At 70.1% G+C, this 112,483-nt stretch carries 110 protein-coding genes, 4 tRNA genes, 3 pseudogenes and 1 riboswitch (1 of these 118 cut by a window edge); of the genes and pseudogenes, 98 read left to right on the top strand and 19 right to left on the bottom strand.

Annotated features, from left to right (window positions below):
• Positions 1–47: the 3' end of an NADH-quinone oxidoreductase subunit B gene (locus tag Vqi01_RS07240; RefSeq protein WP_204033785.1), read on the top strand. It extends 514 nt beyond the left edge of the window; only the last 47 of its 561 coding nucleotides appear in the window; its start codon lies beyond the left edge, outside the window; its stop codon occupies positions 45–47.
• Positions 48–53: 6 nt separating this feature from the next.
• On the opposite strand, the gene Vqi01_RS07235 is transcribed toward Vqi01_RS07240, so the two are convergent.
• On the bottom strand, positions 54–1,100 hold the full coding sequence (locus tag Vqi01_RS07235; RefSeq protein WP_204033784.1) for a glucose 1-dehydrogenase: 1,047 nt from the start codon (positions 1,098–1,100) through the stop codon (positions 54–56).
• A 133-nt stretch (positions 1,101–1,233) separates the two neighbouring features.
• Between Vqi01_RS07235 and Vqi01_RS07230 the strand changes: the two are divergent.
• Together Vqi01_RS07230 and Vqi01_RS07225 are read left to right on the top strand one after the other, a co-directional pair.
• Positions 1,234–1,830: pseudogene (locus tag Vqi01_RS07230) on the top strand (NADH-quinone oxidoreductase subunit C); the annotation flags it as partial.
• Between the two features lie 284 nt (positions 1,831–2,114).
• Positions 2,115–3,077, top strand: coding sequence for a complex I subunit 1/NuoH family protein (locus Vqi01_RS07225; RefSeq protein WP_204033783.1), 963 nt, complete (start codon positions 2,115–2,117; stop codon positions 3,075–3,077).
• 326 nt (positions 3,078–3,403) lie between these two features.
• Here Vqi01_RS07225 and Vqi01_RS07220 read toward each other — a convergent pair whose 3' ends face one another.
• A complete protein-coding gene (locus tag Vqi01_RS07220) occupies positions 3,404–4,474 on the bottom strand; it encodes a glutathione S-transferase family protein (RefSeq protein ID WP_204033782.1) in 1,071 nt (356 codons plus the stop codon).
• A 331-nt stretch (positions 4,475–4,805) separates the two neighbouring features.
• On the opposite strand from Vqi01_RS07220, the pseudogene Vqi01_RS07210 reads away from it, so the two are divergent.
• The 8 genes and pseudogenes from Vqi01_RS07210 to Vqi01_RS07175 form a co-directional block, all read left to right on the top strand.
• Positions 4,806–5,456 (top strand): annotated as a pseudogene (locus Vqi01_RS07210) (NuoI/complex I 23 kDa subunit family protein); the annotation flags it as partial.
• Positions 5,457–5,608: 152 nt separating this feature from the next.
• The gene (locus tag Vqi01_RS07205; RefSeq protein WP_204033781.1) at positions 5,609–6,151 is read left to right on the top strand and encodes an NADH-quinone oxidoreductase subunit J family protein; all 543 of its coding nucleotides are present in this window, start codon (positions 5,609–5,611) and stop codon (positions 6,149–6,151) included.
• On the top strand, positions 6,148–6,540 hold the full coding sequence (gene nuoK / locus Vqi01_RS07200; protein ID WP_204033780.1) for an NADH-quinone oxidoreductase subunit NuoK: 393 nt from the start codon (positions 6,148–6,150) through the stop codon (positions 6,538–6,540). Before Vqi01_RS07205 ends, nuoK begins: the two co-directional genes overlap by 4 nt.
• Complete coding sequence (locus tag Vqi01_RS07195) at positions 6,537–8,519, top strand: NADH-quinone oxidoreductase subunit 5 family protein (RefSeq protein ID WP_204033779.1); 1,983 nt, start codon at positions 6,537–6,539, stop codon at positions 8,517–8,519. The genes nuoK and Vqi01_RS07195 overlap by 4 nt, the downstream gene beginning before the upstream one ends.
• A 40-nt stretch (positions 8,520–8,559) precedes the next feature.
• Positions 8,560–10,089, top strand: coding sequence for a complex I subunit 4 family protein (locus Vqi01_RS07190; RefSeq protein WP_204033778.1), 1,530 nt, complete (start codon positions 8,560–8,562; stop codon positions 10,087–10,089).
• Between the two features lie 25 nt (positions 10,090–10,114).
• Positions 10,115–11,578, top strand: coding sequence for an NADH-quinone oxidoreductase subunit N (locus Vqi01_RS07185; RefSeq protein WP_204033777.1), 1,464 nt, complete (start codon positions 10,115–10,117; stop codon positions 11,576–11,578).
• A gap of 107 nt (positions 11,579–11,685) precedes the next feature.
• A complete protein-coding gene (gene htpX / locus Vqi01_RS07180) occupies positions 11,686–12,555 on the top strand; it encodes a zinc metalloprotease HtpX (RefSeq protein WP_204033776.1) in 870 nt (289 codons plus the stop codon).
• Positions 12,556–12,715: 160 nt separating this feature from the next.
• A complete protein-coding gene (locus tag Vqi01_RS07175) occupies positions 12,716–13,978 on the top strand; it encodes an MFS transporter (protein WP_204033775.1) in 1,263 nt (420 codons plus the stop codon).
• Positions 13,979–14,102: 124 nt separating this feature from the next.
• Here Vqi01_RS07175 and Vqi01_RS07170 read toward each other — a convergent pair whose 3' ends face one another.
• Positions 14,103–14,246 carry a hypothetical protein gene (locus Vqi01_RS07170; protein ID WP_204033774.1) on the bottom strand — a complete coding sequence of 48 codons (144 nt, stop codon included), beginning with the start codon at positions 14,244–14,246 and terminating at the stop codon, positions 14,103–14,105.
• Positions 14,247–14,678: 432 nt separating this feature from the next.
• The gene (locus Vqi01_RS07165; RefSeq protein ID WP_204033773.1) at positions 14,679–15,173 is read right to left on the bottom strand and encodes a YajQ family cyclic di-GMP-binding protein; all 495 of its coding nucleotides are present in this window, start codon (positions 15,171–15,173) and stop codon (positions 14,679–14,681) included.
• Positions 15,174–15,323: 150 nt separating this feature from the next.
• On the opposite strand from Vqi01_RS07165, the gene Vqi01_RS07160 reads away from it, so the two are divergent.
• The 3 genes from Vqi01_RS07160 to Vqi01_RS07150 all read left to right on the top strand — a co-directional run bounded on the left by Vqi01_RS07160 (position 15,324) and on the right by Vqi01_RS07150 (position 16,602).
• Positions 15,324–15,407: transfer RNA gene (locus tag Vqi01_RS07160), tRNA-Tyr, on the top strand.
• 30 nt (positions 15,408–15,437) lie between these two features.
• Positions 15,438–16,052, top strand: coding sequence for a hypothetical protein (locus Vqi01_RS07155; protein WP_204033772.1), 615 nt, complete (start codon positions 15,438–15,440; stop codon positions 16,050–16,052).
• A 319-nt stretch (positions 16,053–16,371) separates the two neighbouring features.
• The gene (locus Vqi01_RS07150; RefSeq protein ID WP_204033771.1) at positions 16,372–16,602 is read left to right on the top strand and encodes a hypothetical protein; all 231 of its coding nucleotides are present in this window, start codon (positions 16,372–16,374) and stop codon (positions 16,600–16,602) included.
• 107 nt (positions 16,603–16,709) lie between these two features.
• On the opposite strand, the gene Vqi01_RS07145 is transcribed toward Vqi01_RS07150, so the two are convergent.
• Both Vqi01_RS07145 and Vqi01_RS07140 read right to left on the bottom strand, forming a co-directional pair.
• Positions 16,710–17,639 carry a DMT family transporter gene (locus Vqi01_RS07145; RefSeq protein WP_204033770.1) on the bottom strand — a complete coding sequence of 310 codons (930 nt, stop codon included), beginning with the start codon at positions 17,637–17,639 and terminating at the stop codon, positions 16,710–16,712.
• Positions 17,629–18,402, bottom strand: a complete 774-nt coding sequence (locus tag Vqi01_RS07140) for a GntR family transcriptional regulator (protein WP_204033769.1) — start codon at positions 18,400–18,402, stop codon at positions 17,629–17,631. Before Vqi01_RS07140 ends, Vqi01_RS07145 begins: the two co-directional genes overlap by 11 nt.
• A 158-nt stretch (positions 18,403–18,560) precedes the next feature.
• Between Vqi01_RS07140 and Vqi01_RS07135 the strand changes: the two genes are divergently transcribed.
• The gene (locus Vqi01_RS07135) at positions 18,561–18,887 is read left to right on the top strand and encodes a hypothetical protein (protein WP_239098229.1); all 327 of its coding nucleotides are present in this window, start codon (positions 18,561–18,563) and stop codon (positions 18,885–18,887) included.
• Positions 18,874–19,218: a hypothetical protein gene (locus tag Vqi01_RS30620; RefSeq protein ID WP_239098228.1), complete on the top strand. Its 345-nt coding sequence runs from the start codon at positions 18,874–18,876 to the stop codon at positions 19,216–19,218. The genes Vqi01_RS07135 and Vqi01_RS30620 overlap by 14 nt, the downstream gene beginning before the upstream one ends.
• A gap of 7 nt (positions 19,219–19,225) precedes the next feature.
• On the opposite strand, the gene Vqi01_RS07125 is transcribed toward Vqi01_RS30620, so the two are convergent.
• Positions 19,226–19,675 (bottom strand): hypothetical protein, encoded by a 450-nt coding sequence (locus tag Vqi01_RS07125; protein WP_372444326.1) that lies wholly within the window; start codon positions 19,673–19,675, stop codon positions 19,226–19,228.
• 305 nt (positions 19,676–19,980) lie between these two features.
• Here Vqi01_RS07125 and Vqi01_RS07120 point away from each other — a divergent pair, with 305 nt between their 5' ends.
• The 55 genes from Vqi01_RS07120 to truA all read left to right on the top strand — a co-directional run bounded on the left by Vqi01_RS07120 (position 19,981) and on the right by truA (position 62,039).
• Positions 19,981–20,127 carry a hypothetical protein gene (locus tag Vqi01_RS07120; protein WP_204033767.1) on the top strand — a complete coding sequence of 49 codons (147 nt, stop codon included), beginning with the start codon at positions 19,981–19,983 and terminating at the stop codon, positions 20,125–20,127.
• 51 nt (positions 20,128–20,178) lie between these two features.
• A complete protein-coding gene (locus Vqi01_RS07115; RefSeq protein ID WP_204033832.1) occupies positions 20,179–22,725 on the top strand; it encodes a putative bifunctional diguanylate cyclase/phosphodiesterase in 2,547 nt (848 codons plus the stop codon).
• A gap of 92 nt (positions 22,726–22,817) precedes the next feature.
• Positions 22,818–22,890 (top strand) — tRNA-Thr (locus tag Vqi01_RS07110).
• Between the two features lie 25 nt (positions 22,891–22,915).
• Positions 22,916–22,988: transfer RNA gene (locus tag Vqi01_RS07105), tRNA-Met, on the top strand.
• 130 nt (positions 22,989–23,118) lie between these two features.
• Entirely contained in the window at positions 23,119–23,286 is a 168-nt protein-coding gene (rpmG, locus tag Vqi01_RS07100) for a 50S ribosomal protein L33 (protein ID WP_012184342.1), read from the top strand.
• A gap of 131 nt (positions 23,287–23,417) precedes the next feature.
• Positions 23,418–23,864 carry a MaoC family dehydratase N-terminal domain-containing protein gene (locus Vqi01_RS07095; RefSeq protein WP_204033766.1) on the top strand — a complete coding sequence of 149 codons (447 nt, stop codon included), beginning with the start codon at positions 23,418–23,420 and terminating at the stop codon, positions 23,862–23,864.
• Between the two features lies 1 nt (position 23,865).
• Positions 23,866–24,258, top strand: a complete 393-nt coding sequence (locus tag Vqi01_RS07090) for a MaoC family dehydratase (protein ID WP_204033764.1) — start codon at positions 23,866–23,868, stop codon at positions 24,256–24,258.
• 126 nt (positions 24,259–24,384) lie between these two features.
• A tRNA-Trp gene (locus tag Vqi01_RS07085) sits at positions 24,385–24,457 on the top strand.
• Positions 24,458–24,668: 211 nt separating this feature from the next.
• A complete protein-coding gene (gene secE / locus Vqi01_RS07080) occupies positions 24,669–25,061 on the top strand; it encodes a preprotein translocase subunit SecE (RefSeq protein WP_204033763.1) in 393 nt (130 codons plus the stop codon).
• A gap of 38 nt (positions 25,062–25,099) precedes the next feature.
• Positions 25,100–25,822, top strand: a complete 723-nt coding sequence (gene nusG / locus Vqi01_RS07075) for a transcription termination/antitermination protein NusG (RefSeq protein ID WP_204033762.1) — start codon at positions 25,100–25,102, stop codon at positions 25,820–25,822.
• A gap of 202 nt (positions 25,823–26,024) precedes the next feature.
• Positions 26,025–26,456 carry a 50S ribosomal protein L11 gene (gene rplK / locus Vqi01_RS07070; RefSeq protein ID WP_204033761.1) on the top strand — a complete coding sequence of 144 codons (432 nt, stop codon included), beginning with the start codon at positions 26,025–26,027 and terminating at the stop codon, positions 26,454–26,456.
• Between the two features lie 83 nt (positions 26,457–26,539).
• Positions 26,540–27,256, top strand: coding sequence for a 50S ribosomal protein L1 (gene rplA, locus Vqi01_RS07065; protein ID WP_204033760.1), 717 nt, complete (start codon positions 26,540–26,542; stop codon positions 27,254–27,256).
• A gap of 484 nt (positions 27,257–27,740) precedes the next feature.
• Complete coding sequence (rplJ, locus tag Vqi01_RS07060; RefSeq protein WP_204033759.1) at positions 27,741–28,286, top strand: 50S ribosomal protein L10; 546 nt, start codon at positions 27,741–27,743, stop codon at positions 28,284–28,286.
• 54 nt (positions 28,287–28,340) lie between these two features.
• Positions 28,341–28,730 (top strand): 50S ribosomal protein L7/L12, encoded by a 390-nt coding sequence (gene rplL, locus Vqi01_RS07055; RefSeq protein WP_204033757.1) that lies wholly within the window; start codon positions 28,341–28,343, stop codon positions 28,728–28,730.
• A gap of 576 nt (positions 28,731–29,306) precedes the next feature.
• Entirely contained in the window at positions 29,307–32,738 is a 3,432-nt protein-coding gene (gene rpoB, locus Vqi01_RS07050) for a DNA-directed RNA polymerase subunit beta (protein ID WP_204033756.1), read from the top strand.
• A 126-nt stretch (positions 32,739–32,864) separates the two neighbouring features.
• A complete protein-coding gene (locus tag Vqi01_RS07045; RefSeq protein ID WP_204033831.1) occupies positions 32,865–36,752 on the top strand; it encodes a DNA-directed RNA polymerase subunit beta' in 3,888 nt (1,295 codons plus the stop codon).
• Between the two features lie 177 nt (positions 36,753–36,929).
• Entirely contained in the window at positions 36,930–37,304 is a 375-nt protein-coding gene (locus tag Vqi01_RS07040; protein WP_204033755.1) for a hypothetical protein, read from the top strand.
• A 496-nt stretch (positions 37,305–37,800) separates the two neighbouring features.
• Positions 37,801–38,172 carry a phage holin family protein gene (locus Vqi01_RS07035; RefSeq protein WP_204033830.1) on the top strand — a complete coding sequence of 124 codons (372 nt, stop codon included), beginning with the start codon at positions 37,801–37,803 and terminating at the stop codon, positions 38,170–38,172.
• A gap of 474 nt (positions 38,173–38,646) precedes the next feature.
• Positions 38,647–39,021, top strand: coding sequence for a 30S ribosomal protein S12 (rpsL, locus tag Vqi01_RS07030; protein WP_204033754.1), 375 nt, complete (start codon positions 38,647–38,649; stop codon positions 39,019–39,021).
• A gap of 1 nt (position 39,022) precedes the next feature.
• Positions 39,023–39,493 carry a 30S ribosomal protein S7 gene (gene rpsG, locus Vqi01_RS07025; protein ID WP_204033753.1) on the top strand — a complete coding sequence of 157 codons (471 nt, stop codon included), beginning with the start codon at positions 39,023–39,025 and terminating at the stop codon, positions 39,491–39,493.
• Positions 39,494–39,568: 75 nt separating this feature from the next.
• Positions 39,569–41,665 (top strand): elongation factor G, encoded by a 2,097-nt coding sequence (gene fusA / locus Vqi01_RS07020; protein ID WP_204033752.1) that lies wholly within the window; start codon positions 39,569–39,571, stop codon positions 41,663–41,665.
• Positions 41,666–41,881: 216 nt separating this feature from the next.
• A complete protein-coding gene (gene tuf / locus Vqi01_RS07015) occupies positions 41,882–43,075 on the top strand; it encodes an elongation factor Tu (RefSeq protein WP_204033750.1) in 1,194 nt (397 codons plus the stop codon).
• A 350-nt stretch (positions 43,076–43,425) separates the two neighbouring features.
• The gene (gene rpsJ, locus Vqi01_RS07010; RefSeq protein WP_204033749.1) at positions 43,426–43,734 is read left to right on the top strand and encodes a 30S ribosomal protein S10; all 309 of its coding nucleotides are present in this window, start codon (positions 43,426–43,428) and stop codon (positions 43,732–43,734) included.
• 11 nt (positions 43,735–43,745) lie between these two features.
• On the top strand, positions 43,746–44,405 hold the full coding sequence (gene rplC, locus Vqi01_RS07005; RefSeq protein ID WP_204033748.1) for a 50S ribosomal protein L3: 660 nt from the start codon (positions 43,746–43,748) through the stop codon (positions 44,403–44,405).
• On the top strand, positions 44,402–45,079 hold the full coding sequence (gene rplD, locus Vqi01_RS07000; RefSeq protein WP_204033747.1) for a 50S ribosomal protein L4: 678 nt from the start codon (positions 44,402–44,404) through the stop codon (positions 45,077–45,079). Before rplC ends, rplD begins: the two co-directional genes overlap by 4 nt.
• A complete protein-coding gene (gene rplW / locus Vqi01_RS06995; protein WP_102658910.1) occupies positions 45,076–45,378 on the top strand; it encodes a 50S ribosomal protein L23 in 303 nt (100 codons plus the stop codon). Before rplD ends, rplW begins: the two co-directional genes overlap by 4 nt.
• Before the next feature lie 14 nt (positions 45,379–45,392).
• Positions 45,393–46,232, top strand: coding sequence for a 50S ribosomal protein L2 (rplB, locus tag Vqi01_RS06990; RefSeq protein ID WP_204033746.1), 840 nt, complete (start codon positions 45,393–45,395; stop codon positions 46,230–46,232).
• Between the two features lie 12 nt (positions 46,233–46,244).
• Positions 46,245–46,526 (top strand): 30S ribosomal protein S19, encoded by a 282-nt coding sequence (gene rpsS, locus Vqi01_RS06985; RefSeq protein ID WP_091079388.1) that lies wholly within the window; start codon positions 46,245–46,247, stop codon positions 46,524–46,526.
• 40 nt (positions 46,527–46,566) lie between these two features.
• Entirely contained in the window at positions 46,567–47,019 is a 453-nt protein-coding gene (gene rplV / locus Vqi01_RS06980) for a 50S ribosomal protein L22 (protein ID WP_204033744.1), read from the top strand.
• The gene (rpsC, locus tag Vqi01_RS06975; protein WP_204033743.1) at positions 47,019–47,900 is read left to right on the top strand and encodes a 30S ribosomal protein S3; all 882 of its coding nucleotides are present in this window, start codon (positions 47,019–47,021) and stop codon (positions 47,898–47,900) included. Before rplV ends, rpsC begins: the two co-directional genes overlap by 1 nt.
• A gap of 4 nt (positions 47,901–47,904) precedes the next feature.
• Complete coding sequence (gene rplP / locus Vqi01_RS06970; RefSeq protein WP_204033742.1) at positions 47,905–48,330, top strand: 50S ribosomal protein L16; 426 nt, start codon at positions 47,905–47,907, stop codon at positions 48,328–48,330.
• Complete coding sequence (rpmC, locus tag Vqi01_RS06965; protein ID WP_204033741.1) at positions 48,330–48,566, top strand: 50S ribosomal protein L29; 237 nt, start codon at positions 48,330–48,332, stop codon at positions 48,564–48,566. The genes rplP and rpmC overlap by 1 nt, the downstream gene beginning before the upstream one ends.
• Positions 48,563–48,838: a 30S ribosomal protein S17 gene (gene rpsQ / locus Vqi01_RS06960; protein WP_189046361.1), complete on the top strand. Its 276-nt coding sequence runs from the start codon at positions 48,563–48,565 to the stop codon at positions 48,836–48,838. Before rpmC ends, rpsQ begins: the two co-directional genes overlap by 4 nt.
• A gap of 96 nt (positions 48,839–48,934) precedes the next feature.
• The gene (gene rplN, locus Vqi01_RS06955; RefSeq protein WP_116067066.1) at positions 48,935–49,303 is read left to right on the top strand and encodes a 50S ribosomal protein L14; all 369 of its coding nucleotides are present in this window, start codon (positions 48,935–48,937) and stop codon (positions 49,301–49,303) included.
• Positions 49,300–49,620, top strand: coding sequence for a 50S ribosomal protein L24 (gene rplX, locus Vqi01_RS06950; protein WP_204033740.1), 321 nt, complete (start codon positions 49,300–49,302; stop codon positions 49,618–49,620). The genes rplN and rplX overlap by 4 nt, the downstream gene beginning before the upstream one ends.
• Positions 49,620–50,189, top strand: coding sequence for a 50S ribosomal protein L5 (gene rplE, locus Vqi01_RS06945; RefSeq protein ID WP_204033739.1), 570 nt, complete (start codon positions 49,620–49,622; stop codon positions 50,187–50,189). The genes rplX and rplE overlap by 1 nt, the downstream gene beginning before the upstream one ends.
• Position 50,190: 1 nt before the next feature.
• Positions 50,191–50,376: a type Z 30S ribosomal protein S14 gene (locus Vqi01_RS06940; protein ID WP_007073023.1), complete on the top strand. Its 186-nt coding sequence runs from the start codon at positions 50,191–50,193 to the stop codon at positions 50,374–50,376.
• Positions 50,377–50,472: 96 nt separating this feature from the next.
• Positions 50,473–50,880, top strand: a complete 408-nt coding sequence (gene rpsH / locus Vqi01_RS06935) for a 30S ribosomal protein S8 (RefSeq protein WP_204033737.1) — start codon at positions 50,473–50,475, stop codon at positions 50,878–50,880.
• 16 nt (positions 50,881–50,896) lie between these two features.
• Positions 50,897–51,439, top strand: coding sequence for a 50S ribosomal protein L6 (rplF, locus tag Vqi01_RS06930; RefSeq protein ID WP_204033736.1), 543 nt, complete (start codon positions 50,897–50,899; stop codon positions 51,437–51,439).
• The gene (rplR, locus tag Vqi01_RS06925) at positions 51,436–51,825 is read left to right on the top strand and encodes a 50S ribosomal protein L18 (RefSeq protein ID WP_204033735.1); all 390 of its coding nucleotides are present in this window, start codon (positions 51,436–51,438) and stop codon (positions 51,823–51,825) included. Before rplF ends, rplR begins: the two co-directional genes overlap by 4 nt.
• Before the next feature lie 66 nt (positions 51,826–51,891).
• Complete coding sequence (gene rpsE / locus Vqi01_RS06920) at positions 51,892–52,506, top strand: 30S ribosomal protein S5 (RefSeq protein ID WP_204033734.1); 615 nt, start codon at positions 51,892–51,894, stop codon at positions 52,504–52,506.
• The gene (gene rpmD, locus Vqi01_RS06915) at positions 52,506–52,688 is read left to right on the top strand and encodes a 50S ribosomal protein L30 (RefSeq protein ID WP_189046374.1); all 183 of its coding nucleotides are present in this window, start codon (positions 52,506–52,508) and stop codon (positions 52,686–52,688) included. Before rpsE ends, rpmD begins: the two co-directional genes overlap by 1 nt.
• On the top strand, positions 52,688–53,131 hold the full coding sequence (rplO, locus tag Vqi01_RS06910; protein WP_204033733.1) for a 50S ribosomal protein L15: 444 nt from the start codon (positions 52,688–52,690) through the stop codon (positions 53,129–53,131). Before rpmD ends, rplO begins: the two co-directional genes overlap by 1 nt.
• A gap of 233 nt (positions 53,132–53,364) precedes the next feature.
• Positions 53,365–54,687: a preprotein translocase subunit SecY gene (secY, locus tag Vqi01_RS06905; RefSeq protein WP_204033731.1), complete on the top strand. Its 1,323-nt coding sequence runs from the start codon at positions 53,365–53,367 to the stop codon at positions 54,685–54,687.
• A gap of 1 nt (position 54,688) precedes the next feature.
• Complete coding sequence (locus tag Vqi01_RS06900) at positions 54,689–55,342, top strand: adenylate kinase (RefSeq protein WP_204033730.1); 654 nt, start codon at positions 54,689–54,691, stop codon at positions 55,340–55,342.
• An 89-nt stretch (positions 55,343–55,431) separates the two neighbouring features.
• A complete protein-coding gene (map, locus tag Vqi01_RS06895) occupies positions 55,432–56,277 on the top strand; it encodes a type I methionyl aminopeptidase (protein WP_204033729.1) in 846 nt (281 codons plus the stop codon).
• A gap of 81 nt (positions 56,278–56,358) precedes the next feature.
• Positions 56,359–56,931 (top strand): DUF1707 domain-containing protein, encoded by a 573-nt coding sequence (locus Vqi01_RS06890; RefSeq protein WP_239098227.1) that lies wholly within the window; start codon positions 56,359–56,361, stop codon positions 56,929–56,931.
• 229 nt (positions 56,932–57,160) lie between these two features.
• Positions 57,161–57,382, top strand: coding sequence for a translation initiation factor IF-1 (gene infA, locus Vqi01_RS06885; RefSeq protein ID WP_007073013.1), 222 nt, complete (start codon positions 57,161–57,163; stop codon positions 57,380–57,382).
• A gap of 90 nt (positions 57,383–57,472) precedes the next feature.
• The gene (gene rpmJ / locus Vqi01_RS06880) at positions 57,473–57,586 is read left to right on the top strand and encodes a 50S ribosomal protein L36 (RefSeq protein WP_204033828.1); all 114 of its coding nucleotides are present in this window, start codon (positions 57,473–57,475) and stop codon (positions 57,584–57,586) included.
• A 269-nt stretch (positions 57,587–57,855) separates the two neighbouring features.
• Positions 57,856–58,236, top strand: coding sequence for a 30S ribosomal protein S13 (gene rpsM, locus Vqi01_RS06875; RefSeq protein WP_117226239.1), 381 nt, complete (start codon positions 57,856–57,858; stop codon positions 58,234–58,236).
• Between the two features lie 129 nt (positions 58,237–58,365).
• A complete protein-coding gene (gene rpsK, locus Vqi01_RS06870; protein WP_204033728.1) occupies positions 58,366–58,773 on the top strand; it encodes a 30S ribosomal protein S11 in 408 nt (135 codons plus the stop codon).
• 14 nt (positions 58,774–58,787) lie between these two features.
• On the top strand, positions 58,788–59,414 hold the full coding sequence (rpsD, locus tag Vqi01_RS06865) for a 30S ribosomal protein S4 (protein WP_204033726.1): 627 nt from the start codon (positions 58,788–58,790) through the stop codon (positions 59,412–59,414).
• A 95-nt stretch (positions 59,415–59,509) separates the two neighbouring features.
• Positions 59,510–60,532 carry a DNA-directed RNA polymerase subunit alpha gene (locus Vqi01_RS06860; protein ID WP_189046392.1) on the top strand — a complete coding sequence of 341 codons (1,023 nt, stop codon included), beginning with the start codon at positions 59,510–59,512 and terminating at the stop codon, positions 60,530–60,532.
• 34 nt (positions 60,533–60,566) lie between these two features.
• A complete protein-coding gene (gene rplQ / locus Vqi01_RS06855) occupies positions 60,567–61,127 on the top strand; it encodes a 50S ribosomal protein L17 (protein WP_204033723.1) in 561 nt (186 codons plus the stop codon).
• Between the two features lie 81 nt (positions 61,128–61,208).
• Complete coding sequence (truA, locus tag Vqi01_RS06850; protein ID WP_204033722.1) at positions 61,209–62,039, top strand: tRNA pseudouridine(38-40) synthase TruA; 831 nt, start codon at positions 61,209–61,211, stop codon at positions 62,037–62,039.
• Positions 62,040–62,128: 89 nt separating this feature from the next.
• Here the strand turns inward: truA and Vqi01_RS06845 are convergent, their stop codons facing one another.
• Entirely contained in the window at positions 62,129–63,274 is a 1,146-nt protein-coding gene (locus Vqi01_RS06845) for a hypothetical protein (protein WP_204033721.1), read from the bottom strand.
• 129 nt (positions 63,275–63,403) lie between these two features.
• Between Vqi01_RS06845 and Vqi01_RS06840 the strand changes: the two genes are divergently transcribed.
• The 3 genes from Vqi01_RS06840 (at position 63,404) to Vqi01_RS06830 (ending at position 66,807) form a co-directional block, all read left to right on the top strand.
• Positions 63,404–64,009 carry a class I SAM-dependent methyltransferase gene (locus Vqi01_RS06840; RefSeq protein ID WP_204033719.1) on the top strand — a complete coding sequence of 202 codons (606 nt, stop codon included), beginning with the start codon at positions 63,404–63,406 and terminating at the stop codon, positions 64,007–64,009.
• Positions 64,010–64,065: 56 nt separating this feature from the next.
• A complete protein-coding gene (locus Vqi01_RS06835) occupies positions 64,066–65,745 on the top strand; it encodes an ABC-F family ATP-binding cassette domain-containing protein (protein WP_204033718.1) in 1,680 nt (559 codons plus the stop codon).
• 93 nt (positions 65,746–65,838) lie between these two features.
• Positions 65,839–66,807 (top strand): aldo/keto reductase, encoded by a 969-nt coding sequence (locus Vqi01_RS06830; RefSeq protein ID WP_204033717.1) that lies wholly within the window; start codon positions 65,839–65,841, stop codon positions 66,805–66,807.
• 179 nt (positions 66,808–66,986) lie between these two features.
• Here the strand turns inward: Vqi01_RS06830 and Vqi01_RS06825 are convergent, their stop codons facing one another.
• Complete coding sequence (locus tag Vqi01_RS06825) at positions 66,987–72,827, bottom strand: ThuA domain-containing protein (protein ID WP_204033716.1); 5,841 nt, start codon at positions 72,825–72,827, stop codon at positions 66,987–66,989.
• A gap of 521 nt (positions 72,828–73,348) precedes the next feature.
• On the opposite strand from Vqi01_RS06825, the gene Vqi01_RS06820 reads away from it, so the two are divergent.
• On the top strand, positions 73,349–74,311 hold the full coding sequence (locus Vqi01_RS06820; protein WP_204033715.1) for an RNA-guided endonuclease InsQ/TnpB family protein: 963 nt from the start codon (positions 73,349–73,351) through the stop codon (positions 74,309–74,311).
• Between the two features lie 22 nt (positions 74,312–74,333).
• On the opposite strand, the gene Vqi01_RS06815 is transcribed toward Vqi01_RS06820, so the two are convergent.
• Positions 74,334–79,031, bottom strand: a complete 4,698-nt coding sequence (locus Vqi01_RS06815) for a ThuA domain-containing protein (protein ID WP_204033713.1) — start codon at positions 79,029–79,031, stop codon at positions 74,334–74,336.
• 329 nt (positions 79,032–79,360) lie between these two features.
• Positions 79,361–79,470, top strand: a riboswitch (TPP riboswitch).
• Here Vqi01_RS06815 and thiE point away from each other — a divergent pair.
• From thiE to thiC, 7 genes are all read left to right on the top strand, one after another.
• A complete protein-coding gene (gene thiE, locus Vqi01_RS06810) occupies positions 79,465–80,091 on the top strand; it encodes a thiamine phosphate synthase (protein ID WP_204033712.1) in 627 nt (208 codons plus the stop codon). Its footprint overlaps the riboswitch before it by 6 nt.
• A complete protein-coding gene (gene thiO / locus Vqi01_RS06805) occupies positions 80,085–81,251 on the top strand; it encodes a glycine oxidase ThiO (protein ID WP_204033711.1) in 1,167 nt (388 codons plus the stop codon). Before thiE ends, thiO begins: the two co-directional genes overlap by 7 nt.
• The gene (gene thiS / locus Vqi01_RS06800; protein ID WP_204033710.1) at positions 81,242–81,442 is read left to right on the top strand and encodes a sulfur carrier protein ThiS; all 201 of its coding nucleotides are present in this window, start codon (positions 81,242–81,244) and stop codon (positions 81,440–81,442) included. Before thiO ends, thiS begins: the two co-directional genes overlap by 10 nt.
• Positions 81,443–81,447: 5 nt before the next feature.
• Positions 81,448–82,233, top strand: a complete 786-nt coding sequence (locus tag Vqi01_RS06795) for a thiazole synthase (protein ID WP_204033827.1) — start codon at positions 81,448–81,450, stop codon at positions 82,231–82,233.
• A 68-nt stretch (positions 82,234–82,301) separates the two neighbouring features.
• On the top strand, positions 82,302–82,988 hold the full coding sequence (locus Vqi01_RS06790; RefSeq protein WP_239098239.1) for a thiamine phosphate synthase: 687 nt from the start codon (positions 82,302–82,304) through the stop codon (positions 82,986–82,988).
• Entirely contained in the window at positions 82,985–83,773 is a 789-nt protein-coding gene (gene thiD, locus Vqi01_RS06785) for a bifunctional hydroxymethylpyrimidine kinase/phosphomethylpyrimidine kinase (protein WP_204033709.1), read from the top strand. Before Vqi01_RS06790 ends, thiD begins: the two co-directional genes overlap by 4 nt.
• 14 nt (positions 83,774–83,787) lie before the next feature.
• On the top strand, positions 83,788–85,380 hold the full coding sequence (thiC, locus tag Vqi01_RS06780) for a phosphomethylpyrimidine synthase ThiC (protein WP_204033707.1): 1,593 nt from the start codon (positions 83,788–83,790) through the stop codon (positions 85,378–85,380).
• 283 nt (positions 85,381–85,663) lie between these two features.
• Here thiC and Vqi01_RS06775 read toward each other — a convergent pair whose 3' ends face one another.
• From Vqi01_RS06775 to Vqi01_RS06760, 4 genes are all read right to left on the bottom strand, one after another.
• On the bottom strand, positions 85,664–87,886 hold the full coding sequence (locus tag Vqi01_RS06775) for a hypothetical protein (protein ID WP_204033706.1): 2,223 nt from the start codon (positions 87,884–87,886) through the stop codon (positions 85,664–85,666).
• Positions 87,887–87,964: 78 nt separating this feature from the next.
• The gene (locus tag Vqi01_RS06770) at positions 87,965–88,294 is read right to left on the bottom strand and encodes a cupin domain-containing protein (protein WP_204033705.1); all 330 of its coding nucleotides are present in this window, start codon (positions 88,292–88,294) and stop codon (positions 87,965–87,967) included.
• Entirely contained in the window at positions 88,291–89,241 is a 951-nt protein-coding gene (locus Vqi01_RS06765; RefSeq protein ID WP_204033825.1) for an LLM class F420-dependent oxidoreductase, read from the bottom strand. The genes Vqi01_RS06770 and Vqi01_RS06765 overlap by 4 nt, the downstream gene beginning before the upstream one ends.
• A 2-nt stretch (positions 89,242–89,243) precedes the next feature.
• Complete coding sequence (locus tag Vqi01_RS06760) at positions 89,244–90,029, bottom strand: ABC transporter ATP-binding protein (RefSeq protein WP_204033704.1); 786 nt, start codon at positions 90,027–90,029, stop codon at positions 89,244–89,246.
• Positions 90,030–90,296: 267 nt separating this feature from the next.
• On the opposite strand from Vqi01_RS06760, the gene Vqi01_RS06755 reads away from it, so the two are divergent.
• Positions 90,297–91,319 (top strand): ABC transporter substrate-binding protein, encoded by a 1,023-nt coding sequence (locus Vqi01_RS06755; protein WP_204033703.1) that lies wholly within the window; start codon positions 90,297–90,299, stop codon positions 91,317–91,319.
• A 100-nt stretch (positions 91,320–91,419) separates the two neighbouring features.
• Positions 91,420–92,280: an ABC transporter permease gene (locus Vqi01_RS06750; protein ID WP_204033702.1), complete on the top strand. Its 861-nt coding sequence runs from the start codon at positions 91,420–91,422 to the stop codon at positions 92,278–92,280.
• 1 nt (position 92,281) lies between these two features.
• Here the strand turns inward: Vqi01_RS06750 and Vqi01_RS06745 are convergent, their stop codons facing one another.
• Positions 92,282–93,463 (bottom strand): ABC transporter substrate-binding protein, encoded by a 1,182-nt coding sequence (locus Vqi01_RS06745; protein ID WP_204033700.1) that lies wholly within the window; start codon positions 93,461–93,463, stop codon positions 92,282–92,284.
• 448 nt (positions 93,464–93,911) lie between these two features.
• Between Vqi01_RS06745 and Vqi01_RS06740 the strand changes: the two genes are divergently transcribed.
• From Vqi01_RS06740 to Vqi01_RS06725, 4 genes are read left to right on the top strand one after another with little or no spacing between them, the layout of a single operon-like run.
• The gene (locus Vqi01_RS06740) at positions 93,912–96,932 is read left to right on the top strand and encodes a sensor histidine kinase (RefSeq protein WP_204033699.1); all 3,021 of its coding nucleotides are present in this window, start codon (positions 93,912–93,914) and stop codon (positions 96,930–96,932) included.
• Positions 96,929–97,336, top strand: a complete 408-nt coding sequence (locus Vqi01_RS06735) for a roadblock/LC7 domain-containing protein (protein ID WP_030329975.1) — start codon at positions 96,929–96,931, stop codon at positions 97,334–97,336. The genes Vqi01_RS06740 and Vqi01_RS06735 overlap by 4 nt, the downstream gene beginning before the upstream one ends.
• A 42-nt stretch (positions 97,337–97,378) precedes the next feature.
• On the top strand, positions 97,379–97,741 hold the full coding sequence (locus tag Vqi01_RS06730) for a DUF742 domain-containing protein (protein WP_204033698.1): 363 nt from the start codon (positions 97,379–97,381) through the stop codon (positions 97,739–97,741).
• Positions 97,722–98,345: a GTP-binding protein gene (locus Vqi01_RS06725; protein WP_204033697.1), complete on the top strand. Its 624-nt coding sequence runs from the start codon at positions 97,722–97,724 to the stop codon at positions 98,343–98,345. Before Vqi01_RS06730 ends, Vqi01_RS06725 begins: the two co-directional genes overlap by 20 nt.
• Before the next feature lie 167 nt (positions 98,346–98,512).
• Here the strand turns inward: Vqi01_RS06725 and Vqi01_RS06720 are convergent.
• Positions 98,513–98,674, bottom strand: a pseudogene (locus Vqi01_RS06720) (uroporphyrinogen-III synthase); the annotation flags it as partial.
• Positions 98,675–98,910: 236 nt separating this feature from the next.
• Here Vqi01_RS06720 and rplM point away from each other — a divergent pair.
• From rplM to glmM, 3 genes are all read left to right on the top strand, one after another.
• Complete coding sequence (rplM, locus tag Vqi01_RS06715; protein WP_204033696.1) at positions 98,911–99,354, top strand: 50S ribosomal protein L13; 444 nt, start codon at positions 98,911–98,913, stop codon at positions 99,352–99,354.
• A 20-nt stretch (positions 99,355–99,374) separates the two neighbouring features.
• Positions 99,375–99,839, top strand: coding sequence for a 30S ribosomal protein S9 (rpsI, locus tag Vqi01_RS06710; protein ID WP_204033695.1), 465 nt, complete (start codon positions 99,375–99,377; stop codon positions 99,837–99,839).
• Positions 99,840–99,956: 117 nt separating this feature from the next.
• Positions 99,957–101,309, top strand: a complete 1,353-nt coding sequence (gene glmM, locus Vqi01_RS06705) for a phosphoglucosamine mutase (RefSeq protein WP_204033693.1) — start codon at positions 99,957–99,959, stop codon at positions 101,307–101,309.
• A 69-nt stretch (positions 101,310–101,378) separates the two neighbouring features.
• Here glmM and Vqi01_RS06700 read toward each other — a convergent pair whose 3' ends face one another.
• On the bottom strand, positions 101,379–102,572 hold the full coding sequence (locus tag Vqi01_RS06700) for a pyridoxal phosphate-dependent aminotransferase (protein ID WP_204033692.1): 1,194 nt from the start codon (positions 102,570–102,572) through the stop codon (positions 101,379–101,381).
• A 157-nt stretch (positions 102,573–102,729) separates the two neighbouring features.
• On the opposite strand from Vqi01_RS06700, the gene glmS reads away from it, so the two are divergent.
• Positions 102,730–104,643, top strand: a complete 1,914-nt coding sequence (glmS, locus tag Vqi01_RS06695) for a glutamine--fructose-6-phosphate transaminase (isomerizing) (RefSeq protein ID WP_204033691.1) — start codon at positions 102,730–102,732, stop codon at positions 104,641–104,643.
• A gap of 8 nt (positions 104,644–104,651) precedes the next feature.
• Here the strand turns inward: glmS and Vqi01_RS06690 are convergent, their stop codons facing one another.
• Together Vqi01_RS06690 and Vqi01_RS06685 are read right to left on the bottom strand one after the other, a co-directional pair.
• Positions 104,652–106,268 carry an alpha/beta hydrolase gene (locus Vqi01_RS06690; protein WP_204033690.1) on the bottom strand — a complete coding sequence of 539 codons (1,617 nt, stop codon included), beginning with the start codon at positions 106,266–106,268 and terminating at the stop codon, positions 104,652–104,654.
• Positions 106,265–106,564, bottom strand: coding sequence for a type VII secretion target (locus tag Vqi01_RS06685; RefSeq protein WP_204033689.1), 300 nt, complete (start codon positions 106,562–106,564; stop codon positions 106,265–106,267). The genes Vqi01_RS06690 and Vqi01_RS06685 overlap by 4 nt, the downstream gene beginning before the upstream one ends.
• A 169-nt stretch (positions 106,565–106,733) precedes the next feature.
• Here Vqi01_RS06685 and Vqi01_RS06680 point away from each other — a divergent pair, with 169 nt between their 5' ends.
• From Vqi01_RS06680 to ung, 6 genes are read left to right on the top strand one after another with little or no spacing between them, the layout of a single operon-like run.
• The gene (locus Vqi01_RS06680; RefSeq protein WP_204033688.1) at positions 106,734–107,102 is read left to right on the top strand and encodes a holo-ACP synthase; all 369 of its coding nucleotides are present in this window, start codon (positions 106,734–106,736) and stop codon (positions 107,100–107,102) included.
• Positions 107,103–107,139: 37 nt separating this feature from the next.
• Positions 107,140–108,630: an NAD(P)H-hydrate dehydratase gene (locus tag Vqi01_RS06675; protein ID WP_204033686.1), complete on the top strand. Its 1,491-nt coding sequence runs from the start codon at positions 107,140–107,142 to the stop codon at positions 108,628–108,630.
• Positions 108,631–108,665: 35 nt separating this feature from the next.
• Complete coding sequence (gene alr / locus Vqi01_RS06670) at positions 108,666–109,778, top strand: alanine racemase (RefSeq protein ID WP_204033685.1); 1,113 nt, start codon at positions 108,666–108,668, stop codon at positions 109,776–109,778.
• On the top strand, positions 109,771–110,877 hold the full coding sequence (locus tag Vqi01_RS06665; RefSeq protein ID WP_204033684.1) for an alpha/beta fold hydrolase: 1,107 nt from the start codon (positions 109,771–109,773) through the stop codon (positions 110,875–110,877). The genes alr and Vqi01_RS06665 overlap by 8 nt, the downstream gene beginning before the upstream one ends.
• Entirely contained in the window at positions 110,874–111,353 is a 480-nt protein-coding gene (gene tsaE, locus Vqi01_RS06660; RefSeq protein WP_204033683.1) for a tRNA (adenosine(37)-N6)-threonylcarbamoyltransferase complex ATPase subunit type 1 TsaE, read from the top strand. Before Vqi01_RS06665 ends, tsaE begins: the two co-directional genes overlap by 4 nt.
• A 53-nt stretch (positions 111,354–111,406) precedes the next feature.
• Entirely contained in the window at positions 111,407–112,105 is a 699-nt protein-coding gene (gene ung, locus Vqi01_RS06655; RefSeq protein ID WP_204033680.1) for a uracil-DNA glycosylase, read from the top strand.
• Positions 112,106–112,483: the final 378 nt, after the last annotated feature.

Here is a 112,483-nt window from a genome sequence, read left to right as displayed (position 1 = left end):
CGACCGCCTCGCTCACCGCACCACCCGTGCGCCCACCGACCGCCTGAGCCGGCTCAGGCGGTGAAGTCGAGGACCACCTTGATGTCATCGGGGCTGGGGGAGTACGCCCTGGCGTAGTCCGACAACGGCACCCGGCGGGTGATCAGCGAGCCGAGCCAGGCGTGGTCGGCCCGGGCCAGCGCGTCGGCGGCAGCGTCCCAGTGTCGCCGATTGGCGTTGACCGAACCGAAGACGACGTTGTTCTCCAGCACCAGGGTCCGGTTGAGGGCGCCCGCGTCGAAGTCGATGGTCCGCCCGCCGGTGGAGACGCCGGTCAGGCAGACGATCCCGTTCAGAGCGGCCTTGCACATCGCCTCCAGCACGACGACCGGCGCGCCGGTGCACTCGACGATGATGTCCGGCTCGAAGTCGAGTTGGTCGACCGGCTCGGAGTGGTACGTCGCGCCGAGCGCACCGGCCAGCGCGGGCTTCGGGCCCTCGGTGGCCAGGTCGAGCACGTGCACGGCGAGTCCCCGCTGACTGGCCAGCAACGCGGCCAGCAGGCCGATCGGCCCGGCACCCGTGATCAATGCTGTCTGCGGTTGCCATTCCGCCCGCTGGCCGATCCGGTCGATGTGCTCCCACGCCTTGGCCACCACACTGGTCGGTTCGAGCAGCACGCCGACCTCGCGCAGCGCCGGGTGGAGCCCGACGGCGAAGCGCGGCTGAACGCGCCACCGCTGGCGCGCGAAGCCGGGCAGCCCTTTGATGCCGTGTTCGGTGAACATGCCGTTGCGGCACATGTCCCACTCGCCGACCGCACAGTTCGGGCAGGGCAGCGGGTCCGGGTGTCGGACGATCCCGGCCACCAGGTCGCCGGGCTGCAAGGTGCCGGTCGGATCCTCCACGACCCGGCCCAGCGACTCGTGCCCGAGCACCAGGTGGTCGGTGCCGGGTGGCGCCTCGCCGTAATGCCCCTCGATGATCTCGATGTCGGTGCCGCAGATCCCCACCGCCAGGGCCTCCACCAGGATGGCGCCCTCGTCGGTGGCCGGCTCCGGGTAGTCGTCGAGCAGCCGCAGCGAACCCGGTACCCCGGGAATGACAGTCACAGCGCGCACCGTCCCATCCTGACGACCGACGCCGGCCACCACCGGCAAAGTCAACATCTCCACCCGTGCGCGTACGTCCGACCGTCGCCTGCGCGCCCCCGGGGCACCGCGTTTCGCCGTGGTCGGCCATAGGATCAGCGGCATGACACCGGAAGAGGTCGGCCAGCGGCTCGTCGCGCTGCTCGCGCCCGTCGAGGCCGCCGCGACGGTCTCCGGCGGTCAGGCCCACTCCCGGGCCACCGTCGACGTACCCTGCGAGGGTTGGCGCGCGGCGCTGCTGGCCGCGCGCGACGACGCCGAGTTGGCCTGCGACTACTTCGACTGGCTTTCCGCGGTCGACGAGTTGGCCGGTGGCTTCGACGTGGTCGCCCACCTCTGGTCCACCCGGCACCGGCACGGCGTGCTGCTGCGTGCGCGGGTGCGGCGCGAGACGCCGACGGTCGAGTCCGTGGTGGATGTGTTCCCGGGTGCCGCCTGGCACGAGCGGGAGACCCACGAGATGTTCGGCATCGACTTCGCCGGCCACGCCGACCTGCGGCCGTTGCTGCTGCCGCCAGAATTCGAGGGGCACCCGCTACGCAAGGAGTTCGTGCTCGCCTCGCGGGTGGCCAAGCCCTGGCCGGGGGCGAAGGAGCCGGGCGAGTCGGAGGCCGGTGGGGGTCGACGGCCGATCCGACCGCCGGGCGTGCCCGCGCCGGGAGAGTGGGGCACGACGCCCACGCCGGCCGGGGCGGGCGGCGTCGGGGAGGGACCACGTGGCGGCGTGCCGGCCCGCCCGGCTCGGGAGCGGCCCGCCCGCCCGGCTCGGGAAGCGCCCGTTCCGGCGGCGGAAGGCCCTGCCCGCCCGGCTCGAAAGGGCCCTGCCCCGGCGGGAGAAGGGTCCGCCGCGGCGGACGGCGGTCCGCTGCCCGGCGCGACCGGCGGGCCCGGCGACGGCCCTGCGCGCTCCGGCCCGCCGGCCGACCGGCCGTCCCAGAGGGGGCCGGCGGCGACCGAGCGGGCCGACGACGGAGGTACGCCCTGATGCCGCTGTGGCTGGAGCTGGTGATCCGGATCGGCGGGGTGCTGGTCGCCTTCCTCGTCCTTCCGCTGCTGGTCGGGCAGGCGGAGCACAAGGTGATGGCGCACATGCAGGGTCGGCTCGGCCCGATGTACGCGGGCGGCTTCCACGGCTGGGCGCAGCTGATCGCCGACGGGGTGAAGTTCGTCCAGAAGGAGGACATCACCCCGCGGGCGGCGGACAGGCCGGTGTTCCGGCTGGCACCAGCGGTGGCGCTCCTGCCGTACCTGCTGGTCCTGCTGGTCATCCCGCTCGGCCCGAACGACCTGGTCGGGCAGCCGTTGGACGTCGGCCTGTTCTACGTGCTGGCGGTGGTCGGCGTGGGCGTGCTGGCGGTGCTGATGTCGGCCTGGGCCTCGGCCAACAAGTACAGCCTGCTCGGCGGGCTACGCGGCGCCGCCCAGCTGCTCGGCTACGAGCTGCCGCTGGTGCTGGCCGCCGCGTCGGTGGCGATGGCCGCCGGCACGCTGAGCCTCTCCGGCATCGTCGAGGCGTGGCGGCCCTGGTGGCTGATCTGGCAGGCCCCGGCGATGGTGGTCTTCTTCCTGGCCGGCCTGGCCGAGATCCGCCGGCCGCCGTTCGACATGCCGGTGGCCGACTCGGAGTTGGTCTTCGGATACCTGACCGAGTACACCGGCTTGCGGTTCGCGTTCCTGCTGCTGGCCGAGTACGTCGGCATCGTGGTGATCGCCGCGCTGACCACAGTGCTCTTCCTCGGTGGTTGGCAGGGTCCCTTCGCCGACGCTCAACTCGGCTGGCTCTGGACCGTGCTCAAGGTGGCCGCCGTCAGCTTCCTGATCATCTGGCTCCGGGTCGCCTACCCCCGCCTCCGCGCGGACCAGCTCCAACGCCTCTGCTGGCTGGTCCTCGTCCCCACCGCCCTCGCCCAACTGGTACTAACCGCCGCCGTCCGCCTTGCGATGTAAGGAATGTAAGGAAGGGCCCCCTTTTAACGCCTGCGGTATAGGAAGGGCCCCTTCTTAACACCTGACCAGAGGTTCTGTCGCTAACAGGAGAACATCGGCTGGTCGAGGGAGGCTCCGGCCCCACGGCGCTGATGAAGCGGGTCAGAGTAGGCGATCTTGGACACTTTCTGCCGAGGCAGGGGCCTTCCGGGTCCAAGATTCACTTCAGTAAACCGTTGCGTAGGTTGAAGCAGAGCAAAGCGGCCACGAACAGGGTTGAGGACCTGGTCGGCGGCGCTGCCGCTGACCAGAAGCTTCAGCGACCGACTAGATTCTTGACGGGATGCTTAACCTCGATCACCAGCGCCGCCGGAGCCCAGGGGAGTGTGGGCGGGATCGACGCGCTCGGCGGGCGGGGGCGGTGGGGGTGGGGTGCCGCCGCCGAAGGGGCGACCGCCCAGGGTCTCGCGGTCGTGCGGGGTGAGCCAGTTCGACAGGTCGGGGCCGAGGGGCACCACGCCGGTCGGGTTGATGTCCCGGTGCACCTCGTAGTAGTGCCGCTTGATGTGGTCGAAGTCGACCGTGTCACCGAAGCCGGGGGTCTGGAACAAATCCCGGGCGTACGCCCAGAGCACCGGCATCTCGGTGAGCTTGCTCCGGTTGCACTTGAAGTGTCCGTGGTAGACCGGGTCGAAGCGGACCAGCGTGGTGAACAGCCGTACGTCGGCCTCGGTGATCGTGTCACCGACCAGGTACCGCTGCCCGGCGAGCCGTTCGCTGAGCCAGTCGAGCCGGTCGAACAGCCGGCGGTACGCCTTGTCGTACGCCCCCTGGTTGCCGGCGAAGCCGCACCGGTAGACGCCGTTGTTGACGTCGCGGAAGACGACCGCGTTGACCTCGTCGATCTCGGCCCGCAGATGCTCCGGATACAGGTCCGGGGCGCCGGGTCGGTGGTACGCGGTCCACTCGGTGGACAGGTCCAGGCTCATCTGGGCGTAGTCGTTGGTCACCACCTGCCCGGTCGGCACGTCCACGATGGCCGGCACGGTGATCCCGCGCGGATAGTCGGGGTAGCGGGCGAAGTACGCCTCCTGAAGGCGCTCGATGCCGAGCACCGGGTCCCGCCCGTCGGGGTCGAGGTCGAAGGTCCAGCTCCGGGCGTCGTGGGTCGGTCCGGCGACCGCCATCGAGATCGCCTCCTCCAGCCCGAGCAGACGGCGTACGATGATCAGTCGGTTCGCCCAGGGGCAGGCCCGGCTGACCACCAGCCGGTACCGGCCGGGCTCGACCGGATAGCCGTCCCGCCCGTCGGCAGTGATCCGGGTGGTGATGTACCGCTGATCCCGGTTGAACTCGCCGCCCGGCTCGACGTACTTCCCGCCGGTCTGCCTCCGGTCCGCGCTGTTGCTCTCCGTCATCGCCCCGCCTTTGCCCGTGCCAGCTCCCGTTCGGGTCCCATCATCGCTGATCGGCTGCCCGGCGGCTCAGCAGAAAGCGTTGCTGACCGAGCCGAACCGCTGGTGACTGGGCCGGAAGCGGCGATCAGGCGGCCTGGGCGGCGAAGGCGAGCACGACCAGGGCACCGTTGCTCACCGCGTGGGCCAGGATCGGCACCCAGAGGTGCGGAAAGTCGTCGTGCAGCGCGGCGGTCATCTGGCGGGCCCTTTCCGATGGGTCGTTCTCCCCGTGGTCACGGTACTACCGGCTGAGCCCGGGTCGTGGTCGCGCGCGCCGTGCACACAGGGCAGGATGGTCGACATGAGCGAACGGGGTGACGCGGGCGGCGTGCCCGGCAGCGGCCTGGTCAAGGGGCTGGCCGTCACGCTGAAGACGATGACGAGGCGCTCGACCACTCAGCAGTACCCGGATGTGGCCCCCGACCTGCCGCCCCGCTCGCGCGGGGTGATCGCGTTGCTGGAGGAGAACTGCACGGTCTGCATGCTCTGCGCCCGCGAGTGTCCGGACTGGTGCATCTACATCGACTCGCACAAAGAGGAGGTGGCGGTGCCCGGCGCCGCCCGCCCCCGGCAGCGCAACGTGCTCGACCGGTTCGACATCGACTTCTCGCTCTGCATGTACTGCGGCATCTGCGTCGAGGTCTGCCCCTTTGACGCGCTCTACTGGTCGCCGGAGTTCGAGTACGCCGAGTACGACATCAAGGACCTGCTGCACGACAAGGACCATCTTGGCGAGTGGATGGTCACCGTACCGCCGCCGCCCGCGCACGACCGCAACGGCGAGCCGGCCAAGGAAGAGACCGCCGCCGCGCGCAAGGCCGCCCTTCCCGCCGCCTCCGCCGCCCGCCCGACCATCCCGGCGGTACGCCCCGAACGCCCATCCCCGCGCCGCGCCGACTCCAGTGGCGGCACGCCCGGCAGCGACGGTGACGATGGCACGCCCGCGCCCAGCGGCAGCGACGGTGACGATGGCACGCCCGCGCCCAGCGGCAGCGACGGTGGCCAAGGAACGGATCGCGGCAAAGCTGGCGAAGCCGGCCACGCGCCCGGCGGCGCGGGTGCCGCCGAGGGCGGCGACGAGGAAGGTACGCGCGCGTGACCGGCGTGGACGCGCTGCTGCTCGCCCTCGGCGCGGTGGCCGTCGGCGCGGGCGTGCTGGTGGTGGCGACGCGGCATCTGGTCCGTGCCGGGCTCTACCTGGTGGTCTGCCTCGTTGCTGTGGCCGGCATGTATCTCGTGCTCACCGCCGAGCTGGTGACCTGGGTGCAGGTGCTGATCTACGTCGGCGCGGTCGTGGTGCTGCTGCTGTTCGCCGTGATGCTGACCCGTGCGCCGATCGGCGCCTCGGACGACCTGGACCGTCCGGGTTGGCCGGCCACGCTGATCGGCGGCGGGGTCGGCCTGGGCCTGGCGGCGCTGCTGGTCGACGCGTACGGCTGGACGAGGGTGGAACTGCCGCAGGCGGGCACCGCCGAACGCATCGGTGAGCAGGTTTTCGGTGCCTGGGTGCTGCCGTTCGAGCTGCTGTCGGTGCTGCTGCTGGCGGCACTGGTCGGGGCCATCGTGCTGTCCCGCCCCGACATCGGCCGCAGCCCGGCGACAGGCACCTCGGACGGCGAACGGAGGCCGGCACGGTGAGACCGGTCATCCCGTACGTCACCGCCGCCCTGCTCTTCGGTCTCGGCGTCTACGGCGTGCTGCGCCGACGCAACGCGGTGCTGGTGCTGATGGCCGTCGAGCTGATGCTCAACGCGGTGAACCTGATCCTGGTCACCGCCGACACCACGGCGAAGGCGCTGCTGCCGCACGGCGGCCAGGTCTTCGCGCTTTTCGTGATCGTCTTGGCTGCCGCCGAGGTCGGGGTCGGGCTGGCGATCGTGCTGCAGCTCTACCGGATGCGGGCCAGCATCGCCATCGACGAGGTGCCGCTGACCGAGCGCCGCGCTGACGAACCCGTCCCGGCGGTCGCCGGGGCCGTCGGAGAAGTCACCGCCACCGAGGTGGCCGGACCGGAGGGGAAGCGGTGAGCACTGCGCTGCTGGGTGCGCTGCTGCCGGCCGTACCGCTGGCCGCCGGCCTGGTCGGCCTGCTGCTGCCGCTCGCGCCGCGCCGCTCCGCCACAGATCAGGCCGCTACCACCGGCCAGGCCGCCGTCACCGATCAGACCGCCGCCATCGAGCAGGAGAGTGTCGCCCGTCGTGTCGCCATCGGTCTCGGAGTGGCCGGCGCGGCCGGTGCCCTCGCCCTGGCGGTGGCCCTGCTGGTGACCCTGGACGGTCCGGCGGAGGCGTCGACCACCTGGATTCGGTTCGGCGGGCTCACCGTCACCCTCGGGGTACGCCTCGACGGCGCCGCCGCGCTGGTCGCGGTCGCGGTCGCGGCGGTCGCGTTGGCCGTGCAGGTCTACTCCATCGGTTACCTCAAGCGCGGCCCGCACGACGACGTGGACGTCGACCACCGCTACCCGCCGTACGCGGCACAGGTCAGCCTCTTCACCGCCGCCATGCTGCTGGTGGTGGTCTCCGGGGACCTGATCATGCTGCTGGTCGGTTGGGAGGTGATGGGGATCTGCTCGTACCTGCTGATCGCCCACGACCGGCGACTGCCGGAGGCCCCGGCGGCGGCGATGAAGGCGTTCCTGGTGACCCGGGTCGGCGATGTCGGCTTCCTGCTCGGCATCGCGCTGCTCGGCGTCTCGGCGGGCAGCTTCCGGATCGCCGACGTGCTCGCCCACGACCACGGCACCACCACGCTCACCGCCGCCGGTCTGCTGCTGCTCGCCGGGGTGGCCGGCAAGAGCGCCCAGTTCCCGTTGCACACCTGGCTGCCCGACGCGATGGCCGGTCCCACCCCGATCTCCGCGTTGATCCACGCCGCGACCATGGTGGCCGCCGGCGTGTACGCGGTCACCCGGCTGTGGCCGCTGTTCGCGGCCACCCCCACCGTGCTGGCGGTGCTCGGGGTGATGGCCTCGGTGACCCTGCTGCTCGGCGCGCTCGCCGCCACCGCGCAGGACGACATCAAGCGGGTGCTGGCTTGGTCCACGGTCTCCCAGATCGGCTACATGACCGGGGCGCTGGCCGTCGGCTCTCCGCCCGCCGCGCTGTTCCACCTGCTCACCCACGCCGCGTTCAAGGCGCTGCTCTTCCTCGCCGCCGGTGCGGTGATCCACGCCGTCGGCACGACGCTGATGTCCCGGATGGGCGGGCTGCGCCACCGCATGCCGGTCACCTTCTGGTGCACGGTGATCGGGCTGGGCGCGCTGGCCGGCGTACCGCCGCTGTCCGGCTTCTGGAGCAAGGAGGGCGTGCTCGCCGCCGCCGAGGACGCCCTGCTCGGCGACGGTCCGGCACCGGCATGGGTCGGCTGGCTGGTGTTCCTCACCGGTCTGGTCGGTGTCGCGATCACCGCCTGGTACGCCACCCGGCTGCTGCTGCGTACGTTCTTCGGTGCCGCCCGCGACCCGCTGGCCACGCCGCACGACCCGCCGGTGCCGCTGCGCTGGCCGGTGTTGCTGCTCGCCGTCCCGGCCGCGCTGCTCGGCCTGGCCGGATTCTGGCCCTGGTTCACCGACCGGCTGCTGTCGAGCGCGGCCGGTGATCCGGGGGCACCAAGACTGATGCACGTCGGGCCGTTGGTGCTGCTGCCTCTGGCGCTGCTGCTGCTCGGGGTCGGGCTCGCCTGGGCCGGCTGGCGGCGGGACACCGCCGCCGATCCGGCGGACGCGCTGGGTCCGCTGCGGCCGGTCTTCGCCCGCGCGTTCCGCCTCGACGACGTCCAGCACGCTCTGGTGGTACGCCCGATGGCGGCGCTCGGCCGGACCGTGCGCGCCGTCGACGAGCGGGTCGTGGACGGCGCGGCCACCGGGACCGGGCGAGGTGCCCGCGCTCTCGGCGGTGGGCTCGGCACCCTGCATCGGGCGGCGCTGCCCCGCGCCGCCGCCGCGCTGCTCGCCGGCGTCCTGCTGATCGGGCTGGCCACGGCACTGATCGGAGCCACCTCATGAGCCTCGGCGAACCGGCAGCGCGCAGTACCGGAGGGGCGGCATGAGTCTCGGGCAGTTCCTGCTGGTCGCGGTGCTCGCGGTGCCGGCCCTCGGTGCCCTGGCGGTGGCGGCCGTTCCGCGCGACCGGGCCGCACGGGTGGTCGGCACGGTCGCCGCCGCGCTGACCCTGGTCGCGGCACTCGCGCTGTTCGCCAACCGGGGCGGCTGGTCGGTCTACGGGCCGACCCCACCGGCTGTACGCCCCTGGCACTCGCTCGACCTGCCCTGGGTGCCGGGGCTGGACCTGCGCTTCCACCTCGGGGTGGACGGCATCTCCTGGCCCCTGGTGGTGCTGACCGCCCTGCTCACGCTGCTCTGCTGCGGCTACAGCCTGTGGCGGGTGCCGGCCGGTGGCAGCGGGCGGGCCCTCGTGGCGTTGCTGCTGGTGGTCGAGGTGGGCATCCTGGGCACCTTCCTCGCCCTGGACCTGGTGCTGTTCTTCCTCTTCTTCGAGGTCGTCCTGCTGCCGATGTACGCGATCATCGTCGGCTGGGGCGGCGACGGCACCGACGCGGCGGCGGTCGAGGCGCGCCGCCGGGCGGGGCGCAAGTTCGCCCTCTACACCCTGTTCGGCTCGGTGCTGCTGCTGGTCGGGGTCTACGTCGTGGTGGCCGCTGCCGGCACCGCCGACATCGTCGCGCTGACCGGCGGTTCGCAGCTGTCCCGACACACCCAGCTCGCCGCGTTCGTGCTGCTCGCGCTCGCCTTCGCGGTGAAGAGCCCGCTCTGGCCGCTGCACTCCTGGCTGCCGGACGCACACACCCAGGCCCCCACCGTCGGCAGCGTGCTGCTCGCCGGGGTGCTGCTCAAGATGGGCACGTACGGCCTGATCCGGGTCGCCGTCGGGGTGGCCCCCTCCGGTGCCCGCTGGGCGGCACCGGTGCTCGGGGTGCTCGCCGTCGCGGCCATCCTGATCGGCTCGTTGGTCTGCCTGGCGCAGACCGAGTTGAAGCGGCTCATCGCGTACTCCAGCGTGGGGCACATGGGCTTCGTGCTGCTCGGGATCGCCACGCTGACCGCCACCGGCATCCAGGCGGCGCTGATCGGCAACGTCGCCCACGGCATCATCACCGGCCTGCTCTTCTTCCTGGCCGGTGCGATCAAGGACCGGACCCACACCGGCGAGCTCGGCGAACTGTCCGGGCTGCGGGAGACCGCGCCCCGGCTGTCCGGGCTGCTCGCCTTTGCGGCGATCGCCTCGCTGGCCCTGCCCGGGCTGGCCGGCTTCTGGGGTGAGGCGTTCGCCGTGGTGGCCGCCGTCGAGTCGGGCGGCCCGTTCTGGATCACCCTGGCGGTGCTGGCCGCGTTCGGCGGGGCGCTGACGGCGGCGTACCTGCTCCGGCTGCTGCGCCGGGTGACCCACGGCCGGCCGAGCCGAGTGCTCGTCGGGCTGCGGCCGGGGCTGGCCGGCGCCGAACTGGCCGCCTGGACGCCACTGGTGCTGCTCGCGCTGGCCGTCGGGCTGGCACCGACCCTGGTGCTCGGCGTCGCCGAGGCGCCGGTGCACGCCTTAGTGGAGGTGCTGCGATGACGGGGACGGTCGACCGGAGGTGGGCGTGAGCATGGCGCAGAGCGTCGACAGCGTGGCGCTGCTGCCGGCGTACCTGGCCGCCGGAACGGCAGTGTTGGCGCTCCTGGTCGACCTGCTGCTGGCCCGGCCGGCGGCCACCGTGGCCACGGCGGCCACCGGTGCGGTTGCCACCGCGGTCGGGGCGGCGGCCGTCGGGGCCGGTGACGAACGCCGCACCTTCTGCGTCGGCCCCGACTGCTCGTACGTCTTCGGTGGCCGGGCGGCGCTGGTCGCCGCGCTGGTGGCGCTGCTGGCCCTCGGGGTGCTGGCGTTGTCCGGGCCGCTGCTGCGGGCCGGCGGAACCCCGGTGGGGGAGTTCTGTTTCCTGCTCGCCTGCTCGATGACCGGCGGCGTGGTGCTCGGCGCGGCCGGTGACCTGATCACCCTGATCGTGGCGGTGGAGACCCTCACCCTGCCGCTGTACATCCTGGTCGGGCTGCGCCGGGGCAGTCCAACCAGCGCCGAGGCGGCGATGACCTTCTTCGTGGTGAGCGTGGTGGCCACCGCGCTGGCCCTGCTCGGTGCCGCGCTGCTGTACGCGGTCACCGGTGGGCTGCACCTGGAGCGGCTGGGCGTGACGCTGGCCGACCGCCCGGAGCTGCTCGACCTGCCGCTGACCGGGGTCGCGGTGACGGTGCTGGTGGCGGGGCTGGCGTTCAAGGTGGCGGCGGTGCCGTTCCACGCCTGGGCCCCGGCCACGTACGACGGGGCACCGCTGCCGGTGGCCGCGTACCTGTCGACCGCGTCGAAGCTCGGCGGCGTGGTCGCCCTGCTGGCCGTCGTGCAGTTCGCGCTGCCGCAGGGCGTGACCGGGCCGGTGCTGGCGCTGGTCGCCGCGCTGACCATGACCGTGGGCAACCTGGTGGCGCTGCGCCAGCGGCGTACCGTGCGGTTGCTGGCCTGGTCCTCGGTGGCCCAGGCCGGCTACATTCTCGCCCCGCTCGGTGCCCTGGCGCTGGCCGACGCCGACGCCCGCACCGGCGCGTACGCTGCCGCCCTGGCGTACGCCGTCTTCTTCGTGCTGCTGGAGTTGGCGGCCTTCGCGGGCGTGGTGGCCCTGCGCCCGGCGAACGCGGACGGCGGCCGACTGGAGGAGCTGCGGGGCGCTGCCCGCCGGCATCCGTGGGTCGGTGCCGCCCTCGCGTTCGCGCTGATCGGGCTGGCCGGCCTGCCACCCGCCCTGGCTGGACTCTTCGCCAAGGTGACGGTGGTGCGGTCGTTGCTCGACGGCGGCGCCGGCTGGCTGGCCCTGGTGGTGGCGGTGAACGCGGTCATCGGTCTGGCCTACTACCTCCGGTTCGCCGCGCTGCTGTACGCCCCGGCCGACGACGGCGTGGCCCCCCTCGCCCGGCCGGCCCGCGCGGTGGCCGGGGCGCTGGCGGTGGCAACCGTGCTGGCCGTGATCGTCGGCTTCGCGCCGCAGTTGGTGCTCGATCTCGCCGGAAGTTGAGCGACTGTCACTCAGGTAACTCTCAGTCATTGGACGGATGGTTGAGGGGTACCGGTGTTGTTGTACCGGTCAGCGGATCCTGGCATCCGTGCACCGAAGGAGTGATCGTGCACCACAACCGTCTCAAGACCGCCGCACTGCTCGGCCTGCTCACCTCGTTGATCCTGGCGGTGGGCTACTGGTTCGGTGGCAGTGGCGGACTGGTCATCGCCGTACTCGTGTCGCTGGTGATGAACGGCGTCACCTACTTCTACTCCGACAAACTGGCACTGCGCGCGATGCGGGCGCAACCGGTCAGCGAGGCGCAGTTCCCCGAGCTGTACCACATGGTGCGGGAACTGGCCGCCGAGGCCCGGCAGCCGATGCCCCGCCTCTACGTCAGCCCGACCGACCAGCCCAACGCGTTCGCCACCGGGCGCAACCCGCAGAACGCCGCGGTCTGCGTGACGCAGGGCATCGTCGAGATCCTCGACTACCGCGAGCTGCGGGGCGTCATCGGGCACGAGCTGTCACACGTCTACAACCGGGACATCCTCATTTCCAGCGTGGCGGCCGGTCTGGCCGGCATCATCACCATGCTGGCGAACCTCGCCCTGTTCATCCCGCTAGGCGGCGACGAGGACGGCCCGAACCCGGTCGTGCTGCTGCTCACCATCATCCTGGGCCCGATCGCCGCGTCCGTGATCCAGCTGGCGATCAGCCGGAGCCGGGAGTTCCAGGCGGACGCCTCGGGCGCCGAACTGACCCGTGACCCGCTGGCCCTGGCCAGCGCCCTGCGGAAGATCCACATGGGGGCCCAGCGTCGGCCGCTGCCGGCCGAGGGCCAGCTCACCAGCACCGCGCACCTCATGATCGCCAACCCGTTCAAGGGCGGCGGCGTGGCCGCGCTCTTCGCCACCCACCCGCCCATGGAGCAGCGCGTGGCCCGGCTGGAGCAGATGGCCCGCCAGACCGGCCCGGTCCGCTACCAGCGCTGATCCGGTCAACCACATCCGCCGCCCGCGCCGACTTCGCCTCGGCGCGGGCGGTGCCGTGTGCCGCGAAGTTGCCTTCGGCACACCTTGAACCCGGTTGCGCCCAGTGGCCGGGGCGTTAGGGTTCAAACCGCTCTCACCCATTACATCCCTGGAGGTCACCGTGGCTGGGCTGCGCCAGTATCTGGCCGTCTGGCAGCTCCCGGGCGCTCCGATGCTGCTGGTGACCGGCATCATCGGCCGGCTCGGCATCGGCATGACGCCGCTGGCGCTGCTGCTCGTGGTGGAACAGGTCACCGGGCGATACTCGCTGGCAGCCCTGGCCGGTGGCGCCTACGCCCTTTCCGGAGCCGCGCTCAGCCCGGTGGCCGGCCGGATCGCCGACCGGATCGGTCCCACCCCGGTGCTGCTCGCCACCGCGGTCGCCCACCCGCTGGCCCTGGTCGGGCTGCTCTGGTCGGCGCGCTCCGACACCGCACCCTTCGCCGTGGTCCTGTTGGCCGCCGCGCTGGCCGGCGGGTCGTACCCTCCGATGACCGCCGCGATCCGGGGCGCCTGGAACGACCTCACCAGCGTCGCCTCCGGTCGGTACCACCTGCGCAACACCGCGCTCGCCGCGGAGACCACCCTGTTCGAGATCGTCTTCGTGCTCGGGCCCCTGCTCGTGGCCGGGTTCGTCCTGCTTGCCGACGCCGGCGCGGCGCTGATCGGCGCTGCGGTGGTGACCCTGGTCGGCACCGTGGCGGTGGCGCTGGGCCGGGCCATGCGCGGGTGGCAGCCGCACCCCGGCGAGCACCGCACGCGCGGGTTGGGACCGCTGCGGGTGCCCGGCTTCCCGGCGCTGCTGCTCTGCGTGGCCAGCCTCGGCATCGCCTTCGGGGTGGCCGGGGTGACCGTGCCGGCCTTCGCCACCCGCTACACCCCCGACGACCCGGACAGCCTCGCCGGCCTGCTCCTGGCCGTCTGGGGGATCGGTAGCGCCATCGGCGGCTTCTGGTTCGGGCTGCGGCGACCGGCCAGCAACATGACCCGCCAGTTTTCCTGGCTGCTCGCCGGGCTCGCGGGCAGCTTCGCCGTCTTCGCCCTGATGCCCACGCCAGCCGCGCTCGGCGTCGCGCTGATCATCGGCGGGGCCACCATCGCCCCGGCACTCACCCTGGAGAACACCCTGGTCGGGCGGATCTCGCCGGCCGGCATGCTGAACGAGGCGTACACCTGGGTGGTGACCATGTCGGTCGGCGCCAGCGCCGCCGGCGGAGCGACCGCCGGGCTGATCATCGACCACGGCGGCGGAGTGCCCTGGGCCTTCCTCTTCGCTGGTGCGGCGGTCGCCGTCGGGGCCGGGGTCGCTGCCCTACCCGCCGGCCCCATCGCCCGCGCGGAAGCCGCCACCAAGGTACGCGTCGAAGCCCCGACCCCGGTCTGACCGCGCGCCGGGTGGGTATACCGGCACGGTGTTCCTCTTCTTCTCGAACCGGCTGGGCTGCCTGGCCTCGATCCTGATCAGCGCGATCGTGACCGTGGTGCTCCTGCTGATCTTCGGGCGCTGATCAGGGGCGCAACCACTGCTCGGCGTACTGCCCGAAGGGCAGTTGCCAGCGGCAGGCTCGCCATCGGTTGGTTCGGCGTCGACAAGATTCCACGTCGACGCCGAACCAGTTCGTCGGCGAGCTGGCGGCGGTCGCAGGGTGCACCAGCCGAGCACGAGCGACCGGCAATAGGACGGTAGCGGCGGGATCGGGGCCCTGGCACGTCAGGCCGCCGGACAATGAAAGCACGTTCGCGACCGGCACCGCCGCACCGGACACCGCAGGTCGCGGCCTTTGTCACGGGGCACCGCAAGTCGCGGCCCCTGTCACGGGATACCGCAACTCGCGGCGCCTGTCACGGGATACCGCAACTCGCGGTCTCAACCGGCCCGGAAACCCCAACACCCCGCAACCCGTGCCAGCCAAAGGCCGGGATACGCCGACATGCCGCAATCCGTGCCCGCCCTGGACACCGGCAAACCCCGAGATGCCGCAACCCGTGCCTCCGCATCCCCAGCGCAGCGGCCACCACGCCTGAATCTCGCCACCACGACCTATTGCCGGTCGCTGTTACTCGTTCAACTCGTCTAGCTGGCCCTACCTGTAGTTGGTGAACTGGAGGGCGACGCCGAAGTCCTCCGCCTTGAGCAGCGCGATGACGGCCTGGAGGTCGTCCTTCTTCTTGCCGGTCACGCGCAGCTGGTCGCCCTGGATCTGGGCCTGGACGCCCTTCGGGCCCTCGTCGCGGATCTTCTTGCTGATCGCCTTGGCCTTCTCCTGGTCGATGCCCTGCACCACCTTGGCGTCGATCTTGAAAATCTTGCCCGACGGCCGAGGGTCACCGGCGTCCAGCGACTTCAGCGAGATGTTCCGCTTGATCAGCTTCTCCTTGAACACCTCCAGCGCGGCTCGCACGCGCTCCTCCGTCTCGGCCTGGAGGCTGATCGCCTCCTCGCCCGACCAGGAAATCTCCGCACCAGTGCCCCGGAAGTCGAAGCGCGTCGCGAGCTCCTTCTCCGCCTGGCGGAGGGCGTTGTCGACCTCCTGGCGGTCGGCCTTGCTCACGATGTCGAACGACGGGTTCGCTGCCATGCTCATGCTCCTGCTGTCCGGCTGGGTTTGTAATCCTTTGCCCCTGGATGACCAGGGGTGCGACACCCTGACGGTACCCGGTTGCGACCCCCACGGGGGAAGCCGCTATCCTTGCTTCGCTGCCGCGCCGTCGGTGCGGTGGTACGCCCTGGCGGGTTGCCCGAGCGGCCAATGGGAGCGGACTGTAAATCCGTCGCGAAAGCTACAGAGGTTCGAATCCTCTACCCGCCACCAGGTGCGAAGAACGGCCCCTGACCAGCAGAAATGCTGATCAGGGGTTGTTTTTCGTTTGTCCGGCGGTTCGCGGAGCACCTCGGCCCCAACCTGCCCCCGTATGATGTGCGCTTTCGCCAGTGGCGTTCTTCGGGGGACGTGACGATGATTGTGCGTTGGACGGGTCTGGGTTGGCTCGGGCTCCTGCCAGTGGTGCCTGCCTTCGCGGGGAGCCTTTGGCTGCTGTCCTTGGTGGACGCCAGCATGGAGGCCCGCGTCGCGCTGTTCGGACCGATCTTCGTCGGGCTGTCCGTGCTGGTAACAGCGCCGCTGGGCTGGCTGCTCAACAGCACCCGTACCCCACAGGGCCGGGTCTGGCACGATCGGCACACCCTCTACAACCTCCCGCTGCAGTACGTCGGTGCGGTCTACGCCATCCCGGCGCTCATTCTCGTGTCGTTGGGCCTCGGCCGCGGCTGGCACCCGATCGCCGGCTGGGTCTTCTTCGCAATCTCCGCCGTTGCCGTGATGACGCTGATCATCTGGCTCACGGGCCGATCCGACCGGCGCCGTCGGCAGGCTGCTGGGCCTGTGTCGCCCCTGCCGAACGTTCCGCCCACCTTCACCGGACCGGTCATCGGCGGCGAGTTGCGGTCGCGGCGATAAAGGTCCACGCGGCTTTGGAGTTTGCTTATCGTGGGCCGTCCTCGTTGAGCTAGCCGAGTCCGGCTGAGCCCAGCCTGACGCCGAACACCTCAACCGATGGAGGGACAACGCTGATGGCATGTAGTTGGCGGGACACTCGCTCCCGTATGAATCTTGACGAGGCCAAGGTCGCTGAGCACAAGGAGTGAATGCTTGCTGAGATCCGAGCCACTCGCCAGCGTGAGATGCGTGAGGGCACGGCCTGACCCAGCGGCTGACGTGCTGGTCAGCGTAGGGGGAACCGGTGTGCGACCTCCCATTCGTACATGCGGCGGTCGCGATGCATCTCGATCAGGTCGACATCACTGATTCGGACGGTGGCAGGGGCTGGTTCGATGGCCTGGACAGCTCGGATGTAGGGCTCAAGGTCGATGCAACCCGCTCTGGCGGCACGGGTTCGGTGCTGCTTTCGCGTGTCCAGCTCGACCGGCTGATCTACGAGCTGACCTACATCCGCTGGCGAGTGATGACGAAGGGACAACCCTCGGAGGGATACGACAACTCCCGGTGACCCGCCGACCTGGTGTGCGAGCGCTGGCCCGACGCCTCACCGCAACGCCCGCGCGCGGCAATGCCATGCCTTCCCGTGCCTCGGGACGGATGTCCGGCCGTCGGAATCTACCGGCCACCAGGGCCTCGCCGGCTACTACCGGCCTCAGCCGGTCTTCTTCGGCTGAGTGCGACCCCGGTGAGGACCAGGAGGACGCCGGCCAGGATCGCGGGTGTGAGGGCTTCGCGGAGGACGAGCCATCCGAGGATCACGGCAACGATGGGCAGTAGGTACGCGACGACGGATGCTGCTGTTGCTCCTTCGTCCTGGATGATGCGGTAGTTCAGGACGTACGCGGCTCCGGTGCCGAGTGTGCCGAGGACGAGCAGGCTGACCACGGCGTCGGTTCCCCAGGTGGGAGTTTCCATGCCGGCGATGGGCATGGCGACTGCGAGAAGCACGGTGGCCGCGCCGAGCTGGCTGGTCGACAGCATGAGCGGACTGATTCCGCGGCCGGTCAGAAAGTGACCGATGTAAACGTAGCTGATGGCGTAGCTGGCGGCTGCGGCGAGGCAGGCGAGCCCGCCCCAGCTTGCGATCTCGTTAGCGGCTTCCCAGGGCGAGAAGAGGACGACAACGCCTAGGAAGCCGAGACCGAATCCGCCGGCTTTCCACGCGGTCACGGATCGGTCGACGCCAACCAGAAACGCCAGGAGCAGAGTCCATAGAGGTGTGGTCGCGTTCAACACGCCTGCGATGTTGGACCCGATGGTCTCCTCACCGATGCCAAACAACACGTAGGGGATCGCGTTGGCGACCAGGGCGGCTACGAACAGATGTGCCCAGGTGCGCCAGCCTCGGGGGAAGCGCAGACCGGTCGACAGGGCGATGGGCAGCAGAACCACGAAGCCGAGCAAGAGCCGAGCAAAGACGATCTGTACGGGGTTGAAGCCTCGCAGCGCAAGTTTGATGAACAGGAAGCCTGAGCCCCAGATCAGCGCCAGAGCCGCAACCCTGGCGAGTCCTGCCCGGGTGACGGTCTGGTGGTCAGTCTTCAACGGGCATTTCGTAGTCCAGGCCGTTGAGGTCGGCGCGCATCACGAACCGCGTCACCTCGAACGAGCGTCCCTGCTCGTCGATGCTGGTGTGAAGTACCTCGATCACCGGGACACCCGGCGGCATCGTCAAGCCCTTGACCTCTTCCGGTGTGGGCATCCGGGCGCTGACCTCTTCGCGGATACGAACGACCGGATAGCCCAGGTCTTCGAATCGCTGGTAGATGCTGCCCCGTCCGAGCTTCTTCTCTGTGGCCAGGGGTGACCCCTCGACCAGTGTCGCGGGGATGTAGGTCACCCCGACCTGAACCGGCTCGTCATCAGCGAAGTACCAGTTCTCGCGGCGGACGACCTCTTGGCCCTCGTTCAGTTTCAGCCGTTCAGCAACTTCGGCCGGTGGCTGCACGCGCGTCACTGACCGGCATTCTGTGTGGGGTGTCCGGCCCTGTCGCTCGACCTCGATGCGGAACGGGGACAAGCCCGTCTCGTTCCTGTCCCGTCGGGAGTAGCGGTTCCGGCCCATCCTCATCAACGGCCGGCGCTGCCGCACAAAGACACCTCGGCCATGCTGGGCCACAGCCAGGCCCTCGGCTTGCAGGATGCCTAACGCCTCACGAGCAGTGTTTCGGGCGGTGGCGTACCTGGACGCCAACTCTCGCTCGGAAGGTAGTTGATCGCCGTCTACGAGGTCGCCGCGCATGATCGCGGCCCGTAGCTCCTCGGCGATGCGGCGGCTCGGCGGCTGCCGTTCTGCTTGCTCACTCATCAGACCACCTGTCTCTCATAGCGGTAACCCAGGCTAACGCAACTGGCTCAAGCCAGCTATTGACAGGTCGGCCACTCTCGCCCAGGCTGGCTTGAGCCAGATCTGGCTCAAGCCAGTTTGCCGGATGAGTTGTCCGGAGGGTCGAGGAGGTAGCTGCGGTGAGCATGACGAGTAAGCCGGTGCATCCGGACTGGTGTGCCCTGAATCGGTGCGGGCATCTGGTGCCGCCGGTGCTGGCGCACATGCGGCGGCGGCATCGGGGCGTACTGCTGAAGGTCGGTGAGGTGAGCGCGTCCGGGACGGTGTTGTCGTACCTGATCGGCTCCGATGGCCAGGCTCCGAGCGTGACGGTGCACGTGGCCTGCCGGGCGGGCGTTGCCTGGGCTGAGCTTTCGCTGCCGCAGGCCGGCCAGTTGGTCGAGCAGTTGCGGTCGTTGCTGGGGCAGGCCGGCTGCGAGGGAGGGCGCGAGCATGGGGAGGGCTGAGGAGCCGGCCGGCGTACGGCGGGCCGGGGCGGGCGACGACGCTGCCTGTCCTGACTGGTGTCGGGGCTGCGGGCCGGACGATCCGATGCACCGGGGGCTGCTCGCCACGGTCGGCACCGAGCGCGGCGGCTGGGTGAGTGTGCAACTGCTTCTGGACCGGTTTCGCCGCCGCGAGCCGGTCGTCAAGGTCGACGCGACCCGCTCCGGCGGCACGGAATCGGTGCTGCTCTCGCGCGTCCAGCTCGACCGGCTGATCTACGAGCTGACCTACGTTCGCTGGCGGGTGATGACCAAGGGACGCCCCCTGGAGGGACGCTACGACCGCGAGTGAGCAGCCGTCACTCCTGCGGCGTGGCCTCGTGGCCGGGCACTCCGGGGGTACGCCGTCGCTGCTTCATCTCCGCCTCGTAGATGTGCCGCCGGCCGCCGGCCAGCATCTCCCGGGCGTACCGTTCGATCTCCTGGAATGCCGCGTAGTAGCCGTCGTCGAACTCCTCCATGATCTGGAAGGTCCAGCGGCCGGGTAGCACGTTGCGACCCAACAGTTCGTGTTCGACGCGGTCGGCGACGGCGTGGTGGCCGGCCTCGCGGAGCAGTGTGACCACCCGGTCGAGGGTCAGATCCGCACCGCCGACGAGCTGGTGCGCGGAGTAGAGGTGTCCGCGTACCCGGTGGATGGTCTCCAGGGCCTTGCTCAGTTCACCCAGTGCCTCGACTGTGGTGTCGTCAAGACCGTCCGGACGGGAGTGCTCGTCCTCCACCGACCTGCTGTCGTGCGCCATGGCCATTCAATACCCACGGCCGTCTGCCGTACGCGGCTCAACCGGAACGCGCGGGGAGCAGGGTCTCCGGCGGTGTCCGCTAGATCCGCTACGCTAAGTAAGGAAAGTTTGGGTGGTTGGTGTCTTCTTCCAGTAGAGCTGTCGACTGGCCGGGACTGACCTGCCCGGACGGACACCTGTGGGCTGCGGACGTACCACAGTAAGCGACCACCGGCCTGACATCGCTCCCGTGAACTTTCCACCGGCCGAGCGGCTGTGGCACTATCGGGGGACCCTCCATCACGATTGCGATCACCCCACCAGGAGCACACATGTCTACTCGACGTTTGGGTCGGCTACTCGGCTCCCTTCTGCTGGTTGGCAGTTTGGTGGTCGTGGCCGGCGTAGCCACCGAGCCGCAGTTCAGGACCAACGGCATCGAGTGGCAGATGCCGGCGACAGATCTGGTGGTGCGCTGACGTTGCTTCCGTCCTGACCGGCACAGCCTAAACGTCGGGAGGGGCGCCATGATGTCATCGAGCGCCGGGTCTTCTCGTCGGCGGACCGAACGCGCCTGGTTGATCACAGGCCCGCTGGCGCTCTGTGCCGTCATCTTCTCGCTACTGCTCGGCTTGGCCGTCCGGCCCGCGCTGGGTAACTGGCTTCTCACGCTCGTGCTCACGGCGGCGATGATCGTAGCCGCGATGCCGACCATAAACGTGGTGGTGCGTCGGCAGGCACTCGGCACCACCTTCACCGAGATTCCCCTCGTCGTCGCGCTCTACCTGCTGCCACCGCTGTCGGTGGTGCTGGCGTACACCGTGGCTACGCTCCTGGTGCAGCTGCGGCGCAAGCTTCTGCCGGCGAAACTCTGGTTCAACGTCGCGCTCGCGGCGGCCGCGACCGGTCTGGCCACGATGGTGTACACGGGGTTGGTGCACACCGTGCTGCCGCATCAGGCAGTCGGCGTCGGGCCGAGCACCTGGAGCTTCCTGCTCGCGGCGATCGCCACTCACGCTCTCGTGGGGTTTGTCGCGGTGGTTGCGGTGATCTCGGTGGTGCAGGGCTGGCAGGCCGGGCGGGAGCTGATCCGAGCGGTCCCGCCGATCCTGCTCACGGTGATGATCAACCTGGCGGTCGGCATCTTGATCATCATCTGTTTGAAGAGCACGCCGTGGGCGCTTCTTCTCTTCGCAGGGCTCGCTGTGGCGTTCGCGCTCGTCTACGACACGTACACGCAGTTCGTCCGGCAGCATCGCACGCTCGCGGAGATGTACGAGCTGACCAAGGTGATCACCGAGAGTGGGCCGGAAGGCAATCTCATCGACGCGCTGCTGGGCCGGATCCGGAGCTTGATGCAGGCGGAGTCCGCCACCCTCTGGCTACCCGCGCAGGGCCGTCACCCGGAGGTGCTGCTCACCGCTCAGGAGGGCAAGTCGGGGCTGCTGGACTCCACACCCAGCCCGGCGGCGTTGCGCGAGGCCGCGTTGGCGCGGCAGGAGACGATGGCGGTGGGCCAGCGGCTCGGCGGCGATCCGGAGTTGCGCGGGGCACTGGTGCCCACCTCGCTCAAGGATGTGATCGTGGTGCCGCTCCGTTCGGGCAAGGCGGTCATCGGCACCCTGGAGGTCGCCAACCGGCTCGGCGACACCAACTTCTTCCGCAGCGTGGACGTCACGGTGTTCGAGACCGTGGCGGCGCACGCCGCGGTGGCGCTGGAAAACTCCCGCCTGGTGGACCGACTGCGACACGACGCGTACCACGACGGCCTCACCAAACTTCCCAACCGTCGCCGGATCCTCGGCGCGCTGGCTGAGGCGGCCCGGATCCGCGCCCCGGGCGAGGTGGTCGCGCTGCTGCTCTTCGACGTCGACCGGCTGCGTCAGGTCAACGAGTCCCTCGGCCATGCGGCGGGGGACAGGGTGCTGGTCGAGGTCGCCGACCGGCTGCGCGGCTGCACACCCTCGGCAGCGTTGGTCGGTCGGGTCGGCGGGGACGAGTTCCTGGTGACCCTGCGGTTGGAGAGCGTCGAGGCGGCGGTGGAGCTCGCCGGCCAGTTGCGGGAGCAGATCCGCGACGAGATGGCCTTCGACGCCCTGACGCTGGACGTGGACACCGCCGTCGGGGTCGTCGTCCATCCGGATCACGGCAGCGACGCGGCCACCCTGCTGCAACGGGTGGACGTGGCGGCGACCGTGGCGAAGTCGGTCCCGGGAAGCGTGCAGCTCTACAGCCCCGCCCTGGAGTCCCGCTCGCTGCGTCGGCTCGGGCTCGCCGGTGATCTGCGCAGGGCCTTCGACAGTGGTGAGCTGGAGGTCTTCTACCAGCCCAAGGTGACGTTGCGGGACCGCCGGCTGGTCGGTGTGGAGTGCCTGGCCCGCTGGGAGCATCCGACGCAGGGCACGGTCACCCCGGAGGACTTCGTCGCGGTGGCCGAGCACACCGGCCAGCTGGACCGGCTCACCGAGTTCGTGCTCCGGGAAGGGCTGCGGCGTAGCCGCGACTGGGCGCTCGGCGGCCACTCGCTCGCCGTCGCGGTCAACCTCTCCGCGCGTACGCTCATCGACGCTCATTTTCCCGATCGGGTACGCGAGCTGCTGGACGAACACGGCGTGCCGGCGCAGCTGCTGACGCTGGAGATCACCGAGGCGGGGGTGCTGGACGGCACCGACCGGCCGATCCCGACCCTGCGCCGTCTGCGGGACCTCGGCGTACGGCTGTCCGTGGACGACTTCGGCACCGGCAACTCCTCCCTGGCCCACCTGCGCCGGCTGCCCGTGAACGAGGTCAAGGTCGACCGGTCGTTCGTGCAGGGCATGGCGACCGACCCGGGGGACCTGGCGATCGTCAACGCCGTGGTCACCCTCTCCCAGCAGTTCGGTCTGACGGTGGTGGCCGAGGGTGTGGAGAGCGAGCTGACCCTGGAGCTGCTTCTGGACATCGGGTGTGAGATCGGCCAGGGGTTCCTGTTCAGCCGCCCGCTGCCGTACGAGCGCCTGGAGGCCTGGTTCGGTGCCCAGGCCGACCCCGAGTCGATCTCCAACAGCGAGCTTCCGCGTCTCCGTGTGGTGCCCTGAGCTTGGCATACGCCGCATCCAGGGATCCGATTTCACCAGCGGGGTACGGCCGTGTACTCTTACGTCTGCGCGACCACCGAGTGATCGCGCAGGCCCCCTTAGCTCAGTCGGCAGAGCGTCTCCATGGTAAGGAGAAGGTCTACGGTTCGATTCCGTAAGGGGGCTCAGAGGGTCCGGCTGGGCCCACCACGGCGGTGTAGCTCAGATGGCAGAGCAAGCGGCTCATAATCGCTGTGTCGCCGGTTCAAGTCCGGCCACCGCTACTCTCTCCGTCCGCCGGGTTCCCGGCGGTCGTAGGACGGGCGCCATGGGCGCCCGCTTTGCGTGTCCGCCCAGGCGGCGCGTAGGCTGTAGCGCTGTTGTTGTATCCGTTAGCGAGGAAGGCACTCCGCCGTGGCGAAGGCGACCGATGTCCGGCCGAAGATCACTTTGGCGTGTGTGGAGTGCAAGGAGCGCAACTACATCACGCGCAAGAACCGCCGCAACGACCCGGACCGCATCGAGCTGAAGAAGTTCTGCCCCCGGGACGGGCGGCACACCATCCACCGCGAGACGCGCTGACCTGTCCGGGCCGAATCGCCCGGCTCCACGCGTACCCACGATCGCCGGTCCGCCACGGACGGCCCTGGCCCTTTTCGGGTCTGCGCCGACCGCACGGATCGGCGATCGTCCTTTGCGTGTAGGTTCGCGGCATGTCCCTGGACCACTCCTTCATCGGCCGGAGCTATCCGCCGACCGCCCCCTACCAGGTGGGCCGCGAGAAGATCCGTGAGTTCGCGACGGCGATCGGGGCCACCGATCCCGCCCACCACGATCCGGAGGCCGCCCGCGCGCTGGGTCACCCGGACGTGGTCGCGCCGCCGACCTTCCCGGTGGTGCTCACCATGGCCGCGAACCGCCAGCTGATCGAGGACCCGGCCCTCGGCCTCGACTACAGCCGGGTCGTCCACGGCGACCAGCGGTTCGCCTACACCCGTCCGGTGGTGGCCGGCGATGAACTGGTCTGTGTCAACACCGTCGAGGGCGTCACCAGTCGCGGCGGCCATGAGTTCGTGACCACCCGGACCGACGTCAAGACGACCGCCGGCGAGCCGGTGGTCACCGCCTGGATGAAGCTCGTCGTACGCGGGGAGGCCTGACGTGGAACTGCCCACCCAGACGTTCCGGGTGACCCGGGCGGACCTGGTCCGCTACGCCGGCGCCTCGGGCGACTTCAACCCGATCCACTGGAGTGACCGGCTCGCCACCAAGGTCGGTCTGCCCGGGGTGATCGCCCACGGCATGTTCACCATGGCGCTGGTCGGTCGGGCGCTGACCACCTGGGCGGGCAGCGCCGACGCGGTGGTCGATCTCGGCGTCCGGTTTACCCGCCCGGTGGTCGTGCCCGACGACGACGAGGGCACCGAGATCGTGGTGAGTGCGGTGGTCCGCGAGGTGACCGAGGCGGGGCTGACCAGGCTCGACATCACCGCGAGCTGCCATGGCGAGAAGGTGCTCTCGCAGGCGCGGGCCACCTTGCGGACGGCGCGCTGACCGGCGCCGGACGACGTGATCGGTGGACCGGTTGGGAAAGTCGGGTCGGTACCCGTACACTGGTCCGCCGTGGGGCAAGTGACCCCTTCCTGGCCGGGTGGCCTGGTGGGGCGAGCGTTGCCGCACAGGGGTGTAGCTCAATTGGCAGAGCAGCGGTCTCCAAAACCGCAGGCTGCAGGTTCAAGTCCTGTCACCCCTGCGCCTCAGGCCTGACCGTTCCGTGGGTCGCGCCGCCGTTTCGGTGGCGTCCGGCCCGTGGTGGTGGCATCGGCGGGGAGGTTCCGAGGCATCGGGCCTTCCGGTCGATCCGCCGGCCGCGGCCCGTCCCGGGACGGTTGGTCCGGCCGGCGTGACCAAGCGCCGCGCACGCGCACCGCGTGCGACCCCGACATCCCGCGACGGAGGGCGAAGTGGCCGACAACAAGCGGCGCGGCGAGGACGCCGACGACGACCGCCTGAATGACGAGGTCGTCAGTGACGGCGCCGACGACGACGCCACCGACGCGGACGAGCCGGTCTCCCGGGGCGGCACCGCCACCCGTGAACGGGCCAAGGCGGAGTCCGCCGACAGCCGGGCGAAGACGCGTACCGACGCCGACAAGGTCGGGTTGTTCGGTCGTATCGCGCGTTTCATCCGCGAGGTCGTGGCCGAAATGCGTAAGGTCATCTGGCCGACGCGCAAGGAGCTGTTGACCTACACGGCCGTGGTGATCGCGTTCGTCACGGTGATGCTGACGATCGTGGCTGGCCTCGACTTCGTCTTCGCCAAGGGTGTGTTGTGGGTCTTCGGCAACCCCAGCTGACCGGCTGACTGTGCCGATAGTGACGGAAGTGAGCGAGCGTGCCTGAGTACGACGAGACCGCCGAGACGCCGGACGAGCAGTCCACGGTGGCGACGGCGGCTGGTGACGAGTCGGTCGAGGCCGCCAGCGAGCCGGAGTTCGACACGACCGAGCCAGCGCCAGACGAGGGCTTTGACCCGGTCGCGGAGCTGCGGCAGAAGCTGCGGTACGCGCCGGGCGACTGGTACGTGGTGCACTCGTACGCCGGCTATGAGAACAAGGTCAAGACCAACCTCGAGACGCGGATCACGTCCCTCGACATGGAGGACTACATCTACCAGGTCGAGGTGCCGACCCGGGAAGAGATCGAGGTCAAGAACGGCAAGCGGTCCCAGGTGCAGGCCAAGGTCTTCCCGGGTTACATCCTGGTCCGGATGGAGTTGACCGACGAGTCCTACTCCTGCGTCCGCAACACGCCGGGCGTCACCGGGTTCGTGGGCGCCACGGACCGCGCTGACCGCCCCGCGCCGCTGGGCCTGGACGAGGTGCTCAAGTGGCTGGCGCCGACCGTGGAGACCGAGAAGAAGAAGATCAAGCCCGAGATCAAGGTCCTCGACTTCGAGGTCGGCGACTCGGTGACGGTCACCGACGGTGCCTTCGCCTCGCTGCCGGCCACGATCAGCGAGATCAACGCCGACCAGCAGAAGCTCAAGGTGCTCGTGTCGATCTTCGGTCGCGAGACGCCGGTGGAGCTGAACTTCAACCAGGTCGCGAAGATCTGATCCACTGACCGCTGGCGGCGCCCGGCTCGCCGCCAGCGGTGCGCTGTGTCCTGTTCGTCTGTCCGGCCAACCCTCCGTGGGCGGGCGTGTCCAGGGCTGCGCTACCCTGAAACGTCGCCGCCGCCGCATCCGCGCTGACCGTGCGCGCCCCGACGGCGGCGTCGGCGCGAACCTTTCCCAGTTCCAAGCCCCAGGAAGAGACATGCCTCCGAAGAAGAAGCTCGTCAAGACGTTCACGCTTCAGCTGCCGGCGGGCCAGGCCACTCCGGCGCCGCCGGTCGGCCCTGCGCTCGGTCAGCACGGCGTGAACATCATGGAGTTCTGCAAGTCGTACAACGCGCAGACCGAGTCGCAGCGGGGCGACATCGTCCCCGCCGAGATCAGCGTGTACGAGGACCGCACCTTCACCTTCGTGCTGAAGACCCCGCCGGCCGCCCAGCTGCTGATCAAGGCCGCCGGTGTGCAGAAGGGCTCGGGTGTTCCACACACCGACAAGGTCGGCTCGTTGACCCGTGCTCAGCTGCGCGAGATCGCCGAGAAGAAGATGCCCGACCTCAACGCCAACGACGTGGAGCAGGCTGAGAAGATCATCGCCGGCACCGCCCGGTCGATGGGTCTGAACATCACCGACTGACCTCGGCCAGCACCGACCCGTACGGATCGTGGGAGGGCGCGCGAGCACCGCGGCCCGCCATAGACCACAGGAGTAGACAGAACATGCAGCGCAGCAAGAGCTACCGCAAGGCCGCCGAGGCCATCGACCGGTCCAAGCTCTACAGCCCGGCCGAGGCCGTCAAGCTGGCCAAGGAGACGACCACCATCAAGTTCGACGCCACGGTCGAGGTCGCGATGCGCCTCGGCGTCGACCCCCGCAAGGCGGATCAGATGGTCCGCGGCACGGTCAACCTGCCGCACGGCACCGGCAAGACCGCCCGCGTGATCGTCTTCGCCGCCGGCGCGAAGGCCGAGGAGGCCGTCGCCGCCGGTGCGGACGAGGTGGGCACCGATGAGCTGGTCGCCCGGATCCAGGGCGGTTGGCTGGAGTTCGACGCGGCGATCGCCACGCCGGACCAGATGGCCAAGATCGGCCGGATCGCGCGGATCCTGGGCCCGCGCGGTCTCATGCCGAACCCGAAGACCGGCACGGTGACCATGGACGTCACCAAGGCGGTGTCCGACATCAAGGGCGGGAAGATCACCTTCCGGGTGGACAAGCACTCGAACCTGCACCTGATCATCGGTAAGGCCTCGTTCTCCGAGGCCCAGCTGGTCGACAACTACGCGGCCGTCGTCGACGAGGTGCTCCGGGCCAAGCCGTCTGCGGCGAAGGGTAAGTACCTCAAGAAGATCACCCTCACCACCACCATGGGCCCGGGTGTCCCGGTCGACCCGAACCTGGTGAAGAACCTCCAGGAAGGCTCGGCCGAGGGCTGAGCACGCGACCCGACGAGGGGCCCCGCCACACCGTGGCGGGGCCCCTCGCCTCTACCCCCTCCCAAGCTCCCGTCGATCGTGGGGTCGGCGGCGTCCTCGATCTCACAACTGCCGCTGACGTTCGGTGGGCTGCTGAGGCGGCTGTCTGGAGAGGTGAGCAGCGGCACCGGGGGCGATTTGGCGAGGGCCGGTCGGATCGCGTAGCCTGTTGACGTCGCACATCTTGTTGTGTGTGAAGTTCCACCCAGAGACCGCTGGTCACCGTGCCTCGGCACGGTCGAAGGTCCCGCGATGACGGGCGACCCGCGCAGGGCGGCAAGCGAACATCGGCAGCATCCCGCGGTCCGCCGACCGTAGTGATTGCCGCCGGCCTCGCCCCGTGCGCCCTGCGCCGGGGCTTTTCTGTTGCCGCGATTCCTCCGCTCCCGTCGCAGTCACTCGCCTGCGACGGTGACCAGCCTCGAAGCAACGAGAGAGGAGGGACATGGCGGACAAGCCGATCCGGGCCGACAAGGCCTCGGCCGTCGCCGAGCTGACCGAGAGCTTCCGCTCCGCTGGTGCCACCGTGCTGACCGAGTACCGCGGTCTGACGGTTTCCCAGCTCACTGAGCTGCGGCGCTCGCTCGGTAGGGAGACCAGCTACACGGTCGCCAAGAACACGCTGGCCAAGCGTGCGGCGGTGGACGCGGGCATCTCCGGCCTCGACGAGCTGTTCACCGGTCCTACCGCGCTGACTTTCGTTTCGGGCGACGTCGTCGAGGCGGCGAAGGGGCTTCGCGACTTCGCGAAGGCCAACCCGAAGCTCGTCATCAAGGGCGGTGTCTTCGAGGGCCGGGCCATTTCCGCGGCCGAAGTCACGAAGCTCGCCGACCTGGAGTCCCGTGAGGTGCTGCTGGCCAAGCTGGCCGGCGCGATGAAGGGCAACCTGAGCAAGGCTGCGGCCCTGTTCCAGGCCCCGCTGTCGAAGACCGCCCGCCTGGCGGCGGCCCTTGCGGACAAGCGCGAGAAGGAAGGCGCCGAGGCGGCCTGAGGCCGTACGGCGCACCACGTTCTTAGGTAAACCTTTTAGGAAAGGACGCCAGACATGGCGAAGCTCAGCACCGACGAGCTGCTCGACGCGTTCAAGGAGATGACGCTGATCGAGCTCTCCGAGTTCGTGAAGCAGTTCGAGGAGACCTTCGAGGTCACCGCCGCCGCGCCGGTCGCCGTGGCCGCGGGCGCCCCGGCCACCGGTGGCGCCGCCGCCGAGGCCGAGCCGGAGAAGGACGAGTTCGACGTCGTCCTCGACGCCGACGGTGGCAAGAAGATCCAGGTCATCAAGGTCGTCCGCGAGCTGACCGGCCTGGGCCTCAAGGAGGCCAAGGACCTGGTCGAGGCGGCCCCGAAGCCGGTCCTGGAGAAGGTCAACAAGGAGACCGCGGACAAGGCCAAGGCCAAGCTGGAGGCCGAGGGCGCCAAGGTCACCCTCAAGTGATCTGAGCCTCACCTGGCCGTCCCGGCTCACGCGAGCGGGGGCACACCGCGTCGCGGCGGGCGGCGACCTGACACTGGGATCGCCGTCCGCCGTGCTCGTGGAGCTGCCGCAACTGTGCGAGCGTGGGCGGGTCCGTGAGGTCCGGCACTCGCCCGCACCGGCGGGGCCGGCGGTGGTGCCGCCGGCGCGAAAACCACCGGATGGCGATGCCGCCCTTGACGCGGCCCAGGGCAGCCAGGCACGCTGGCATCAGCAAGACCTTCCGCGCTTGCGACGGCCACCGCGTGGGTAGTTTCTGCGGCAGCACCATCAGCCGCAGATGCCCGAGCGGCCCGGCAGGAACGTTGCGTTCCGAGCGGCCCGGTGCGACCCGTTTCAGGGTCCCGAGGCCAAATTCCGCAACGGCCTGCGGGGTGGGCTGGACAGCGGTTAGCCTCTCGGCTACACTGCTAGTTTGCGCTGCCTTCCGACTTGACCCCTGCTCGGAAATGTCCGTTTGTGGATATTTTCTGGTGGGGTCATTGGAGTGCACGCGTACCAGCCGTTCTGCAGCACCGGTCCTCGGAAGGACGCATCTTGGCAGCTTCCCGCCCTGCGAAGACCAGTCGTACGTCGAGCGCATTCGCTCCCCGCCGAGTTTCCTTCGGCCGGATCACCGAACACCTCGAGGTCCCCAACCTCCTCGCCATTCAGAACGAGTCCTTCGACTGGCTCGTCGGCAACGAGGCTTGGCAGGGCCGGTCGGCGGACGACCCGCACGCGCGCTCGGGTCTTGCGGAAATTCTCGACGAAATCAGTCCCATTGAGGACTTCTCCGGCACCATGTCGCTGTCCTTCTCGGCACCGCGCTTCGACGAGGTCAAGGCCTCGATCGAGGAGTGCAAGGAGAAGGACCTCACCTACTGCGCGCCACTGTTCGTGACCGCGGAGTTCACCAACAACACCACCGGCGAGATCAAGAGCCAGACGGTGTTCATGGGTGACTTCCCGATGATGACGCCGAAGGGCACCTTCATCATCAACGGCACCGAGCGGGTGGTGGTCAGCCAGCTCGTTCGTTCGCCGGGTGTCTACTTCGACAAGCAGCCGGACAAGACCTCCGACCGTGACCTGTCCAGCGTGAAGGTCATTCCCAGCCGGGGTGCCTGGCTGGAGTTCGACATCGACAAGCGCGACACGGTCGGCGTGCGGATCGACCGTAAGCGGCGGCAGGCAGTCACGGTGCTGCTCAAGGCCATCGGATGGTCCGCCGAGCAGATCCGTGAGAAGTTCGGCTGGTCCGAGCTGATGATGACCACGCTCGAGAAGGACCACATCGCCGGTCAGGACGAGGCGCTGCTCGACATCTACCGCAAGCTGCGTCCTGGTGAGCCGCCGACCCGCGAAAACGCCCAGACCCTGCTCGACAACCTCTTCTTCAACCCGAAGCGGTACGACGTCGCCAAGGTCGGTCGATACAAGTTCAACAAGAAGCTCAACCTCGACGTTCCGATCACCACCGGCACGCTGACCGAGGACGACGTTGTCGCCACCGTGGAGTACCTCTGCCGGCTGCACGCCGGTGAGGAGGGCTACGAGGCCGACGACATCGACCACTTCGGCAACCGGCGGCTGCGTACCGTGGGCGAGCTGATCCAGAACCAGGTTCGGGTCGGCCTGTCCCGGATGGAGCGCGTCGTCCGCGAGCGGATGACCACGCAGGATGTCGAGGCGATCACGCCGCAGACCCTGATCAACATCCGCCCGGTGGTGGCCGCGATCCGGGAGTTCTTCGGCACCTCGCAGCTGTCGCAGTTCATGGACCAGACCAACCCGCTGGCGGGCCTGACCCACCGGCGCCGGCTGAGCGCGCTCGGCCCGGGCGGTCTGTCCCGGGAGCGGGCCGGCTTCGAGGTCCGTGACGTGCACCCGTCCCACTACGGCCGGATGTGCCCGATCGAGACGCCGGAAGGCCCGAACATCGGTCTGATCGGCGCCCTGTCCACCTTCGCCCGGGTCAACCCGTTCGGCTTCATCGAGACGCCGTACCGGAAGGTCATCGACGGTCGGGTCACCGACCAGATCGACTACCTGACCGCGGACGAGGAGGACCGGTTCGTCAAGGCGCAGGCCAACGCGCCGTTGCGGGCCGACGGCACGTTCGCCGAGGACCGCGTGCTGGTCCGCCGTAAGGGCGGCGAGACCGAGGATGTTTCGCCGTCCTCGGTGGACTACATGGACGTGTCGCCGCGGCAGATGACCTCGGTCGCGACCGCGATGATCCCGTTCCTGGAGCACGACGACGCGAACCGGGCCCTGATGGGTGCCAACATGCAGCGTCAGGCGGTGCCGTTGGTCAAGGCCGAGGCCCCGCTGGTCGGCACCGGTATGGAGTACCGCGCCGCCGTCGACGCCGGTGACGTCGTCGTGGCCGATGTCGGTGGAGTGGTCGAGGACCTCTGCGCCGACTACATCACCGTCCACCAGGACGACGGCCACCGCCGGACGTACCTGCTGCACAAGTTCCGCCGCTCCAACGCCGGCTCCTGCGTCAACCAGAAGCCGGTGGTCTTCGAGGGCGACCGGGTCGAGGCCGGCCAGGTCATCGCCGACGGTCCGTGCACCGACGAGGGCGAGATGGCGCTCGGGCGCAACCTGCTCGTGGCGTTCATGACCTGGGAGGGCCACAACTACGAGGACGCCATCATCCTGTCGCAGCGTCTCGTGCAGCAGGACGTGCTCACCTCGATCCACATCGAGGAGCACGAGGTCGACGCGCGGGACACCAAGCTCGGCCCGGAGGAGATCACCCGCGACATCCCGAACGTCAGCGAGGAGATGCTCGCTGACCTCGACGAGCGCGGCATCATCCGGATCGGCGCCGAGGTCGTCCCCGGCGACATCCTGGTCGGCAAGGTCACGCCGAAGGGCGAGACCGAGCTGACTCCGGAGGAGCGGCTGCTGCGCGCGATCTTCGGCGAGAAGGCGCGCGAGGTCCGGGACACCTCGCTGAAGGTGCCGCACGGTGAGACCGGCACGGTCATCGGCGTGCGTACCTTCTCTCGCGAGGACGGCGACGAGCTGCCGCCGGGCGTCAACGAGCTGGTCCGGGTCTACGTCGCCCAGAAGCGCAAGATCCAGGACGGTGACAAGCTCGCCGGCCGCCACGGCAACAAGGGTGTCATCTCCAAGATCCTGCCGGTCGAGGACATGCCGTTCCTGGAGGACGGCACCCCGGTCGACATCGTGCTCAACCCGCTGGGTGTGCCGAGCCGGATGAACATCGGCCAGGTGCTGGAAACCCACCTGGGCTGGGTGGCCAAGACGGGCTGGAAGGTCGAGGGCGACGACGCCGAGTGGAAGCGCCAGCTCCAGGGGATCGGCGCGGACTCCGCCGAGCCGAACTCCAACGTGGCGACCCCGGTCTTCGACGGTGCCCAGGAGGAGGAGATCACCGGTCTGCTCGGGGCGACCCTGCCCAACCGGGACGGCAAGCAGCTGATCGACTCGTCCGGCAAGGCGCAGCTGTTCGACGGCCGCTCCGGCGAGCCGCTGCCGGACCCGATCGCCGTTGGCTACATCTACATCCTCAAGCTGAACCACCTGGTCGACGACAAGATCCACGCCCGGTCGACCGGCCCGTACTCGATGATCACGCAGCAGCCGCTGGGTGGTAAGGCGCAGTTCGGTGGCCAGCGCTTCGGTGAGATGGAGTGCTGGGCGATGCAGGCCTACGGTGCCGCGTACGCCCTGCAGGAGCTGCTGACCATCAAGTCCGACGACGTGCTCGGCCGGGTGAAGGTCTACGAGGCCATCGTCAAGGGCGAGAACATCCCGGAGCCGGGCATCCCGGAGTCGTTCAAGGTGCTGCTCAAGGAGCTGCAGTCGCTGTGCCTCAACGTCGAGGTGCTCTCCAGCGACGGTGTGGCCCTGGAGATGCGCGAGACCGACGACGAGGTGTTCCGGGCTGCGGAGGAACTGGGCATCGACCTTTCCCGGCGCGAGCCGAGCTCGGTCGAAGAAGTGTGACGTTGGGGTTTCGGGGCGGGGCGACCCACTCCGGGCGGTCAGGCTTGACCCCGCCGTGGGTCGCCCGCCCCGAAACCGAACCCGGTGAGCTGCTAGCGCAACAAGCGACGTGTGAGGGAATCGAACGTGCTCGACGTCAACTTTTTCGATGAGTTGCGAATTGGGCTGGCGACCGCCGACGACATCCGTCAGTGGTCGCACGGCGAGGTCAAGAAGCCCGAGACGATCAACTACCGCACTCTCAAGCCGGAGAAGGACGGGCTCTTCTGCGAGAAGATCTTCGGCCCGCAGCGGGACTGGGAGTGCTACTGCGGTAAGTACAAGCGGGTCCGCTTCAAGGGCATCATCTGCGAGCGCTGCGGCGTCGAGGTGACCCGCTCGAAGGTCCGCCGTGAGCGGATGGGCCACATCGAGCTCGCTGCCCCGGTGACCCACATCTGGTACTTCAAGGGCGTGCCGAGCCGGCTGGGCTACCTGCTGGACCTCGCCCCGAAGGACCTCGAGAAGATCATTTACTTCGCCTCGTACGTGGTGACGAGCGTGGACGCTGAAGCGCGTCACCGTGACCTCTCGACGATCGAGAACGAGATCCTCGCCGAGAAGCGGCAGTCGGAGAACAGCCGCGACTCGGAGATCGAGAAGCGGGCCGCCAAGCTGGAGGCCGACCTGGCCGAGCTGGAGGCCGAGGGCGCGAAGGCGGACGTCCGGCGCAAGGTCAAGGAAGGCGGAGAGCGCGAGATGCGCCAGATCCGCGACCGGGCCCAGCGCGAGATCGACCGCCTGGACGAGGTGCTGGACACCTTCCGCAAGCTGGAGCCGAAGCAGCTGGTCACCGACGAACTGCTCTACCGCGAGCTGCGGGACCGGTTCGGCGAGTACTTCACCGGTGGCATGGGCGCCGAGGCGATCAAGGCCCTGGTGCAGAACATGGATCTCGACGCCGAGGCGGAGAGCCTGCGGGAGACCATCCGCACCGGCAAGGGCCAGCGGAAGATCCGGGCGCTCAAGCGGCTGAAGGTCGTGGCTGCTTTCCAGAACACCCGCAACTCGCCGCTCGGCATGGTGCTGGACTGCGTACCGGTGATCCCGCCGGACCTGCGCCCGATGGTGCAGCTCGACGGTGGCCGCTTCGCGACCAGCGACCTGAACGACCTGTACCGCCGGGTGATCAACCGGAACAACCGCCTCAAGCGGCTGATCGACCTCGGCGCGCCCGAGATCATCGTCAACAACGAGAAGCGGATGCTCCAGGAGGCCGTCGACGCGCTGTTCGACAACGGTCGCCGGGGCCGGCCGGTCACCGGCCCGGGTAACCGTCCGCTGAAGTCGCTGTCCGACATGCTCAAGGGCAAGCAGGGCCGGTTCCGCCAGAACCTGCTGGGCAAGCGCGTCGACTACTCCGGCCGCTCGGTCATCGTGGTCGGCCCGAAGCTCAAGCTGCACCAGTGCGGCCTGCCCAAGCAGATGGCGCTGGAGCTGTTCAAGCCGTTCGTGATGAAGCGGCTGGTCGACCTCAACCACGCACAGAACATCAAGTCCGCCAAGCGGATGGTCGAGCGGCAGCGTCCGGTCGTGTGGGACGTGCTGGAAGAGGTCATCGGCGAGCACCCGGTGCTGCTCAACCGGGCGCCGACCCTGCACCGGCTGGGCATCCAGGCCTTCGAGCCGCAGCTGGTCGAGGGCAAGGCCATCCAGATCCACCCGCTGGTCTGCACCGCGTTCAACGCCGACTTCGACGGTGACCAGATGGCGGTGCACGTGCCGCTGTCCGCCGAGGCCCAGGCCGAGGCGCGGATCCTGATGCTGTCGTCGAACAACATCCTCAAGCCGGCCGACGGCAAGCCGGTCACCATGCCCACCCAGGACATGGTCATCGGGCTCTACCACCTCACCCACCTCACCTCGGGTGAGCGCGGGGAGGGCCGGGCCTTCAGCTCGGATGCCGAGGCGCGGATGGCGTACGACAACGGCGAGCTGCACCTCCAGGCGCCGGTCAAGATCCGGCTGCGGAATGTGGTCGAGGTCGACAACGGTGCCGGCGCGCAGCCGTGGACCCCGCCCGAGGGCTGGGTTCCGGGTGAGCCGCTGATCGTGGAGACGACCCTCGGCCGGGTGCTGTTCAACGAGACCCTGCCGCCGAGCTACCGGTTCGTGAACTACGAGATCCGCAAGGGGCAGCTCTCCGCGATCGTCAACGACCTCGCCGAGCGGTTCCCGAAGGTGGCCCTCGCGGCCACGCTGGACGGGCTCAAGGAGGCCGGTTTCCACTGGGCCACCTGGTCCGGGGTGACCATTGGCATGGCGGACGTCATCGCTCCGCCGCGCAAGCGGGAGATCCTGGAGCGGTACGAGAAGGAAGCCGACAAGATCGACCGGCAGTACCAGCGTGGTCTGATCACCGCCGAGGAGCGTCGCAGCGAGCTGATCTCCATCTGGACCAACGCGACCAACGAGGTCGCCCGGGAGATGGATCTCGCGCTGCCGCAGGAGAACCCGCTGTGGAAGATGATCAACTCGGGTGCTCGCGGTAACCTGCTCCAGCTCCGGCAGATCGCGGCGATCCGTGGCCTGGTGGCCAACCCGAAGGGCGAGATCATCCCCCGGCCGATCAAGGCCAGCTACCGGGAGGGTCTCTCCGTGCTGGAGTACTTCATCTCCACGCACGGTGCCCGTAAGGGTCTCGCGGACACCGCCCTGCGTACCGCCGACTCGGGTTACCTGACCCGGCGTCTGGTGGACGTCTCGCAGGACGTCATCATCCGCGAGGAGGACTGCGGCACCGACCGGGCCATCCCGATGCAGGTGGGTCAGCGCCTCGACGGCACTCTCGTGGTGCACGAGTACGCCGAGACGAGCGTGCACGCCCGTACGCTCGCCGACGACATCAAGGGGCCGGACGGCACCGTCGTCGCGGAGCGGGGTGCGGACATCAACTCGATCCTGGTCGACAAGATCGTCGCCGCCGGGGTCGACTCCGTCCGGGTGCGCAGCGTGCTCACCTGTGAGTCGAAGCTGGGCGTCTGCGGTGCGTGCTACGGCCGCTCGCTGCCGACCGGCAAGATCGTGGACGTCGGCGAGGCGGTCGGCATCATCGCCGCCCAGTCGATCGGTGAGCCGGGTACGCAGCTGACGATGCGTACCTTCCACACCGGTGGCGTCGCGGGTGAGGACATCACCCAGGGTCTGCCGCGGGTCCAGGAGATCTTCGAGGCCCGGATCCCGAAGGGCAAGGCGCCGATCGCCGACACCCCCGGCCGGATCCGGATCGAGGACGGCGAGCGGTCGCGCAAGATCGTCATTATCCCCGACGACGGCAGCGACGAGATCGTCTACGACAAGATCTCGAAGCGGGTCCGGCTACGGGCACACGACGGCGACCACGTCGACGTCGGCGAGAAGCTCACCGAGGGCACCATCGACCCGCACGAGCTGCTGCGCATCCTCGGCCCGCGGGCGGTCCAGGTCCACCTGACCCAGGAGGTCCAGGAGGTCTACCGCTCGCAGGGGGTGCTCATCCACGACAAGCACATCGAGATCATCATTCGCCAGATGCTCAAGCGGGTGACGGTCATCGACTCCGGCTCGACCGAGTTCCTGCCGGGTGTGCTGGTCGACCGGGCGCTGTTCGAGTCGGAGAACCGCCGGCTCGTCTCCGAGGGCGGCGAGCCCGCGGCTGGCCGCCCGGTGCTGATGGGCATCACCAAGGCCTCGCTGGCCACTGACTCCTGGCTCTCGGCGGCCTCCTTCCAGGAGACCACCCGGGTGCTGACCGACGCGGCGATCCACGCCCGCAGCGACTCGCTGATCGGTCTCAAGGAGAACGTGATCATCGGTAAGCTCATCCCGGCCGGTACCGGCATCAGCAAGTACCGCAACGTCCGGGTCGAGCCGACCGAGGAGGCAAAGGCCAAGGTCTACTCGATGACCGGATACCCGGAGACCGACTACGGCTTCGGGCCGGCGAGCGGCCAGGCGGTTCCGCTGGACGACTTCGACTTCGGGTCGTACCGCTGAGCCATGGGCACTGACGACGAGGCCCCCGGCGAATGCCGGGGGCCTCGTCGTCGGTACCGGCCGTTGTGACCCTGACATCTGTGAGCGTCCGCTGCGCAGGGCCGGCACCGCCAAGGGCGACGACCCGCACGCGGTACTGCGCCAACCGATCCGGCTCGCGCCGGGCATGATGGGGGCATGACGACCGTCGCCGGCCCGATGCCGGTCGCTCCGCCGCCGGGGCCGCCCCGGCATCCCCTCGACCCGGACCCGGTCCGGGCCACGAAGGCGCGGGCGGTCTTCGCACTCGGTCTGATGGGTGCGCTGACCGGTCTGTTCATCGGGGGAGTGGTGCCGGCCACGGTGGCGCTTCTGCTGGCCCGGCAGGCGCGCCGTGAGGCGTACGCGTCGGGGGGTTTCCTCACCGGCGCGGCCTGGCTGCGCCGGGGAGAGAGCCTGGCCTGGACGGGCCTGGTGCTGGCAGCGGTGGCCGTGGTCGTCGGGATGGTGGTCGGCGTGCTTCGGCTCGCCGAGGCGCCCTACGGCCAGGATTTCGCCCCGAACGTGAACTGACCGCCAGCTGTGCGTCGTCTCCCGCGCCGCACCCGATGTGGTGATCGGTAGCCTGACTTTGTCCACCGCGCGGCGGCGGACGCGGCCGATGAGGAGGATCCCCGTGACGGAACCGGCGCGCCCCGAGAGCGGCGAGTCCGCTCGACCTACCGCCGGGCGCCCGGAGGCCGAGACACCGGCCCCGAGCGGGTGGGCAGCGCCCGGATCCGCGCCAGCCTCCTTCACCGGGCACGCCCCGTCCTCGCCGCTACCGCCCGGCTCACCACCCCATCCGCCCGGACCGTTCCCGCCCGGATCGTTCCCGCCCGGACCGTTCCCCGGATCGTTCCCGCCCGGGTCGGCGAGCTTCGGGGCGTCGCCGGCTTCGCCCCCGACGCCGCCGGGCGGCCCGGCCGTCGGGGGACCATCACCGGGTTGGCCTGTCGGCCCGGGCTGGGGTGGTCACCGGGTGCCGCCGCCCCAGGACCGTCCACGGCCGCCGAAGCGGGTGGAGCCGGTGCCCGGCACTCCGTTCGCGATGGTGCACCTCGACGTGCCGCCGGTCACCTCGGGTCTGGCGGTCGGCTCGCTGGTCGGCGGGATCATCTCGATTCTGGTGTCGTTCCTGGTCATCTGCTTCGGTGCGGTCTCCGAGGGCGCCAACGGCGTCTGGGCAGCGGGAGCCTTCACCGCGCTGGGCGGCCTGGTCGGGGCCGGGGCGGTCGTCGTGGGTCTGTTGGGCTGGCGTCAGATCCGGCGACCGGCACCGCTGCCGGCGGTCCGGTTCACCGGCCGCGGTCTGGCCATCGCCGGAATCAGCTGCGGTGGCACCGGGCTACTGCTGAGCCTGCTGGGCATGGGGCTGGCTCTCCTGCTGGCGCTGGCCTGATCCGTCGGTGATGCCAGGCTCGGGGCTCAGCGGGGCGGTTTCCGGTGGAGCAGTTACACTTGCTTCCGTAGGTGCCCATCACGGGCGGGTGGAGCGACGGGGCCGGTCGCCGCACGGTGTGAAGTCCGGCGGGTCTCCCGTTTTGACCTGCGCGGCTGTGGTAGGTATTCTTCCCCCTTGTGCCCGGGTCTGCCCGGGCGAATCGTGCGTGCGCTGGATCCGGTTCGCTCCGGCATTCGGACAGCGCCACGAATGAGCAGAAGATCCGGCGGGCGGCGTCCGTGTGCCGGTGACAGACCCCGGGGCTCGCGCTCGTGCGCTGGACCCGGGACCGTGAGATGGGCGACACGCCCGACCGCGGGTGCCGGGACCTCCGCGAGGTGGCCCTGGTCGGAATGTAGGAGAGCCGATCACCAGATCGGCTGCGGCAGACAGTGCGGTCGCGAGAGCGGCCGAAGGGAGCGGAAAAACCCGGTGCCCACGATCCAGCAGCTGGTCCGCAAGGGCCGCCAGGCGAAGACGAGTCAGTCCAAGACCCCGGCGCTGAAGGGTTCTCCTCAGCGGCGCGGCGTGTGCACCCGTGTGTACACCACTACCCCGAAGAAGCCGAACTCGGCGCTGCGCAAGGTCGCCCGCGTCAAGCTCAGCAGCCAGATCGAAGTGACCGCCTACATCCCCGGTGTCGGGCACAACCTGCAGGAACACTCGATCGTGCTCGTCCGTGGCGGCAGGGTCAAGGACCTCCCCGGCGTGCGTTACAAGATCGTGCGCGGTTCGCTGGACACCCAGGGTGTCCGCAACCGCAAGCAGGCGCGCAGCCGCTACGGCGCGAAGAAGGAGAAGAGCTGACATGCCGCGTAAGGGACCCGCTCCGCGGCGGCCGCTGGTCGCTGACCCGGTGTACAACTCGCCGCTGGTCACCCAGCTGGTGAACAAGATCCTGCTGCGGGGCAAGCGCCAGCTCGCCGAGCGCATCGTGTACGAGGCCCTGGAGGGCTGCCGGGAGAAGTCCGGCACCGATCCGGTCGTCACGCTCAAGCGGGCGATGGACAACGTCAAGCCGACGCTCGAGGTGCGCAGCCGCCGTGTCGGTGGCGCGACCTACCAGGTGCCGGTCGAGGTCCGCCCCGCCCGGGCGACCACGCTGGGCCTGCGCTGGCTGGTCACCTACTCCCGCGCCCGGCGCGAGAAGACCATTGTCGAGCGGCTGACGAACGAGCTGCTGGACGCGAGCAACGGCCTCGGTGCCGCCGTCAAGCGGCGCGAGGACACGCACAAGATGGCCGAGAGCAACAAGGCCTTCGCGCACTACCGCTGGTAACAGCCAGGTCCCGGCGCCGTCGGGCGTCGGGACCGCCACCAGTTGTGTCGAGACGACGACAAGTTAGGGATTGAAGTGGCCGCCGCAGACGCGCTCGCCAACGTACGCAACATCGGCATCATGGCGCACATCGATGCCGGTAAGACCACTACCACCGAGCGGATCCTGTTCTACACCGGCATCACGTACAAGATCGGCGAGACCCACGAGGGTGCCGCCGTCATGGACTGGATGGATCAGGAGCAGGAACGCGGTATCACCATCACTTCCGCCGCCACCAAGTGCGAGTGGAAGGGCCACACGATCCAGATCATCGACACGCCCGGCCACGTCGACTTCACGGTCGAGGTCGAGCGGTCGCTGCGGGTTCTGGACGGTGCGGTCGCGGTCTACGACGGTGTCGCCGGCGTGGAGCCGCAGACGGAGAACGTCTGGCGCCAGGCCGACAAGTACAACGTCCCGCGGATGTGCTTCGTCAACAAGATGGACCGGACCGGCGCCGACTTCTTCCGCGCCGTGCAGATGATGATCGACCGGCTGAACGCCACCCCGCTGGTGCTCCAGATTCCGATCGGCGCCGAGTCCGACTTCATCGGCGTGGTCGACCTGGTCGAGATGCGCGCCCTCACCTGGCGTGGCGAGACCCAGAAGGGTGAGGACTACACGGTCGAGGAGATCCCGGCCGACCTGGCCGACTCCGCCGCCGAGTGGCGCGAGAAGCTGATGGAGACCCTGGCCGACGTCGACGACGCGGTGATGGAGAAGTACCTGGAGGGCGAGGAGATCTCCGTCGAGGAGATCAAGGCCGCCATCCGCCGGGCCACCATCGCCGGCAAGGCCAACCCGGTCTTCACCGGCACCGCCTTCAAGAACAAGGGCATCCAGCCGATGCTGGACGCGGTCGTCGCGTACCTGCCGTCGCCGCTGGACGTCCCGGCCATAGAGGGTACGGCCACCGACGGCGAGACTCCGATGCAGCGCAAGCCGTCGACCTCGGAGCCGTTCTCGGGCCTGGCCTTCAAGGTTCAGACCGACAAGCACCTCGGCAAGCTCACCTACGTCCGGGTCTACTCCGGCGTTGTCGAGTCCGGGTCACAGGTGGTCAACTCCACCAAGGACCGCAAGGAGCGGGTCGGCAAGATCTACCAGATGCACGCCAACAAGCGGGAGGAGCGCAGCTCCGCCAAGGCTGGCGACATCATCGCGGTGCAGGGTCTGAAGCAGACCACCACCGGTGACACCCTCTGTGACGCGGCGAACCCGGTCATCCTGGAATCGATGACCTTCCCGGAGCCGGTCATCGAGGTGGCCATCGAGCCGAAGACCAAGGCCGACCAGGAGAAGCTCAGCACCGCCATCCAGCGGCTGGCCGAGGAGGATCCGACCTTCCGCGTCAAGCTGGACGACCAGACCGGCCAGACGGTCATCTCCGGCATGGGTGAGCTGCACCTGGACATCCTGGTCGAACGGATGCGCCGCGAGTTCAACGTCGAGGCCAACATCGGTAAGCCGCAGGTGGCGTACCGCGAGACCATCCGCCGCACGGTGGAGAAGATCGAGTACACCCACAAGAAGCAGACCGGTGGTTCCGGCCAGTACGCCCGGGTGATCATCAGCCTGGAGCCGCTGCCGCTGGGTAACGACGCCCCGACGTACGAGTTCGCCAACGCCGTCACCGGTGGCCGCATCCCTCGGGAGTTCATCCCCTCGGTGGACGCCGGCGCTCAGGACGCCATGCAGTACGGCATCCTGGCTGGCTTCCCCCTGGTGGGCGTCAAGCTCACCCTGCTGGACGGCCAGTACCACGAGGTCGACTCGTCGGAGATGGCGTTCAAGATCGCCGGCTCGATGGCGATGAAGGAGGCGGCCCGCAAGGCCGACCCCGCGCTGCTCGAGCCGATGATGGCCGTTGAGGTCACCACTCCTGAGGAGAACATGGGTGACGTCATCGGCGACCTCAACTCCCGTCGCGGCATCATCCAGGCGATGGAGGAGCGCAGCGGCGCCCGTGTCGTCCGGGCCCTGGTGCCGTTGTCGGAGATGTTCGGCTACGTCGGCGACCTGCGGTCGAAGACCCAGGGCCGGGCTAGCTACAGCATGCAGTTCGACTCCTACGCCGAGGTTCCGGCCTCGGTGGCCAAGGAGATCATCGCCAAGGCGACGGGTGAATGACGCTCGCCTGAGCTGATCCGACGGTGGTCGCGGGAGGAGTTCCCCGACCGCGACCACCTCGGTCGTATTGCGTGAATTCCGGGCCTGTAGGCTTCATCGCCGCAGAACCCACAAAGCTCTCCGGCCGTCAGGCCGGAAAGGCTGTCGACAGAGTCCTAAGCGCCTCTACCAGGCGCACCGGGGCGAACGAACCAAGAAGTCCACAGGAGGACACCAGTGGCGAAGGCGAAGTTCGAGCGGACTAAGCCGCACGTCAACATCGGCACCATTGGTCACATCGACCACGGTAAGACGACGCTGACGGCGGCCATCACCAAGGTCCTGCACGACCAGTACCCGGAACTGAACCCGTACACGCCGTTCGACAAGATCGACAACGCGCCGGAGGAGAAGGCGCGGGGTATCACGATCTCGATCTCGCACGTCGAGTACCAGACCGAGGCGCGGCACTACGCGCACGTCGACTGCCCCGGTCACGCTGACTACATCAAGAACATGATCACCGGTGCCGCCCAGATGGACGGCGCGATCCTGGTGGTCGCCGCCACCGACGGCCCGATGCCGCAGACCCGCGAGCACGTGCTGCTGGCCCGCCAGGTCGGCGTGCCGTACATCGTCGTGGCGCTGAACAAGAGCGACATGGTCGACGACGAGGAGCTCCTGGAGCTCGTCGAGCTCGAGGTCCGCGAGCTGCTTTCCTCGCAGGACTACCCGGGTGACGACCTGCCGGTCGTCCGGGTGTCCGCGCTGAAGGCCCTCGAGGGCGACCCGGAGTGGGCCGGGCGCCTCATGGAGCTGATGAACGCCGTCGACACCGCGATTCCGCAGCCGGAGCGCGAGACCGAGAAGCCGTTCCTGATGCCGATCGAGGACGTCTTCACGATCACCGGTCGTGGCACCGTCGTCACCGGTCGCGCGGAGCGCGGCGTTCTCAAGCCGAACGAGGAGGTGGAGATCGTCGGTATCCGCGACAAGTCGCAGCGGACGGTCTGCACCGGCATCGAGATGTTCCGCAAGCTGCTCGACGAGGCCCGCGCGGGTGAGAACGTCGGTCTGCTGCTGCGGGGCATCAAGCGCGAGGACGTCGAGCGCGGCATGGTCGTCATCAAGCCGGGCACCGCGACCCCGCACACGGAGTTCGAGGCGACGGTCTACATCCTCTCCAAGGAGGAGGGCGGCCGGCACACCCCGTTCTTCCAGAACTACCGTCCGCAGTTCTACTTCCGGACCACGGACGTCACCGGTGTCGTCACCCTCCCCGAGGGCACCGAGATGGTCATGCCGGGTGACAACACCACGATGAGCGTGAAGCTGATCCAGCCCATCGCGATGGAGGAGAACCTCAAGTTCGCGATCCGGGAGGGTGGCCGCACGGTCGGTGCTGGTCGCGTCACCAAGATCATCAAGTGAGCTGGGTAACCCCGATTAGACCCGCCGCCGAGCGTGCGGCATACTAGTCAGGTTGCGCAACGACAGTTCGCCTCCTGTGTTCGGCTCACGCTGAACCTCCAGGCAGGCAGAGTAGTCGGGCGTAGGGTGGTTGGTGGCTTGTCCGCCAACCACCCTCGCGCGGCGTTCAGGTCGCGGTAGCGCGATCGACGCCTGGACCCACCGCGGGTCAGGATCGCTCCGGAGTCCCGGGGCGGAGTCCGGCCCAAGGGCGCGACACGCCCGACCGCGGGGGTGGGCGAAAAGGGTCTGTACCAGCCGGTACAGGCACCCGCAACAGAGCGGCATCGAGAGAAGGAACGGAAGCCACCATGGCGGGACAGAAGATCCGCATCCGGCTCAAGGCATATGACCACGAGGTCGTCGACTCCTCGGCGCGGAAGATCGTCGAGACGGTGACGCGTACCGGGGCGGACGTCGCGGGCCCGGTGCCGCTGCCCACGGAGATCAACCGTTTCTGCGTCATCCGCTCGCCGCACAAGTACAAGGACTCGCGCGAGCACTTCGAGATGCGTACGCACAAGCGGCTGATCGACATCATCGACCCGACTCCGAAGACGGTCGACTCGCTCATGCGCCTCGACCTGCCGGCTGGCGTCGACATCGAGATCAAGCTGTAGGGACCGGACACATGGACAGGCAAGTTAAGGGGATCCTGGGCGCAAAGCTCGGCATGACCCAGGTCTGGGACAACAACCGCGTTGTTCCGGTGACCGTGGTTCAGGCCGGCCCGTGCGTCGTCACCCAGGTTCGTGACGCCGACAAGGACGGTTACTCCGCGGTCCAGCTGGCGTACGGCGCGATCGACCCGCGCAAGGTCAAGAAGCCGCTTCGTGGGCACTACGCCAAGGCTGACGTGGCGCCGCGCCGGCACCTCGTCGAGCTGCGCACCGCGGACGCCGCGGACTACTCGCTCGGCCAGGAGATCACGGTCGAGGAGTTCCCGGCCGGCGCCTCGATCGACGTCACCGGCAAGACCAAGGGCAAGGGCTTCGCCGGCGTGATGAAGCGGCACGGCTTCCACGGTCTGCGCGCCAGCCACGGTGTCGAGCGCAAGCACCGCTCGCCGGGCTCCATCGGCGGCTGTGCCACGCCGGGCCGTGTCTTCAAGGGCACCCGGATGGGGGGCCGCATGGGCGGCGTGCGCTACACCGTGCAGAACCTGACCGTTCAGGCGGTCGACACCGAGAACAACCTCCTGCTCGTCCGCGGCGCCATTCCCGGCCCCAAGGGCGCGCTGGTCCTGGTCCGTTCCGCGGCCAAGGCGAAGAAGGGCGGTGTGGCCAAGTGACCACCGTTGACGTTCTCAACACCGAAGGCACCAGGACCGGCTCGGTCGAGCTGCCCGCCGACATCTTCGACGTGCAGGCCAACATCCCGCTGATGCACCAGGTCGTGGTGGCGCAGCTTGCGGCGGCTCGGCAGGGCACCCACAAGACCAAGACCCGGGGCGAGGTTCGCGGCGGCGGCAAGAAGCCGTACAAGCAGAAGGGCACCGGTCGGGCCCGGCAGGGCTCGATCCGCGCGCCGCAGTTCGCCGGTGGTGGCGTGGTGCATGGCCCCGTGCCGCGCGACTACAGCCAGCGCACCCCGAAGAAGATGAAGGCCGCCGCCCTGCGCGGTGCCCTCTCCGACCGGGCGCGTGCCGGCCAGGTGCACGTCGTCGAGACGTTCCTTTCCGGCGACAAGCCGTCGACCAAGGCCGCGCTGGGCACCCTCGCCAAGCTGACCGACGCCCGCCGGGTGCTGGTCGTGCTGAGCAGCACCGACGAGCTGAACTGGCTGTCGCTGCGCAACGAGCCGCGGGTGCACCTGATCGAGGCCGGCCAGCTCAACACGTACGACGTGCTGGTGGCCGACGACGTGGTCTTCACCAAGGAGGCCCTGGACGAGTTCCTGGGGCTGCCGACGGCAGGCGGCCAGTCGGCCGGGTCCGCCGAGACCACCGAGGAGGGTGGCAAGTGAGCACGATCGCCGACCCGCGCGACATCATCGTGGCGCCGGTCGTCTCGGAGAAGAGCTACAGCGAGCTGAACCGCAACTGGTACACCTTCCTGGTGCACCCGGACGCGAACAAGACCGCGATCAAGATCGCCATCGAGCAGATCTTCAACGTCCGCGTCCTGACGGTCAACACGCTCAACCGCGAGGGCAAGCGCAAGCGGACCCGTACCGGGTTCGGCAAGCGCAAGAACACCAAGCGGGCGATGGTGAAGCTGGCTGAGGGCGACCGCATCGACGCCTTCGGCGGCCCGGTCAGCTGAGGGGTTTGTAGACAATGGCTATCCGTAAGTACAAGCCGACGACGGCGGGCCGGCGTGGTTCCAGCGTCGCCGACTTCGCCGAGATCACCCGGTCGACGCCCGAGAAGTCGCTGCTGGCCCCGCTGCCGAAGAAGGGCGGCCGGAACGTCCACGGCCGGATCACCGCCCGGCACCAGGGTGGTGGCCACAAGCGGCAGTACCGGATCATCGACTTCAAGCGGGTCGACAAGGACGGCGTGCCGGCCAAGGTCGCGCACATCGAGTACGACCCGAACCGCACCGCGCGCATCGCGCTGCTGCACTACCTCGACGGCGAGAAGCGCTACATCCTCGCGCCGAAGGACCTGAAGCAGGGCGACCGCGTCGAGTCTGGTCCGGGTGCCGACATCAAGCCGGGTAACAACCTGCCGCTGCGCAACATCCCGGTCGGTACCACCGTGCACAGCGTGGAGCTGCGTCCCGGTGGCGGTGCCAAGCTGGCCCGCTCGGCCGGCGTCGGCATCCAGCTGCTCGGCCGTGAGGGCGCGTACGCGAGCCTGCGTATGCCGTCGGGCGAGATCCGGCGGGTCGACGTGCGCTGCCGCGCCAGCATCGGCGAGATCGGCAACGCCGACCAGTCGAACATCAACTGGGGTAAGGCCGGCCGGATGCGGTGGAAGGGCAAGCGCCCGAGCGTCCGTGGTGTCGCGATGAACCCGGTCGACCACCCGCACGGTGGTGGCGAGGGCAAGACCTCCGGTGGTCGCCACCCGGTCAACCCGCAGGGTAAGCCCGAGGGCCGCACCCGTCGTAAGGGCCAGCCGAGTGACCGGCTGATCGTCCGCCGCCGCTACGCCACGCGTAAGCGCGGCTGAGGGAGATAAGACATGCCTCGCAGCCTGAAGAAGGGCCCATTCGTCGACGACCACCTGCTCAAGAAGGTGGAGACGCAGAACGAGAAGGGCTCGAAGAACGTCATCAAGACCTGGTCGCGCCGCTCGACGATCATCCCGGACATGCTCGGGCACACGATCGCGGTACACGACGGGCGCAAGCACGTCCCGGTGTTCGTGACCGAGGCCATGGTCGGGCACAAGCTCGGCGAGTTCGCGCTGACCCGCACGTTCAAGGGTCACGAGAAGGACGACCGGAAGAGCCGCCGGCGCTGACGCCGCGGGCATACGGATAGAGGATCAAGGGGTTACAGCGATGCCAGGAAAGGGCGACGCTCCGGTGCTTCCGGGCGCGCGGGCGGTTGCGCGGTACGTGCGCATCTCGCCGATGAAGGCGCGCCGGGTGGTCAACCTCGTCCGCGGCCTGCCCGCGAAGGAGGCGCTCACGGTGCTGCAGTTCGCGCCGCAGGCTGCGAGCGAGCAGGTGTACAAGGTGCTCGCGAGCGCGATCGCCAACGCGGAGAACAACGAGCGGCTGGACCCCGACGCGCTGCTCGTCAGCGAGGCGTTCGTGGACGAGGGCCCGACCATGAAGCGGTTCCAGCCGCGGGCGCAGGGCCGGGCGTACCGGATTCGCAAGCGCACCTGCCACATCACCGTGGCGGTCGAGGCGGTTGCGCCGGCCGCGCCGAAGTCGGCGAAGAAGACGGCTCCGGCGAAGCAGACCGCGCCGGCTGAGACGCAGAGCGACACGGAGGGCGCCGAGTAATGGGTCAGAAGGTTCACCCGCACGGGTTCCGGCTCGGCATCTCGACCGACTGGAAGTCCCGCTGGTTCGCGGACAAGCTCTACAAGGACTACATCGGCGAGGATGTCAAGATCCGCCGAATGATGTCCAAGGGCTTGGAGCGCGCCGGCATCTCCAAGGTTGACATCGAGCGCACCCGCGACCGGGTCCGCGTCGACATCCACACCGCCCGGCCGGGCATCGTCATCGGCCGTAAGGGTGCGGAGGCCGACCGGATCCGCGGCGAGTTGGAGAAGCTCACCGGCAAGCAGGTGCAGCTGAACATCATCGAGGTGAAGAACCCCGAGTCGGACGCGCAGCTGGTCGCCCAGGGCGTGGCCGAGCAGCTCTCCAGCCGGGTCAGCTTCCGTCGCGCGATGCGCAAGGCGATGCAGTCGGCGATGAAGAACCCGATGTGCAAGGGCATCCGGGTGCAGGTCTCGGGTCGCCTCGGCGGTGCCGAGATGAGCCGTACGGAGTTCTACCGCGAGGGTCGGGTTCCGCTGCACACGCTGCGGGCCAACATCGAGTACGGCTTCTTCGAGGCCCGCACCACCTTCGGCCGCATCGGCGTGAAGGTCTGGATCTACAAGGGCGACGCGGTACCGGGTCGGGAGGCTCCGACCGAGGCTCCGTCGCGCCCGCGCCGGGAGCGTGGCGACCGCCCCGAGCGGCCGCGCCGTGGTCGCTCCGGCTCGTCCGGTACGACCTCCGGTGGCACCGAGGCCGGCCGGGCTGCCGCGACGACCGTCGCGCAGCAGGCCGAGACGCCGAGCGGCGAGTCCGTGGACGCTGGCGCTGTCGCGTCGGCCGCGTCCGCTCCGGCCGCCACTCAGCCGGCAGAAACGCAGCAGGAGGGCTGAGAAGATGCTGATGCCGCGCAAGCCTCCGAAGGGCTTCCGCAAGCCGCACCACCCGGACCGCAGTGGCGCGTCCAAGGGTGGCAACCGGGTGGTGTTCGGCGAGTTCGGGATTCAGGCTCTCGAGCCGGCGTACGTGACCAACCGGCAGATCGAGTCGGCGCGTATCGCGATGACCCGCCACATCAAGCGTGGCGGCAAGGTCTGGATCAACATCTTCCCGGACCAGGCCCTCACCAAGAAGCCGGCGGAGACGCGGATGGGTTCCGGTAAGGGCTCGCCCGAGTGGTGGGTCGCCAACGTCAAGCCGGGGCGGGTGCTCTTCGAGATGTCCTTCCCCAACGAGCAGGTCGCGCGAGAGGCGATGCGCCGCGCGATCCACAAGCTCCCGATGAAGTGCCGCATTGTGACGCGCGAAGTGGGTGAATCCTGATGGCAGCGGGCGTTAAGGCCGCCGAGCTGCGTGAACTCTCCCAGGAGGAGCTGGTCACGAAGCTGCGCGAGGCCAAGGCGGAGCTGTTCAACCTCCGCGTGCAGGCCGCAACCGGGCAGCTGGACAACAACCGACGGCTGCAGGTCATCCGTCGGGAGATCGCCCGGATCTACACGATCATGCGTGAGCGCGAGCTGGGGCTCTCGGCCGCGCCGACTGAGGTGACTGCAGGATGAGCGAGAACACCACCACCGCCACGCGGGGTCGCCGCAAGGTCCGTGAGGGCCTCGTGGTCAGCGACAAGATGGACAAGACCGTCGTGGTCGAGGTCGAGGACCGGGTCAAGCACGCGCTGTACGGCAAGATCATGCGCCGGACCAGCAAGCTCAAGGTCCACGACGAGCAGAACTCCGCCGGCATCGGCGACCGCGTCCTGATCATGGAGACCCGGCCGCTGTCCGCAACCAAGCGGTGGCGGCTCGTGGAGATCCTCGAGAAGGCCAAGTAGCGAAGGCTCGAGCTCGGCCGGGATCGGTCGGGCGCAGGTTCCGCCAGGCTCCGGCCGCCTCGGCGGCCGGAGAACCGGCAGACATAGGAGATAGACGTGATTCAGCAGGAGTCGCGACTGCGCGTCGCCGACAACACGGGTGCCCGGGAGATCCTGTGCATTCGGGTTCTCGGTGGCTCCGGTCGGCGCTACGCAGGCATCGGCGACGTCATCGTCGCCACCGTCAAGGACGCGATCCCGGGTGCCGGTGTGAAGAAGGGCGACGTCGTCAAGGCGGTCATCGTCCGCACCGCCAAGGAGAAGCGCCGGCCGGACGGTTCGTACATCCGCTTCGACGAGAACGCCGCCGTCATCATCAAGGACGGCGGGGACCCGCGCGGTACCCGTATCTTCGGCCCAGTCGGCCGTGAGCTGCGGGACAAGCGGTTCATGAAGATCATTTCTCTCGCGCCGGAGGTGTTGTGACCGTGAAGGTCAAGAAGGGCGACACGGTGGTCGTCATCGCCGGCAAGGACAAGGGTGCCAAGGGTAAGGTCATCGCGGCCTACCCGCGGCAGGACAAGGTCCTGGTCGAGGGCGTGAACCGGGTCAAGAAGCACACCCGAATCAGCACCACCCAGCGTGGCGCCAAGACCGGTGGCATCGTCACCCAGGAGGCCCCGATCCACGTCTCGAACGTGATGGTCCTGGACTCCGACGGCAAGCCGACTCGCGTCGGTTACCGATTCGACGAGAACGGCCAGAAGGTCCGCATCGCGCGTAGCACCGGTAAGGACCTGTGATGACCACGGCTACCGAAACGAAGACCATGCCGCGCCTCAAGGAGCGGTACCGCAACGAGATCGTGGCCCAGCTGCGCGAGCAGTACAACTACGGCAACCCGATGCAGGTGCCGCGGCTGGTCAAGATCGTCGTGAACATGGGTGTCGGCGAGGCCGCTCGCGACGCCAAGCTCATCGACGGGGCGGTCCGCGACCTGGCCACGATCACCGGCCAGAAGCCGCAGGTACGGCGGGCGAGGAAGTCCATCGCGCAGTTCAAGCTTCGCGAGGGCATGCCGATCGGCGCGAAGGTGACCCTTCGCGGCGACCGGATGTGGGAGTTCCTGGACCGGCTGCTCTCCATCGCGCTGCCGCGTATCCGTGACTTCCGCGGCCTCGACGGGCGCAAGCTCGACGGGCACGGCAACTACACGTTCGGTCTGACCGAGCAGTCGGTGTTCCACGAGATCGACCAGGACAAGATCGATCGCCAGCGGGGCATGGACATCACGGTGGTCACGACCGCCACGACCGACGACGAGGGCCGGGCGCTGCTGAAGCTCCTGGGCTTCCCGTTCAAGGAGAACTGAGATGGCCAAGAAGGCGCTGATCCTCAAGGCGGCCGCGAAGCCGAAGTTCTCGGTTCGCGCGTACACCCGCTGCCAGCGGTGCGGGCGTCCCAAGGCGGTCTACCGCAAGTTCGGGCTCTGCCGGGTGTGCATCCGGGAGATGGCTCACCGCGGTGAGCTGCCCGGCGTGTCCAAGGCTTCCTGGTAATAGCCCGGCGCGCCGCGCGCGTTAGCTGGACTGTCTCTTCGCCGTAGGCCTGCGAGAAAGCCGCGGGAACCCCGGCGAGAAAGGTTGACGAGTTTCATGACGATGACCGACCCGATCGCAGACATGCTCACGCGTCTGCGTAACGCCAACCAGGCGTACCACGACCGGGTGACGATGCCCTACTCGAAGATCAAGGCGAACATCGCCGAGGTCCTCAAGTCGGAGGGCTACGTCGCCACCTGGTCGGTCGAGGAGCCCGAGGAGGGCGCCGTCGGCAAGCGACTGGTCGTCGAGCTGAAGTACGGCCAGAACCGCGAGCGGAGCTTGGCCGGTATCAGGCGTGTCTCCAAGCCCGGTCTGCGGGTGTACGCCAAGTCGAGCGAGCTCCCCCGGGTGCTCGGTGGGCTGGGCGTGGCGATCATTTCGACGTCCCAGGGGCTGCTCACCGACCGGCAGGCCCGCAAGCGGAGCGTTGGCGGGGAAGTCCTCGCCTTCGTCTGGTAACGGGAGACAGGTAGAAATGTCGCGTATTGGACGTAAGTCGATCCCGGTGCCTGCCGGCGTCGACGTGACGATCGACGGCCGGACCATCAAGATCAAGGGCCCCAAGGGCGAGCTGTCGCACACCCTGGCCGAGCCGATCAGCATCGAGCGGGCCGAGGACGGGCAACTGAACGTCAACCGCCCGACTGACGAGCGCAAGGCCAAGGAACTGCACGGCCTCAGCCGTACCCTGGTGGCGAACATGATCGTCGGGGTCACCGAGGGCTACCGTAAGAGCCTGGAGATCGCCGGTACCGGTTACCGGGTCGCCGCCAAGGGCAAGGACCTGGAGTTCGCGCTCGGGTTCTCGCACCCGGTGCTGGTGCAGGCGCCGGAGGGCATCACCTTCACGGTGGAGAAGCCGACGCTTTTCCACGTGGCCGGCATCGACAAGCAGTTGGTCGGTGAGGTCGCCGCGAACATCCGGAAGATCCGCCCGCCGGAGCCCTACAAGGGCAAGGGCGTGAAGTACCAGGGCGAAGTGATTCGCCGCAAGGCCGGAAAGGCAGGTAAGAAGTGAGCGCCACGCTGCTCAAGCGCCGCCGCGGCGTCGCCGCCAAGCGTGCCGTCGGGCGTGCGCGTCGGCACTTCCGGGTCCGCAAGAACGTCAGCGGCACCCCCGAGCGTCCGCGTCTGGTCGTCACCCGTTCGCTGCGGCACGTCGTCGCCCAGATCGTGGACGACACCAAGGGGCACACCCTGGTGTCGGCCTCGAGCCTGGACGCCTCGCTGCGCGGTGCGGAGGGCGACAAGAGCGCCCTGGCCGGCAAGGTCGGAGCCCTGCTCGCCGAGCGGGCCAAGGCCGCCGGCATCTCCAAGGTCGTCTTCGATCGCGGTGGCAGTCGGTACGGGGGGCGGCTCGCCGCGCTCGCCGATGCCGCGCGCGAAGCCGGACTCGAGTTCTAGTTCCATGCGGGCCGAACGTGGATCGCAACTGACAAACCCCGTCACGAGAGAAAAGGAAGGCTGCTGATGCCTGGTCAACAGCGCCGTGGCGGCGGGTCCGGTGGCAACGAGGGTGGTCGCCGCGACAACCGCCGTGAGGGCGGCCGCGGAAACGCGCCCGCCGAGAAGACCCCGCACCTCGAGCGGGTCGTCGCAATCAACCGCGTAGCCAAGGTCGTGAAGGGCGGTCGCCGCTTCAGCTTCACTGCCCTGGTGGTCGTGGGCGACGGCGACGGCACCGTGGGCGTGGGCTACGGAAAGGCCAAGGAGGTGCCCGCGGCGATCGCCAAGGGTGTCGAGGAGGCCAAGAAGCACTTCTTCAAGGTGCCGCGGATCGGTCGCTCGATCCCGCACCCGGTGCAGGGCGAGGACGCCGCCGGTGTGGTGCTGCTCAAGCCGGCCTCCGCCGGTACGGGCGTCATCGCCGGTGGTCCGGTCCGTGCCGTGCTGGAGTGCGCGGGCATCCTCGACGTGCTCTCCAAGAGCCTCGGGTCGTCCAACCCGATCAACATCGTGCACGCCACGGTGGCCGCGCTGAAGGGGCTGGAGTCTCCCGAGGCGGTCGCCGCGCGTCGGGGCCTGCCGGTGGAGGACGTCGCTCCGGCCGCCATGCTGGCCTCCCGGGCGGAGGTGGCGTCCTGATGGCACGGCTGAAGGTCACCCAGGTCCGCTCCAACATCGGGACCAAGCACAACCAGCGTGAGTCGCTGCGTTCGCTCGGTCTCAAGCGGATCAACGACGTGGTGGTCAAGGAGGACCGGCCGGAGATTCGCGGCATGATCTTCAAGGTGAGCCACCTCGTGAAGGTCGAGGAGGTCGAGTAATGACGATCAAGGTCCACCACCTGCGCCCGGCGCCGGGGGCAAAGACGCCGAAGACCCGGGTGGGTCGCGGTGAAGGCTCCAAGGGGCAGAGCGCCGGGCGCGGTACCAAGGGTTCCAAGGCCCGGAAGAACATCCCGGCGGCCTTCGAGGGTGGGCAGATGCCCATTCACATGCGCCTGCCCAAGCTGAAGGGCTTCAAGAACAAGTTCAAGGTGGTCTACCAGGTGGTCAACCTGGACCGCCTCGCCGAACTGTTCCCCAACGGCGGGCAGGTCGGCCCGGCCGAACTGGTCGAGGCCGGCGCAGTCCGCAAGGGCCAGCCGGTGAAGGTCCTCGGCACCGGGGACCTCGGCGGTGTGACGCTCCAGGTTTCGGCGCAGGCGTTCAGTGCGTCGGCCAAGGAGAAGATCACGGCTGCCGGCGGCTCGGTAACCGAGCTCTGAGCTGCGCGAATGTGTGGTGCCCGCCAGTTGATCCCAGCTGGCGGGCGCCATGCTCTCCTTCGGGCCTGTGGGCCCGGTAATATCGGATCCGGTTTATGTAGCCGGACACATCTGCCAGGACCGGGATCGGGCTGTTAGAGTCCCTTCCCAGCCATGGATATCGGGCACTTGCCCGGCACCCACCCCGAACCGCCAGGGACGACCGGCGGCCCGCCTCGCGCAGGAGGAAGAAGTTGCTGTCCGCCTTTCTCAGTGCGTTCCGTACGCCTGACCTGCGCAGGAAGCTGCTGTTCACAGTCGGCATCATCGCGATCTACCGACTCGGCGCGACTGTGCCCAGCCCTGGTGTGTCCTACGGCAACGTGCAGAAGTGTCTACAGGCCGTCGAGGGATCGACCGGCGTCCTGAACCTGCTCGACCTCTTCTCCGGTGGCGCGCTGCTGCAACTCTCGGTCTTCGCGCTGGGCATCATGCCCTACATCACCGCGTCGATCATCCTGCAGCTGCTGACAGTGGTCATCCCGCGCCTGGAGCAGCTCCGCAAGGAGGGCCAGGCCGGCCAGGCGAAGATCACCCAGTACACCCGCTACCTGACACTGGGCCTGGGTGTCCTGCAGGCTTCGGCCTTCGTTGCGCTGGCCCGCTCCGGCCAGCTGTTCAACAACATGTGCAACGAGGAGATCATCCCGACCGGCATCGGCATCCCGGACTGGCTGACGCTCTCCATCCTGGTGATGACGATGACCGCCGGCACCGGTGTGGTCATGTGGCTCGGTGAGTTGATCACCGATCGCGGCGTCGGCAACGGCATGTCCGTCCTGATCTTCACCTCGATCGCCGCCCGGCTGCCCAGCGAGGGCTGGCGGATCAAGGATAGCCAGGGCTGGTTCAAGTTCTTCCTGGTCATCGCCCTGGTGCTGGTGATCATCACTGCGGTCACCTTCATCGAGCAGGCCCAGCGCCGCATCCCGGTGCAGTACGCCAAGCGCATGATCGGCCGGCGGATGTACGGCGGCACCTCGACCTACATTCCGCTGAAGGTCAACCAGGCGGGTGTGATCCCGGTCATCTTCGGCTCGTCGCTGCTCTACCTTCCGCAGCTGGCGCTCCAGTTCTTTGACCAGAACAACCCGGGCAAGACCCAGGTGTGGATCCAGAACAACCTGGTCGACCCGACCAGCCCGATCTACATCGCGGTCTACTTCCTGCTGATCATCTTCTTCACCTACTTCTACGTCTCGATCACGTTCAACCCGACCGAGGTCGCGGACAACATGAAGAAGTACGGCGGCTTCGTGCCGGGCATCCGCCCCGGTAAGCCGACCGCCGATTACCTGGACTTCATCCTCAGCCGGATCACGCTGCCGGGGGCGCTGTACCTCGCGATCATCTCGATCCTGCCGAGCTTCTTCTTCATCTGGCTGGACCGGCAGCAGTACATGAACTTCCCGTTCGGCGGGACCGCTGTGCTGATCATGGTCGGCGTGGCTCTCGAGACCAGCAAGCAGATCGAGAGCCAGCTGATGCAGCGGAACTACGAAGGGTTCCTGCGGTAGGATGAGACTGGTTCTGGTTGGCCCGCCGGGCGCGGGCAAAGGCACTCAGGCAGAGTTCATCGCCGCGCACCTCTCCGTGCCGAAGATCTCGACCGGGGACATCTTTCGGGCCAACGTGTCGCAGGGCACGCCGCTGGGCGTCGAGGCCAAGCGCTACATGGACGCCGGCAAGTTGGTGCCGGACGAGGTCACCATCAACATGGTGCGGGACCGACTGGCCGAGCCGGACGCCGCCGATGGGTTCCTCCTCGACGGCTTCCCGCGTACCACCCCGCAGGCGGCGGCGCTGGACAAGCTCCTCGCCGATCTGGGGACCGCGCTGGACGTCGTGCTGGAGTTGGTGGTCGACGACGACGAGGTGATCCGGCGGCTCTCCGGCCGTCGCACCTGCCGGGGCTGCGGCAAGATCTGGCATGTCGAGTTCGACCCGACCACCCGGGAGGGCATCTGCGACCGGTGCGGCGCCGAGCTGTTCCAGCGCGACGACGACAAGCCGGAGACCATCGCCGCCCGCCTTCGGGAGTACGCGGAGAAGACCGCGCCACTGGTGGACTACTACGGCGCCCAGGGCAAGCTGGTCGGCATCGACGCCACCGGCCCTGTCGAGGACGTCACGGTCCGCGCGATCGACGCCCTCCGATCGTACGGGGGCTGACGTCGGCGTAGTCGCCGGCCGGATAAGGTGCGAACGGCGGGGTACGTCCGCCATGCCTCGCTGTTTCGGCAACGAAAGGTAACGCCTCAATGCGTCGTCCCCAGCTGGACATCCAGCTGAAGACCCCCGAGCAGATCGAGAAGATGCGAGCCGCCGGCCTGGTGGTCGCGGAGGCGCTACGCAGGATGCGGGAGGCGGTCGCTCCCGGGGTGAGCACGGCCGACCTGGACGCGATCGCCGAGGCGACCATCCGCGAGGCCGGCGCCTTCCCGTCCTTCAAGGGCTACCACGGCTACCCGGCATCGATCTGCTCGTCGGTGAACGAGCAGATCGTGCACGCCATCCCGTCGCCCGGGCAGGTGCTCGCCGAAGGCGATCTGATTTCGATCGACTGCGGCGCGGTGCTCGACGGCTGGCACGGTGACGCGGCGATCACGGTCGGGGTGGGCGAGGTCGACCCGGCCCTGTTGCGGATGGCTCAGGTCGCCGAGGACGCGATGTGGGCTGGCATCGCCGCAGCCGCCCGTGGCGCGGCCAGCGGCAAGGGGCGGCTCACCGACATTTCCCACGCGGTCGAGAACGCGGTACGCAAGGCCGGCCGGTACGGCATCGTCGAGGGCTACGGCGGGCACGGCATCGGCACCGAGATGCACCAGGACCCGCACGTCCTCAACCACGGGCGGCCGGGTAAGGGCCCTCGTCTGGTGCCGGGCATGGCGCTCGCCATCGAACCCATGATCACCATGGGTTCACCGCGTACCGCGGAACTCGCCGACGGCTGGACCGTGGTCACCCGGGACGGGTCGCGGGCGGCGCACGTGGAGCACAGCATGGCGCTGGTGCCGGACGGGGTCTGGGTGCTGACCGCCCCGGACGGCGGACGGGCCCGCCTCGGCGATCTGGTCACCAGCCGCCAGCCAACCCAAACTTCTTGATCAACGTGGCTCAGGCTCCGTCTCAAGGGGGGCCGAGCCGCGGCTTCGCCGCTGTGGCGGCACGGTGGCATGCTTGCCGTTATGGAACGGCGGGACGACATGCGGGCAGCGGATTCGGACCGGCAGGTCGTCGCCGAACGGCTCCGGGCCGCCCTCGACGAGGGCCGGCTGCACCTGCACGAGTACGACGAGCGGCTGCAACGGGCCTACGCCGCCCGCACGTACGGCGAGCTGGATCCTCTGGTGGACGATCTGCCGCCACCGGGCGCGGTGGTGCCGGCGGCGGGCGCGGTGCCGGCTCGGCGGGAGGACGAGGAGCAGACAGCGGCGCTCTCCGGTGACCGGCGGGGCGTGACCGCGCGTTGGCTGGCCGGGCTCTGGGGGCCGTGGCTCCGCGTGGTCGCCATCACGGTGGCGATCTGGGCGGTCACCTCGCTGGGCACCGGCGAGATGCTGTATTTCTGGCCGGGCTGGGTGGCCGGTCCCTGGGGTGCGGTGGTGCTGGTCGCCACCATCACCGGCCTGGTCAGCGGTGAACCCCAACGGGCGGCGGCCGAGCAGGAACGCCGCCAGCGCCAGCGGGCGGAGAAGAAGGCGCTCAAGCGGGAGCGCAAAGCTCTCCGCCAGCAACAACTCGACGACGAGACGGCCTGAAAGTCACGTTTGTCCGACCGGTCCGGGCTCATTTGCCGGTCGGTTTGGCGACGGGGCGCAGGCGGGCGTACACTTTCTGATCGGCGCGCAGCGTCCACTCCGCCATGCCCACCAAGCGCTTCGGTGGGACGCGGAGCCGCGGCTGGCGCGGGCTATCTGATCTTGATCAGGCGCCCGTGTAAGACGTTGTGGGCCGTCCGGAGCAACCGACGTCAGGACAGCGGAGGACATGCCGAAAAAAGACGGAGCCATCGAGATCGAAGGTCGTGTCATCGAGCCCCTACCGAACGCCATGTTCCGGGTGGAGCTCGCCAACGGCCACAAGGTGCTGGCTCACATCAGCGGCAAGATGCGGCAGCACTACATCCGCATCCTGCCGGAGGATCGAGTCGTCGTCGAGCTTTCGCCGTACGACCTGACCCGCGGGCGCATCGTCTACCGCTACAAGTAATCCTGGCGACGGCCGGGAACGTCCCGTGTCCGTCTTCGATGTCCGGTGTCGCGCCACGTGGTGCCGGGCCAGATGGGAAGTAAGGCAACCGTGAAGGTCAAGCCGAGCGTCAAGCGGATCTGCGGCAAGTGCCAGGTGATCCGCCGGCACGGCCGGGTCATCGTCATCTGCGCCGACCCGCGCCACAAGCAGCGCCAGGGCTGAACCGTACCGACCGGCCGGGTGATCGACGGCCGGTCGAGGCGAAGCCAGGCAGCAGATCCAGCCAACACATTTCACATGCTCGTCCCAGCCGCGAGCGGTGCGCAGCGCGTACGCACTCGTGGTCGACCCCCGGTCGGAGGCCGGGGCCCGCTCGGGCAGCGACTGATCCTCCTCGCCGGCGCGACACCGCACCGGACGAGCGGAACGGTCGGTGGCGGGGTGGGACGGGTCCACACCTCCGGTAGAAAACACGAGGAGTACGCCCGCACATGGCACGTCTAGTCGGCGTGGACCTCCCCCGCGAGAAGCGGCTGGAGATCGCGCTCACCTACATCTTCGGCGTGGGTCGCACCCGCGCCCTGGAGACGCTCGCTGCCACCGGCATCTCACCGGACAAGCGCGCCCGGGACCTCACGGACGAGGAGCTGGTCCAGCTCCGTGATCACATCGAGGCCAACTACAAGGTTGAAGGCGACCTGCGCCGCGAGGTCGCCGCTGACATCCGCCGCAAGGTCGAGATCGGCTGCTACGCGGGCATCCGGCACCGCCGGGGCCTGCCCGTCCGTGGCCAGCGGACCCGTACCAACGCCCGGACCCGCAAGGGCCCGAAGCGGACGGTCGCCGGCAAGAAGAAGCCCGGCAAGAAGTAGTTCTTAAACCGGAATTCTGGTCGTTCTCCGCCGAGGTAGGCCGGGCTCCAACCGGAACCGGTGTCTACGGAATCAGCGTGGCGAAGAGCCAGAACCCGATCGAGAACCATCACAGGAGCGCACAGACTTATGCCACAGAAGGCTCGTGCCGGAGCCGCCGCCAAGAAGGTCCGGCGCAAGGAACGCAAGAACGTCGCCCACGGGCAGGCGCACATCAAGAGCACCTTCAACAACACCATCGTGTCCATCACGGACCCGACCGGTGCCGTCATCTCCTGGGCCTCCGCGGGCCAGGTCGGCTTCAAGGGGTCCCGCAAGTCGACCCCGTTCGCCGCGCAGCTGGCCGCCGAGGCCGCCGCGCGTCGGGCCATGGAGCACGGCATGCGCAAGATCGACGTGTTCGTCAAGGGCCCCGGCTCCGGCCGGGAGACCGCCATCCGTTCGCTGCAGGCGGTGGGCCTGGAGGTCGGTCAGATCTCCGACGTCACTCCGCAGCCGCACAACGGGTGCCGTCCGCCGAAGCGTCGCCGGGTCTGAGAGGTTAGAGAGAGATGGCTCGTTACACCGGTGCTGACTGCCGCCGTTGCCGGCGGGAGAAGATGAAGCTGTTCCTCAAGGGCAGCAAGTGCGATGGCCCGAAGTGCCCGTTCGAGTCCCGGCCTTTCCCGCCCGGGCAGCACGGCCGCGGCCGCACCAAGGAGACGGAGTACCTGCTCCAACTCCGTGAGAAGCAGAAGGCTCGCCGGGTCTACGGCGTGCTGGAGAAGCAGTTCCACGGCTACTACGAGGAGGCGGTGGGCAAGCCGGGCAAGACCGGTGAGGTCCTGCTGCAGATCCTCGAGTCGCGGCTGGACAACGTGGTCTACCGGGCCGGCTACGCCAAGTCCCGGGACATGGCCCGCCAGCTGGTCAAGCACGGTCACTTCACGGTGAACGGCAAGAAGGTCGACATCCCGTCGTACCGGCTCAAGGAGCACGACATCATCGAGGTCCGGGCGAAGAGCAAGGAACTCACCCCGTTCCTGGTGGCGCAGGGTGAGGCCGGCTCGCGGACCGTCCCGGCGTGGCTGGAGGCCATCCCGAGCCAGATGAAGATTCTCGTGCACTCGCTCCCGGCCCGCCAGGCGATCGACACGCAGGTCCAGGAGCAGCTGATCGTCGAGCTCTACTCCAAGTAAGGGCTCGTTGCGGTGGCCCGCCCGCTGGGCGGGCCACCGGAACAGTTCGTGTCGTGGGCGTCATATAGCGGGCGCCCCGGAAGAAAAGAGAAGGCATGCTCATCAGCCAGCGACCGACCCTCTCCGAGGAGCCGGTCAACGAGACCCGGTCCCGGTTCACCATCGAGCCGCTGGAGCCCGGCTTCGGCTACACCCTGGGCAACTCCCTGCGGCGGACGCTGCTGTCGTCCATCCCGGGTGCGGCGGTCACCTCGATCAAGATCGATGGTGTGCTGCACGAGTTCACCACGATCCCCGGTGTCAAGGAGGACGTGGTCGAGCTCGTCATGAACATCAAGGAGCTCTGCGTCAGCTCCGAGCACGACGAGCCGGTCAGCATGTACCTGCGCAAGCAGGGCCCGGGCGACGTGACCGCCGGCGACATCCAGCCTCCGGCCGGTGTCTCGGTGCACAACCCGGACCTGAAGCTTGCCACCCTCAACGGCAAGGGCCGGCTCGACATGGAGCTGACCGTTGAGCGGGGTCGGGGCTACGTCACGGCGGCGCAGAACAAGCAGGCGGGTGCGGAGATCGGCCGGATCCCGGTCGACTCGATCTACTCGCCGGTGCTCAAGGTGACGTACCGCGTCGAGGCGACCCGGGTCGAGCAGCGGACCGACTTCGACCGGCTGATCATCGACGTGGAGACCAAGCCGTCGATGGGTCCGCGTACCGCGCTGGCCTCCGCCGGTTCGACGCTGGTGGAGCTGTTCGGGCTGGCCCGGGAGCTGGACGAGACCGCGGAGGGCATCGACATCGGCCCGTCTCCGCAGGACGCGCAGCTGGCGGCGGACCTGGCGCTGCCGATCGAGGAGCTGGATCTGACCGTCCGCTCCTACAACTGCCTCAAGCGCGAGGGCATCAACTCCGTTGGTGAGCTCATCGGGCGTACCGAGGCCGACCTCCTCGACATCCGCAACTTCGGCCAGAAGTCAATAGACGAGGTCAAGATGAAGCTCGCCGGGATGGGTCTGGGGCTGAAGGACTCGGCTCCGAACTTCGACCCGGCGCACGTCGTGGACGCCTTCGGCGAGGCCGACTACGACACCGACGACTATCGCGAGACCGAGCAGCTCTAGTCCCCGCTGCCGCCACACCTGAGGAGCACCAAGCATGCCCACGCCCACCAAGGGCCCCCGCCTCGGCGGCAGCCCCGCGCACGAGCGGCTGATGCTGGCCAACCTGGCCACCTCGCTGTTCCAGCACGGCAGGATCAAGACCACCGAGACCAAGGCCCGGCGGCTGCGTCCGCTCGCCGAGCAGCTGATCACCAAGGCCAAGCGGGGCGACCTCGCCTCGCGTCGGCGGGTGCTGACCGTGGTCCGGGACAAGGACGTGGTCTACGCCCTGTTCGACCAGATCGCGCCGCGGTACGCCAACCGTAACGGCGGCTACACCCGGATCGTGAAGACCGGTCCGCGCAAGGGTGACGCCGCGCCGATGGCGATCATCGAGCTGGTCGAGGAGCTTCAGGTCGCCGAGCCCACGGCGAACCGGAAGGCCACCGCCCGCAAGGCCGCCCAGCAGGACAAGGTCGAGGCGCTGGCCCCGGCCGAGGAGACCCCGGCGCCGCAGCCGGCCGACCAGGACGCCGAGGCTCCGGTGTCGGCCTCCGGTGACACCGCCGCCGCCCGCGAGGACAGCGACCTGGCCACCGAGGAAGGCAAGGCCTGATCCAGGCCGTCGTCGGGCCCGGCATCCCTATCGGGGTGCCGGGCCCGACCCGTTCCTGGCCACTGCATTAGGAGGTACGACGTGGACGAGCGGATCCGGCTGCGGCTGGATGTCGCGTACGACGGCACGGGCTTCTCCGGCTGGGCCGTCCAGCCCGACCGGCGTACGGTGGCCGGGGTGCTGGTCGCGGCGCTGGATCGGATTCTCGGTGCCGGTACGGCAAGCGGGTTGACCGTCGCTGGGCGTACCGACGCCGGGGTGCACGCCGCCGGACAGGTCTGCCATCTCGACCTGCCCACCGAGGTCTGGCAGGCGCACGAGGACGCCCTGCTGCGCCGGCTGGCCCGGTTGCTCCCGCCGGACGTGCGGGTCCGGGCGATGACCGTGGTGCCGGCCACCTTCGATGCCCGCTTCTCGGCCACCTTCCGTCGTTACGAGTACCGGGTGACCGATGCGCCGTGGGGGGCGGAGCCGCTGCGCCGGCACGAGATCCTGGCCTGGCCGCGGGCGCTCGACCTGGACCGGCTCGCCGGCGCCGCGGCCGGGTTGGTGGGGGAGCACGACTTCGCCGCGTACTGCCGGCGCAAGGAGAACGCCACCACGCTGCGGGAGGTGACCCGGCTGGACTGGCGGCGCGACGCCGACGGCGTCCTCGTCGCCACCGTGCAGGCCGACGCGTTCTGCCAGGCGATGGTGCGCAGCCTGGTGGGCGCCATGCTGGCCGTGGGGGAGGGGCGACGGCCGGTCCAGTGGCCGGCCGGTCTGCTCACTCGGCGGGAACGTTCCAGCGAGGTGTCCGTGGCGCCGGCTCACGGGCTGACGCTGGTGGCGGTGGGCTACCCGGACGATCCCGCGGAGTACGCCCGCCGGGCCGAGGCGACCCGGCGGCTCCGGGTGCCGGCCGAAGCCTGACGACGCCCCTGACGGAGGTCGCCTCCCGGCTCGACCGGGCGGGTCGATGGGTGGGCGCGAACCGGGCGAGCGGCGGCCCCGGCCGCCGCTCAGTCCTGAGTCGACCCATTCTGGTCGCCGGCGCCCTCGGTGGGCCCGGCGGTCGGCTGGTTGGCGATCCCACCGGCGGCACGCCGGTCCAGCACACCCCGGTTCAGGTGCAGTTCGAGCAGGTCGAACAGGATCTCGCGAACCTTGGTGTCGCCCGAGCGGATCGTCGTGCCGTCGGTGCGGGCGACCACCGCGTACGCGAGGTAGTGGCCGCGTACCTGCCAGCCGACCCGGGCCGGTGCGGTGGCGATCCCCTCGGTCTCGTCACCCACCGGCAGACCGTTGAACCGGCCCTGTCGCTCGTCGAGGATCTGGCGGATCCGCTCCCGCGCCCGCTCGGCGCTGGACCGGTCGGTCAGGTTGAACAGCCCTGCGGTGACCAGATACTCCTCGTCGGGTGCGCGAAGCGTGGCCCGGACCACCTGGTTGCAGCCGAGCCGTACCAGCAGGTCGGCCATCTCGCCGGTGGCGGCCACCGGGCAACTGGCACTGGAGTGGGTACGAAGCACGTTGTATCCTGCGCGGCTTTCGCCGACCGCGAGGGTGCTGCCCGGGAAGACCTCACGAGCGGTGAGCGGTGCCTGGTCGGTGTCGCGGGAGTCGAGGTCGCTCGCCTCGGTGCCTCGGGTGGTCTGCACGGTGGGGTCGGGGGCCGCCGCCGGGTCGGTCGACTGTCGCCGGTCGAGCAGGGTGGCGGCGGTGAGACCGAAGAGCGCGAGCAGCACCAGCACGGCCGCACCGCCGATCGCCACCTGCCAGCCACGGCCACCAGCGGCGCGCGGCGCTGCTACGGCCGCGGCGGGTGGCGGTGGCGGTGGTGTGGCCGGCGCCGGTGGCGGTGGCGAGGCAACCGCAGCCGGTGGTGGGGCGGCCGGCGCCGGTGGCGGTGGTGGGGCGGCCGCGGCCGGTGGCGGGCAGGCCGGCGCCGGTGCCGGCTGAGGGCGCGACGGTGGTTGCGGTGCCGGCGGCGCGGATGGCGGTGCGGCCGAGGGCAGGATGAGCTGATTGGGGCGTGGCAGCGACGGCGCGGGGAAACGCGACGGGGACGGTCCGGCCGGGGGTGGCGCGCCGGGCGACTGCGCCACGGGGTCATCGTCCCGGTGCGAAACGTGGGCGTCCTCATCGGATTCGTACCGATAAACCATGTCATCCAGGGTAAGGATGTTTGTCCCTTTAGGTGGTAATTTCGGGGAAATGATGTCACCCGGTCGATGCGGCGCCCGCGGCTCCCGTCCCCGTCGGATGCTCTCCGACCCGATGCGAGAATGGCCGGCGTGACCGGGGACCACTACTTCACCGCCGAACCCAGCGCGCCCGCCCAGCCGCGCGAGGTGCGGTTCACCGTCGCCGGCCGGGACTACGTCCTGGCCTCCGCAGCCGGGGTCTTCTCAGCGGCCCGCCTCGATCCTGGCACCGCCGTGCTGTTGCGCAAGGCCGAGCTGCCGACCCCGGCGACCACCGGCGCGCTGCTCGACCTCGGCTGCGGGTTCGGCCCGATCACCGGCGTGCTCGCGACCGTCGCGCCGGCGGCGACCGTCTGGGCGGTCGACGTCAACGAGCGGGCGCGGGAACTCACCGCGACCAACGCCGCCCGGCTCGGCGTCGGCGGTCAGGTGCGGGTGGCGGCACCCGACGAGGTACCCGCCGACCTCGAATTCACGCAGCTCTGGTCCAACCCGCCGATCCGGGTCGGCAAGGACGAGCTGCACCAGTTGCTGCGGCGCTGGTTGCCCCGGCTGGCTCCGGACGGGGTGGCCTGGTTGGTGGTGGCCCGCCATCTCGGCGGCGACTCGCTGCAACGGTGGCTGGTCGAGCAGGGCTGGCAGGTCGAACGGCACGCCAGCCAGAAGGGCTTCCGAGTGCTCCGCGTCACCCGGTGACCCGTCGGTCCGGGTAATCGGTTGGCCGGCCGGCCGGGCTCCGGCAGGATGCCCGCGTGGGATACGTGGACGTGGCGGCCGTGGGGTACGCCCTACCGGACGGGCGGGAACTCTTCGCCGACGTGTCGTTCCGGGTCGGCGAGGGCGCCAAGGTGGCCCTGGTCGGCCCGAACGGCGCCGGCAAGACCACACTGCTGCGGATGGTCGCCGGCGACCTGCCAGTACCCACCGGCACCATCGCGCGCACCGGCGGGCTGGGTGTGATGCGCCAGTTCATCGGCATGATCGGTGACGAGTCGACGCTGGCCGACCTCGCGCTCTCGCTGGCCCCGCCGCCGGTGCCCGAGGCCGGTCGCCGGCTGGTCGAGACCGAGGCGGCCATGCGCGCGGCCGAGCTGCGCGGCAAATACAGCAGCGCCGCTGGCAAGGCCCAACTGGCGTACGCCGAGGCGCTCGCGGCCTGGGGCGAGGCTGGCGGGTACGACGCCGAGGTGCTCTTCGACACCGTCGCCACCATCGTCCTGGACCTGCCCTGGGACACCGCACGGCACCGCCCGGTCCGCACCCTCTCCGGCGGACAACAGAAGCGGTTCGCGCTCGAGTTGCTGCTGCGCGGCCCGGAGGAGGTGCTGCTGCTCGACGAGCCGGACAACTTCCTCGACGTGCCCGGCAAACGCTGGCTGGAGGCGCGGCTGCGGGAGTCCGGCAAGTCGGTGCTCTACGTCTCGCACGACCGGGAACTGCTGGCGCAGACCGCCGACCGGGTGGTCGCGGTGGAGGGTGGCAGTGCCTGGGTGCACCCGGGCGGCTTCGCGAGTTGGCACTCCGCTCGGGTCTCCCGCCACGCCCGCCTCGACGAACTGCGCAAGCGGTGGGACGAGGAGCACCAGAAACTGCGCGAGCAGATGCTGATGTACAAGCAGAAGGCCGCGTACAACTCCGACATGGCCTCGCGTTACCAGTCTGCGCAGACCCGGTTGCGCAAGTTCGAGGAGGCCGGGCCGCCGCCCGTACCGCCAAAGGAGCAGGACATCCGGATGCGGCTGACCGGCGGGCGGACCGGCAAGCGCGCGCTCGTCTGCGAGCAGTTGGAGCTCGACGGCCTGACCTATCCCTTCGACCTGGAGGTCTGGTACGGCGACCGGCTGGCGGTGCTCGGTGCCAACGGCACCGGCAAGTCGCACTTCCTGCGGCTGCTGGCCCGGGGCGGCACCGACCCCGACCCGGCGAACGTCCCGGTCGACGGCGCGGCGGCGCTCGCGCCGGTCGCGCACGACGGGGTGGCCCGGCTCGGCGCGCGGGTCCGGCCGGGGCATTTCTCGCAGACCCACGACCGCCCGGAGTTGATGGCGAAGACGCTGATCGAGATCCTCTGGCGGGGTGACGAGCACCGGGCCGGCATGGATCGGCACGCGGCGATGGCGGCGCTGAGCCGATACGAACTGGCCGGGCAGGGCGACCAGCGTTTCGGCACCCTCTCCGGCGGGCAGCAGGCGCGCTTTCTGGTGCTGCTGCTGGAGCTGTCCGGGGCGACCCTGCTGCTGCTCGACGAGCCGACCGACAACCTCGACCTGGCCTCGGCCGAGGCGCTGGAGGCCGGGCTGGCCGCGTTCTCCGGCACCGTGCTGGCGGTGACCCACGACCGCTGGTTCACCCGGACCTTCGACCGGTTCCTGCTGTTCCGCGGCGACGGCGAGGTGGTGGAGACGGACGAGCCGGTGTGGGACGTGGCGTGATCGAAGCCGGTGTGGAACGTGCCGTGATCGTCCGGCTTCCCGGCGTGCCGGGAGTCTCCGGCTCGGCGACCGTGCCCGGTCTGCCGACATATGGTGGATCTCGTGAGTGAGATGACCTATCGCCGGCTGGGCGACTCCGGGCTCGTGGTGTCCGTGGTGGGGATCGGCTGCAACAACTTCGGCCGCAAGCTCGACCTCGACGGCACCCGCGCGGTGGTCGACGCGGCCCTCGACGTCGGGATCAACTTCTTCGACACCGCCGACATCTACGGCGAGCCGCACGGCGCCTCGGAAACTCAGCTCGGCGCGGCCCTCAAGGGACGCCGGGACGACGTGGTGTTGGCGACCAAGTTCGGCATGTCGATGGGCGGCGACAACGGACGGGACTTCGGGGTACGCGGCTCGCGGCGGTACATCGTACGGGCGGTCGAGGCGTCGCTGCGCCGGCTGGACACCGACTACATCGACCTGTACCAGTTCCACGAGCCCGACCCGGGCACCCCGATCGACGAGACGCTGGCCGCCCTGGACGACCTGGTTCGCGCCGGCAAGGTGCGCTACCTGGGCAACTCCAACTTCGCCGGCTGGCAGATCGCCGACGCCGACTGGACGGCGAAGACCCGAGGGCTGACCCGCTTCATCAGCGCGCAGAACCACTACAGCCTGCTCAACCGGGACACCGAGATCGAGGTGCTGCCCGCCTGCGAGCGCTTCGGCCTCGGCATGCTGCCGTTCTTCCCGCTGGCCAACGGCCTGCTCACCGGCAAGTACAAGCGTGGCGAGGCGCCCCCCGCGGGCAGCCGCCTCGCCGGCGGTGGCCGGTACGCCCAGCGACTCGCCGCAGCCGACTGGGACACCATCGAGGGCATCGAGGCGTACGCCGCCGAGCGGGGAATCTCGATGCTGCACGTGGCGATCGGCGGGCTGGCCGCGCAGCCGGCGGTGACCTCGGTCATCGCCGGAGCCACCACACCCGAGCAGGTACGCGCCAACGCGGCGGCCGGTTCCTGGCAGCCCGCCGACCCCGACCTCAAGGCCCTCCGCGCCCTCCTGGACCGCTGACCCCGCCACGGCCCCCACACCAAACACCCCACCCCACCTCCGCGTCGATCTTGCACTTTTGGTCGCTGGTTCGCGCATTATGCCCGATAAGCGGCGACAAAAAGTGCAAGATCGCGGGTTGGGGGTGGGGTGGGGTGGGGTGGGGGGCCCGTCCGGGGGTGCCGGACGGGCCCTTGGAATCAGAGGCGGCGGCCCGGAGCGAGCCGGGTGGGATCACCACCGAGCCGGCCGGCGCCGTCGACCGACGCGCCGTCGTTGGCGCGTACGCCCGCCTTGCTGGCCGTGCCGCCGAGCCGGACGATCATCGCGTCCGCGTCCCGGATCAGCACGTCCCGGATCTCCGCCTCGGCGACCAGCTTGACGTCGCCGGCGAGGTCGCGGAACTTGACGAGTTCCTTGATCGCCTTGTCGTCCTTGCCCTTCGCCTCTTCCTTGCGGACCTTCTCGAGCTGGTTCGACAGCTGCTTGTGCCCCTGGTTCGACAGCCGCCCGGTCGCCTTGAACCGGTCCAGCAGGTTCTGCATGTCCCGGAACGAGGTGGTGACGAAGAACCGGACGTTCACGATGCTGGCGTTGCCGGCCTTGTCGGTCGCGGTCACGGTCAGCTCGTGCAGGCCCAGCGGCAGCTCGTACATCGCCTGGAGCGTGCCGTTGGCGTACGGCCGGCCGTTCAGCGTGCCGACCACCCCGGCGATGCCCGAGGTCGGGTCGACCGCCTGCCAGGAGACCCGGACGTCCTGGCTGTCGCCGTAGAGCTGCCCGTCGGCGATCCCGGAGACCAGCAGGGTCGGCTTGGTGCCGTCGATCCGCACCACCGCGGACTTCAGCGTCTCGGCGTTGCCGGCCTTGTCGGTGGCCCGGTAGAGCAGCTCGTGGGCCCCGTCACCGCTGATCTCGACCGGCTCGGTGTACGGCTGCCAGGCGCCGCCGTCCAGCGACCATTCCAGCAGCTTCACCCCGGCACCGGCGTCGGTCGAGGTGAGGACCACCGGAACTGCGCCGGCGTGCCAGCCCTCGTCGTTCGCCGGGGCGAACGCCGCGGTGCTGACCGGCGCGGTGGCGTCGATCTTGACGGTGACCTGCTTCGTCTCCTCCACGTTTCCGGCCTCGTCCACCGAGCGGAACCGCAGCACGTGCTGGCCGTCCCCGGTCACCTGCACCGGCTCGGTGTAGGTGGTCCAGGCGGTGGTGTCACCGAGCTGGTACTCGGTGCGCGCCACCCCGCTGCCGCCATCGGGGTCGGTGGCGGAGAGCGTGACGGTCACCGGCCCGGTGTGCCACCCCTCGACCGGGGTGCCGGACACCTCGGCGGTGGTCACCGGGGCGGTGTCGTCGCCCGTGCCGGCGCTGGTGAGCCGGAAGTAGTCGAACGACGCCGTCTTCGACGCGGTCTGGTTGCCGCTGAGGGTGAACAGGCCCACCTTCGGGTTCGCCCCCACGGCCGCGTTGGTCAACTCGGTCAACGCCGTCCAGGTGGTGCCGTCCGCCGAGTACGACCCGGTGAAGGTGTCACCCTTGCGGGTCAGCCGCAGGTACCACTCCGCCGAGGTCAGGTTCTCCGCACCAGGCTGCGGATTCTGGATCGTCCCGCCGATCTCGCTGCGCAGCTCGATCCGCCGCGACACCGGCTGGCCGGCCTGGTTGTCCACCACGAAGTCGAACTTCACGTAGTTGTCGTCGTCGGCGTACACCATCAGACCGGCCTGCTGGTACTGCTCGTCCAGCAGACTGCCGTCGATCTTGGTCTCCATCGTCCAGTCGCCGTTCGGGGCGTTCTGCAGGATGAAGTTCGTCGGCCCGGTGTTGTCGGTGCCGTAGATGTCGCCCTTGGGTACATCGATGTGCAGCTTCCCGCCGCTGACCCGGTAGGCGCTCGGGTCCTCGCGCAGAATCGCGTCCCACCGGCACTTGTCCAGCGCGTTGCCGGTGAACTCGTCCGACGGGTCAACCGGCCCGGCCGGCGCGTCCGGCGTGACCTGGAACCAGTCGAAGACCGCGTCGATCACCGGCGCGGTGGTGCCGCCGTTGAGCGCGAACAGACCGATCCGCGGGTTGGTGATCCCGTCAAGCACGGCCGACCGGCCGACCGGGGTGAAGTTCTGCCCGTCGGTGGAGTACGCCGCGGTCAGGTTCGTCCCGTCACTGATCAATCGCAGGTGGATGGTGTTGCCGGTGGGCGCGGGAGTGCTGTCGGCCGCCTCGTTGCGCGGGGTGCCCGCAGTCTCCCGGATGAACTCCACCTTCCGGTTGCCGGCGTACAGCAGCCCGACCTTGGCGTAGTTGTCGTCGTCGCCGTAGATGATCAGGCCGGCCTGCTGGTAGTCGGCGGCGACCGGCACGGTCACCTTCGTGGTGGCCTGCCAGGCTCCGCTCGGCGCGGCCTGCAGCACCAGGTTGGTCGCGTCGTTGCGGTTGCCGTACAGGTCACCCGCCGAGGTGGGCAGGCGCAGCGCGCCGTCGGCGACCGAGTACGACTGGTCCTCCCGAACCACCGTCGTCCACCGGTCCCGGTTCAGCTCGGTGCCGTCGAACTCGTCCGAACGGGCCCCGAAGCAGGACGTGTTCGGCGCGTCGACCTTCACCTGGACGGTGGCGTACCCCTTCGCGCCGCGCTTGTCGGTCACGGTCAGGGTGGCGGTGAAGGTGCCCGGAGTGGTGTACGTGTGGGTGGCGTCCAGGGTGTCCGCCGTACCACCGTCACCGAAGTCCCAGGCGTACGTGAACGGGGTGTCGTCCTCGGCGTCGGTGGCCGTACCCGAGAAGGCGACCGTGACCGGCGCGATGCCGGTGGTCGGGGTCGCCGTCGCCGTCACCACCGGCGGCGCGTTCTCGGTGACGCCCTTGCCGAGGAAGTCCATCCAGTTGACGTTGAACAGGCTTCCGGTGGCCCCGCTCGGCGACTTCGCCACGAAGTAGAGCGAGCCCTTGGCGTCGGCGTTCGCCGGCACCTCGGCGGTGACGTCGGTGTAGGTCTGCCAGGCTCCGGTGCCCGGCACGGCGACCGAGGTGACGAGCGGACCGTCAGCAGCGCCGGCGCGTACGTCGATCCGGCCGCCCGAGCCCGCCGAGGCGACCCGGAACCGGATGGCGTCGATACCGGTCAGGTTGGCCGGCTCGACCGACCACCAGTCGCCGTCCTCGATGAAGCCGATGTTCTGTCCGCCGCCGGCGCTGTCCCCGGTGGTCTCCTTCTGCACGCCGGGGTCACCGCCGCCGACGCTGTCCGCGGTCCGTCCGGTGGCGCTGTAGTACTCGGCCTGCTTCCGCTTGGGCTGGAGGATATGCAGCGCCCGGCCGGTGAGCGGCTCGGCGCCGCCGGCCCCACCCTGGTCGGTGTAGGTGGCCTCCAGGACGGTGAAGACGTTCGCCTCGGCGCCGTGACCGGCGGCGAGCTGGGTCTGCACCACACCCGAGCAGCCGGTGTGCTGCTCCAGCGGGTGGGCGTGCTCGTCGTGGCCGAGGAGCACCTGGAGCTCGACGTCGTTGCAGTCGATCTCGCCGTCCTCCGGGTCGGTCACCTTGATGGTGTACCGGACCTGGTCACCCCAGTCGAAGAAGCCGCCGTCCGGCGGGAACTCGATGGTGACCGTCGGCGCGGTGTTGCCGGCCGTGACCCGTACGTTCGCCACCGCGGTCCGCCCCTTGGGGTTGGTCACGGTGAGCTGAGCGTTGTAGTTGCCCGCCTCGGCGTACGTGTGCGTGGGGTTGGCCGCGGTGGAGCTTTGCCCGTCACCGAACGTCCAGGCGTACGTCAGCGCGCCACCGTCCGGGTCGCGGGAGCCGGCGCTGGAGAAGTTGACGGTCAGCGGCGCCGGCCCGGAGGTCGGCTCGGCGCTGGCCACCGCGATCGGCGCCCGGTCACCGGCGATGTAGTCGATCCGGTAGACCCCCGAGTTGTCGTTGTTGCCGCCGAAGCCGCTGCCCCACTCGATCAGGTACATCGCGCCGTCGGGGCCGAACTCGAAGTCCATCGGCCGGATGAAGGTCATCCCGTCGAGCAGGCGGTTGATGTCCACCAGGGACTTGCCGTCCCGGGTGACCTGCATGGTGTACATCCGCGACTGGTTCCACTCACCGAAGAGGGCCTTGCCGTCGTAGTACGCCGGCCACTTGCGGTCCGAGTCGAGGTTGGCGTCGTACCGGTAGACCGGGCCGCCCATCGGCGCGCCGCCGCCACCGATCTCCGGGAAGCGGGGGTTGGGGGCGTAGCCGTAGTCGACGGTGGCCGGGATGGCCGGCGGCAGGTTGGTCAGACCGGTGTTGTTGGGTGAGTCGTTCACCAGGTTGTCGCAGTCGAACTTCGGGCCGGACGGGCCGGAGGGGAACTGGTAGTCGTTGTACGCCCGGTTCGCCCCGTGGCAGTACGGCCAGCCGAAGTTGCCGGGCCGGTCGACGATGTTCCACTCCACCAGGCCCTCCGGGCCACGGTTCGGGTTGGCCGAGTTGGCGTCCGGACCGTAGTCGGCCACGTAGAGCACGTCGGTGGCGAGGTCGATGCCGATCCGGAACGGGTTGCGGAAGCCCATCGCGTAGATCTCGGGACGGGTCTTCTCGGTGCCCGGCGGGAAGAGGTTGCCGGCCGGGATGGTGTACGTCCCGTCGTCCTCCGGGTGGATCCGGATCACCTTGCCACGCAGGTCGTTGGTGTTGCCGGAGGTGCGCTGCGCGTCGTAGTCCTCGCGTCCCGGCCGCTCGTCGATCGGGGTGTACGCGTCGGACGAGAACGGGTTGGTGTTGTCCCCGGTGGCCAGGTAGAGGTTGCCGGCGGAGTCGAAGGTCATCGTCCCGCCCGCGTGGCAGCAGGTGTTGCGCTGCGTGTCGACCTGGAGGACGACCTTTTCGCTGGCCTTGTCGATGCGGTCACCGGTCACGGTGAACCGGGACAGGTAGTTGCGTGGGCCGCCGCCCGCCGGGGCGTAGTAGAGGTAGATCCAGCCGTTGTCGGCGAAGTCCGGGTCGAGCCGCATGCCGATCAGGCCGTCCTCGTTGCCGGTGAAGACGTCGAGGCTGAGAGCGGTGGCCGTGTTGCCGGTGTCCGGCTTGATGATCTGCACCCGGCCGTCGCGCTCGATGTAGAAGACCCGGCCGTCGGGCGCGACGTCCAGCTCCATCGGGTTGTTGGTGTTGCTGTCCAGCGTCACCTTCTCGAAGCTGCTGGTCAGCGAGGCGCGGCAGTCGGCGCCGCGCACCCCGGCCGCGGTCCGGATGCCGCCGAGCAGGTGCTCGAGGAACTCCGGCTCGGCGAACGACTCGCGGGTGTGCCCGCCGCCGGTGTACCAGGACCGGCCGCCGTCGTAGTCCTGGCACCAGGCGATCGGGTGGTCGTGACCCATCGCGCCGGAGCCGGGGGAGTAGCTGGTCTCGTCGAGGGTGGCCAGCACGTGCACCTTGCCACGCGGGTTGGTGCGGAAGTTGTACCACTCGTCGTACCGGGTCCAGCGCTCCGGCAGGTGGGCGGTGGACTCGTGCGCCGGGTCCTCCACCTTGACGGTGGCCGTCTGGTTGGCCGGGTGGTTGGCGAAGTACGTGCCCACCAGGTTGCCGTACCAGGCCCAGCTGTATTCGGTGTCGGAGGCGGCGTGGATGCCTGCGTACCCGCCACCGGCCTGGATGTAGCGCTCGAACGCCGCCTGCTGCTCGTTGTTGAGCACGTCGCCGGTGGTCGAGAGCCAGATGACCGCCTGGTAGCGGGCGAGGTTAGCGTCGGTGAAGGCGGCGCCGTCCTCGGTGGTGTCGACGGTGAAACCGTGCGCCGCGCCGAGTTGCTGGATGGCGGCGATGCCGGTGGGGATCGAGTCGTGCCGGAAAGCGGCGGTCTTGGAGAAGACGAGCACCGAGAACGGCTCGTCGGCCGCCGCCTTCGGTGCCTTGTTCGTGGCGGTCGTCGCGGCCTGCGCGACGGGAACGGCCTGGGTGGCGGGGGCGGCCTGCGCGGGCCCGCCGGCGAGCGTGGTTACCGCGAGGCCGAGACTGAGGAGGGTGGCTGTGATGGGTACGCGGGCACGGCGTGGTCGGGACACTCCGGTCTCCTTTGTCCTTGCGGGACAGGGGTCGCGGGGCCGGTTCGCCGAAGACCGTCCCAGGTGGAGCCGGTCCGGACGCCTTGCCGAGGTGCCCGTACCGGCATTATGTCGAGTCGCTGAACAAATTAGTCTTGCTGAATCGGTTCATGGCAAGGTCTCGATAGGTAACGTTTCTGCAACGCTGAGCGACATTCGCCTAGAGTCCACTCAAATCGCCGCGCCTGCCCAGGCGGTGCCGGCCTGCACCTCGTGAAGAGGCGCAGGCCGGCATCGGCATCGATGAATGGGCTGCGTCCGGCTGGTGCCTCGTCGTTGAACGTCGATCGGGTAATCCGGTCGGTTCTGAAATTGTCGTACGGGTGGTGTTGGCTTTGGTTCGTGCCTCGTCGTCGGGATCGGGATGCGCCTGCGGTGGTGCATCGCACCGCTCGTGTGGGGTTGCGGGTGACGTCGGGCAGCGGCGGCGGTGTTTCGGGTTGCTGCGGTCGGCCGGTGATGTGTGGGCCTGCGCGCTGGAGGTGAACGCTTGGCGGCGTGGGTATCCGCTGGAGCAGGTCCGCTCGGTCACTCTGCTGTGCGAGGGCGGCCGGCTGTTCCTCGACGTCACCGCCGAGATACCGGTAACGGTCTACCCGCCCGGTGAGGGGCCGCACCCGGGCCGGGTGGCGGGCGTGGATGTGGGAATCATTCACCCCTACGCCGTCGCCGGCCCCGACACGAAGGCGTTGTTGGTGTCGGGGCGGGCGATCCGCGCCGAGCATCGCATGCACCTGGCCGACACCAAAGCCCGCCGCCGTGCCGTCGCCCGCCGGGCACCGAAGCCAGGCCAGCGCGGGTCACGACGGTGGCGGAAGTACCGCGCCCGGGCCCGCCAGGTGCAGGGCCGGCACCAGCGCCGGGTCCGGCAGGCCCAACACGAGGCCGCCCGCACCGTCGTCACCTGGGCCGTGGGTCAGCGGGTCGGGGTGCTGCACGTCGGCGACCCCCGTGGCGTCCTTCAGGTGCCGGCGGGGCGGCGGCACAACCTGCGGCTACGGCAGTGGCAGATCGGCCGACTGTTGCAGGTCCTGATCGACAAGGCCACTCTCGCTGGCATCACCGTCCACCTCGTGGACGAGCGTGGCACCTCCTCCACCTGTCCCGCCTGCCGCCGGCGCGTGTCGAAGCCGCGTGGGCGGACCCTGACCTGCCCGCACTGTCGATTCTCGGGCCATCGTGACCTGGTCGCGGCGGCCACCATCGCCACCCGCACCCCGGGCGGCGGACCCACCACCCCCACGCCCGTTGTACTGCCTGGGGTGGTCACGCACCGTCGAGCCGGCCGGCACCTCCCCGGCGCCGGCCGATCCCGACGTGACCCCCGCCGCCCACCACCGGGCGGCGCGAGGATCAAAATGGCCGGCTGTGGCCCGCCCCACCACCCGGTAGGGAGTCGCTCACCACGTACGGTGAGGATCCACAACACCACCGAAACCCGGTGAACGTTAGTGGAAACAGCACTAGCTAACCAGGCGTGAGCCGGAAGTAGTCGAACGCGACCGCCTTCGAGGCGGTCTGGTTGGCGCCGAGGGTGAACAGCCCCACCTTCGGGGTCGTACCGACTGCGGTGCTCGTCAACGTCCCCAGGGTCGTCCAACTCGTGCCGTTCGCCGAGTACGCGGCGGTGAAGCTGCTGCCGCTGCGGGACAGGCGCAAGTGCCAGATCCCCTGGGTCAGTCCGGTGGCCTGCGGCTGCGTACTCTGCACCACCCCGCCGACCTCGCTGCGGAACTCGATCCGTCGCGAAACCGCCTGACCTGCCGCGTTGTCCGTGACGTAGTCGAACTTCAGGTAGTTGTCGTCGTCGGCGTACACCAGCAGACCGGCCTGCTGGTACTGCTCGTTGAGCAGGCTGCCGTCGACCCGGGTCTGGATCGTCCAGTTCCCGGCCGGGCTGTTCTGCAGGATGAAGTTGGTCGGACCGGTGTTGCTGGTGCCGTAGATGTCACCGTTCGGCACGTCGATGCGCAGCGCGTCGTCGGTGACCCGGTACCGGGTCGCGTCCTCTCGCACGATGGCGTTCCACCGGCACTTCTCCAGGCTGCTGCCGGTGAACTCGTCCGACGGCGCGGTGCCGCTGGTCGAGGCCTCCGGGGTGATCCGGAACCAGTCGAACTCGGCGTTCACCACCGGCGCGGTGGTGCCGCCGTTGAGGGCGAACAGCCCGATCCGCGGGTTGGTGATCCCGGCCAGGGCGGCGGACCGGCCGACCGGGGTGAAGGTCTGCCCGTCGGTCGAGTAGGCCGCGGTCAGGTTCGTCCCGTCGCTGGTCAGCCGCAGATGGATGGTGTCACCGGTGGGAGCGGCGGTGGAGTCCGCGCTGTCGTTGCGCGGTGTCCCAGCGCTTTCCCGGATGAACTCCACCTTGCGGTTGCCGCCGTAGACCAGGTCCAGCTTGGCGTAGTTGTCGTCGTTGCCGTAGAGGATCAGGCCGGCCTGCTGGTAGTCGGCCCGGGCCGCGACGGTGACCCGGGTGGTCGCCTGCCAGGCTCCGCTGGGTGCGGGCTGGAGCACCAGGTTGGTCGCATCGTTTCGGGTGCCGTACAGGTCACCCGCCGCGGTGGGCAGGCGTAGCGCACCCCCGGAGACCGAGAGCGACTGGTTGTCCCGCACCACGCTGGTCCACCGCTGACGATCCAGCGAGGTGCCGGTGAACTCGTCGGACCGTTGTGGCCCCTGCTCCACCTGGCAGGGATCGTTGCCCCCGGTCCCGTCGACCCGGATCGGCACCGTGGCCTGCGCCCGCGCGCCCCGGCTGTCGGTGACCGTCAGGGTGGCGGTGTAGTTGCCCGGAGTGGTGTACGTGTGGGTGGCGTTGAGCGTGGTCGCCGTCGCGCCGTCGCCGAAGTCCCAGGCGTACGTCAGCGGGGTGTCCCCGTCAGGGTCGGTCGCCGTACCGGTGAAGGTCACGGCCAGTGGCGCGGTCCCGCTGGTCGGGGTGCCCGTGGCGGTGACCGTCGGTGGGGCGTTGCCGCTCACCCCGGGGCCGACGAAGTTCATCCAGTTGACGTTGAACAGGGTTCCGGTGCCACGGTTGGGGTCCCGGGCGACGAAGTACAGCCCGCCCTCCGAGGAAGCGCCGTTGGGAATCTGCGCGGTGACGTCGGTGTACGTCTGCCATCCCCCGGTGCCGGCCACGGTGGCGGTGGTGATCAGTGGCCCGTCCGCGGCACCGGCGCGTACCTCGATCCGGCCGCCGGAGGTGGCCGAGGCCACCCGGAACTGGATCGACGTGACGCCGGTCAGGCTGGCCGGACTCACCGACCACCAGTCGCCGTCCTCGATCCAGCCGATGTTCTGCCCGCCGCCGGCGGTGTCACCGGTGGTTTCCTTCTCGACCCCGGCGGTGCCGCCGCCGGTGGCACCCGCCACTCGCCCGGTGGCCGAGAAGTACTCGGCCTCCTTACGCTTGGGCTGGAGGATCTTCAGTGCCCGGCCGGTCTGCGGCTCGGCCCCGTCGGAGCCGCCCTTGTCGGTGTAGGTCGCCTCCAGCACGGTGAAGACGTTGGCGTCCGCCCCGTGGCCGTCGGCGAGTTGGGTCTGCACCGTGCCGGTGCAGCCGGTGTGCCGCTCCAGCGGGTGGGCGTGCTCGTCGTGACCGAGCAGGACCTGGAGTTCGACGTCGTCGCAGTCGATCGTGCCGTCCTCCGGGTCGGTCACGCTGATGGTGTAGGCGACCTGGTCACCCCAGGCGAAGAAGCCGCCGTCCGGTGGGAATTCGATGGTGACGGTCGGTGCCGTGTTGCCGACGGTGATCGGCACGTTCGCCACCGCGGTCCGCCCCGCCGGGTTGGTGACCCGAAGCTGCGCGGTGTAGCTGCCGGACCGGGTGTACGTGTGGGTCGGGTTGGCCTGGGTGGAGGTGCCGCCGTCACCGAACGTCCAGGCGTAGGTCAGCGTCCCGCCGTCCGGGTCACGGGAGCCGGCGCTGGAGAAGCTCACCGCCAGCGGTGGCGCCCCCGAGGTCGGGTTCGCCGAGGCGACCGCGATCGGGGCGCGGGCACCGGCGGTGTAGTCGATCCGGTAGACGCCGGAGTTGTCGTTGTTGCCGCCGAAGCCGCTGCCCCACTCGATCAGATACAACGCGCCGTCGGGGCCGAACTCGAAGTCCATCGGCCGCACGAAGGTCATCTGGTCGAGGATCCGGTTGATGTCGACAAGCGACTTGCCGTCCCGGCTGACCTGCATGGTGTACATCCGCGACTGGTTCCACTCGCCGAAGAGCGCCTTGCCGTCGAAGTACGCCGGCCACTGTCGGCGGGACGAGATGGTCGGGTCGTACCGGTAGACCGGACCGGCCATGGGCGCTCCACCGCCGCCGATTTCCGGGAAGCGGCTGTTGCCGCCGTAGCCGTAGTCAACCGTGGCCGGGATGGCCGCCGGCAGGTTGGTCAGACCAGTGTTGTTGGGGGAGTTGTTCACCGGCGCGGCGCAGTTGAACTTCGCCCCGCTCGGGCCGGACGGGAACTGGTAGTCGTTGTACGCCTGGTTGTTGCCGTGGCAGTACGGCCAGCCGAAGTTGCCGGGCCGGTCGACGATGTTCCACTCGACCAGGCCCTCCGGGCCTCGGTTCGCATTGGTGGTGGTGGCGTCCGGGCCGTAGTCGGCGACGTAGAGCACGTTGGTGACCGGGTCGATGCCGATCCGGAACGGGTTGCGCAGGCCCATCGCGTAGATCTCCGGTCGGGTCCGCGCGGTTCCCGGGGCGAAGAGGTTTCCGCTCGGGATGGTGTACGTCCCGTCGGCCTGCGGCCGGATCCGGAGCACCTTGCCGCGCAGGTCGTTGGTGTTGCCGGCGGTACGCTGCGCGTCGTAGTCGGCTCGCCCGGAGCGCTCGTCCAGCGGGCTGTACCCACTCGACTCGAAGGGATTGGTGTTGTCCCCGGTGGCCAGGTAAAGGTTGCCGGCCGAGTCGAAGGTCATCGTCCCGCCCATGTGGCAGCAGGTGTTGCGCTGGGTGGGCACCTCCAGGACGACCCGCTCGCTCGACGGGCTGATCGTGTCACCGGTGACGGTGAACCGGGACAGGTAGTTACGGGACCCGCCCGCGCTCGGGGCGTAGTAGAGCCAGACCCAGCCGTTGCTGGCGAAGTTCGGGTCGAGCCGGATGCCGAGCAGGCCGTCCTCGTTGCCGGCGAAGACGCTCAGCCGCAGTGCGGTGACGGTCTGGCCGGTGTCCGGCTTGATGATCTGGACCCGGCCGTCGCGCTCGATGTAGAAGACCCGCCCGTCTCCGGCGATGTCCAGCTCCATCGGGTTGCTGGTGTTGCTGTCCAGCGTCACCTTCTCGAAGCTGGCGGCCCGGCCGGCACCGCAGTCGGCGTGCACCACTCCGGCGGCGGTCTGGATGCCACCGAGCAGGTGTTGCAGGAAAGCCGCGTCGGAGAAGGACTCCTGGGTGTGCCCGCCGCCGGTGTACCAGGACCGGCCACCGTCGTAGTTCTGGCACCAGGCGATCGGGTGGTCGTGCCCCATCGCCCCGCTACCAGGGCTGTAGCTGCGCTCGTCGAGCGACGCCAGCACCTGCACCTGACGGGAGCGCGGGTTGGTGCGGAAGTTGTACCACTCGTCGTAGCGGGACCACCGCTCCGGCAGGTGCCGGGTCGACTCGTGCGAGTAGTCCTCGACCTTCACGGTCGCCGTCTGGTTCGCCGGGTGGCTGTTGAAGTAGGCGCCGACCAGTTGGCCGTACCAGGCCCAGTCGTACTCGGTGTCGGAGGCGGCGTGCACACCGACGTACCCGCCACCGGCACGCACGTAACGCTCGAAAGCGGTCTGTTGGCTGGCGTTGAGCACGTCACCGGTGGTCGACAACCAGATGACCGCCTTGAACCTGGCCAGGTTGGTGTCGGTGAAGGCAGCACCGTCCTCGGTGGTGACGACGGTGAACCCGTTCGCCGCACCGAGTTGCTGGATCGCGCGGATGCCGGCGGGGATCGAGTCGTGCCGGAAGCCGGCGGTCTTGGAGAAGACCAGGACGGAGTACGGCTCCGCGTCTGCCGCGGCGACCGGGGCGGTACGGCCGGCGACCTGGGCGGGGCTGACGGCCTGGGCGATACGGCTGGCGGCCTGGGCCGGCGTGGCGGCGAGGACGAGTACGAGGGCGAGTAGCGCCACGGTCACTGGGGCGAGCGTTGCTCGCCCACGACGGGGTCGGGGCACGGAGTTCTCCTCTGTCGAGGGCAGCAGGTCGGAGTGGGCGGCGGTGGTCACTCCGCGTCGGTCCGAGCGCTCATACCTGACGGGCGAGGTCTCGGTGGCGAGAAGCCAATCCGATCATTCAATTTGCGTATGTCGATTAGCTTCGGGCAAGGCGCATCCTTGTAACGTTTGGGTAACGAGATGTTTCATAAATTGGCGCAAGTCGCTGTATGTCAGTGTCTTTTCTGGTCGTCGAGCCGTGAAAAGCCGGGATGCATCAGCTAGTCCCGGTCCGTCCGGCCCTGCCGGACGGGGTTGGCGCAGCCGGCGAAACGACGTACGGTGTCACCCAACGAACCCACGGGAGCCCGGTGCACCGGGCTGAGAGGGGGGCTGTGAGCCCCCGACCGTCGAACCTGATCCGGGTAATGCCGGCGCAGGGAGGAGAGTTGCCATGCCGTCCCTGGGACGACTGCATCTGATCACCGACACCCGACCCGGTCGGGATCCGCTGACCGTGCTGCGGGCCGTACTTCCGGTGGCCCACGCCGAGCTGGTCGTCCAGGTCCGGGTCGAGGACACCGCGACCGACCGGGAGGCGTACGACCTCGCCCGTCGGGTGGTCGCGCTCTGCGCGCCGTACGGGGTGCCCTGTCTGGTGAACGACCGCCTGCACGTGGCGTTGGCGGCGGGCGCGGCGGGCGGCCACGTCGGCGCGGCCGACCTGCCGGTGGAGGCGGCCCGCCGGGTGCTCGGCCCGGACGCCGTGCTGGGTGCGACGGCACGGGAACCGGTGTCGGCCGTGGCCGCGGTCGAGGCCGGAGCCAGCTACCTGGGCGTGGGTCCCTGCCATGCCACCACCACGAAGGACGGGCTGCCGCCGGCGATCGGCGCGGCTGGTGTCCGGGCGGTGGTCGAGGCGGTCAACGTGCCGGTGATCGCCATCGGCGGAGTGACGGCGGAGGGTGTGCCGGCACTGCGGGTTGCCGGCGCGTACGGCGTGGCGGTGGTCGGCGCGCTGTCCGGTGCCGCCGACCCGGCCCGTGCCGCCGCCGAGTTGCTCAGGGGGCTCTCGTGTTAAAAAGGGGCCCTTCCTCTACCGCAGGCGTTAATAGGGGGCCCTTCCTTACACCTGATGTGGCGGTGGTGGGGGCGGGGCCGGTGGGGTTGGCGATCGCGTGGAGGTGTGCGCAGCGGGGGCTGCGAGTCGCCGTGCACGACCCTGCTCCCGGGTCGGGGGCCTCGTATGTTGCCGCGGGCATGCTGGCGCCGGTGGCCGAGGCGTACTTCGGCGAGCGGGAGCTGACCGGGTTGCTCACCGAGTCCGCCGGACGCTGGCCAGGGTTCGCCGCCGAGCTGACCGAGGCGACCGGCGCCGACATCGGGTACCGGACCGAGGGCACGCTCATGGTCGGACTCACCGCCGACGACCTGGCCGAGGCGCGCCGGCTCTGGGCGTACCAGCAAGGGCTGGGGCTGCCCGTGACGCCGCTGCGCCCCTCGCAACTGCGCGAGCGTGAACCGGCGCTGGCACCCGGGGTGCGCGGTGGTGCGCTCGCCGTCACCGACCACCAGGTCGACCCACGCCGGCTGGTGGCGGCACTGCGGGGCGCCGCCGAGCGGGCCGGCGTGCTGCTGGTGCCCGAGCCGGTCCGGCAGCTCAGCGACGTGGCGGCCGGGGTGACCGTGGTCGCTGCCGGCTGCGGCGCGGCCGCCCTGACCGGGCTGCCGGTCCGGCCGGTGAAGGGGCAGGTGCTGCGGCTGCGCGCGTCGGGTGGCGGTCCGCCGGGCTTCCGGCACGTCATCCGGGGGTACGCCGACGGAGAGCACGTCTACCTCGTCCCGCGGGACAGCGGTGAGGTGGTGGTCGGTGCCACCGTCGAGGAACGCTCCGACGTGGACATCTCCGCCGGTGCGGTGCTGCGTCTGCTGCGCGCCGCGGTGGACCTGCTGCCCGAACTGGCCGAGTACGACCTGGTGGAGACAGTCGCCGGGCTGCGCCCGGGTACGCCGGACAACGCCCCGATCCTGGGGCCGCTGCCCGACCGTCCGGGTGTGCTGGCGGCGACCGGCCATCACCGGCACGGGATCGTGCTCACCCCGGTCACCGCGGATCTGATCACCGGCCTGATCACCGGAGAGGGGGCGGACGAACCGCTGCTCACCCCCTTCCGGGCGGACCGGTTCCGCATCCACTCCGCCGGGTCGGAGCAGTCGAGGGAGGACGACGCGTGGAATTGACGGTGAACGGTGTCGGGCGCGACGTGTCGGACGGGCTCACGGTCGCCGAACTGGTCCGGCAGGTCACGCCGCAGGAGCGGGGCGTGGCGGTGGCGGTGAACGGCGAGGTGGTGCCGCGTACCGGATGGCCGGCGACGGTGTTGAGCGGTGGCGACCGCGTCGAGGTGCTCAGCGCCGCGCAGGGCGGGTGAGCGGGGTGGATGTCGAGTCGACGGAGTTCGAGCTGGGCGGTCTGCGGTTCGGCTCGCGGCTGATCCTCGGCACCGGCGGGGCGGCCAACCTGCACGTGCTGGAGCAGGCGATCCGGGCGTCCGGCACCGAGTTGGTCACCCTGGCGCTGCGCCGGGTGGACACCGTCCCGGGTGGCTCGGGTGGCCTGCTGGATCTGCTCGACCGGTGCGGCGTACGGCTGCTGCCGAACACGGCCGGGTGCTACACGGCCGGCGAGGCGGTGAAGGTGGCCCAGCTGGCCCGGGACGCGTTCGACACCGACTGGGTCAAGCTGGAGGTGATCGGCGACGAGCGGACGCTGCTGCCCGACGGGGTGGAGCTGCTGCGCGCCGCCGAGGAGTTGGTCGCCGACGGGTTCACCGTTTTGCCGTACACCTCGGACGATCCGATCCTGGCCCGCCGGCTCGCCGATGTCGGCTGCGCGGCGGTGATGCCGGCCGGTTCGCCGATCGGATCGGGGCTCGGGGTGTCCAATCCGCACCACATCCGGCTGATCCGGCAGAGCGTCGACGTGCCGGTGATCCTGGACGCCGGGATCGGCACCGCCTCCGACGCGGCCCTGGCCATGGAACTGGGCTGCGACGCCGTACTGCTGGCCAGCGCGGTCACCCGCGCCGCAGACCCGGTGGCGATGGCCACCGCGATGCGCCACGCGGTCGCCGCCGGCCGACTTGCCTCCGTCGCCGGCCGTATTCCCCGCCGCTTTCACGCTCTCCCCTCCACCCCCGAAGAAGGTCGGCCCGACCTGTGAACCCCAGCAGTGCGGATCTTGGTGCGGAACTGCCCCTCCAGGGGCCGTTTCGTCCCAAGATCCCGCCGATCTCAGGCTTGGTGCTGCTGACGGACCGGCGTCAGGTGGCGGGCGGCCGGGCGCTGGTGGAGGTGGTGGCGGCGGCGGTGGCCGGGGGAGTGCGCTGGGTGGTGCTACGGGAGATGGATCTGCCGCGCGCCGAGCGCCTCGCCCTCGCCGCCGAACTGCGGCCGATCCTGATCGAGGCCGGAGGGATTCTCGCCGCCGCCGGCCCAGACCCGCTGCTCGACAACGCCATCGGCCCCGCCGGCACCACTGTCTGCGCCATCGGCTCACGCCCGCCGGTGGTCCTGCACCTGTCGGCGGGCGGTCCCTACCCGCCGCCGGATGCCGACCTGATCGGCCGGTCCTGCCACGACGAGGCGGAGCTACGCCAACTCAGCACCGAGGACTACGTGACCCTCTCGCCGGTCTACCCCACCCGGACCAAACCCGGCTACGGGCCACCCCTGCTACCCGGAGGGCTGGCCGACCTCATCCGGCTGAGCCCGGTGCCGGCCATCGCCCTCGGCGGCATCGAGACCCCGGCCCAGGTGCGCGCCTGCGTCGAGGCGGGTGCGGCGGGCGTCGCCGTGCTCGGTGCCATCATGCGCGCCCCCGACCCCCAACACACCGCCGCCGCCCTCACCACCGCCTTCCACGAGGCGACCACGGTCGGCCGCAGCCCCAACGCAAGCACCAAGGGAGAGACGTGACCCCCACGACCGTGCTCACTGTGGCCGGCTCGGATTCCGGCGGCGGCGCCGGCATCCAGGCCGACCTGAAGGTCTTCGCCGCGCTCGGCGCGTACGGCACGAGCGTGCTCACCGCGGTCACCGCGCAGAACACCAGGGGCGTTGACGCCGTCCTGCCGCTGCCGCCGCAGACCGTCACCGACCAGCTCGACAGCGTGCTGTCGGACTTCGCGGTGCGAGCGGTCAAGACCGGCATGCTCGGTACGCCGGCAGTGGCGGGTGCGATCGCCGATGCGGCGGCGGCCGGTCGCCTGCCGCAGTTGGTCGTCGATCCGGTGCTGGTCGCCACCAGCGGACACCGGCTCGGCGTGGTGGAGGCGGTGGAGCGGCTGCTGCCGTACGCCCGGGTGGCGACCCCGAACAGCGCGGAGGCCGCAGCCCTCACCGGCGCGCCGGTGACCGACGTGGCGGAGGCGACGGCGGCCGCCAAGGCCCTGGTGGACGGCGGCTCGGAGTGGGTGGTCGTGACCGGCGGTGACATGGCGGACGGGGATGAGGCGGTGGATGTGCTGCACGGTCCCGACGGGACGACTGTGCTGCGCGGTCCCCGGGTGACGACCCGGCACAACCACGGGACGGGCTGCTCGTTCTCGGCGGCCATCACGGTGCGGCTGGCGCTGGGGGATCCGGTGCCGGCGGCGGTCGCAACGGCAAAGGAGTACGTGACCCGCGCGCTGACCGGTGCGCGGGACTGGGAGTTGGGCGCGGGACACGGCCCCCTGGACCACTTCGGCTGGCCCGCCTGATCAGGGAGGTTGTCATGCAGGCACGTCGCAAGGTGTACGTCGAGGGTTCGCGGCCGGACCTTCGGGTGCCGTTCGCGGAGGTGGAGCTGACCGGCGACAACCCGCCGGTGCGGCTCTACGACACCTCCGGGCCGGGCTCCGACCCGGAGGTCGGCCTGCCTGCGCTGCGTGGGCCGTGGATCGCCGAGCGGGGCGATGTGGCGCCGGTGCGGGGTGCCGGCACCCCGCTGGGCGGGGCGGACGGAAAACGGCCGACGCAGATGGCCTACGCCCGGGCCGGAATCGTGACGCCGGAGATGGAGTTCGTGGCGATCCGGGAGGGCATGACACCGGAGTTCGTCCGGGACGAGATCGCCGCCGGGCGGGCGGTGCTGCCGCTCAACGTGAACCACCCCGAGTGCGAACCGGCGATCATCGGCAAGGCCTTCCTGGTCAAGGTCAACGCCAACATCGGAACGTCGGCGGTGACTTCCTCGGTGGCCGAGGAGGTGGAGAAGCTGACCTGGGCCACCCGGTGGGGGGCGGACACGGTGATGGACCTCTCCACCGGCAAGCGGATCCACGAGACCCGCGAGGCGATCGTGCGTAACTCGCCGGTGCCGATCGGCACGGTGCCGATCTATCAGGCGCTGGAGAAGGTCGGTGGTGATCCGGTGAAGCTGAGCTGGGAGGTGTTCCGGGAGACCGTCATCGAGCAGGCCGAGCAGGGCGTGGACTACATGACGGTGCACGCCGGGGTGCTGCTGCCGTACGTGCCGTTGGCGGTCGACCGGGTGACCGGCATCGTGTCGCGGGGCGGTTCGATCATGGCGGCCTGGTGCCTGGCGCACCACGAGGAGAACTTCCTCTACACCAACTTCCGCGAGCTGTGCGAGATCCTGGCCCGCTACGACGTGACCTTCTCCCTCGGCGACGGGCTGCGCCCCGGTTCGATCGCGGACGCCAACGACGAGGCGCAGTTCGCCGAGCTGCGCACCCTGGGCGAGCTGACGAAGGTGGCCTGGAAGTACGACGTCCAGGTGATGATCGAGGGTCCCGGGCACGTGCCGATGCACAAGATCAAGGAGAACGTGGACCTTCAGCAGGAGTGGTGCCATGAGGCGCCGTTCTACACGCTCGGCCCGCTGACCACCGACATAGCGCCCGCGTACGACCACATCACCTCGGCCATCGGGGCGGCGATGATCGGCATGTTCGGCACCGCCATGCTCTGCTACGTAACTCCGAAGGAGCACCTGGGGCTGCCCGATCGGGACGACGTGAAGGCGGGCGTGATCGCGTACAAGATCGCGGCGCACGCGGCGGACCTGGCCAAGGGACACCCCGGCGCGCAGGCGTGGGACGACGCGCTCTCCAAGGCGCGGTTCGAGTTCCGCTGGGCCGACCAGTTCAACCTCTCCCTGGACCCGGAGACCGCGCGGTCGTACCACGACGCCACGCTGCCCGCCGAGCCGGCGAAAACTGCGCACTTCTGCTCGATGTGCGGGCCGAAGTTCTGCTCCATGAGGATCACCCAGGACCTCAAGGAGTACGCGGCCCGCGGCATGAAGGAGAAGTCGGACGAGTTCCTCGCCTCCGGCGGTCGGATCTACCTGCCGCTGGCCTGACCTCCCGATCCTGAGCGGGTCGCCAGTGGTCTTTCCGGTGACCGTAGATTGCGATCGGGTGCCGGCGACATCCATCGCGGGCATGCCAGGACCGGAGGATGTGGCCGTCTGCTGCTGTCGAGCTGACCCGTTTGCGCTATCACGCCTGGGCCTCGCACGCGCCGTGATTCGTGGCAGTCGAAGCGCTCGACATGCCGGCCGAACACGTCGACTGGGCACCGCCGTCTTCTGCGGCGGTCCGAGTGTTCGTCATCAGTTGGTCGCTCGGGCGCTCGGCGAGGCGTCAGTCGCGGTGGTGCCGGCCGCTGGGTCGCAGCGAACGGCGGGTTTTCTTCGGCGCGGGCTCGTCGTCGGCGATCGGGCGGCTGAGCTCGGCCACCCAGTGCACGTACTCTTCGTCCTGGGCTGCCAGCGGTTCCTCGCGCTCGGCCGCCGTGGCATCGGAGCGCGACCCGCCGCGTCGGAACAGACCGCGCCGGCCGCTCTTGTCGCGGCGGTCGCCGCCGTCCGGCTGTGCCTCTTCCGCGCGGGCGGCGGGCGGTCTGGTGAACGCGGCTGACACATCGCGGATGGCAGCTGCCGGGTCGGTGGAGATGCGCGGAACGGGAGCGCTGCGGGTCGCCGCCGCGTCGTGCGCAGGATCCGGTCGGGCCGGACCGCCCGGTGGGCCGGGATCGGTTGCGATACCGGCTGGTGGTGCCTCCGATCCGGCGACCGGCTCCGTTCCTCCGGCCGATCGTGGCTCTTTCTGGTGGTCGGCCGGCTGCTCGGTCTCAGCCGGTCGTGGCTCCTTCTGGCCGGGGGCCGGTGGCTCGGCGTCGACCGGGGGGACGTGTTCGTCGACTGTGGGCAGCGGAGCGGGCTGCTGGGTGGGAGTGAGCTTCCACGTGGTCGCCCGGCCCAGGTCGGGCATCGGGAACTGGTGCCGGGGTCGTGGTGGCGCCTCGGCCGGTGTGGCCTCGCCCGCGCCGCCGCTGGTCGGGGTGCCGCTGGTCGGGGCGCTCTCCGGGGCTGTGGTCCGCACCGCTGCCGGAATGTCGCTGCCGTCGCCCACCGGCGACGAGTCGACCGAGGGCTCGACGGGCATGGCGTCCGCCGGTCGGTGGGGGCCGCCCTCGTCGATGCCCGGGCCGGCGAGGGTCGAGACGGCGGGGGGCGAGGCGGTGGGGGGCGAGGCGGTGGGGGTCGAGGCGGTGGGGGTCGAGCCGGTGGGGGGCGAGCCGGTGGGGGTTGGGGCGGCGGGGGTGGGGGCGACCGGGGGCGAGGCGGCGGGGTTGACCACATTGGCCGGCGGAGGTCCGGGCAGCGACGTGCCCGGCGTCGCTGGCGGGGTGCGTGGGGTGATCCGATCGTCTGGCCAGTGCCAGTGCGGTGGCGAGCCGAGCGGCTCCGCTTGCTGTGCGGTGTCGCCGCCGGCCAGCGGCAGTACGGGCGGTCGGCCGGCTGGCCGCAGCGGTTTCGCGGCGGTGGGCGTACTGGTGCTGGCGGTCGCATCCGGGCCGCGGCCGGTGGCGATGGCCGGGCTGGTGGGGGCGGTGGCCGGGCTGGTGCTGGTTTCCGCGCTGGTGCTGGGGCCGGTCGGCGTGGGCAGCGCTGGCGTGGCGGGCAGCGGCGGCAGGACTGCGCTCGGCTCGATGGCTCCCGTCGCCGGGGAACGGCCGGGCGACCAGGGCACCAGCGCGGCGGCGGCCGAGCCGAGCGCGCCGACGGCGACGGCGATCAGGGCCCCGTAGTACGGCGAAAGCTGGTAGCGATCACCAATGCCACCTGGCCCGGCGGCCAGGTAGGCGAACGCCACCAGCAGCGGTCCGGCGGCGCCGCTCGGCCCACTGACCAGCGGGGGATACCTGTACCAGCGGGCCAACCCTCCGGTCGCCGCACCGACCAGCAGGGTCAGCGTCGGCAGGATCAGCAGGGCCAGTTGCTGCGCCGTGTCGGCGTCGAGCCATGCCGGTTCCAGCACGCCGAGACGTACCGGGGCCAGCGGCCCACTGGCCCCCAGCGCCGGGGCGACCGCCAGCAGCGCCAGCAGCCACATCACCCCGGCGACGGCGGCCACGTTCCAGGCGAACGGTGGCCGCATCAGCACGGCCAGTGCGGCACCGACGCCGATCACCGCGCCGAGCATGGCGCAGATGGCCACAGCCCATACCGGATCGATCGTCACGACCTCGGCGCTGCGGGCCGGCTGCATGCACAACGGCGCCACGACCATGGCGCCCAGGGCGGCGCTGGCGGCGACGGCCACCTGCCGTTCGGTGCCGGTGAGCCGTTCGTCACGACGGGCCAGTTGCTCGGTGAGCATGGCGCCGGCTACGGCGGCGTTCATCACGAACCAACCGACCCAGACGAGCTGGGCCGGCCACTGGTTGGCGGTGGCGCCGGTGAAGGCGCCGGTGAGCCTGATGATGCCGAAGCCGAAGGCGAGGCCGAGCTGGCCGGCCCCGACCAGCAGGCTGACGCCGAACGCTGTGAGCATCAGCCGGATCAACGTCCGATGGGCCATGACCGGCACGTTACGGTCCGTCGCCACCGATCGCCACCGGCGCGCCGGAAAAGAACGGAGTAGCTGCTCGCGGCGGTTTTACTTGAGCTCGACCAGCCGGGCCAGGTATGTCGTGTCGCCGATGTTGGTGAGCATGTGCACTGCGCCCGGATCGCGGTAGACCACCCCGCCGGTGGGCTCGTCCGCATCGATCTTGACGCCGTCGACGGTCTGGATCACGTTCTTCGCGCCCTGCACGGCCACCACGAGGTACGGGTGGTCGTGCCGGTGCAGCGGCTGCCCCTCGCCCGGCTCCAGCCGGATGTGCCAGACCCGCACCCGGTCGTTCTCGAAGACGATCTCCTGGCCCACCGGACCGAGAACGAGGTCCGCCTCGGGCGAGTGAGGGTCGAGCGGTGATTCGGTCATCTGGTTCCCTTCAGTTTGGGAAGCACCTCGGCGGCGATGAGCTCCAGGTGATCCAGGTCGGTCAGGTCGATCAGACGTAGGTGGACCCGCTCGGTGCCGATCTCCGCGAACTCACCGATCCGGTCGACCAGCTGTTCCGGCGAGCCGACCACCTGGTCCTCGGGCGGCAGAGCGCTCTTGACGTTCAGGGGCGCGGCTCGTCGCCGGGATTCCGCGTCCGTCCGCCCGATGGCCACCACGATGCCGGCGGAGAGCATCAGCGGTGGGCGTCCGGTGGCGGCGCGATCGACCCGCTCCGACGCCTCCCGCGCCCGCTCGTACGCCTCGCTGGTCTGCTCGACGCTGGTGAACGGCACATTGAACTCGTCGGCGTGCCGGGCGGCCAGTTCCGGGGTGCGCTTGACGCCGCGACCGCCGACGATCACCGGCGGCCCGGGGGTCTGCACCGGCTTGGGCAGGGCGGGGGCGTCGATCAGCCGGTAGTGGTCACCGGTGTAGCTGAAGGCCGCGCCCGAGGGGGTGCGCCACAGGCCGGTGATCACTTCGAGTTGCTCGCCGAGCCGGTCGAAGCGTTCGCTGGTGCCGGGGAACGGGATGCCGTACGAGAGGTGCTCTCGGGCGTACCAGCCGGCGCCGATGCCCAGTTCGACGCGGCCGCCGCTCATCTGGTCCACCTGCGCCACCATGACCGCCAGTGGTCCGGGCAGCCGGAAGGTCGCCGAGGTGACCAGGGTGCCCAGCCGGATCCGGCTGGTCTCGCGGGCGAGCGCGGCGAGCGTCAGCCAGGCGTCGGTCGGGCCGGGCAGTGCCGGTTCGTCGCTCATGGACTGGTAGTGGTCGGCCCGGAAGAAGGCGTCGTACCCGCTCTCCTCGGCGAGTCGGGCGAACCGGAGCTGCTCGTCATAGCTGGCACCCCGGTGCGGCTCCGTGAAGACGGTCACCCGCACGTTCATCGCCTCTCCGCGCCGACGTTCGCCGGCTGGTCGCGTTCCATCAGCAGCTCGTGCAGGTCGGCGCTGACCTGGGCGACCTCCGCCAGGTGGGCGTTGCGGCCGAGGGTCCGGGGCCGGGGAATCGTCACCTCGACGACCTTGCGGATCCGGCCGGGGCGCGGACTGAGCACCACCACCCGGTCGGCGAGCAGCACCGCCTCGTCGATGGAGTGGGTGACGAAGACGACCGTCGCGCCGTTGCGCATGTGCACTCGTTGCAGTTCGCCGGCCAGTTCTTCCCGGGTGAGCGCGTCCAGCGCGGAGAAGGGCTCGTCCATCAACATCACCCGGGGGTCGCCGATCAGCGACCGGCACAGCGACACCCGCTGCTGCATGCCACCGGAGAGCTCATGCGGCAGCCGCTTCTCGAAGCCGGCCAGCCCGGCGACGTCCAGCAGTTGCCGGGCCCGGTCTCGGTGGTCCGCGCGCTTCCAGCCGAAGATCTCCACCGGCAGCAGGACATTGTCCAGGACTGTGCGCCACGGCAGCAGGGCCGGTCGCTGGAACAGCATTGCGATGTCCGGCCGTGGTCCGCTGACCGCCTTGCCGTCCACGGCGATCTCGCCCGAAGTGACCGGGATCAGGCCGGCGATCAGCCGCAGCAGGGTGGACTTGCCGCATCCGGAGCGGCCGAGCACGGCGACGAACTCGCCCTCGGCCACGTCGAGGTCGATTCCGCGCAGCGCTTCGACCCGGCCGGCGCGGCCGTCGAAGGTGCGCGACACCTCGGACAGACGGATCATTTCCGGCGAGCCTCCGCTGAGTGGGCGGTCAGAAATCCGCCAAAGGCTATCCGCCCGGACCCGTATCGCACCGTCCGGGGTGGACAACCCTTTGTATCCGTTCCGCAACCGGATACGCCTGGCGTCGCAAAGGTGATGTTCTCGTACGCTGTGCCCGCGAAGTGTCCCCCACGTACGCGGTGTCGGCTTCCGCCCCGGCTGCCGGTGCCGCCCGACAACTCCCTCCCGGCGGCTCGACACCCCGGCTGGAAAGGACAAGGTGCATTGATGAGAAGGCTGACCCGTACGGTCGCCGCGGCCACCATGGCCACCGCGCTCGCCCTGGTTTCGGCATGCGGATCCGACGACGCCGACGGCAAGGGCGGCGTGGGCTCATCCCTTGAGCAGGTGACCTACCTCACCTCCTTCGGCAACTTCGGGCGCGACTCGTACGCCTGGGTGGCCAAGGAGAAGGGTTTCTTCAAGGACGCCGGCTTCGATGTGGAGATCAAGCCCGGGCAGGGCACCGGCGCGGTGATCCAGACAATCGTCGGCGGGCAGGCGCACTTCGGCCCGGTGGACCTGACCGGTTCTCTGCTCCAACTCGGCAACGGTGACGCCAAGGACTTCGTCGCGGTGGCGGCCATCCAGCAGCGCACCATGGCCGCCATCGCCACCGTCGAGGGCACGGGCATCAACACCCCGAAGGACCTGGAGGGCAAGAAGCTCGCCGACACCCCCGGCTCGGTGGTCCGCAACCTGTTCCCGACGTACGCGCGGATGGCGGGCGTCGACCACAACAAGGTGACCTGGGTCAACGGGGAGGCCCAGACGCTGATGGGCACGCTGGCCTCGGGCTCGGTGGACGGCATCGGCCAGTTCGTCGTCGGCCAGCCGACCATCGAGGCGGTGACCAAGAAGAAGGCCGTCCTGCTGCCGTACAGCAACGTGATGACCGACCTCTACGGCAACGTGTTGATCACCTCCAAGCAGATCGCCAGCGAGAAGCCGGAGATGGTCAAGCGGTTCACCGCGGCGCTGCTCAAGGGTCTGGAGTACGCCCTGGCCAACCCGCAGGAGGCGGCGGAGATCCTGGCGAAGAACGCCGAGGCGGTGAACCCTGCCGCAGCCGCCGCCGAGCTGCAGCTGATGGCCGGTTACGTCCGCTCCAGCAACTCCGGCACCGCGCTCGGCACGCTGGACAGCGGTCGGGTCGCCAAGAGCATCGCGATCCTGCGTGGTGCCGGCGCCCTGAAGTCGGACCTCACCCCCGATCAGGTCATCGACTTGAATCTCGTGCCAAAGGCCTGAGGCTGACGGTACCGACACGGGGTGCGCCACACCGGGCGACCGGTGGGGCGTACCCCTTCCCTTGCCCGCGCCAGAGCACCCGAATCGCAGGAGGATCCCGATGACCGACGTGCGCCCACGGCAGCCGGAGGCGGCGCTCGAGCCCGCGCCGTCCCCGGCGACATCGCCCGGCCGGCGATGGCGCTCCGACGACCTGCGGCCCGTCGCCACCGCGGCGCTGCTGCCGGTCGCCGGTCTGCTGATCGCCCTCGGTCTCTGGTGGCTGGTCGCCCGGCTGGAGTTGATCCACCCCGCCGCCCTGCCGCCCCCCGCCGACGTGCTGGCGGCCTTCGCCGCGCGGCCGGAACGGCTGTTGGCGCACACCCTCGACACCACTGGCGAGATCCTGCTCGGCTTCGCGCTCTCCGCGGGGGCGGGAGTGCTGCTCGGTCTGGCGCTGGCCGCCTCCCGGACGGTCGAGCGGATGTTCACCCCGCTGCTGGTCGCCATCAACGCGGTACCGAAGATCACACTCGGGCCGCTGCTGGTGGTGGCGCTGGGCTGGGGCCAGAAACCCATCCTGACGATGGTGTTCCTGCTCTGCTTCTTCCCGATCGTGCTCTCCACCGCGACCGGCTTGACCACCACTCCGGCGGAGCTGGCCGAACTGGTCCGCTCCTACAACGCCTCGCGCTGGCAGGCGTTCCGCAAGGTCCGCTTCCCAGCCGCGCTGCCGCAGATCTTCGTCGGCCTCAAGGTCGCCATGCCGCTGGCCGCGATCGGTGCGGTGATCGGTGAGTTCCAGGCCGGGGAGAGTGGTCTCGGGTACGTCATCCAGCAGTACGCGGGCATCGGGGACACCGCCACCGCCTGGGCGGCGATCATGCTCGTGGCCGGTGTCAGCATCCTGCTCTACGCCGCGCTGGTGCTCCTTGAGCGCCGCAGCCTGCCCTGGCTGCGGGAGACCACCTCCAGCCGCTGAGTCAGCTCGCCAGCCGCCACCGACCATTGCGGGCCACCAGTGTGGTCAACGCCTGGGGCATCAGTCCGGAGTGGTTGTCCGGCGTCATCCGGATGGGCCCGGACAGGCCGTCCAGCTGGGAGGTCTCCAACAGGTTCCGGATGCCCTCCCGGTCGACCTGGCCGGCCTGCCCACCGGCCCGTAGTTCGGCATCGGCGATGAGCTGGACGGCGTCCGCGGCGAACGACGACGAGCCGTGGTATCCGCCGAAACGGGCGGTGTAGCCCTGGAACCACTGTCGGCGTGCGGCCTTCGCGGGCGTGGTGGCGATCACATCGTCGATCACCAACGTCTGGGTGAAGACCAGGGTCGCCCGCTCGGCGGCCTTGGCCGACGGGCCGAGGAAGAGGTCCCCCGCGGCCAGGGCGTCCAGGAACAGGCCGCCGGTGAAACCGAGGCGCCGGGCCGCGCTCGCGGCGAGCATGGCCTGCTCCGGCGGGGTCCAGATGACCAGCGCCTCAGGCGCGGCCGAGGTCAGCTGGTTGGCCTGCCGGTCGACCTCGGTGTCGGTGTCCCGGACCGACGCCTCGGCCACCACCTTGATGCCGGCCTTGTCGAATTCGCGGCGCAACGCCGTGGCGCCCTCCCGCCCGTAGGGGTCGTTGCTGCGCAACAGGCCGACCGTGTCGATGCTGCGTCGGCTCAGCTCGACGGTGAGCGCGCTGGCGTTGTCGGCCGGGTTGGGCGCCAGCTTGAACATGTATCGGCGGTCCGCCACCGGGTTGGCGACGGCGTCGGCCGCAGCGAGCGCGACGGTGGGGACCTGTTTCTCGTTGACGGTGCGGGCCGCGCCGACCGCGCATTCATGGCAGCCGCCCATGATGATGGCGCTGACTCGCTGGTCGTTGCTGAAATCGGCCACGTTGCGCAGCGACTCGCTGGCGTCGGAACGGTTGTCCTTCACCAGGAGTTCGATCGATCGGCCGTTCAGTACGCCCGAGGCGTTCAACTGATCGCGCTTCAGTTCCAGGGCCTGCCGGTACGCCTTTCCGACGCCGGCCGCCGCGCCGGACAGTTCCAGGTCGGCGGCGATCACGATGGGAGAGGTGTCCTGCTCCTGCCCACCGAACTGGCAGCCGGTGAGGGTGGTGGCCAGCAAGGCCGACGCGAGCGCCGCGGCGCTCGCGGAGCGGAACGTCGTCAACTGTTTCCTCCTGATGCGGCATGGTGCGTTGCCGGTCACCGGCGGCGCGACCATCCACAGTGGAGATTAGGGGTGCGCCTGCCGTACGGTGTGCGCGGAAGCCTGCAAAACCTTGCCAATGCCAGGCGCTGTGGTCAAGCGGGGCGATCGGCGGCGTTTCGGGACGCGAATCCCACATGTTGGGGTAACGCAATGTTTTCCGATGCTCACGCTCGCGACACGCGTGGCCACTCTGGAGGTACCTGCCCTGATCAAGGGCACCGGCGAAATGTAGGTATTAGTTGTTCCGATCAGTCGATGCGCGCCCTCCAACCGTTTTCTGCCCTCCTGCGGCTTCCCAAACACGATCCCGTCTGATGAAATCGCGGCCGGGCCACGCATGGCGCCGGCCGTCGCTGCCCCCACGGATCGACGGATCAGGCGTGGAGAAACCGACGGAGGCGATGTCGTGAGCACCGGACCGACGCCCCTGCCCGCCAGCGGTGACGCCGCGCAGACCGGACGCCCTCGGCTACCCCGTCTAGGGGACGTGCGGATCCGGTCCAAACTGGCGCTGATCCTGGTGGTTCCGGTCGCTGCGGTCATCGCACTGGCCACGGTCCGCCTGGTCTCCGTCGGTGCGGGGGCCTACGACGCGACTCAGGCCCGTTCGCTCACCGCGCTCTTCACCAACGTCTCGGCGCTGACGGACGACCTGCATGCCGAGCGGATGGCGGCCGCCGCCTACCTCGCCAGGCCGGGGCAGGAACAGGCCGACGCGTACAAGCTCCGGGTTCGCCGGACGCAGGAGCGGATCGACGACTACCGCGTCGAGCGGGCCAAGGTCGATGGGGCTCCCTCCGCCGTACGCGAGCGGCTGGCGGCCATCGACGAGCACCTGGACACCCTCGACGGCACCCGGCAGGAGATCCTCGGCCGGCAGCAGATGGAGGTGGCCGAGGCGGCCCTGCGCTACGGCGTGGTCCTGGCCGACCTGGTCGCCTACGGTGACGGGCTGGCCCAGTTGCCCGGTGAGGAGCGCCTGGCCGACAGCCGGCGGGCAGTTGCCTCGTTCGCCCGCGCCAAGGCGGCCGTCGCCGAGGAGGAGTCGGTCACGTTCACCGCGCTGTCCGCCGGTCGGCTGGACAACGAGCAGTTCTCCGCCTTCGTGGCCACGCTGACCGGTCAGCAGGAGGCGCTGCTGGCCTTCTCGCTGGCCGCCGACCCCGTCCAGCGCGCGCTGGTCGAACGCACCGTCTCCGGCGACGCCGTGGTGCTGGCCGACCGGATCGCCACCGACGTCAGCCGCTCGGTGAACCAGCGCTCACCGGTCACCGCCGAGGAGGCCACCGCAGCGATCGGCGCGGTGCACGAGCTGATGCGGTGGGCGGAGATCGAGTTGCAGGACCGCCTGCTCGACCAGGCCGAGCAGGCCCGCTCGGACGTCGTCCGGCAGGCCGTGATCGAGACGACGCTGGTGCTGCTCACCCTGCTCATCGCGGTGACCCTGGCGGTGGTGCTGGCCCGCTCGCTCAACCACTCGCTGCGCCGCCTGCGCGAGGGCGCCCTCTCGGTGGCCAACCACGACCTGCCGGAGGCGGTGCGCCGGCTACAGGAGATCGGCAACCTCAGCGACGGCAGCGTCGAGAAGATCGTCCGCGAGGTACGGGATCCGATCAAGCTCGACAACCGCGACGAGGTGGGTCAGGTCGCCTCGGCGTTCAACGTCGTACACCGTGAGGCGGTCCGGGTCGCGGCCGAGCAGGCGGCTCTGCGGGCCAGTGTCTCGGCCATGTTCCTGAACCTGGCCCGGCGCAGTCAGACCCTGGTCGACCGCATGATCGGTGAGCTGGACGCGATCGAGCGCGGCGAGGAGGACCCGAAGCGCCTCGCCCGGCTGTTCGAACTCGACCACCTGGCCACCCGGATGCGCCGTAACGACGAGAACCTGCTCGTGCTGGCCGGGGCGGACTCGACCGTGCCGCGCCGGGACGACGCGTTGCTGGTGGACGTGCTGCGAGCGGCGCAGTCCGAGGTGGAGTTCTACAACCGGATCGAGTTCGGCACGGTCGACACGGATGTCTCGGTGGCCGCGCACGCGGTCAACGACGTGGTACGGCTGGTGGCCGAGTTGCTGGACAACGCCACCCGCTTCTCGCCACCGAACACCACCGTGGTCGCCGACGGCCGGCGGATCCGGGACTACGTCCTCATCCAGATCGAGGACCGGGGCCTCGGCCTGACCGACGAGCAACTGGACTCGCTCAACCGGCGGCTCGCCGAGCCGCCGGGCGTGGACGTGGGGGCGTTCCGGCTGATGGGTCTCGCCGTGGTCAGCCGGCTCGCGGCCCGGTACGCCATCCGGGTCGACCTGCGCCGCAACGTCGAGGGCGGCATCGTGGCACAGGTCACCCTGCCCGCCGCCACGGTGGTCCTGCCGAACCGGAGACGTGAGCAGAGCATCACGAGGCCGCGCCAGCCGCTCGCGGTCGAGCAGGCCCCGGCGGCAGGGGCGAACGGCAGTGACCCGTTCGGCGGGGCGGGACGCACCACCACCACCACGCTGAGCGATCGGTGGCGCAGCGGCACGACGTCGACCACGCCCTGGCCGACCACCGAACCGGCACCGGAGCAGACCGGAGCCGACACCCGACCGCCGGCCTTCGCCGGCGGGTTCAGCGCCGGTACGCCCACCGTCGCCCAGCCGACCCTCGACCCGCTGCCCCGACGTGGCGCGAACCCCGAGCCGGCCACGCCCGTGCTGCCGGTGGGACCGGTCGCCGGTGCCGGGGCCGGCGCCCCGGCCAGCTTCGCCGAGAACACCAACCCGAGCTCCGGTGGTGCGGGTTACGGCGACTCGGCCTTCGGCGGTCTGGGGGCCAGCCTGGCCGCCACCGCCCCGGCCGCGACCGGACCGATCACCGCCCCGCCCGAGCCGCAGGCCGAGGCGCCGATCTTCCGGGAGATGGAGGCGGTCTGGTTCCGGGCGCACGGCGACGACGCGACCGCCATCTTCAGCCGGCCACAGTTCGACGAGCCGCCGGCGCAGCCGGCCGCTGGTGGCACGCCACCGGCCGTCGAGCCGACCCGGGGGCGGGAGCCGCTGCCCACTCGTACGCCGGGTGCGGCGGCCGGAACCACCACGCCACCGGCGGCCGACCCGCTGCCCGGCGCGGCATCGGAGGCGACGCCGCAGTCCGGCGGGCCGGCGGACGACGCCTGGCAGACGGCGGCTGACGAGGGCTGGTCGCTGGCCAGCCGGGCCGCCGAGCCCATCCCCGCCGGTACCACCCGCTCCGGCCTGCCGAAGCGGGTGCCGCAGGCGCAACTCGTACCCGGCGGGATCGAACCGCGTGGTGGGCCCGAACGGGGCCGCCGCACGCCGGACGAGGTACGCGGCCTGCTGTCGGCGTACCACCGCGGGGTTCAGCGCGGCCGGACGGCCGGCGCGAGTCAGAACAGCACCTCGACCAAGGAGACGAGCCGATGAACAGGCCGGCTGCCATGCAGGACATGGGTTGGCTGCTCACCAACTTCGCCGACAGCGTGGCGGGTATCGCCCATGTCGTGGCGGTGTCCGCGGACGGGCTGCTGCTCGCCTCCTCGCGCGACCTGCCGGCGGACCGGGCAGACCAGCTCGCCGCGATCACCTCCGGCGTGGTCAGCCTCACCGAGGGGGCCGCGCGGATGTTCAGCGCCGGTGGGGTGTTGCAGACGGTCATCGAGATGGACAGTGGCTACCTGTTCCTGATGTCAATCAGTGACGGCTCGTCGATGGCGGTGCTCGCGGCGCGCAGCTGCGACGTCGGCCAGGTGGGGTACGAGATGGCCCTGCTGGTGGAGCGGGTCGGCGCGGCGCTGGTACCGCTGCCCCGGGACGCGGTGCGGTCGTAACCCGTGCGGTGTGACGGCGGACGAGGAAGGAGGTGATCGCGGATGGAGCACCGGCGTGACCCACGCGGTGAGTTGGTGCGGCCCTATGCGGTCACCCGGGGCCGCACCGAGCCACGCCAGGACATCGCACTGGAAGCGGTGCTGATGGCCAGCCCCACCCAGATCGCCGAGTCGCGGTTCGCCGGGCATGACAAACATCGCATCGCGATGGTCTGCGAGGGCCGGCCCGAGTCGCTGGCGGAGATCGCCGCGTACACCCGGTTACCGCTGGGTGTCGCCCGGGTGCTGGTCGCCGACATGGTGGCCGAGGGCCTGTTGACGCTACAGACTGCCGCTCCCGCCACGGGATACGTGGAGCGGATGGAAATGCTGGGAAGGGTGCTGAGTGGACTTCGCGAGCTATGACCCCGCCGGGGCCCGCCAGAGCCGGGGAATCATCTCCGCGAAGATCGTCGTCGCGGGCGGCTTCGGTGTCGGCAAGACAACGCTGGTCGGTGCGATCTCCGAGATCACGCCGTTGACCACCGAGGCGGTGATGACCGCGGCGGGCGTCGGCATCGATGATCCATCGAAGGTGCCGGGCAAGGAGACCACCACGGTCGCCATGGACTTCGGCCGGATCACCATGGCGCAGGATCTGATCCTGTACCTCTTCGGTACACCCGGGCAGACCCGGTTCTGGTTCATGTGGGACGAGATCATCAGGGGCGCGGTGGGCGCTGCGGTCCTGGTGGACACCCGCCGGATCGCCGACGCGTTCGCACCGCTGGACTACTTCGAGAACCGCAACCTGCCGTACGTGGTCGCGCTCAACCGGTTCGACGGCGCGCCACAGTACGAGGTGGAGGAGGTCCGCGAGGCGCTGGCGATCTCACCGGACGTGCCGCTGGTGTTGTGCGACGCCCGGCGGCGGGAGTCCGCCAAGCAGGTGTTGATGACCGTCGTCGAGCACGCCATGCGACGCCTGCAGGCCGAGCACGATCGGGGCCACGCAACCCCGGTCGGCTGAGCGGCAATTTGTCGTTTTCTGGCGGCACGTCCCCGCTCGTCTCCACCTCCCCGGAGTTGCGGAAGACCGTTCTGACCTGCGAAGATATAGGGTCCCCTCGAATGTCACGCAGCGTGAAGAAAGCTTCACTTTGCGTGCTGATCACGGTCTGCGCCACCCGAGGGGCACGGAGGCAGCTCTCCGTCGACCACGGCGGCGTGCCCGCGCAGGGTGAGCAGGTGGCCGGCCGCCTTGATGGTGACCGCCCGCCGAGGCAGTTCGTCGACGAGCACCCGAACCAGTGCGCCGAGCCGGGCCCGGCTCGGCGCACTGACCGGTGCGCGCAGCGGGTCCTCGGCGCCGGGGCCGGCCTGCTCTCTGGCCTGGGCCGCACCGCCGCCGGCCGCCGGTGGGGACCCCGTTTTGACCGGCCGGTGGGCCTGCCGGTATCGTTTCCTGCTGTTGTACGACATCTGTGGGCGTGCCGCCTGAGGTACGCTTGGTCGTTCGTGCGCGCTGGTCCGGCCGGGAAGTCCTGGTCATCTCGGCGCGTGACCCCAGACCGACGACGAGACAAGGTAAACCTGTGCGTACGTACAGCCCGAAGCCGGGTGAGATCGAGCGTCAGTGGCACGTCATCGACGCCTCTGATGTCGTGCTGGGCCGCCTGGCCACCCACGCCGCCACGCTGCTGCGGGGCAAGCACAAGCCGACTTTCGCGCCGCACGTCGACACGGGCGACTTTGTCGTCATCGTGAACGCGGGCAAGGTCGCGCTGACCGGCAACAAGCGCCAGCAGAAGATTGCCTACCGTCACTCCGGATACCCGGGCGGCCTGAAGCGGGTCGGCTACGAGGAGCTGCTGTCCAAGCGCCCCGACCGGGCCGTGGAGCTGGCCGTCAAGGGCATGCTCCCGCACAACAAGCTCGGCCGTAAGCTGATCAAGAAGCTGAAGGTCTACGCCGGTGCGGAGCACCCGCACGCCGCGCAGCAGCCGGTGCCGTTCGAGATCAAGCAGATCGCGCAGTGAGCGCGGGCGAAGGAATCAGCATGACCGACATCACCGCCACCGAGGTTGCCCCCGAGGCTGCCGAGGCGCCGGCGCCCGTCGCCCGCGCGCCTCGTGGTGACCGCCCGATCCAGACCGTGGGTCGGCGCAAGGAAGCCATCGTCCGGGTCCGGATCGTGCCGGGCTCCGGCCAGATCATCTGCAACGGCCGGGCTCTGGATGCCTACTTCCCGAGCAAGGTGCACCAGCAGATGATCAAGGACCCGCTGGTCACCGCCGAGAAGGCCGAGTCGTTCGACGTCATCGCCAACCTGCACGGTGGCGGCACCAGCGGCCAGGCCGGCGCGCTGCGGCTCGCCATCGCCCGGGCACTGATCGTCAGCGAGCCGGACGACCGCCCGGCGCTGAAGAAGGCCGGCTTCCTGACCCGCGACGCTCGGGTCAAGGAGAGCAAGAAGTACGGCCTCAAGAAGGCCCGTAAGGCTCCCCAGTACTCCAAGCGCTGATCTCCAGCCGCATCTTGTACGTCTGACGAACGGCCGGTCCGCCTCCCCTCACCAGGGCAGAGGCGGGCCGGCCGTTTCGTTCTCTCTCATCGGGCAGTTCATCGGAGGTTGGCGGGTATGGGCCGGTTGTTCGGCACGGACGGCGTACGCGGGCGGGCGAACGCCGATCTCACCCCGGAGTTGGCGCTCGCGGTGGCCGTCGCGGCCGCCCACACCCTCGCTGAGTCGGATCGCAGCCGCGCTCCGCTGGCCGTGGTCGGCCGGGACACCCGGGCCAGCGGCGAGATGCTGGAGGCGGCCGTGGTGGCTGGGCTGACCAGCGCCGGCGCGACGGTCGTCCGGGTCGGCGTACTGCCTACCCCGGCGGTGGCGTTCCTCACTGCCGAGGCCAAGGCGGATCTCGGCGTGATGCTGTCCGCCTCGCACAATCCGATGCCCGACAACGGGATCAAGCTCTTCGCCGCCGGTGGCCACAAGCTGCCGGACGAGATCGAGCTGCGGATCGAGGCGGCCATCGAGGCCAACGCCACCACCGCCTGGGAACGTCCGGTCGGCGCGGGGGTGGGTCGGGTGCACGACCTGCTCGATGGCGCCGACCACTACGTGCAGCACCTCGTCGGGACGGTGCCGCACCGCCTCGACGGGATCAAGGTCGTGGTCGACTGCGCCAACGGCGCCGCCGCCGAGGTGGCACCGGCGGCGTACCGGGAGGCCGGCGCCGAGGTGGTCGCGATCCACGCCGAGCCGGACGGGCTCAACATCAACGACGGGTGCGGGTCCAACCACATCGCGGCCCTGCGTCAGGCCGTGGTCGAGCACGGCGCGCACCTGGGCATCGCGCATGACGGCGACGCCGACCGCTGCGTCGCGGTGACCGCCGATGGTGACGAGGTCGACGGCGACCAGGTGATGGCGATCCTGGCGTTGGCCATGCGGGAGGCCGGGACGCTCGCCGGGGACACTCTGGTAGCCACGGTGATGAGCAACCTGGGCCTGCGCCAGGCCATGTCCGCCGAGGGAATCCGGCTGGTCGAGACCAAGGTCGGCGACCGGTACGTGCTGGAGGAGCTGCGCGCCTCCGGGCTGGCGCTGGGCGGCGAGCAGAGCGGACACATCGTCATGCCGGCGTACGCCACCACCGGCGACGGGGTGCTGACCGGGCTGCACCTGATGGCGCGGATGGCGGCCACCGGCCGTACCCTGGCGGATCTCGCCGCCGTGGTGACCAAGCTGCCGCAGGTGCTGATCAACGTGCCGGTCGGCGACCGCACCATCGGCGCCTCCGCCCCCGCCGTTCGCGCCGAGGTCGAGCGGGCCGAGGCCGAGCTGGGCGAGAGCGGCCGGGTGCTGCTACGTCCCTCCGGCACCGAACCCCTGGTCCGGGTGATGGTCGAGGCCGCCACCGAGGCGACCGCCCGCGAGGTCGCCGAGCGCATAGCCACCCACGTCCGCACCGCCAGCCCGGCCTGAGGTGTAAGGAAGGGCCCCTTCTTAACGCCTCGTGTATAGGAAGGGCCCCTTTTTAACACCGGCGGGCAGTTACCTTCGCGGTGCGGCATTGCGTAACCGGGACACCGCCTCGGCGAGCACCTCCGGGCGTTTGCAGAAGGCGAACCGGACCAGCCGTCGGCCTGCCTCGGGGTCGTCGTAGAAGACCTGGGTGGGTACGGCCACCACGCCGCACCGCTCGGGCAGCGAGCGGCAGAACTCGACACCGTCGGAGCCGCCGAGGGCGGTGACGTCGACGGTGACGAAGTACGTCCCCTCTGGCGTGAGCACGTCGAAGCCGGCGTCGGCCAGCCCGCCGACGAGCTGGTCCCGACGGGCCCGCATGCCGGCTTCAAGATCGGTGAAGTAGGCGTCGGGCAGCGCCAGCGCCACCGCGACCGCCGGCTGCAGGGGCGCGGCGTTGACGAAGGTGAGGAACTGTTTCACCCGGAGCAGCGCCGACACCAGGGCCGCCGGGCCGCTGGCCCAGCCCACCTTCCAGCCCGTGCAGGAGAAGGTCTTGCCGGCCGAGGAGATCCGCAGGGTGCGGTGTCGCATGCCGGGCAGCGCCGCCAGCGGCACGTGCCCGGACGCGGCGTCGGCGAAGACCAGGTGCTCGTACACCTCGTCGGTGACGGCGTACGTGCCGTGCTCCTGGCACAGTTCGGCGATCAGCGACAGTTCGGCCGGGGTGAACACCTTGCCGGTCGGGTTGTGCGGGGAATTCACCAGCACCAGCCGGGTGCGCGGGCCGAACGCGGCGCGCAGCGCCGCCGGGTCGAAGGCGTACCGTCCGTCGGGGCCGGGGCGCAGCGTGACCGGCCGCCGCACGGCACCGGCCAGCGCGATCGAGGCGGCGTACGAGTCGTAGTACGGTTCGAAGCAGACCACCTCGTCACCCGGCTCGCAGAGGGCGAGGATCGCTGCGGCGACCGCCTCGGTGGCGCCGGCTGTGACCACCACCTCGCCGTCCGGGTCGTACTCCAGGCCCCAGAAGCGTTGCTGATGAGCTGCGACGGCCGCGCGGAGCTCGGGGATCCCGGGGCCGGGTGGGTACTGGTTACGGCCGGAGCGCAGCGCCTCGGCCGCGGCGGCCAGCATCTCCGGCGGGCCGTCGGTGTCTGGGAAGCCCTGCCCGAGGTTGACCGCGCCGGTGCGGACGGCGAGGGCGGACATCTCGGCGAAGATCGTCGTGCCGAACGGGCGCATCCGGCTCACCAGCGGGTCGGCATCGGTGCTCGTCACGCCCGTCAGGGTACGGGTGTGAGGTCTCGTCGCGCCCGGGCCGACCTGGGTGCTTTGTGACCCAGATCACCGCGCGATGCCCGATCGCTCAGATTGAGTGATTATTTACCCCCCTTTCGCGCAGATATCTTGAGCGAAACTGGTTAGGCTGCCACCCATGTGTGGAATCGTGGGGTACGCCGGTGGTCGACCGGCACTCGGCATCGTGCTGGACGGACTGCGCCGGCTGGAGTATCGCGGCTACGACTCGGCCGGCGTTGCTGTGGCCTGCGACGGTGAGCTGCTCACCGAGAAGAAGGCCGGCAAGCTGGCCAACCTGGAGAAGGTGCTCTCCGAGCGGGCCGCCGAGGATCCGACCGCCTGTGGCGCCAGCCCGATCGGCATCGGCGACGGCACCACCGGCATCGGCCACACCCGGTGGGCCACCCACGGCGGCCCCACCGACCGGAACGCCCACCCGCACCTGTCGCCCGACGGCCGGGTCGCGGTGATCCACAACGGCATCATCGAGAACTTCGCCAAGCTCCGTGCCGAGCTGGAGGACGAGGGTGTCCAGTTCGCCAGCGACACCGACACCGAGTGCGCCGCGCACCTGATCGCCAAGGCGCTGGCCGAGCTGCGCGCGGCCGGTCAGCCCGACGGGCCGCAGCTGCTCGCCGCCGCCATGCGAGTGGTCTGCCAGCGACTGGAGGGGGCGTTCACGCTGCTCGCGGTGGATGCCGCGGTGCCCGGCGCGGTGGTCGGCGCGCGGCGCAACTCGCCGCTGGTGGTCGGCCGTGGAAACGGGGAGAACTACCTCGCCAGCGACGTCGCCGCGTTCATCGAGCACACCCGCGACGCGGTCGAGCTGGGCCAGGACCAGATCGTCCTGATCACCGCCGACAGCATCGAGATCACCGACTTCGCCGGCCAGCCCGCCAGCGGCAAGGATTTCCACATCGACTGGGACTCCTCGGCCGCTGAGAAGGGCGGCTACGACTGGTTCATGCTCAAGGAGATCGCGGAGCAGCCGGAGGCCGTCGCCGACACGCTGCTCGGCCGGCTGACCGAGTCCGGCGAGATCATGCTCGACGAGGTTCGCCTCAGCGACCAGGATCTGCGCGACGTCGACAAAGTCTTCATCGTCGCCTGCGGCACCTCCTACCACGCCGGGATGGTGGCCAAGTACGCCATCGAACACTGGACCCGCATCCCCTGCGAGGTGGAGCTGGCCAGCGAGTTCCGCTACCGCGACCCGGTGCTGGACCGGTCCACCCTGATCGTGGTGATCTCGCAGTCCGGCGAGACGATGGACACCCTGATGGCGCTGCGGCACGCCAAGGACCAGAAGGCACGGGTGTTGGCCATCTGCAACACCAACGGCTCCACCATTCCCCGCGAGTCCGACGCGGTCCTCTACACGCACAGCGGGCCGGAGATCGCCGTCGCCTCCACCAAGGCGTTCCTCACCCAGCTGGTCGCCTGCTACCTGATCGGCCTGCACCTCGCTCAGGTGCGGGGCGTCAAGTACGCCGACGAGGTGGCGGCCGTGGTGGAGCAGCTGCACCAGGTGCCGGAGAAGCTGCGGGAGCTGCTCGGACGGATCGAGCCGGTCCGCGAGCTGGCCCGCGAGCTGCGCTCCGAGCCGACGGTGCTGTTCATCGGCCGCCACGTCGGCTACCCGGTGGCGCTGGAGGGCGCGCTGAAGCTCAAGGAACTGGCGTACATGCACGCCGAGGGCTTCGCCGCAGGCGAGCTGAAGCACGGCCCGATCTCGCTGATCGACCAGGGCACCCCGGTGATCTGCGTGGTCCCCTCGCCGATCGGTCGCGGCCTGCTGCACGACAAGGTCGTCTCCAACATCCAGGAGGTACGCGCCCGGGGCGCCCGCACCATCGTGATCGCCGAGGAGGGCGACCAGTCCGTCGTCCGGTACGCCGACCATCTGATCTACGTGCCGCGTACGCCGACGTTGCTCGCGCCGCTGGTGACCACCGTGCCGTTGCAGGTCTTCGCGGCGGAGATCGCCGCAGCCCGGGGACACGACGTCGACCAGCCGCGTAACCTCGCCAAGTCCGTCACCGTCGAGTAGTTGTCGGGTCACTGGCCCAGCACCACCCGTGCCATGCCGTCCAGGGCCGGATTGTCCGGATGCCAGTAGCCGGTGTGGCCGTACCGACCGCTGGGGAAGGTCCGGCCGCCGAAGGTCGGCTCGGCCGGGTCGCGTCCGAACCAGCGTTCGTCGCCCGGCCCGGTCAGCAGCCCGGTGATCGCGGCGACCGGGGAGGTGCCGAGCAGCGCCTGCCGGACCAGGTCGTCCGGCGGGCGGGTCAGCCGGATCACGTCGTCCGGCGCGGTGCTGGCCCACACCTGCCCCGGTGGCACACCCAGCTCGGCGGCGTGCGCCACGCCGACCCCGGGCGAGCCGAGGAAAACCAGTGCGTCCGCGGCGAGCCCGTGGTCGCGGGCGGTCGTGCCCACCACCAGTGATCCGTAGCTGTGCCCGAGCACGGTCTGCCGGGCCGGCGGGCCGTCGTGGGTGGCCCGCAGCCCCTCCTGGAACCGGTGCAGCGCCTCGCCCGCCGCGCGGGCCTGCCCGTCCCGAGCCGCCTCGTGGAGGAAATCCGGGGCGTCGTAGTCCAGCCAGAGCACCGCCGAGGTCTCCTCGCCCGGCGCCAACTCGGCACAGCGGGACAACACCCGGCCCGCCCGCCCCAGTTCGTCGGTGGCGTCGTCGAGCCCGGCGGTCATCCCTGGCACGTACGTCAGGACGCCGGTGGCGCGATCCGGATTGCCGAGCGCCACCACCGTCCGCCCCTCGCCGCCGACCTCCAGCCCGAGCAGGTAGGCCCGGGGTGGCTGGGGCGAGTCCAGCCGGGCGGCGAGCGCGTCCAGGCCGGCCAGGGCCGCGTCGACGCGGCGCAGCCCGGCCAACTCGGCCGGTCCGCGCGGCACCCGGGCCAGCAACCGGCCCCACTCCGCGCGCAGCTCCTCCCGTCGGGCCCCCAGCAGCGATCGGTTGGCCTGGTCACGAGCGTCGACAGGGATTCCGTCCAAACCGGCGAGCAGCTCGGGTTCGTGCTGCACGAGCCAGCGCCGCTGCGCCGGTGTGAGCCCGGCCCACCAGCGGTTGACCAGGGCGGGATCCGCATCCGGGGCGGGCCGGTCCGGTGGCGGCCGGACGACCCAGCCGGAGCCGGCGTCCGCCGCCAGTTGACCGAGTCGATCGGCGGCCTCCCGGTCGGCGGCCGCTGCCAGGGCGAGCGCGTCGTGGATGGCCGCAGCCACCGGGACCACCGTGGGACCGGCCCGGTCGGCCGGCACCCGGCTCGGATCGGGGCATGCCCGCCCCCACCGGTCGATCAGCACCCCGGCGGTGTCGGCGAGGGCCACCGCCGCAGCCAGCCGTGCCCGCGCGACCGCCAGCCGCGCGGCGAACTCGGCGAGGATCTGATCGACCTCGATCACGGCGGGCACGAGCGTGATCAGCTCGGCTCGCAGGCCCGACAGCCGGGACTGGGCTGACGTGCCGGCCCGGCCCGACCAGCCCGAACGCAGGGCCGATGCGTCCCCTGCCAGCTCACCGGCGCGCCGTTCGGCCAACCCGGCCAGGCCCGCCCAGGCCGTGCCGGCGGCCCGCCAGGCAGCCGGATCGGCTGTGGCGAGCTGCGCGTAGCCGACCCGTGCCGACGGCCGATCCGACGCCGAACCGGTCATCGACCCAGGCCCGACAGGCGGGTGGCGGCCCGTGCGTCCACCGACTCGTACGCCCCGGCGGCGGCGCGTATCGCGGCACCGGTGTCGGTGATCCGGCCGCCGAGTCGGCCGGCCCAACCGTGCACCGCCGCCTCCAGGGCCGCCAGCGCCACGGCTGCCGACCACTGCGGTGCGGGTGCCGCCAGTCCCGGCACACCGGCCACCAGCCCGTGGGCCAGCCGGTGGCCGGTGTCGCCGAGCGACCGCCCGACCCGGCGCAGCAGCTCCGGCCGCACAGTCAACTCCTCCTCGGTCATCCGCCCTCCCATCCCTGGCATCTGCGCCGACGACGCTAGGCCGCGCCGGGCACCGCGGGCGTGCCCTGTGGACAACCGGCGGTGGGCGTACCCCCGGACTGTCCACAGGCGTTGACCGGTGCGCGGCCGGCGGCTATCTTGCGGCCCTCGCACCGGTAGGGTGGGCCGCGTGATCGTCGCTGTCGGTATCGACGTCGTGCTGGTCGACCGGTTCGCCCGGGCACTGGTCCGCACGCCGCTGCTGGTCGAGCGGCTGTTCACCGAGGCCGAGCGGTACACCGCCGGTGGCGGTCGGCGATCCCCCGAGTCGATGGCGGCCCGCTTCGCCGCGAAGGAAGCGGTGGCCAAGGCTCTCGGCGCCCCGGCCGGACTGCACTGGCACGACTGCGAAATCGTGCCGGACTCCGACGGGCGACCCTGGTTGGCCGTCTCGGGCACGGTCGCCGCGGCGGCCACCGAACGCGGCATCAGTCGGTGGCATGTCTCGCTGTCGCACGACGGCGGGATCGCCTCGGCCATGGTGGTGGCGGAGAGCTGAGCGTCGGACGCGCCGGGCGCGGGAAACGAGGTGGGGCATGAGGCCGGTCTGGCGGGTGGCGGACGTGCGGACGGCGGAGAAGGCCCTGATGGCCACGCTCCCGCCCGGCACGCTGATGCAGCGCGCCGCCGCCGGGCTGGCCCGACGCTGCGCGCTGCTGCTGGCCGACCGGGGCGGGGTGTACGCCGCGCCGGTGCTGCTGCTCGTCGGCTCCGGTGACAACGGCGGCGACGCGTTGTACGCCGGTGCCCGCCTGGCCCGACGTGGGGCGGCCGTGTCGGCGTTGCTGCTGCGCCCGGACCGTGCCCACGCCGAAGGGCTGGCCGCGCTGCGGGCGGCCGGCGGCCGGATCGTGGACCGCCCGCCGGCCGTGGTCGACCTGGTGCTCGACGGCATCGTGGGCATCGGCGGCCACGGCGGGCTGCGGGAGACCGCCGAGCAGTTGGCGGCGAGCCTGATGCGGCACCGGGGCCGTGACGGTGAACGGGCGACGGTGGTGGCGGTGGACGTGCCCAGCGGCGTGGCGGTGGACACCGGGGCGGTGCCGCTGACCGCGTCCGGACGGCCCAACGCCGTACGGGCGGACGTGACGGTGGCCTTCGGCGCGCTGAAGCCGGCGCTGGCGGTCGGACCCGCCGCCGCGCTGGCGGGGCAGGTCGAACTGGTGGACATCGGGCTGCGACCGTGGCTGCGGGGCAGCCCGGCGCTGCGGGTCGTGGAGTGGTCGGACGTGGGCGACTGGTGGCCGCAGCTCGGCCCGGCTTCGGAGAAGTACACCCGGGGCGTGGTCGGGGTGGCCACCGGATCGTCGGCGTACCCGGGTGCGGCGGTGCTCTCCGTCGGTGGCGCGCTGGCCGGGCCGACCGGCCTGGTCCGCTACGCCGGGGGCGCCCGAGACGAAGTGTTGCGCGAACATCCCTCGGTGATCGCGTCCGGCCGGGTGGTCGACGCCGGCCGGGTGCAGGCCTGGGTCTGCGGCTCGGGGCTGGGCACCGACGAGCGGGCCGCCGCGGAGCTGCGCGCCGTGCTCGCCGCGCCGGTGCCGGTGGTGCTCGACGCCGACGCGCTGACTCTGCTGGTGGACGGCTCGCTCGCGGAGCAGCTGCGCCGGCGCGACGCACCCATCGTGGTCACCCCGCACGACCGGGAGTTCACCCGGCTCTGCGGCGAGGAGCCCGGCGCCGACCGGGTCGCCGCCACGCTACGCCTGGCCGCCTGGATGAACGCCGTGGTGCTGCTCAAGGGGGACCGCACGGTGATCGGCACGCCGGATGGCCGGGCGTACGTCAACCCCACCGGCACCCCGGCGCTGGCCACCGGGGGCACCGGCGACGTACTGGCCGGACTGCTCGGCTCGTTGCTCGCCGCCGGCCTCCCGGCGGAGCGGGCCGCCGCCGCGGCGGCGTACCTGCACGGCCTGGCCGGCCGCGAGGCGGCCCGCGGTGGCCCGGTCACCGCCTCGGACGTCGCGGCCGCGCTGCGTCCCGTGCTCGCTCGACTGACCACAGCGCGGACCTGGCCGGGGTGACCTGGGGGGATCCGCGCGGAAAGTAGGGTGGAGGCATGTGGCAGGCCGAGGTGCGCGTGGATCTTGACGCAATCCGGGAGAACGTGAGTCAACTGCGATCCGGCACCACCGCCGAGCTGATGGCGGTGGTGAAGGCCGACGGCTACGGCCACGGCCTGGTCCCGTCCGCCCGGGCCGCCCTGGACGCCGGGGCGGACTGGCTCGGCGTCTGCACCCTGGACGAGGCGCTGGCACTGCGCGCGGCCGGCATCGACGCTCCGGTGCTGGCCTGGCTGCTCGCGCCGGGACTGCCGCTGCACACCGGCGTCGCCGCCGACGTGGACCTGGGGGTGGCCAGCCTGCCGCAGCTCGACGAGACCGTCGAGTCGGCCCGGCACGCGGGACGCCCGGCCCGGCTGCACCTGAAGATCGACACCGGGCTGTCCAGGGGCGGGGCGACGGCCGCCGACTGGCCGGCCCTGCTCGACGCCGCCGCCAAGGCGCAGGCCGACGGGCTGGTCGAGGTGGTCGGGGTGTGGAGCCACTTCGTGTACGCGGACCTGCCCGGTCACCCGACCATCGACCGGCAGTTGGCCGTCTTCCACGAGGGCCTGGCCATGGTCGAGCGGGCCGGACTGCGCCCGCGCTACCGGCACCTGGCGAACTCGGCCGCCACGCTGACCCGGCCGGACACCCACTTCGACCTGGTTCGTCCAGGGTTGGCCGTCTACGGCCTCTCCCCGGTGGCGGGGGAGACCTACGGGCTGCGTCCGGCGATGACCGCCCGCGCCCGGGTCACGCTGACCAAGCGGGTCCCGGCCGGCTCCGGTGTCTCGTACGGCCACACGTACACCACCGAGCGCGAGGCGAACCTGGCCCTGGTGCCGCTCGGCTACGCCGACGGGGTGCCGCGGCACGCCTCGAACGCCGGCCCGGTGCAGCTCGGCGGAGCCCGCCGGACCATCTCCGGCCGGGTCTGCATGGATCAGTTCATGCTCGACTGCGGCGACGACCCGGTGGCCGCCGGCGACGTGGCCACCCTGTTCGGCGACGGCGCCGACGGCGAACCCACCGCCGACGACTGGGCCGAGGCGGTCGGCACGATCAACTACGAGATCGTCACCCGGTTCGGCAGCGCCCGGGTCCCACGGGTCTACGACGGTGAGTGATCGGCAACTCGTTCCCCGGCCGCGGACCGCCGCCGGGAAGGCGGCCGGTCTGGTCGGCGCCGCGCTCGGCGTGGCCGCCGCGGTGACCGCTGTCGGGGTCGCCACCGAACGCGCCCTGGTCCGTCGGCTGAAGGCCGACCCCACCGACCCGTACGCCGACGAGGTCTTCGGTGAGCAGTGGCACGACGTGGCGTACCGGTTGGAGATGCCCGACGGCACCGACATCCACGTCGAGGTGGTCGAGCCGACCCGCCCGGTCGAGGGCAACCCGACGGTGATGCTGGTGCACGGCTTCTGCCTGGACATGGGCACCTTCCACTTCCAGCGAAAGCTGCTCACTGAGCGGGGCGAGCACCGGATCGTCGCGTACGACCAGCCCGGGCACGGCCGCTCCGGGCGGCTGGAGAGCGGCGAGTACGACCTGATGGCGCTCGGGCACACGCTGCGCCGGGTGATCGACGAGGTCGCTCCGGACGGGTCCCTGGTGCTGGTCGGTCACTCGATGGGCGGCATGACCATCATGGCGCTGGCCGAGCTGTACCCGGAGATGTTCGGCGACCGGGTGGTGGGCACCGTGCTGATGGCCACCTCCGGCGGGCTGATGGCGGAGACGAAGCTGGTCGCACCGGCTCTGCTCGGCCGGGTCGGCGGTCCGGTGCTCCACATGGCCGGCAACGTCACCCGGTACGGCGGTGCGGTGATCGACCGGGCCCGCCGATCGACCAGCAACCTGGCCTGGCTGCTGACCCGCAGGTACGGCTTCGGCACCAGCCGGCCGAGCCCGGCGTTGGTGTCCTACGTGGAGGCGATGAACTCGCGTACCTCCGCCGACACGGTGACCCGTTATCTGCGTACCCTCGCCACGCATTCGCGGTTCCCGGCGCTGGCCGCGCTGGAGAGGACGCCCGTGCTGGTGATCGTCGGGGACAAGGACATGATCACACCAATGGTTCACTCGGAAGAGATCGTCCGGCGGTTGCCGCACGCCGAGTTCGTCAAGATTCCCGACAGTGGGCACGTGGTGATGCTGGAGCACGCCGACGAGGTCAACGCTGCGCTGATCCGCTTTCTCGACACCTGTGAAGGGGCACGGCGATGATCCGGGTCGAGCTGCCGACCGCCGCGGACACGCACGCCTTCGGGCGGCGGCTGGCCGACCTGCTGGGCGCCGGCGACCTGGTGCTGCTCACCGGCCCGCTGGGCGCCGGCAAGACCGCGTTGACCCAGGGCGTCGGCGCCGGGCTGGGGGTCCTCGGCGACATCACCTCGCCGACCTTCGTGATCGCCCGGGTGCACCGGCCGGACCCGACCGGTGGGCGGGGGGTGGCGCTGGTGCACGCTGACGCGTACCGGCTCGGCGACGCGAGCGATCCCCGGGCCGAGATCGACGATCTGGACCTGGACGCCTCGGTCGACGAGTCGGTGACCATGGTCGAGTGGGGCGAGGGACTGGTCGAGCAGTTGGCCGAGGCGCACCTGCGGATCCGGATCGACCGGCGGGACGACGACACCCGGGTCGCCGAGCTGGAGCCGGTCGGCGGCGACTGGGCGCGACGTCTGGCCGCCCTGGGCTGAGGGCTGTCGTACCCGATGCCTAGAGTGCGCGGGACGACTGCGAAAGGTTGCCGATGCCCGACGTTGCCCCGCTGGACCTGCTCGCCCTGCTGCCGGAGGGCTGGCGCGACGCCCTCACTCCGCACCTGGATCCGGCCCGCACGGCCGCGCTGGGTGAGTTCGTCGCCCGGGAGTACGCGACCGCCACGGTCTTCCCGCCGGTGGAGGATCTCTTCTCCGCCTATCGGCTCTGCGCGCCGTCGGATTGTCGGGTGCTGATCCTCGGCCAGGATCCCTACCACCGTGTCGGCCAGGCGCACGGGTTGAGCTTCAGTGTGCGCGAGGGGGTCTCGGTGCCGCCGTCGTTGCGCAACGTTTTCAAGGAGTTGGGCGAGGATCTGGGCGTGCCGAAGCCGCGTAGCGGCAATCTCGACGGTTGGGCGGCGCAGGGCGTGCTGCTGCTCAACTCGGTGCTGACCGTGCGGCAGGGCAGCCCCGGCTCGCACGCCAACCGGGGCTGGGAGGAGTTCACCGACGCCACCATCCGGGCGCTCGACGCCCTCCCGACGCGAGTGGTGTTTCTGCTTTGGGGCGGCTACGCGCGCAAGAAGGCGGCCCTGGTCAGCAACCCGCGGCACGTGGTGCTGGAGGCGGGCCACCCCAGTCCGATGAACCCACGCGGCTTCCTCGGCAGCCGGCCGTTCAGCGCGGCCAACAAGGCGCTCGCCGACGCCGGCCTGCCCACCATCGACTGGGAGCGGTCGGCTGGCTGAGCCTTGTGCTCCTCCCGCCACGCTGCCCGCACGTACCAGTGGTGGCATCCGCCTGGTTGGTCGGTGGAGCCGGTCGGACGACATCCCTTGACTGACATCGATCAATTGGATAACGATATCGGAAATAGATGCCGGCTTACGTCTTCAGTCTGGGGGTCAGTGGCGACGCAAAGTAGCAGTGGAGCACCCACACAACCGGCAGTCCGGCAATTCGCACAACCATGGCGCGGCATCGACGCGCGGTGACCGTCCCTCGACCACACGCACCCCGTCGATCACGTCACGCCGCCTCTCGCAAGGAGAAGCACGCCACCATGAACGAAGTCCCCACTCATCGCAAGAGTCGCCGACGCGGCCGCGTCAGGATGCTGGCTGCCG

It is taken from the genome of Micromonospora qiuiae (assembly GCF_016863555.1).
Lineage (GTDB): Bacteria > Actinomycetota > Actinomycetes > Mycobacteriales > Micromonosporaceae > Micromonospora > Micromonospora qiuiae.
This window is presented reverse-complemented; position numbering and strand designations above follow the sequence as displayed.

What these genes read in the sequence shown, in the direction of transcription:
- Vqi01_RS07225 (WP_204033783.1), top strand. Translation starts at nt 2,115, where the DNA reads ATGCCGCTGTGGCTGGAGCTGGTGATCCGGATCGGCGGGGTGCTGGTC.
- Vqi01_RS07220 (WP_204033782.1), bottom strand. Translation starts at nt 4,474, where the DNA reads ATGACGGAGAGCAACAGCGCGGACCGGAGGCAGACCGGCGGGAAGTAC.
- Vqi01_RS07190 (WP_204033778.1), top strand. Translation starts at nt 8,560, where the DNA reads ATGAGTCTCGGGCAGTTCCTGCTGGTCGCGGTGCTCGCGGTGCCGGCC.
- Vqi01_RS07165 (WP_204033773.1), bottom strand. Translation starts at nt 15,173, where the DNA reads ATGGCAGCGAACCCGTCGTTCGACATCGTGAGCAAGGCCGACCGCCAG.
- Vqi01_RS07155 (WP_204033772.1), top strand. Translation starts at nt 15,438, where the DNA reads ATGCTGATCAGGGGTTGTTTTTCGTTTGTCCGGCGGTTCGCGGAGCAC.
- Vqi01_RS07150 (WP_204033771.1), top strand. Translation starts at nt 16,372, where the DNA reads ATGCATCTCGATCAGGTCGACATCACTGATTCGGACGGTGGCAGGGGC.
- Vqi01_RS07140 (WP_204033769.1), bottom strand. Translation starts at nt 18,402, where the DNA reads ATGAGTGAGCAAGCAGAACGGCAGCCGCCGAGCCGCCGCATCGCCGAG.
- Vqi01_RS30620 (WP_239098228.1), top strand. Translation starts at nt 18,874, where the DNA reads ATGGGGAGGGCTGAGGAGCCGGCCGGCGTACGGCGGGCCGGGGCGGGC.
- Vqi01_RS07125 (WP_372444326.1), bottom strand. Translation starts at nt 19,675, where the DNA reads ATGGCCATGGCGCACGACAGCAGGTCGGTGGAGGACGAGCACTCCCGT.
- Vqi01_RS07120 (WP_204033767.1), top strand. Translation starts at nt 19,981, where the DNA reads ATGTCTACTCGACGTTTGGGTCGGCTACTCGGCTCCCTTCTGCTGGTT.
- Vqi01_RS07115 (WP_204033832.1), top strand. Translation starts at nt 20,179, where the DNA reads ATGTCATCGAGCGCCGGGTCTTCTCGTCGGCGGACCGAACGCGCCTGG.
- Vqi01_RS07095 (WP_204033766.1), top strand. Translation starts at nt 23,418, where the DNA reads ATGTCCCTGGACCACTCCTTCATCGGCCGGAGCTATCCGCCGACCGCC.
- rplK (WP_204033761.1), top strand. Translation starts at nt 26,025, where the DNA reads ATGCCTCCGAAGAAGAAGCTCGTCAAGACGTTCACGCTTCAGCTGCCG.
- rplA (WP_204033760.1), top strand. Translation starts at nt 26,540, where the DNA reads ATGCAGCGCAGCAAGAGCTACCGCAAGGCCGCCGAGGCCATCGACCGG.
- rplJ (WP_204033759.1), top strand. Translation starts at nt 27,741, where the DNA reads ATGGCGGACAAGCCGATCCGGGCCGACAAGGCCTCGGCCGTCGCCGAG.
- rplL (WP_204033757.1), top strand. Translation starts at nt 28,341, where the DNA reads ATGGCGAAGCTCAGCACCGACGAGCTGCTCGACGCGTTCAAGGAGATG.
- Vqi01_RS07040 (WP_204033755.1), top strand. Translation starts at nt 36,930, where the DNA reads ATGACGACCGTCGCCGGCCCGATGCCGGTCGCTCCGCCGCCGGGGCCG.
- rpsG (WP_204033753.1), top strand. Translation starts at nt 39,023, where the DNA reads ATGCCGCGTAAGGGACCCGCTCCGCGGCGGCCGCTGGTCGCTGACCCG.
- rpsJ (WP_204033749.1), top strand. Translation starts at nt 43,426, where the DNA reads ATGGCGGGACAGAAGATCCGCATCCGGCTCAAGGCATATGACCACGAG.
- rplC (WP_204033748.1), top strand. Translation starts at nt 43,746, where the DNA reads ATGGACAGGCAAGTTAAGGGGATCCTGGGCGCAAAGCTCGGCATGACC.
- rplB (WP_204033746.1), top strand. Translation starts at nt 45,393, where the DNA reads ATGGCTATCCGTAAGTACAAGCCGACGACGGCGGGCCGGCGTGGTTCC.
- rpsS (WP_091079388.1), top strand. Translation starts at nt 46,245, where the DNA reads ATGCCTCGCAGCCTGAAGAAGGGCCCATTCGTCGACGACCACCTGCTC.
- rplV (WP_204033744.1), top strand. Translation starts at nt 46,567, where the DNA reads ATGCCAGGAAAGGGCGACGCTCCGGTGCTTCCGGGCGCGCGGGCGGTT.
- rpsC (WP_204033743.1), top strand. Translation starts at nt 47,019, where the DNA reads ATGGGTCAGAAGGTTCACCCGCACGGGTTCCGGCTCGGCATCTCGACC.
- rplP (WP_204033742.1), top strand. Translation starts at nt 47,905, where the DNA reads ATGCTGATGCCGCGCAAGCCTCCGAAGGGCTTCCGCAAGCCGCACCAC.
- rpmC (WP_204033741.1), top strand. Translation starts at nt 48,330, where the DNA reads ATGGCAGCGGGCGTTAAGGCCGCCGAGCTGCGTGAACTCTCCCAGGAG.
- rpsQ (WP_189046361.1), top strand. Translation starts at nt 48,563, where the DNA reads ATGAGCGAGAACACCACCACCGCCACGCGGGGTCGCCGCAAGGTCCGT.
- rplE (WP_204033739.1), top strand. Translation starts at nt 49,620, where the DNA reads ATGACCACGGCTACCGAAACGAAGACCATGCCGCGCCTCAAGGAGCGG.
- Vqi01_RS06940 (WP_007073023.1), top strand. Translation starts at nt 50,191, where the DNA reads ATGGCCAAGAAGGCGCTGATCCTCAAGGCGGCCGCGAAGCCGAAGTTC.
- rpsH (WP_204033737.1), top strand. Translation starts at nt 50,473, where the DNA reads ATGACGATGACCGACCCGATCGCAGACATGCTCACGCGTCTGCGTAAC.
- rplF (WP_204033736.1), top strand. Translation starts at nt 50,897, where the DNA reads ATGTCGCGTATTGGACGTAAGTCGATCCCGGTGCCTGCCGGCGTCGAC.
- rpsE (WP_204033734.1), top strand. Translation starts at nt 51,892, where the DNA reads ATGCCTGGTCAACAGCGCCGTGGCGGCGGGTCCGGTGGCAACGAGGGT.
- rpmD (WP_189046374.1), top strand. Translation starts at nt 52,506, where the DNA reads ATGGCACGGCTGAAGGTCACCCAGGTCCGCTCCAACATCGGGACCAAG.
- rplO (WP_204033733.1), top strand. Translation starts at nt 52,688, where the DNA reads ATGACGATCAAGGTCCACCACCTGCGCCCGGCGCCGGGGGCAAAGACG.
- Vqi01_RS06900 (WP_204033730.1), top strand. Translation starts at nt 54,689, where the DNA reads ATGAGACTGGTTCTGGTTGGCCCGCCGGGCGCGGGCAAAGGCACTCAG.
- map (WP_204033729.1), top strand. Translation starts at nt 55,432, where the DNA reads ATGCGTCGTCCCCAGCTGGACATCCAGCTGAAGACCCCCGAGCAGATC.
- Vqi01_RS06890 (WP_239098227.1), top strand. Translation starts at nt 56,359, where the DNA reads ATGGAACGGCGGGACGACATGCGGGCAGCGGATTCGGACCGGCAGGTC.
- infA (WP_007073013.1), top strand. Translation starts at nt 57,161, where the DNA reads ATGCCGAAAAAAGACGGAGCCATCGAGATCGAAGGTCGTGTCATCGAG.
- rpsM (WP_117226239.1), top strand. Translation starts at nt 57,856, where the DNA reads ATGGCACGTCTAGTCGGCGTGGACCTCCCCCGCGAGAAGCGGCTGGAG.
- rpsK (WP_204033728.1), top strand. Translation starts at nt 58,366, where the DNA reads ATGCCACAGAAGGCTCGTGCCGGAGCCGCCGCCAAGAAGGTCCGGCGC.
- rpsD (WP_204033726.1), top strand. Translation starts at nt 58,788, where the DNA reads ATGGCTCGTTACACCGGTGCTGACTGCCGCCGTTGCCGGCGGGAGAAG.
- Vqi01_RS06860 (WP_189046392.1), top strand. Translation starts at nt 59,510, where the DNA reads ATGCTCATCAGCCAGCGACCGACCCTCTCCGAGGAGCCGGTCAACGAG.
- rplQ (WP_204033723.1), top strand. Translation starts at nt 60,567, where the DNA reads ATGCCCACGCCCACCAAGGGCCCCCGCCTCGGCGGCAGCCCCGCGCAC.
- Vqi01_RS06845 (WP_204033721.1), bottom strand. Translation starts at nt 63,274, where the DNA reads ATGGTTTATCGGTACGAATCCGATGAGGACGCCCACGTTTCGCACCGG.
- thiE (WP_204033712.1), top strand. Translation starts at nt 79,465, where the DNA reads ATGCCGTCCCTGGGACGACTGCATCTGATCACCGACACCCGACCCGGT.
- thiC (WP_204033707.1), top strand. Translation starts at nt 83,788, where the DNA reads ATGCAGGCACGTCGCAAGGTGTACGTCGAGGGTTCGCGGCCGGACCTT.
- Vqi01_RS06775 (WP_204033706.1), bottom strand. Translation starts at nt 87,886, where the DNA reads ATGGCCCATCGGACGTTGATCCGGCTGATGCTCACAGCGTTCGGCGTC.
- Vqi01_RS06770 (WP_204033705.1), bottom strand. Translation starts at nt 88,294, where the DNA reads ATGACCGAATCACCGCTCGACCCTCACTCGCCCGAGGCGGACCTCGTT.
- Vqi01_RS06760 (WP_204033704.1), bottom strand. Translation starts at nt 90,029, where the DNA reads ATGATCCGTCTGTCCGAGGTGTCGCGCACCTTCGACGGCCGCGCCGGC.
- Vqi01_RS06755 (WP_204033703.1), top strand. Translation starts at nt 90,297, where the DNA reads ATGAGAAGGCTGACCCGTACGGTCGCCGCGGCCACCATGGCCACCGCG.
- Vqi01_RS06750 (WP_204033702.1), top strand. Translation starts at nt 91,420, where the DNA reads ATGACCGACGTGCGCCCACGGCAGCCGGAGGCGGCGCTCGAGCCCGCG.
- Vqi01_RS06735 (WP_030329975.1), top strand. Translation starts at nt 96,929, where the DNA reads ATGAACAGGCCGGCTGCCATGCAGGACATGGGTTGGCTGCTCACCAAC.
- Vqi01_RS06730 (WP_204033698.1), top strand. Translation starts at nt 97,379, where the DNA reads ATGGAGCACCGGCGTGACCCACGCGGTGAGTTGGTGCGGCCCTATGCG.
- rpsI (WP_204033695.1), top strand. Translation starts at nt 99,375, where the DNA reads ATGACCGACATCACCGCCACCGAGGTTGCCCCCGAGGCTGCCGAGGCG.
- glmM (WP_204033693.1), top strand. Translation starts at nt 99,957, where the DNA reads ATGGGCCGGTTGTTCGGCACGGACGGCGTACGCGGGCGGGCGAACGCC.
- glmS (WP_204033691.1), top strand. Translation starts at nt 102,730, where the DNA reads ATGTGTGGAATCGTGGGGTACGCCGGTGGTCGACCGGCACTCGGCATC.
- Vqi01_RS06690 (WP_204033690.1), bottom strand. Translation starts at nt 106,268, where the DNA reads ATGACCGGTTCGGCGTCGGATCGGCCGTCGGCACGGGTCGGCTACGCG.
- Vqi01_RS06685 (WP_204033689.1), bottom strand. Translation starts at nt 106,564, where the DNA reads ATGACCGAGGAGGAGTTGACTGTGCGGCCGGAGCTGCTGCGCCGGGTC.
- Vqi01_RS06675 (WP_204033686.1), top strand. Translation starts at nt 107,140, where the DNA reads ATGAGGCCGGTCTGGCGGGTGGCGGACGTGCGGACGGCGGAGAAGGCC.
- alr (WP_204033685.1), top strand. Translation starts at nt 108,666, where the DNA reads ATGTGGCAGGCCGAGGTGCGCGTGGATCTTGACGCAATCCGGGAGAAC.
- tsaE (WP_204033683.1), top strand. Translation starts at nt 110,874, where the DNA reads ATGATCCGGGTCGAGCTGCCGACCGCCGCGGACACGCACGCCTTCGGG.
- ung (WP_204033680.1), top strand. Translation starts at nt 111,407, where the DNA reads ATGCCCGACGTTGCCCCGCTGGACCTGCTCGCCCTGCTGCCGGAGGGC.